Genomic DNA, 115,343 nt, shown 5'->3' on the forward strand with positions numbered 1-115,343 from the left:
TTCTTCCTAAAAATGTCCAAATAATCCTTGATCTGAAAAGGGAGTCCATATACACGATGACGATTCTTCGTAGTTAATTTCATTATGACAGCAATTTGTCTATTTAAGCCTTCAGAGAGACTACTAACTTGTTCGCATTAAATAAATGCCTCTTCTTCTGAAAACTAGTGCTGGCAAAAGAATTTGTTATTTGTTACTAATATAGGAATCTGAAAAACGACCTGCTGGGTCGAGATTAAATCGTTAGATTTCACAATCTTAATGAGTGCTTTCCGTATTATCGCGGCTGCTGAACCCGATAATTATTAAAGGAAAGACAAATGTGTAAAAATAGAAATAGAGCCTGGAGAAGGTTTAACGATAGAGTCAACAAAGGAAAAGGCAAGGGTTCAAACGAGCTTAATAAGGCCGAAAAGAAATGGAAGCTATTGTATCTTCGTAAAAATAAATTAGCTCGAGCTAAGCAACTTGGATTCGACTATCCCATAAAAAGTAATAGACAACTTTTAGAACAGGAATTTCCTTCAGATGCAAAATAGTGTAAACCTACTATTTATCTGTAGTCGCAACCAATGGCGAAGCCCTACTGGTGAGGAAATCTGGAGAAAACGCCCTGGTTTCAATTCTCGCTCGGCTGGTACAAGCCCAAATGCTAGAAAAACGGTCAGTCCAGCGGATATCCGCTGGGCTGACTATATATTCGTCATGGAAAAGAAGCATAAAAATAGGCTTTTGGCCGAATTCACTCGCCTATTGGATTATAAACCTTTATTTGTTTTGGATATTCCTGATGAGTACAAACTTATGGATCCAGAGTTAGTCGATGAGCTTGACAGCAAAGTTTCTGAAATTTTGGATCGAAAAACGCCCACTTAACACCACAAAGAAATACAAGAAGACATTAAAACTAACCGCCAATCGGCGTAGCTAGGTACATATCTATTTAGTCCAAGCGATAAATTGTTCAGGTTGTGCGCATATCATGCCTTGCAAAAATATGTGGTCGCACAATAACCCCGAGATTGAAAACTGCACTACATAGTTAAGTGTTAGTCATAAAATATTTCTAAGTAAGACTATCAGTTACAGTTTTTCTTTTTGCGGAATAAAAGCAGCTTTAGGTGTAGCTAGCATCTGTTGCATCAGCAATTGAGCACTTAACTTCGCGATATGTGGAATTAACTTACGCTCAGTGTTATCACCTAATTCATAAGTTACTGCGTGCACACCATAAGTATCTGCAATGTACTGTTTAAATACGCCACGTCCAGGGCTTGAACCTGGACGCTCACGCACGGTAAAAGAGCCTAACCTTTGATTTTTCAGGGCGGCTAACCATTGCTCAGAGAAGTCTTTCGGCACCAAACCATAATCAGTCGGCATAGTATAAAATATATCTTGTTGGGTAGAATGAAAATCCAATGCAAATACAACACGCTGTCCGTTGGTAAGCAATCCATTTATATACTGGCCAATTGCAGTTGTTTCAGGTTGAGTAAATTTGCCCCAATCGCGATTTAAGTCTTTCCCGTTATTATTGTGACGCCAATTTCCGTTTGTTACGCCATCAGGATTTACCAGCGGCACAACTAGCAAATTAAAGCGCTCAAAAAATCTTTGGGTCAGTGGCTTAGTCTGTGCGAGCTTGTCTATAAATGCTTGCATTGCAATGGCACCAGTGACTTCAGGTGGATGCTGTCTGCCGATTACAATTAACCATTCGTTGTTAGTGTCTTGTTGAACAATCAGTCCATCAATAGGGCGTTGTTGGAATGATTTACCAATGTTAACTTTGGTGAAGCGTTGGGACGTTAGCACCGATTGCATCCATTCTTGGTAATCGTCCATGGTCAATAATTCTTGGCCCGAGACATAAACCTCTTGATCGGTAATATTCAGCGTCAGATGTAAATCAGCACCATCCATTTCAAAGTCAATAGTTTGCCAATGTTCACCATCAGTACTTATTTTGGGGACATAACGCTGGTTACTTTTAGGTGAATGAATCATTACCTCAATAGTGCTAGGAACCGTTTTAGCTGACACCTTAAAGGCGTACCAAGGGCTTGGATTAATAGGTTCATCTTCTGGTGTAGAGGTTACCATGAAGCGGTTATCGCCTAACTGCTTACAACTATCTAATTTTCCACCATCGAAATCTTTGGAGAATTGAATATTACCAAAATCACAGGCAAAGACTGGGGATGAGGCAATTAGAAAAAGTATAAGCAGAATCGGTGTTCGAATTAATTGCATGAAGTCTTTTTACCTTAATTGTTAACCTTTAATCATTGTGCTGGCGAAAATCACTTACAACTTGCCAACTTAACTTTTGTAGTGCCAATGCTTGTTCGGACGTTAAGCTCGAATGAAATATATTGCCTTCAGGGGATTTGTTATATAAAGCACCGTAAAACACACAAGCCGCCAAATATGTACCAGCTGCACTAGGATGTTTAAGTGTTTCACCATAGGCAATTTGTTTTTTACCATCAATTTCCGTCACTCCAGTAACATCAGGTACGAAAAGATTTATACTGGGCAAGGTTTTAGCTGCTTTATCAAATGCTAACCCTACAGGCACTAATAAAATGTTATTCCTTTGAGCGGCGTCTACATAGGCATTTTTTAATGACTCAGTCATTCCTGCGGTATCAGCATAAGACCAGGTCATAAATAAAATTGGTGACATGCCCTTTTCTTTTACTGTTTTAATCGCGGCATCTATTGCAGCCTGAAACTTTTTACGCTTATTTTTGCGAATGGGTTCATTGCTATGTCCTTGCAAGACCACAGCCTGCCAGCTGTCGTCTACTATCTGAAGATGCGCTTGTAACATGGGCAAATTTTCAAAAATATGCCCTCCGGACAGGGTTTGTAGTCTCAATCTATTTTCGCCGCGTTTCCATTCACCGGCAGCTCTTATCAAGCTGCCTAAATGATTATGAATGCCATTGTTATAAAAACTAAAACTGTTACCCACGAATAGTATCTTTTTAGGCGCAGGCTCAATTGGATCAACAACTGGATTTTGCGCTTTTTCAATTGCTTGTGTTGTGCAAGTAGTGACCATGAAACACAGGCTCGCAAAGATCAAAATTAACTTAAAAATGTTCAACATCTATTTCCTTACATTGTTAGGGTAAAAAGATCATAGGTGCCAACCAAACCGACACTATAGTAAGTAACACCATACCCACTAGATTGAGTACTACACCTGCTCTTACCATGTCTGGAATGGTGATAAGTCCAGAAGCAAATACAATGGCATTGGGTGGGGTAGCAACAGGTAACATAAAGGCACAACTGGCCGCCAAGGTAATTGGAATACATAGTAGTAAAGGCGATACATCTAGTTCTAAGGCAACGGCCGCGACTACAGGCAAAAATGTAGCTGCAGTAGCAACATTACTGGTCAGTTCGGTTAAAAATATCACTAAACCGGTAGCCGCAACAACTAACGCAAAGACACCAAAAGCACCTAATGGCATTAAGTTACTGCCCAACCAAAGTGCCAGTCCAGAACTAGATACAGCGGCAGCTAATGCTAGGCCACCACCGAATAAAATCAATACTCCCCAAGGAAGTCGTTGCACATTTTCCCAGACTAAAATCTGCTGTTGCTTTTTATCTCCGCTAGGTAATAAGAAAAGCAATAAAGCGGCTGTCATTACGATACCGGTATCGGAAAGAAAGTTAATGTCTAACCAACTGGATAACGGGCGTCTGATGATCCAAAAAATGACCACTAGCACAAATACAATGGCTACTCGTTTTTCGGCTTTGCTCATGGGGCCAAGCTCTTCACTAAGCGCTTTAAGATGCAGTTTTACTTCTTGGTTAGCAGGAATGTTGACGCTAAAAACGTATTTAGTCAGTATTATCCAAGCTAGAGGTAACATGACTAAAATTACCGGTAAGCCCAGCATCATCCAACTGGCAAAGGAAATTTGGATGTTGTAGTTTTCTTCTAAAAATGCTGCGAGTAAAGCGTTCGGCGGTGTGCCTATTAGCGTTGCTAATCCACCTATGGTGGCGGCAAATGCAAGTCCAAGCAACATTGCAATTTGAAAGGATTTTACTTCTTTTTCGGGTAAGTCACTGTTTTGCTCAGCAATCATATTCGCAACTGACATAGCAATGGGCATCAGCATCATTGTGGTGGAGGTATTTGTCATCCACATGGAAAGCAGCGCAGCTACCAACATGAATCCACCGATTAAATAGCGACCATCGGTGCCAGTAATAGATAGTATAGCCAGTGCAATGCGCTTATGAAGCATCCAACGCTCTACTGCTATTGCCAAGATAAAAGCGCCCAAAAATAAATAAATGATGGGGTTGGCGTAACTAGCTGTGGTATTCCCCATATTTTCAATACTAAGAAATGGAAACATGACCACGGGTAAAAACGCGGTTACGGGCACTGGGACGGCTTCAGTGGCCCACCATACCGCCATCCATAAGCCGACAGCGGCAACTCGCCAAGAAGCGACTTCCATCACTACTTGCGAGCCATCAAAAAACATCATCGCAGCAAATATCAAGGGCCCTAAAATTAGGCCAATATTCTGATAAGTCGCTCGCGCATGACGCGTGAGTAACGTATTTTGCATTATTTTGATCCTTGTTGTTTTACAAAAAATGGGCCTGCAATAACAGGCCCTGTAAAGAGATCATTTGTTTAGAAGCTAGCTCTTACGTCTATGTAATAGCTACGACCGTAATCTTGGTGGGCATCGGAAAAATAACCAAAATAACGATCCGCCAAAGGCGCTCGTTCATCAGTTAAATTAACCACACCAAAGCGAACACGAGTGGCCACATCGTTTACATCAAAACGATAGTCCAGGGTTGCATTAAAGGTGGTCATTGATGGAATGACATAACGGGTGCCATCGTCTAATGTTAGCGAGCTTTGATAGAAACTGCCTACTCGATTACCACTTAAAGACGCTCCCCAATCTTGATAGCGCCATGATACGCGAGCAGAATGGCGTTGCTCTTGATTACCGTCACGACCAATCAGATCAGCAAAACCGTCAACCGGTATGCTTGCTGGGATGAGACCACTTTCAGCAGCTTCAACAAGACGTGCAGCTTCGCCGCCTGCTTCCTGCTCAAACTTATCGAGGAAAGAACCGTTGTAGCTGAATTTGAAACGCCCGATATCAGTTTTAACATCGTAGTACACACCAATATCATAGCCAGCAAGTTTACGAGTATCTAAGTTAGCATAATTATCATCGATGAATTCTACTGCACCTGCTGGACAAATCCCTGCTGCTAAGTAGATAGCCGCTTCATCGTCAGCTGCCGTACCTCTAGATACTGCCGGGTTAAAGGTAGCACCATCACAACTTGCGGTTCCTGCCTCAAGTCTCAAAAGTAAGTCGAGAACAGTGTGGTTTTCTTCGCCGAATAAGCCAATGGTGTTTTCTTTTTCGATAGACCAGTAATCGACAGTGATGGTCAAATCATCAATTGGCGCAAGCACAATACCTAAATTAGTATTGGTTGATTCTTCTGGAATCAGATTTTGACTACCTTGAGCTACACGTTGAGTCGAGTTGCTACAATCTAAGGTATCTTGATCAGGATCACCGCCATTTTCCGCCGCATATAAACAGGTATAATCGGTTCTAGTATTGCTTCTAACTACAATGCTCTCATTTATGGTAATTAAGTTAGGTGCTCTAAATGCCTCTGACCAAGAACCACGTAACAAGAACGCCTCATGAGGTTGCCAGCCAAAAGCAACTTTACCTACGGTAGTGTTACCCACATCAGAAAAATCTTCGTAACGAATTGCGGCTTGAACATCTAAGTTTTCAAGTACGGGTATTTGTAATTCAGCGAATAAGGAGATGACATCACGTTCACCACTACTATCCGGTGTTGGACTTGAATTTACAACGTCAGATACGAACGGATAGGTGTCACCTTCATAGTCTGTAAAAACGATAGTGCCATCTAAGCGTGGATCTCGATCATCTAAGAAGGATTCTTCGCGATACTCTGCGCCCGCTACAAAACCTACAGGACCGGCAGGAAGTTGGAAGATTTCTGGAGTAGAAATTTTGAAATCTAAGGTAGTCAATTCAGTCTCATTTAAACGGACCACATCAACCAAGGCTCGTTCAATATTTGAATCAACGCCACCGCTAAACGGATTATAAGCTTCTGGGGTAGGATCAAATAGTGCTTCAGCCATCAGAATGTTGGATACACGATTATGTGTTACATCGTCCTTAGTCGCTTTTGAATGGCTGAAGGCACCTTCCCAGTCCCAATCACCAAAATAGCCTCTAAAGCCTTGTAATATGCGGTAGGTATCACCATCGTTATCAACAATTCTTGGTAATTCAGCAAAGCGATAGTTATCAATAATTAGTTCTAAACCTGAACATGGCACATCTGGAATAAGATCATCCGCTAATCTGTTAGGTGAACCGCAAGGGCCAAAGGGGTTATAATAATTTTCAGCGCCAACTCTTAACTTTGACGCAGTGAAAGAGGCAGAAGGGTGGCGTCTCAAATTGGTTTTTGATTGATACCAAGAAAGTTCGGTGAAGCTTTCAACGCCATTTTCGAATTCGTGATTTACAAACAAGAAGATGTTCGCTCGTTCTAATTCAGAACTTAAGTCTCTATCTGCATTCAAATTTAAGCGGTAGGTCCCTTGACCGTCGATAGCGCCACATGTGGTAGCATTTAGTACGTACTGACAGCGTTCATCACCTATGGGATAGGTCTCAAATTCACCTGAACTGTCGGTAAAAATATTACGTAGACCTGAAGACGTAGCACTTGACACCAAGTCAAACTGTCCAAACAAAGAGTTTGCGGTATCATTTCGAAAAGCGGTATCTCCAAACCAAGGCGAGTCTTCAGGTACACGGTCCCTAAAGTCTGCATTGGCCCATCTTGGATCGTCTTGAGAATTTACGCGGTCACGCTGGTAATAATTGGCAAAGACACTGACGTTAGTTTTGCCGTCGTTAAAATCCTTACCCCACTCGACAGTTAATCTTTGAGTGTCTCTAGGAATGTTATCGTATTCAGTCCATCGACCAGACACGTTAAAGCCGACAAAGTCTGACTTGATAACATGATTTACTACGCCTGCTACCGCATCTGCACCATAAATCGCCGAAGCACCATCACGTAATACTTCTACTCTATCAAGACCTGTTACCGGAATTGTATTGACGTTCACTGAATTAACAGGAACAAAACTACCACCTACCTCTTCGGTTTGATAAGAAGCCGCATTAACCATGCGTCGACCGTTTAGAAGCACTAAAGTGTTTCCGGTACCCAAGTTTCGTAAATTATATGCGCCAACATCACCGCGAGCGGCATTTACGCCACCGGCAATGTTTTCAGCTTCACTAAAAAAGTTTTGACCGTTCTCTGGAATAAACTGTAAAAGATCATCTAGTGATTCAACGCCTAAATTTCCGATGTCTTCTGAGCCAATAACGGAAACCGCAAGTGCTTCTGATACTTGGGCATTTTTAATATTCGAACCAACAACTGAGATTTTCTCTACTTCTTCGTCTTCGTTGAGTTCTTGTTCTGTTATATCTTGGGCGTAAGCAGTACTGGTACAAGCAAAAGCGATGGCTAATGCGACTTTATTTAAGGTTCTATAATAAGTGTGTTTTAGACCTGTGTTCATTGAGCGTCCTTCCTGTTTTTATTGTTCGCAACAGGTGTAACGCATGAAAAATGAAAATCCCCTATTAAAACGTAAAGAAATTTTGAAAAAAAATTAAAAAGCGAAGAAAACGCCTAAAGTAATGATGGCTAACGCAGTGTTATAAACCCAAGTTGGCGCGCTTAATTCCTCATAGGTATTGGAAAACACTTGTGGGGCGATATCATTAGAAACAAGCACAGGTTGAGAAAAACTCTTGTGAGGAAATTGCACGACTTCGGTTCTGTCTATGAACTTCTCAAACTCGGACATAACCGCCGATTTTGCCCAAACTTCAGACATTTGATAAAACGCAGCTTGGTGCTTGGGGTTTCGGGATAGCCACTGATTAAAAGACTGTTGCATATGCTGGAAGTCGGCAGCACTTAAGCAGTTTTGCGCGAACTCTTCGTCAGAGCGATCCAGTTTTACTAGCCATTGGCTAGCTTGATCCAAGACGTCTTCGTCTATTTGATAACCCGTCCAGTCATTTAAATTCATATTTAGCCTGATACCACTTTTCTAACAAAACTTTTTTGTGCTTTTTTATCGACTACAAATTGGCGACATAGTTTCATGCCTTTAGCTAGGTGGTTCTCGACGGTTTTGACAGAAATTTGTAATTCATTAGCGATGTCATTATAAGATTTTCCATGAATCTTTCGCCGAACAAAAACCTCTCTGCAAATAGGGGGTAAATGGTTAATTGCAGATAACATCAAGTTAGACATATCTTGTTTTATGACGGAAGTTTCAATCGACTCTATCATTTGTTCTTTTTGACTCAGATGTTGTTGATATTTATGTCTGACTTCAAGATGACGGAGGCGGCTAATCGCAGTATTTTTAGCTATTCTAAATGCAAGCGGAATCAAGTTCTCAAGCTCAGCTTTGCAACAACACTGGGAAAACTTGTCTTCAACTAGGGTGAAGATTTTTAATAAACTTTCTTGGGCAATTTCTTCCGCTTCCTGCTTGTTAGCACAGGTAGCTGTTAACATTCTCACTAACCTAGGAAAGGTTTGATTGTGCAAATCGTTAAAGAGTTGCTCGTTACGTAGGCGGTATTCTATTTTCATTTTTTTATACTTTTTGCTTTACAAAAATGATGTCTAACCCTGCCTTAGTGATTAGACTACTTATAATTTGTGTTATTAACTAATCATTAACATACTACAAAACTAATCTTAGCGCCCAGAAAAATTTTATTTAGCTGGGAAAAAATTAATGGCGAGTTTGGAGCTAGTGGATTGGCATACTTGATCTATGCGTCTTCGGAGTGTCATTATGGGACGTAGGAATATGCCTGCATAGATAGTAAAGTTAAGGCTAAATTTATGATTAGAGACAACTGAATGGATAATTGGCAATCACTTTCTCATATGTCCAAGCTCTTGGATATCATGCAGCAGCTAAGGGATCCAGACAAAGGTTGTCCTTGGGATAAACAGCAGACCTTTTCTAGCATAGTGCCTTACACCATTGAAGAAGTGTATGAAGTGGCAGATGCAATTGCCAAAGGCGATATGGTTGAAATAAAAGACGAATTAGGCGACCTACTGTTCCAAGTTGTTTTTTATGCTCAATTAGGGCATGAAGAAAATGCATTTGAATTTGACGACATTGCTGGTGGAGTGTGTGAAAAATTAATTCGCCGTCATCCGCATATATTTGGCGACGAGGTACAACAAAATGCCGAAGCTGTAAGTCAACGCTGGGATGAAATTAAGCGTCAAGAAAAGTTAGTCAAAGGGATACCAGAAAACAACAGTATTTTAGATGACATCCCCCAAGGAATGGCACCTTTATTACGCGCCGAAAAAATTCAAAAGCGATGTGCAAAAGTTGGCTTTGATTGGGATGACGTATCCTCTGTATTTGCAAAAGTACGAGAAGAAATTGTTGAAATTGAACAAGAGATAAACCATTCCAGGGTTACTCAAGAAAAAGTGGTAGAAGAGGTAGGCGATCTTTTATTTGCTGTGGTGAATCTGTCTCGTCATTTAGGTGTAAATGCTGAAACCGCATTAATCAATGCGAATCAGAAATTTAGTCGTCGATTTGGCGCAGTAGAAAAACAATTTGAAGATGCTAACTTAGTGCTTTCAGAGGCTAACCTAGAACAAATGGAGTCAGTCTGGCAGTCGGTTAAATCGTTAGAAAAAAAACAACAATAGCTGAGCAAAAAGGAATCAGTAGAAAGTGAAAGTTGTCGTCCTAGATTTTGAATCTTTAGCGCCGGATAAATTGGATTTATCTAGTTTGGATAAGTTGCAAAAAAGCTATGGTTTGCATATTACATACTTCGATGCCACTGCGCCTGAGCAAGTTATCGAACGAGCGACTGACGCACAAATTATCTTGGTTAATAAAGTGCAATTGACTAGAGCAACGCTTTGCAAACTTTCCAAACTTAAATACATAGGGGTACTAGCAACTGGTACGAATAATATCGACATGGAATATTGTCAACAAAACGATATTCAAGTCAAAAATGTTGAGGGCTATGGCACCAGTTCGGTTATCCAACACGCATTTACGCTACTACTTAACTTATCTACCAGTCTTATTCAATACGCTAATGATGTGCAGCATGGGAAATGGCAAAAAAGTCGCCAGTTTTGTTTTCTAGACTATCCCATTAACACCCTAGAGGGCAAAACCATTGGCATTTTAGGCTATGGAGAGTTGGGGCAAGCAATGGCTAGCATCGCCAGAACTTTTGGTATGAAGGTTATTGTGCTCAATCGACCAGGTAACCAAACTTCATCGGCAACAGATGATGTGACGCGAGTTCCTTTTTATCAAGGGCTTGAGCAATTGGATGTACTCAGTTTGCATTGTTTACTATCAGAGCAAACAAAAGAGATTATTGATCGAAAAGTGCTATCCGCAATGAAACCTTCAGCTTTTCTAATCAACACCGCCAGAGGCGGCTTGGTAAATGAAACTGACTTAGCCCAAGCTTTACAGAACAAAGAAATCGCAGGCGCTGGTTTAGATGTACTGTCTACTGAACCTCCGAACCAAGATAACCCCCTATTGCAGATCAGTTTACCTAATCTGATCATAACGCCCCACACTGCATGGGGAGCAGTTGAAGCCCGACAGAAATTGCTTCACTTAGTTGTTGGAAACCTAAAAGATTGGCTTGAATCAAGGAACTAGATGATGATTATTACGGATGCTGAAAAGGAGTTTTTGTCCGGGCTAGAAACAGCCAACGCCTATTGCTGTACTACAGATGCTCATGGTGCTCCCTCAGTTATAAGGGCTGAGTTAATTAAAAAAGTGCTTTTAGGCATTCCTATCGATGGTGTTGTATATAAACTTTCGCGAGCAGGCATCACACTTGAAAAAGTTACCATTGAGGGACGTTTAGATCTCGATAATATTGATTGTGTTGAAAACGGGAAAGTTCCTTCATTAGAATTCAAAGATTGCTTGTTTAATGGAGGCTTTAGCGCCAATAACGCCCAACTATCTCGACTAGTGTTGAAGCGTTCAGTGTTTGCTGGGGATTTTTCAGATACAGCTACCGTTTCGTTAGATAATTGTCGTATCGACGGTACCTTAAATTTGAACGCTATTGGTCCGGTCGATGATCAAACCTATTGTTGGGTCAATGCACGAGATGCCCTTATTGATGGAAGCCTGTTACTTACCGACGCAAATCTTCATTGCCCTAAACGAGATCTATTAACCTCCAAGCAAACCCCTCGTTATGCGTTAAATTTACTCAATGCCAAGGTCAGTGGGGACATTGAAGTAAAGGAAGGGCTCACAGCCATTGGCGGTATTAAATTAAGAAATACCCTAGTTGAAGGTGATGTTTGGCTCTTGGGAAGCAAGCTAGTAGCGGGTGAAGGTTATGCCTTATTGGCCCAGGGCGCTCAAATTAAAGGCGGATTGAGTTTAAAACCCAGTGTGCATAGCTTGGATAAATCCTCTGATGAAAAAGAGTTGATTAATAAAAGCGAGCTTGAAGGAGGTCTAAACTTTTTTGGTGCAAGTATCGATAGATTACTCGAAATAAGAGGTATTCAAGTAAGACCTTCAGCAAAGCAAATTGATGACGAACAGGGCGTTTCTATATCTTTCAACCAAATTAAACTGGGAGACGGCTTAGTAGTGGGGTCTTTTGTCACTCAACATTCCATGGTCCAAATGAAGACTCCCTTAGCAATAACAATATCCCATGCGTCTATAAAAGGTGGTGTATATATAGCTGGAGTTAAGGTGGATAGAGCGGATAAAACATATTCGCTGGTGATGCAAAATACGTCAATAACAGGTAATTTTGTATCTGAGCATGTGCTCTTCAAAGGTCAAATTATTAGTTCTGAATTCGCCGGTTACATGCAAGTTTCTGATTGTACCATCGGAGGTTATTGTTTTATTCAAAACACAAAAATTGGAGATGAAAATTCAGTTTCTATATTAGATTTTCAGCGAAATACAGTTCAAGGTATTGGGGAGTTGCGCAATGTTGATCTTAAAAAATCGCTTGATATGAGAAACTCAGTTTTTAATTCAGGACTATCCATTCGAATAAAACGCCATACAATTGATACTTTTATAGAAACTCGGTACTGCCAACTTGACTTAAGAAGTATTAAAGTCGCCGGTAATCTTTTTATCAGTGCTGATACCCAGCATTTAGGGTTAACCAAATCGGAAATTGATGGCTATTGTACTTTGGAAGCTACTATAAGCGGCAGTTTCTATGCACAAGAAGCCATAATTAAAGGTTCATTCGAACTCAACAATGTCAAGTTTAGAGGCTTCGAAGGGAACGAGGATAGTGAGGAACAAAACGAGTTTTTATTAACGCGCTGTCAAATTGGTCAAGCGCTGATGTTTAACAATCCAATGAAAGTCAATTTTGACGATATTATCCTCAAAAATGTAAGGCTTTATCCAAGCCTTTGTTATCCTAATTATTATTATTGCGAGGCTGATTATTCAGGTAATTTTACCGCGGATGATCACGAAGGAAGTGCTTCTTTCTTAGTTAGAAAAGACAAGCCATTAAGTAAAGAGAATTTAATTTTATGTAACAGTAATTCAAATTTGTTTCATTCATTAAATGAACAAAATGAATTGGACATATCAACGGAAGAAAAAGCCAAAGACTATATTAAATTATTTTGTGCAAATATTTGGGCCCAAAAGGGGGCCTTTGTAGTTTTTGAATCCGCAAATCACTTACCAAAGGAATATTTAATAAAGACAGATGCTGGTAGAGATTTATCTGAAATAGAGCCTTTAAAGTCGATACCTTTGGCCAGCGACGAGGCAAAAGAAATTGATAAAAATAAAGTATTGTCACCTTCAGATCGCTACTTATTCAGGGCTTACACAAGATATGGGAAGGATATTTTTTTATATTATTTTGTGATTCAAGAGACAAATTATCTGGTATGCGTTTCAGAAACAACGGTTTTTACTTTTGATGAAAGAGCGACCCCAAAAACCATTGCTCCCTTTAGAATTAAAAGCGAATCTTTTACCCGCCCTTCGCTATACACAGAAAATGAGCCGGATAACGAGATAATAACGGAAGAAGAAAGAGAGCAGTTATTAACCTTAATAAATCAGAAACTAGCGCAAGAATTAAAAGCCTCAGGGTTAGGAACTGCATATGTAGATTTAAGTGATACATCAGTGAATCAACTAATTGATGATGATGGTCAGGCTTGGGGTAAAGACATCACCCTTAAACTTACCAACTTTACCTACAATAGATTTAACGACAGTGAATTAACAAAAGATAAGCCTTGGTCCATATGGCATAAATTTACTTTCTACCTAACAACTAAACGAGCGAACTTTGTTCGAAATCTGTCTGAGGTATTTAATAAAATCGGCTTTGTACACCTGAGCAATGAGTTAGCGTCAAATAAGTGGGCGATAAAACCGCTAAAGCCAGAAAAAACGCCGATTAAAAGTCGCATAAAACATCGATTGAACTGGTTAAGTTTACAATACACAAAACCGGCTGCAAAGAAATCGAACAGGTTGATCCGGTTTTTAAAATGGGCTCCCTTTCTGAATGCCGAAGATGAGCCGAGAAAAGTCAATTTATGGCAATTCCAAAGCTTTCCCTATATTCAAGCTGCCGCAACTTTTCGCAAAGAAGGTGTACACGAACTAGCGCGGCAAATTGATTATGAGGCACATAAATATTCGAGTTTAAAATATGCTAAGAATGCCGGTTATTTAAGTCCTTTAGTATATTTCTTGCACTATTTATACAAAATATCTTCTAAATTTGGATTGTCTCCCAATCGGGTATTTTGCTGGTTGTTAGCTTTCATCCTGGTGGGGGGATTAATGGTGGAAGTGGCTAATCAAAAAGGTGTTATGGTGATGGAAACAGTTACTGTTAATCAATTAAACTCTACTTCAGATACTAGTTTTACATCAACCGAAGATGCACAATTTCCTGTGCTTCCATGTAACCGAAATATTCAGCCTATACTTTACGCCGCAGACATATTTTTACCTTTGATAGATTTAGGTCAGGAAAGACGGTGTACCTTGGGAACACCTAGTCTGATGGTAGAAAAACCTCAATTTACCCAGCATGGCTCTTTGATATCCACTGTTGAGGCTTCTTTATCTTCCCATACACCTTCGAGTTTGAGTTTTTGGCAGTGGGCACGCTCCCTTTACAGCATCTTGGGTTGGGTAATGCTGTCTTTATTTATATTTGCCTTAACTAACCGATTGCGCTCACCAGAAATCCACCGAAGGTAAAAGCGATATCGTTATAAAAAGCGAATTTGTAAAAATTCTGTTACCAATAATCGAAACGAGGTTAACAAATTCTATAATTTTTCTATTTTTTAAATAGATTAGCCTATGCATAAATCTGGTTAACACAGTGACTAGTTGACACTGTGGTTAAATCAATGTCTAGGAAGATCTATGAGAATGTGGTCTGTAAAACAAATTGCGATGGCGCTATTGGTAACATTTAGTTTGTCATCGTTGGCATCTGAAAAAACCATTAAACTCAATGATTTGGATTACTTTGAAACGCGCGGTTTAAATGTCCTTGTATACAGCAACTGGTACAACGGACTTTTCAGTGATTCTAAAATAAGTGGCGTGGAATTTATTCATCATGGCATACGCACGGTAACCAATGGTGATGTGCGGTTGAATGCAACACCTGAACAATGGGATCCAATTCCTGCGTTTATCGAACGAAAAATCGACCGAGATGAAAACAGTATAGAAGCCTTTCTACATTATCCCGATTATGGCTTTGCGTTTTCAGTGAAAGTAGTGTCGCTAGATGATCATTTTACATTGTCAGTTCACCTGCCTAAAAAGCTACCGCAAGCCTTGGAAGGGGTCGCTGGTTTTAACTTAGAATTTTTACCGACAGCCTACTTTCATAAATCTTTTATAGCAGATAATCAGTTTGGTGCGTTTCCTATTTATCCAAGCGGCCCTAAAGAACAAAATGGAATTCAGGCACCGACGCCTTTGGCTAGTGGTCATCATCTAGTATTAGCGCCCGAGGATGCTAACCGCAGAGTAAGTATTGAATCCAAAGATGTAGAACTGGCGTTGTATGACGGTCGCAGCAAAGCACAAAATGGTTGGTTTGTTGTTCGCTCTCTTTTACCTGCTAATAAGACGGGCAAGGTATTGGAATGGAAGCTAAGTGCTAGCACCCAAGAAAACTGGCTTAGAGATCCTGTCATTGCCCATTCTCAGGTGGGTTATCACCCTAATCAGAATAAAGTCGCCGTAATTGAATTGGATAAACATGCACAGTTAGGTGCTAAGGCAAGTCTATACAAAGTAAATAAAAGCGGTGAGAAAACCTTAGTGGCATCGTCTTTGCCTGAGTTTTGGGGGCAGTATAAACGTTATCAGTATGCAAAATTTGATTTTAGTCAGGTGACTGAATCTGGTATTTATCAGCTTCAATACGATAACGTGATTACTGCACCTTTTAAAATTGCTAAAGATGTTTACGAGCAAGCTTGGCATCCAACACTTGATGTATTCTTCCCAGTGCAAATGGATCATGTATTAGTCAATGAGGCTTACAGAGTATGGCACGGGGCATCTCATTTAGACGACGCTTTACAAGCACCTGTAAACCACGAACATTTCGATTTGTATGCTCAAGGTCCAACTACGGATAGTCCTTACCAGCCTGGTGAACATGTGCCCGGTTTAAACATAGGTGGCTGGTATGATGCGGGTGACTACGATATTCGCACCCAAACTCAATACCGTGCGGTACAGGGCTTAGTTGAGGTGTGGGAGCAGTTTAAACCTTTGCGCGACACTACTTTGGTTGACTATGACCGCAAGTATGTAGATTTACACGTACCTGATGGCAAACCTGATATCTTGCAACAAATAGAACATGGGGCCTTGGCGTTATTGGCGCAGCACCGTGCCTTTGGACGCGCGATTAATGGCATCATAGTACCTGATATTTCCCAATACACCCATTTAGGTGATGGCTTGACCATGACGGACAATCTTATCTATAACCCTGATATGTCACCATTGGAATCCGATGGTAAACAAAGTGGTGTGTTTGATGATAGATGGGTGTTTACAAGTCGATCATCAGCCGTCAACTACGGTTCTATTGCTGCATTGACTGCTACCAGCAGAGCCTTGGCAGAGCACAATCCTGAGCTGGCAAAAGAAGCTCAAGATACAGCCTTAGCTGCTTGGAATGAAGAGCAATCCCATCCGCCATTTACCTTTCGTCATGGAAATACCACCGGCGGTCCACTAGAGGCTGAAAAACTTAAAGCGGCGGCAGAGTTATTGATCACAACTAACTCATCTGAATTTGCTCAGGCTGTAAATGATTTATGGCCGGAAATCGAGGAAAATTTTGCCATGCATATAGGCATATTAGTGCGAATTTTACCTTTGATGGATGAGGCTTTTCAGGGCAAGATAAAAAACCTTGCACAAACGTATATAAAGCAATTGGAAACCCCTGAAAATCCGTTTGGAGTTACCATCACCGAAGGTGGCTGGGCGGGTAATGGGTTTATTATTCGTCAAGCAATTAATCATTATTATCTACATAAAGCTTTCCCTGAGTTGGTATCTCCAGAAGCCGTATTCAGTGGTTTAAATTATCTTTATGGCACTCATCCAGATTCGGATATTTCCTTTGTTTCTAATGTAGGCACACGCTCTAAACAAGTTGCCTATGGCATGAATCGAGCGGACTTTTCATTTATATCAGGGGGTATTGTACCTGGTGTGCTGATTTTGAAGCCTGATTTACCTGAAAATAAAGAAGATTGGCCATTTTTATGGGGCGAAAATGAGTATGTGATTAATTTAGGGGCTTCTTATATTATGTTGGTGCATGCCACTAATGATCTAGTGAATAGGGCAAAATAGTATGACATTTTTTATCAATTTTTCTCGTCAAGGGAAATGCGCAAAAAGGAAACCCAATAATGAAATCAATTTTAGTCGCTTTAATTGCCGTGGTAATGCTCACAATGAGTGGTAATAGTAAGGCTGAACAAGAAGTAATAGCACCAGGTGGATTTGTTCACAGTGTTTACTTTTGGTTGAACAATCCTGAAAACCAAGAAGACAGAGATGCTTTTCTTCATCATCTGACTACCTTTATCGATAACTCAGATTATGTAAAAACTAAGCATATAGGGGTTGTTGCACCTTCTGGTCGAGGCGTGGTCGACAGTAGCTATGATTATACCTTGGTGGTGACTTTCGAAGATAAAGCGGCTCAAGATGCTTATCAAGTCGAACCTGTGCACATTAAGTTTGTGGAAGACGCTCAACATCTGTGGTCAAAAGTCGTGGTTTACGATTCCACCAGTATTTTAAAGGACTAATAAGAGAGCATTATGGTGAAATGGATGGTAACGGCAGTTCTCGTTTTATTGAGTTTACATGCCTCAGGGACTGAAAATTCTTTAAAAGACGCTTATCAAAACGCATTCAAAATTGGCGTTGCCGTCAATGAAGACATAACCTCAGGAAATAATTCCAAGGCGCAAGATATTGTTGTTCGGCATTTTAATACAGTGACCGCTGAAAATGTCTTAAAAGCCGGGCCTCTAACTGAATCAGGGCAATATAATTGGGCGGCTGCAGATGCTTTTGTTGAATTTGCAGAAGCTAAAGATATGTTCATTATTGGCCATACTTTAGTGTGGCACAATCAAACCCCCAACTGGTTTTTTACCAATCAAAAAGGCGAACCTAATACGCCAGAACAGCAATTAGCCCGAATGCGCGAGCACATTAAAACAGTTGCAGGTCGCTACAAAGGACGCATTCACGCATGGGATGTGGTAAACGAAGTCATTGACAACGATGGCAATTATCGACCTACCACCTGGGTGAATGCTGTTGGCAGTGGCGATGAAATGGTCAAAGTCGCGTTTCGATATGCACAGGAATTTGCGCCTGAAGCTGAACTTTATTACAACGATTTTAATGCTTGGCGCCCCGCAAAAGTGAAAGGCATAGTGCGTATGGTAAAAATGCTGCAAGACGCTGGTATTCGTATCGATGGCATTGGTATTCAAGGTCATTGGGGATTGAATTTTCCGAAAAACCAATACATTGAAGAGGCTATCGATGCATATGCAGCCTTAGGTGTAAAAGTCATGATTACTGAACTTGATGTCGATGTACTGCCACTTACCAAAGAAGGACAAATTATTGGGACAGGTATGTTACATCCGCAGTTTCAGCTAGAAGAGTTTGAAGTATTTTTAGATCCCTATAAAGAGGGATTACCTGAAGAGGTGGAACAGCAATTAGCAGATCGTTACGCAGAGCTTTTCGGAATTTTTTATAAAAAGCGCGACAAAATTGATCGCGTAACCCTTTGGGGAGTCGATGACAGTATGAGTTGGAAAAATGGTTACCCTATCGCAGAAAGAACCAATTATCCGCTCTTGTTCGACCGTAATTTCAAGGCAAAACCGGCGTTTCATTCCGTCATCATTATCCCAACAATGGACCCCTAAATAATGGAGCCGTAGTTCATTTAAATAATGGAGCCGTAGTTCATTCTCACCATACTGCGGAATTTCCGTTGTCCATTTGAGTGAAAGGTGAGAATGAACTACGGCTCCATTATTTAAATGAACTACGGCTCCATTATTTAGGGGTCCATTATTTACAAAATTTGTAGGATAAAAAATGAAAACAAAAATCATTCTGGTATTGGCTTTTTATCTGGTGTTATCAGGATGCAGTGAACTGCTTGCTGATAGCAATGGGGAGGTTAAACTACCGAATCGTCCCGTTGGAGCTGCCGTAAGCCATGAGTATCCTAACTTGTTTGTGCAAGTGACGCAGCGTTCTCCTGAGCAAGTGCGAGCTAAAATAACGGCCGCCTATCAACAATTGTTTTTTGGCGATCCTAAAACCCAAGCAGTTTATTATCCCGACGGAAGTAATGCGTACGGTGAAAAAGCTTATATTTGGGACGTGAACAGTAATGATGTGCGTTCTGAAGGCATGAGTTACGGCATGATGATAGCTGTGCAAATGAATGATAAAGCAGTATTTGATGCACTTTGGAACTGGTCATTATCTCATATGTACAATGATGCCGATGAACATCCCGCCAAGGGCTTTTTTGCTTGGAGTGTTAGTACACAGGGAGAAAAGTTAGATGAAATGCCTGCACCCGACGGTGAAGAGTATTTTGCTACAGCTTTGTATTTTGCATCCAAGCGTTGGGGCGATGGCAAAGGTATTTACGCTTACTCTCTCTGGGGCGATAAAATACTGCGTGACATTTTGCATCGCGAATCCATAACTGGTCCTACAAATCGCGGTGAAATGACGGCGATAAATCTATTTGATAAAGAGCACAAAATGGTGCGATTCACTCCTGATGTGGTGAATTCTGAGCGCACAGATGCTTCCTATCACCTGCCTGCTTTCTATCAGATTTGGGCAAAAGTAGGTCCTGAAAAAGATAGGGATTTTTGGCAGCAGGCTACTCAGGTGAGCAGGGACTATTTCAATCAGGCTTCTCACCCAGACACAGGGTTAACCCCTGATTATGGCAATTTCGACGCCACACCTTGGGCGGCATCATGGCGTCCTGAAAGTGTGGATTATCGCTATGATGCTTGGCGAACCGCAATGAATTGGTCGGTAGATTGGAGCTGGTGGAAAGCTGATCAGCGACAAGTCGAGTTGAGCAACCGCTTGCAAGCCTTCTTTGAATCTCAAGGCATGGATGAATATAAGAGTTTATATACGCTGGACGGAAAACCTCTGGGTGGTGGCCAAACAACTGGAATCGTGGCAATGAATGCTACTGCGAGTCTGGCCGCCGATCATCCGCGCAGGCAGAAGTTTTTAGCGGCACTTTGGGAACGTCCAATTCCTACTGGACCTTATAGATACTACGATGGCATGTTGTATATGATGGCGCTGTTGCATTGTAGTGGTGAATTTAAGGCCTGGTATTAAATTAAAACTGAGACTACTCAATGGAAAGAGAAGCATGCGAATTTTTGTTTTTACTATACTATTAAGTTGGGCAATGAGTGCTTGGTCGATTGATGACCAAGTACGCACAAACCTAGCCTATACTTCAGATTCAAACCCTCAACCAAATGTGCCACAAGGTGAGTTAATTGGTCCTTTAGAATTTCACAGTAAAATTATCCAAAATACGGTGCGTAGATATTGGATTTACGTTCCATCACAATATCAAGCTAGCACACCAGCCAGTTTGCTGGTGTTTCAAGATGGTCAGCGCGCTAGTAACCCTAACGGCTCTTTGCGTGTGCCACAGGTGCTTGATAATCTTATTGCTAAGGGCGCTATTCCAGTCACAATCGGATTGTTCGTCACACCAGGCAACACCAGTCAAACCTATCCTGACAACTTAGGAATGAGTAACCCTAATCATCGTTGGCAAGAATATGATGTATTGACCGATGCTTATGCACGAATGTTGATCGAAGAGCTTATTCCGCTCGTCGAGAAGGAGTATGCACTTACTAAGGATCCTGAACAACGGGCAATTGCTGGGACAAGCAGTGGCGCTATTGCTGCCTTTACAGCCGCTTGGCACAGACCTGATTATTTTCGCAAAGTTTACAGCGCTATTGGTAGTTATGTATCCATTGGATACCGCCCAGATATTTTACCTAATCAACCCGGCGGTCAGGACTACCCTAGCTTAATAAGACGAACACCCATTCGCCCCTTACGTATCTTTTTTCAAGATGGTAGCAATGATTTGGACAACGAGTGGGGTAATTGGTTTTTGGCTAATCAGCAAATGGTTAAGGCGCTAGGCTATGCCAATCGTAATGCTGACGAGCAAGAACGGTTAGGTCCTCGCTATGAATTTACCTATGTGTGGACCGATGGTGAACACAATGACCGACATGCTGGTATCTTGTTACCTGAGGCGTTGCGCTGGTTGTGGCATTAACTTAGCTCAATTTGAGTATATCTTTGAGCGGCTGCAAAAACGCTTCGTAATGCTTCCACTGTTGCATACTATCTTTGAAGATTGGCTGTCTTACTTGTTCTGAACTAGGTGTTTTAATTGTCCTTTCAGTTTTGTAGTACTCAATGCAAGCTTGCTCAAAAGGTAGATTACAATATTCCAGAATGCGTTTCACTTGACCTTCCAAGTCATTAATCACATCTTCATGCTGAACACGCAACACATGTCCAGGAAGCACTTGATCCCAATGTTCCATCATCTCTAAATACGAATTGTAGTATTTACTAATATTTTCTAAGCCGTAAGTAAACTCTTGGCCTTCTCCGAAAAGTTGTTTAAACCCGCTAAAGCAACAGGCCATAGGTTCCCTGCGAGCATCGATGATTTTTGCCTTGGGTAAAATGAGTTTAATCAAGCCAATAAACATAAAATTGTTCGGCATTTTATCGATGAAAAAAGGTGCGGAGTCTCGGTAAACTTGAGTTTCTTTGAGATATTGCTCACCAAATTTTGCAAAATATTCTGGATTAAGTTCGTTGATAATATCCGGGTATCGATTTTGCTGGCCGCGTAAACGCGCAACTAGACCAATAATGTTATGCAGCTCCATAGTGCCGTCGACTTGAGAATGGGATGCTAGAATTTGTTCCAACAGGGTAGAACCAGCTCTTGGAAGGCCCACAATAAATATTGGATCAGGTTGAGGGCAACCAACATCAGCGAATCGTTTAAACAGCTCAGGGTTAAATACGCGTTTTTGATTGATGACTTGTTGCTCAATGAATTCAGGACGGTAGCCGGTAGACTGATTTTTCTTCTCATTGCCTAGATGGTAAAAATGAAACGACTTGACGTAGTCTTTTCGGTCTTCAAATGCCTTGCCTAACGCAAAACAAAAGTGGATTTGGTCGTTGCTTGAAATTTCATTCTTAAGTTGGGTCTGCATTGCTGCAATTTCATTTTCGCTGAACTTATAGGTTTTTGTATTGGCCAAACTCCAATAAGCATCCCCAAAACTCGGATTGATCTTGTAAGCTTGCTGATAACTGTCAATAGCTTTGGCTAAATCGCCTTTTGCTTTGTATGCATGGCCGAGAAGTAAATGCAGACTATGTTGTTGATGTGTATCCAACAGCGATAAATAGATTGAAATGGCTTGTTCAATTTCACCTATGCCAACCAAGGCTGTGGCCTTGGTCGTTAAAATTACAGGATTATCAGGACGCTTTTCCAACAAATTCTCTGCGACATCTAAAGCCTGTTTGAATTTCCCCATTTTGCTCAATAACTTTACGTATTCAATCCCAGCCGGAACATGCTCAGGGTGTAAAGCTAAACAACTCTCCAACAAAAACTCAGCCTCACCATAAATCTTTAAAGCTATGCCTATTTCAGCTAATAGGGTTAGCCCCTCTTTATCATGCTTTTGTTTTTGCAAGTATTGACGGCAAAGCTTGTCTGCTTCATAAAGTTGCCCCTCATTCATTAAATCTCTTGCCTGTAACACCGGAGGAGGGAGATTCGAAAGATATTGAATTTGCGCGTTGGCTAGGTCCAAGGCTGCTTTGTTCCCAACCGCCGCGTAATGCTGAACTAATGATTTCCAACTGGCCAAAAGGGCGGGATTACGCTGGGTAGCTTGATAAAAATTATCCGCTGAAGCTAGGGTATCTCCTAATTTGGCATAGAGATAACCTAATTCTTGATGGGCTCTGGCATGTTCAGGCGCGACCTGAATGATGGCAGTATTTACTTTAATAGCTTGTTGAAGTTCACCTTTGAGCCGAAAAGCAACCGCTAAGATATAGCGAAATTCGATACTTTGTTTTTCGTTTTCGGCATTATCAATCAGTGTTTTAGCATTTTGAATAACGTAATTAAAGTCCCCTTGGCTCAGGGCTTTTCTTAGTTGTTGTTGAGCATTCAAAGGTTACAACATCCTTAATGTTCAGCTTGTATAATTAACGTTTATTATAAAGAAAAAAGGCAAGCATGAAATGCTTGCCTTAGGCTTTTGTTTTATCCGTTAAAAGAAATCATAGGATAATCTGACCCCAAGGGTTCGCGGACGATTAGTCACAACTTTTGGCGTAAACTGCTGGGTATCTATGTAGAGTACTGCACTCTCATCCATCAAGTTATCGATGTATAGTTCCGCTTTCCAGCTATCTTTAGTGATCCCAACGGACACGTTAGTTATAGCATAGCTTTCTTGGATGTAACGACCACCTCTAAACGCATTGCCATTGGCGTCTGTGTAGTTAACACCGGCAAAGTTCGCAGCTTCTTGCTGAATGGGAAGTCTAGAACCAACGCCATAAATTAGGCGAGTCGCATCTTCCACCACATAGGCATCCATATTCATGCCGGCTAGTCTATCGCCAGTGTATGAAATAGAAGCATTTACGAAACCTTCCATGCCATCTTCGAGTTCAAAGAAATAACGTGCGCGTAAATTGCCTGAAAAATTCGCCGAATAAGGCAGTTCAGCACCGACTGGAAGTGCTATGCCTTCCAATTCTGGGTTAATCGACGTTAATTCGGTATCTAATAAGCTAAAGGCCGCATTGATGACCAAGTTGTCAGTCGCTAACCAAGTTAGATCTGCATCTAACCCTGTGATTTCAGCATCACCCACGTTGTCAGTGAATACTAAGAAACTAATATTGGTTGGATCAAATCTAGATGTTTGCAAGTCTGTGATATCTGAACGGTAGGCCGTCGCATTGACCCGCAGAATGCCATCTAAGAAGTCTCCTTTCATTCCTAATTCATAGTTTTTAAGGGTATCCGTCAATGAATACACAGGTATTCTGAAGCCCTCGAAAGCACCAGCCTGAGAAGATGAAAGCCCACCACCAACACGGTTAGTTACTGGCGGTCTGAAACCTTCTGAATAGGTAGCATACAGCAATACATCATCAGTGGCTTTCCAGTCTAATGAGAACTTAAATATAGTATCGTCTACTTTAAGAACACCATTGTCGTCGAGTAAATCCACGTTAAGTTGGCCACTTTGAATCGCCTGTTGTACAGCTGTTGGATCTAGTCCTACGGCGGTTAGTTCATCAGGATCTAATGTCCCAAATGCACGTAGTCGGCGACTCACGTCAACGGTAGTGGTTGAGCCCTTGTAGCTGTCTTCAATTTCGTACCAACGAGCGCCGATTGAACCTGTTAGGGTATCAGTAATGTCATATTCTAATTGTCCGAAAACCGCAATTTGGTCAATACCATGAGACACGTCGTTTACGAAACTAATTTCTGATGGGAAAGGTCCGCCATCACTGTTGATACCTTCTGTGCCTACAGTGGTTCTGGCTAAATCGGTGAAAAAGCCGAGCTCTGTATTGGCAATATTAAACATACCTATGGTGTCAACGTCTTGCTTATCGTAGAACACACCCGCAGTTACACGCCAATCGTTTGTTTGGTCGGTGTTGAATCTAAACTCGTGAGTAACTCTTGATGTTTGGGTGTCTTCTTTATAGAACTTAGTCGGATCCAAACACATTTCATCAGCAGGCGTTGCAGCTTCATAGTGATTACACACATAGTAAGCCGAGAACAAACCACCATTGGTATAACCTGTGTAGTCAATCAGAGAATCAATATCTCTATCCAAGTAACCACCGGTGTACACGAGGTCAAGTTTGGCTAAGCGACCTTCGATGGTCCAGGTAGTTAAACCAAATTCGTCATCATTATCTTCAGGTGTAAATCTGTTGGTAGAACTCTCACCGTCTAAGTTGGGGTCATAGGCGAATACACCTTCAGTTTCTAGCGACTGTGATGTATGTTGAATTAACACACTCCAATCACTATTGTAGATGTAGGACAGACCAAAACGTGCGCCAGAATAAACTGCATCGTTGATATCTTCTTCTATTAAAGCATCGTTGTTTGGGGAAATGACAGGTGTATTAGCTGCATCAGATAAGACGCCGCCAGAAATACGGTCAATCACTACCGCGCTACCAATGTACCCACCTTCACCAGGCTCATTTCGGATGTTGTCGATCCATCCGCCTTGTTTAGAGTTGTAAGCCGCAATTCTAATTGCTAAGTCATCAGTCGGGGTAAAATTAAAATAACCTTCGACAGTACTACTATTTTCGCCGCCTTTAGTCATAGAGAAATCTACGTCTGTACCAGCTGAAAATCCGAAGTGGTCAGGTTTTTTAGTTATTAATCGTACCGTACCTGATTGCGAGCTTGCACCAAATAAAGTGCCTTGCGGTCCCGGCAATACCTCAATACGCTCCATGTCAGTGGCGAAAACGTCTAGGTTTCTACCCTGCATCGATATAGGTTGTTCATCTAAATATAAAGCGACAGATGGTTGAAGCGCTTGAACCGAAGAAACGGAAATATTAGTTTGAGTAGTTGCTGCACCACGGATATAGATTTCATTTTGTCCAGGTCCTGTCCCCTGAAAGGTGACATTGGGGAGAAACTCAACATAGTCTCCAAAATCATCAATGCCTAAATTTTCCAGTGCTTTACCATTTAATGCTGAAACAGTTACAGGTACGTCTTGAATAGATTCGGCGACCTTGGTAGCGGTTACCTCAATAGTTTCAATTTTTGATTCATCCTGACTTGTCTCATTATCTTGAGCAAAAGCAGTGTTACTAGCCATAGCAGCGAGAATCGCTAGGCTAAGTTTAGACTTCATCATATTTTATTTTTCCCTGAGTAATTACCGTTTAAAATTTACATAGTGCTCTAGTAAGTTATTCGAAATATAATTATTAAATTTTCCAAATGCATCGAATACAAACTAAATTTGATTACAGTATATACTAAAAATAGGTTCAATTTAATGCTACTTAGGTGTATGTGGTCTTTTTTGATAGAGTTTTAAATCTAAATTATAAATTGAATACTAATTATAAGTGTTGTTTGTATTAGAGTTTTGAGTACTTCTGGGTTAATCTGCTTGTACTTGCACCATGAATAATAATAAGAGGAAGTTAATTAGTGTCGGCTGAACAAGTGAAATCAAGTCTGAATAAACGTGTTTTTATTCCGGCTTCACTCGCAATTGTGGTACTTCTGTTGTTCGCAGTGATCGCACCAAAAGCGGCAGATGCAATTTTTCAAGCTATGCAAAATAGTATAGTGTCGAATGGTAGTTGGTTTTATGTGCTTTGTGTTGCGGTTATTTTATTGGCCGTGATCTATTTGGGGATTTCCCGCTACGGTAGCATTCGCCTCGGCCCTGATCACGCGGTACCAGACTATTCTTTAGTTACTTGGTTGTCCATGTTATTTGCAGCAGGTATGGGCATAGGCTTGATGTTTTTCGGTGTAGCAGAACCCGTTATGCATTACCTTGCTCCCCCTTCTGCAGAAGCGGCAACTGTAGAAGCGGTGAGAGAAGCGATGAAAACCACCTTTTTCCATTGGGGGCTTCATGCGTGGGCTATTTATGCTGTGGTAGCGCTAATATTGGCTTATTTTAGTTTCAGACATAATTTACCACTTACTCTACGCTCGTCTTTATATCCCATTATTGGGGATCGGATTTACGGGTGGGCCGGACATACGGTCGACATTTTTGCTGTTATCAGCACCATTTTCGGTGTGGCAACTTCTTTAGGGCTAGGCGCTTCCCAGATTAATAGTGGTTTCAACTATTTATTTGGTTGGGACATTAGTGCCGTTAATCAAATTTTATTAATGGTTGGTATCATCGGTATTGCCATTATTTCCGTGGTGTCAGGTTTAGATAAGGGCATCAGACGTTTATCAGAACTTAACATGTTACTGGCAGTAGCTTTGCTTATATTTGTATTGATATTGGGGCCTACTGTTTTCTTGTTACAAGCCTATCTACAAAATACGGGTGCGTATCTGTCTGATATCGTACGCAACACCTTTAATTTGTTCACCTATGAGAAAACCGACTGGATTGGCGGTTGGACCATATTTTACTGGGGCTGGTGGTTAGCCTGGGCGCCTTTTGTTGGCTTGTTTATCGCTAGAATTTCCCGTGGACGAACGATCAGAGAATTTGTACTAGGCGTATTGCTAATTCCGGCTGCATTTACTTTGTTGTGGATGACAGTATTTGGCAATTCAGCTATTGAGCTTATTAGTGAAGGCGAATCACTTGCACTGAGTAAAATGGTGAATGAAGATACATCTTCGGCGCTTTTCTTGTTCTTTGAATCATTTCCGTTAAATGAATTCCTAACCGGCATTGCCATAATAATGGTAATTATTTTCTTTGTAACTTCCTGTGACTCAGGGGCAATGGTGGTGGATATGCTTTGTTCTAACGGCAAAAATGACACGCCGGTATGGCAACGGATTTATTGGGCGCTTGGTGTTGGTATAGTGGCTGCTATTTTATTAGCCGCAGGTGGGTTGAACGCGCTACAAACCATGACCATAGCATCGGCGTTACCTTTTGCCCTTATATTGCTGTTTTCTATTTTTGGCCTAATAAAAGCCTTGCGGATAGATGAATTTAAACGAGAGTCATTACTGGCCAATTTAACACCTTCTTATCCCACCGAACACAATAAAGCTTGGCAGGAGCGGCTACAAAATATCGTTGACTTCCCGAATAAATCGGCGGTGCAAAAGTATCTGTCTTCAGTAGTGAAACCTGCATTGGAATCTGTTGCCAAACAGTTGCAGAGCTACAATATTTCAGCTTCGATTAATATGTTGGACGATGGTGTTGAAATAGTTGCAGAGCATGGTGAACAACAACATTTTGTATATGGTGTGCACAGACGCAAATACGTTCAACCAGATTTTATACAAGAAACTGATGACCAAAACGAAGAACAGATATATTATCGTGCCGAAGTGCATCTTGCTGAAGGTGGGCAGGATTACGATATAATGGGCTGGTCTAAAATAGCTGTGATCAACGATGTAATCGATCAATATCATAAGCATCAGCACTTTTTGCATTTATTGCGTTAGTTTTTGTTTATAAGTGGAGTTATTTGGATGCAAAAACATGAAGAATTACTGATTGCTCTGCGCAAGGTGATTCGAGCTATAGACTTGCGCTCTCGTCAGCTAAATAAAGTGGCTGGATTAACAGGTCCGCAAATTGTCGTGCTTCAACATTTGGTCCAGAACTCAGGTGCTATGGTAAAAGAAATTGCACAAAGCATTAATTTATCTCCGGCTACTGTAACGTCAATATTGGATCGCCTGGAAAGTAAAAGTTTTATCACACGCGCACGCAGTCAAACGGATAAGCGTAAAGTGGGTGTAAGTATTACGACTCTTGGCGAACAAATGCTAAAAAAAGCGCCTTTACCCTTGCAGGAACACTTTTTAAATCGATTTGCACAATTAGAGCAGTGGGAACAGAGCCAGATGGTGGCCACCATGCAGCGCATTGCCAGTATGATGGATGCTGAAGATTTGGATGCTGCACCGCTGTTGGAGGTTGGTAGTATTGTTGAAAGCAATGCACACAACTAAAAAAGGGTAGCAATAATTGCTACCCCTTTGGTTTTTGTGACCAAGACAAAGCCTACAGGCGATACACTACACCAATTCTAGCTTCTACATCGTCGTGTACAAAACCGACCGAATCTTCGATGCGTTTGCCCAAGGCATTACTTACGTTTAATGTAAGATCAAGCGCGTCAGATACTGAAATGACTCCGCTAGCGCCAATACTGGCGTATCCAGGTAGTTGTCTGTATCCAGTGGCAATTGAGCTGTCAGCATAGTCATCTCTAAAATCCATATAAATGGATGTGCTAGCATTGTCAAAGCTGAAATCAACTCTTAGATTTCCACTGATATTAGGACGTTTACGCAAGGTTACATCTGCACCTGCATCAATATCTAAATAACGTACATTTGCAACTAACTCGATGTCGCTACTCAGGCTTGACGTTAGATCAAATTCCACACCAGAAGTATCCACACTATTACGGTTTACGTTGGTAAATAATTCAGCATCAAAATCGATCAAGTCCTCAAATTGGTTTTCAAAATACACCACTGAATACCCTAAAGATGAGGTGATTTGTTGATTAAAACCGACTTCAAAGTTATCACTTCGCTCAGGTTCTAACTCGCTATTACCTACCAATGGATGAGCCAAAGCAAAAAAGCTAGGCAGTTTATAACCTTGGTTAAAGACCGCGAATACTTGAGTATCTTCATTGATTGCAAATTCAGCGCCGACTCTAAAAGTAGATTCGTTATCAAAACTGTCAGGTGCGTCGTAACGAGCCGACACTTCTAACGTTAATTGATTGACTTTATGTTGAGCTTCCGCGTAAACAGAATCTATATCTTGAGAAAAATCGTAGTCCACTGGTAATTGGAAACCATAATCTAAAAAGCCGCGATTATTGCCATCTTGTTGACGATGATTCGCTCCCACTACAAAGGTGGTATTTGCATTGGCTTGATAGCGAGTATAAAGATCGAATTCAAGTCGTTCATATTCAGAGGTAATATCGCTTGCAGGAATACCTGATTGAACACCTTCAGCAATACCTGGATTAGCAATAAATTCTTCACGCTTTAACCAAGATAACTGAGAGTTGATAACCCAATTGGAATCGATTTGATATTGTGCACCTAGACCCATTATCCATTGTTCGCTATCGCGTTCTTCGGCTTGCTGTGGCACTGCATATAATTGACCACCAGAATCTTCAGTAAAGCTCTTCACATCGGTTTCGTTATAAGTCAAAAGGCCTGATAGTAAGAGCGCATTTTGACTATGGCTAGCTTTAACCAACAGCTGATTGGCGGTGACTTCTTCAAATGCTGAAACTTCTTTATTTTGGGTGGACACTGATCCAAGAATACTGGCGTTTTCATTTAATTTAGTGCTGCCAGTGATACTTGCATTCAATTGTTTGTCAGTACCTACTTCTGCTGTTATGACAGGTGATGTAGTATCTCTTGTGATTATGTTAATCACACCACTTACCGCGTCGCCGCCATAGATGGTATTGATTCCACCGCGATACACATCAATTCGCTCAATTGCTGCTGGGTTGATTTGGTTAAAATCGAAACCGCCACCACGGCTGTTAGTGCTGTCATTGACCGCAATGCCATCAATAGTGACTAAGGTAAAATTAAATTCACCACCACGAATGCTGACATAAGAAAAACCCCCTGCGTTACCATTTTCGGTCACATCAATGTGCGGAAGCCGTTTTAGTAAATCTAAAGTAGATGCTGGGTTTAATTGTTCAATTTGTGCTCTGGTAATTGAGCTAACGGCCCCAACGGGCAAATCTTGTAAACGTGTTCCACTTACTTTAATTACTTCAGTTTGTTCGCTTGTCTGTGCGAACAGTGGGGAGGACATTGCTAATGCTATTAGCGCCACGGAATATTTTAACTTCATTATATATCCTAACGTGCTAGAAAAGTTGGGCATTATGCCATTTTAGATAGTTGAGACCAGAAAAATTCGGGTTACTAAAATAATTGTTAATTTTATGTTTTTTAGTATTTAACCATCTGTAATTGAGAATTGCATTAATTCTCATCAGAATACGCTTGACCACAATTTTTGGATGTAAATGCTGTCATAAAGTTAATGAGGAAAAAGCATGAATAGAATTAAAAAATTAGTTATCTGTGGGATCGCATTATTGGTGGTGCAAGGTACAGCGCTAGCCAATCAATTTAATGTTTTATTATTTACTAAAACGGCTGGCTGGCATCACGAATCAATCAACGATGCTATTCCCGCGATGCGCGGACTAGCTCAACGACATAATTTTTCTTTGGAATGGCATGAAGATGCGAGTCGATTCAATGATGATTTTCTTGCCAAGTTTGATGTGATTGTATTCATAAACACCACTGGCGATATTTTAAATGACCAACAGCAAAAAGCCTTTCAGAAGTTTATCCAATCAGGTAAAGGATTTGTTGGCGTCCATTCAGCTTCTGATACCGAATATGATTGGCCTTGGTATGGAAAACTCGTAGGTCATTACTTTAAAATTCACCCTGTCATTCAAACGGCCATTATTGAGAATATCGACAACAGCTTTCCGGGCATGCAAGCTGTGCGCTCTCGCCATTTATGGACCGATGAATTCTATGACTTTAGACCAGCCAATATTGACTCTTTAAACTACATCATGAGCATAGATGAAAATACCTATAGTGCAGAAGTGAAATGGGGAGATTTGGAATCTAAGGGCATGGGAGATTTCCACCCAATGGCTTGGTATCACGAATACGATGGTGGTCGTTCTTTTTATACTGCGTTAGGTCACTTGCCAGCAGTGTATAAAGACCAAGTATTTTTAGAGCATCTTTATGGTGGTATTTATTGGGCTGCTACTGGCAAAGGTATTGAAAAAAAATAGTAAGTCCGTCGTGATTACTTGATTAATAGCATAAAAACTACTAGTGTCGAATTTGGATTATGTAGTATCAAGATAGATTGATGCAGAAATTGGACGTGTTAGCTTATGCTATTAAAGTTGTTTAATCTCTTCGGCCTTGTCATTTTTTCATTGTTTGCATATTTGCAGCTAAACGATGCTAGTCAGTATGGCAATTACGATGCTTGGATTTGGGTCGCATTATATAGCATGTCAGCATTGTTTAACTTATGGGCGTTATTTGAAAGTATAAACAAGAGTGTGATATTAGTTTGGTGTGGATTTATTACCGGTTGCTTGCTTTTCAGAGTACAAGATGACCAAGGGAATTTGCATTTTGATTGGATAGCGGCTAGTGCCTATGTTGATCAAACTAATGGACAAATGATACAAAACACAAACGAAGCAGGTGGCTTGGTTGTTATGTTGATTTGGGCATTACTGCAACTCTGGCTAAACCGGGCAAAACGCAGAAATTCTTGGCATTAAACAAAACCGCAAACAGTAACAGTTTGCGGTTTTATGATAATTTAATGTACGCCTAGCTTTTTGAGATACTCTATGCTTTGCGGCATTTGTTTTTCCACTCTAGAAGATTCATCTTCGATAAAGAAATAACGGATACCTTGGCTTTTAGCTTCTTTGACTATAGCTTCTATGCCAACATCGCCTGTACCCAACACTACGTTAGTGTCTTTCGCTTGGCTACCCGTTGCGTTGTTTTGGGTTCCGTGAACCCGATCTTTAACATGCAATGACGTCCAGCGACCTGGATATTTTTTTAAGTAAGCAACGGGATCTCCGCCACCATTTTTAATCCAAAAAACATCCATTTGGAATTGAGCTTCTGTGACATTTTGCACCATATAATCTAATAACGTACCCTCTTCATACTCAATTAATTCGTAACCGTGGGGGTGATATTGCAAAGTAATTCCGTGCTCTTTTAAAATTTTGCCTGAACGGTTTAATACCTCGACTGCTTTTTTAGCATGCTCAATGCTAAATGCTCCCTCATGAGGTATCCAATAAAAGGTGGCAAATTTTGCACCATAAAAATCGGCCTTGTAGGCAATGGAGAGAGGCGACTTCTCAACTTCTTCGTAATTGGTATCTACGCTGACGACTTGAAGATCATGTTTAATTAACGCGTTCTTATATTCATGGATAGTCAGCCCGTATAAATTGCCAGCACCTTCTAAAAGCTTAAGATCCCACTGTTTTATCAATGCGAAGGTTTTGTCTACGCCGTCATCTTCAAACTGATGCCTTACAGTATACACTTGAAGCCCCATTTCATGAGCAAATGAAGCTAAGCTCAAACTGAACATGCAGCCTAATAAAAGGGTTTTTAAAGAAAATTTAAATGACATATTTATCTCCACAGACATTAAAGTATCACTAAGATTTAGCACCTAGCCTGTAGTGTAAAAGTGCTAAAAAGTAAATAATTTGTTAATGGTAGAGTCTAGTAGCCTAAAAGCAAAATCGATAGCGAATTTTCGTTGATTGATGATATTTTTTCGGCGTTACAATTTTGATAAATTGTCTATTTGCTAGGCTAAAAGTCGAAATAATAGGTAAAAATACTCACAAACGCCGAAATTATTCTAGCCGAAACCGATTACATGATAACCATAAGACAATTATTTAGGGTTAAATAGTCACAATTATTTAACGATTGATACTCTATTTTGACATCAATTTGTTCGCTTACATCAGGAGTGCATTTTCATGACACTAAAAATTAAACAGACACTTGCCAGCGTTTTACTTCTTTCATTTTCTTTATCTGCAGTAGCGCAAGTCACTCAAGACATGGTTGAAGCTTCTCGAAAAACAGAAGTTTGGGAACCTGTACCACCTAAAGTTGAAACTTTGCCAGGCAATCCTCCGTCGGATGCTGTTGTATTGCTCTCGGGTGATAGTTTAGATGCTTGGGAAAGTGGTAATGGTGAAGCTGCTAAATGGGATGTAAATGCCTACGCAATGACAGTGAAGCCTGGGGCGGGAGATATCCAAACCAAACAAGAATTTTGCGATGTTCAGCTTCATTTGGAATTTAATCCTGCGATAGAAAACGATAAAACCGATCAGGCAAAAGCCAATAGTGGTGTGTTTTTACAAGGGCGATATGAAGTTCAAATTCTTGATAACTACACCAATAAAACCTACGCCAATGGGCAAGTGGGAGCAGTATACAAACAACACATTCCATTAGCCAACCCAAGCAGACCAGCTGGCGAGTGGCAATACTACGATATTATTTTTACTGCACCTAAGTTTGATGGTGAAGCGCTAAAATCTCCGGCATATGTCACTGTGTTATTAAATGGTGTCTTAGTTCAGAATCATGTAGAGATTCAAGGGACTACGGAATGGATTGGTGCTCCAAGCTATAAAGCCCATGGTTGTGCGCCAATTAAATTGCAAGATCATGGTAGCCCTAACCGATTCAGAAATATTTGGGTACGTGAGCTATAATTATGCTGAAATTATCATTGAAAGCCCGAAACAAATTTTTAGTCGGAATAACCGCTTTAGCCTGTTTAGGCAATGCTTTCGCTGCTGGTACGGACTCTCCTGACGAGGTTGAGTATTTCGATCAGAGTAAATTTAGAGCATCTGATTACTGGAAATCTGCGGATCAGTTATCAAACTTGCCTTGGAATTTATCATATCAAGGAAGTGATGCTGAAAATGTGTTAGTTACTACAAGTACAGTTAACTCTCCTTTGGAAGATACAAGCTCACAAATCATGACGGCGGGACAGTACGCTGACATGGTGTTGCAATTTGAATTCTTGTTGCAACCAGAAAGTGAAATAGATGTTTTACCTATGGGTCGCTATGGGATTAGATTTTCTTCAAAGCAAAAGGCCAAGGGGGTGTTGGCCTCCGGTGCGGTGGCTGCGTCTTGGGATGAGTTTGATGCCAGTAATCCAGAACGTTTGTTCGGCGGATTCTCGCCTATTGAAGAAACGCAATTAGCAGCTAATACTTGGCATAAAGTTGAAGTTAGATTTCGAGCACCGCGCTATGATGAAGCCCACAATAAAGTTGGTGATGCCTTTATTTTGTCCGTTTCCTTAAACGACAAACTGGTACAAAAGAATATTCTGGTTTCATTACCTTCAAAAAATGCCAGATGGCACTGGGAGGGAGAATCAGGTCCCGTGGCGTTTGATTTGATTTCTGGGCAAGCAGCCTTACGTTCAGTATTGGTTTCTAGAGCAGATTTCTCCCGTTTAAGTTTACCAAGCGAAAGTCGCGCTGATAATAACGAAGCCGAATTAGTCGACTTGATCGCCGAAGGTAAAACAGCCTTTGCGCAATATGGCTGTATTGAATGTCACTCAATCAAAAAGGCAGATCCTTCGGTTAAAACAGGTCCTAATCTATATGGGCTTTTTGCAATGGAACCCAGAAAGCGTTGGGTGCAGAATCAAGAAGGTCATTTATACGAAGTGCGTGCTGATAAAAACTATTTAGAACGCAGTATTCGTAGTGCAGATGCGGAACTTGCCATAGCAGAAAGCGGCGCAAAAGAAGGCGAACCCTATTTGCCGATAATGCCGCGTTATAACCAAGAAATTATTCCTGATAAAAATATCAGTGCAATTTATGCTTATTTAAAAACCCGACAGGACGTGGATAAACAAGGTCCAGTAGTACAATTAGAAGATGCTACAGGACCCGTAGAATATGATCCTATGCAAGATCCAATGCAGTTTGTAGTGCAAGAACGCATTCGAATTCAACGCGGCCCAATGGCTGATTTGAGTGGTCGAGCTATTCATGTCGGACATCCTAACGGCATTCATTATGCGTTTGATCCGAGAAATTTATCCGTATCTAAGGTTTGGCAAGGTGGCTTCTTAGAAACGTCTGGAGAATTAACGGGTCGTGGCGGCAAGGGATTCAAAATTGGATACGCCGCGGTTGAAGCTAACATTGGCGAAATGGATGCGCTTTTACAACCTATCAATGCAGCAGGAAACAAGATTGATTTTTCTTTTAAGTCGCCAAAATTTGGTGATCAAGAGACCCTTCTTGCATCGACCCATTCACCGTTATCTCTAGAAGAGCGCACTGCACAACAAGACGCTCAGTTTAAAGGCTATTACCGCGATTCAACTCAGCCTTTGAGCCCGGTTAGCTTTTTCTATTCAGTGGGACAGAACGATGTAGCCATCAGCCATTCGTTTTCACAGCAAGGCAAACTGACAATTCAGGTGTTAGGTAATTTCAAACAAGGACAAGAGTTCGCAGTCAATCAATTTGGTCTTACCAATATTGAAGTGTCCAAAGGCACTATTAAAGATGGCATTTGGACTTTACCTGCAAATAGTAAAACCAATGCTAAATTGGTTGCTAATATCACTTTAGTAGACACCCCTTGGCTCGCAACAGATACTAAATTCAATTACGAACAACAAGCTTTTGAAAAACGTGATGGCGAAGCTGATTTACCACCTGGGTACTCCATTGAAGATTGGTTAGCGCCTTCAGATAACGCCGGTCGAGAGCAATTATTTGAAGCTATAGGTTTAGATACAGCCGCAAATGGTGATTTGTTGGTTTCAACAAGAACCGCTGGCGTTTGGCGTAAACGTGGCGACAAATGGATGCTATTCGGCGAAGGTATTTTTGATAGCTTAGGCATTTTGTCAGAGTCGGAAGATGGCAGCGTTGCAGTAGTAGGTAACAAAGCAGAGCTTACCCGAATTAAAGATGTAAATGGTGACGGAATAGCTGACTTCTATGACACCCTATTTGATAACTTTACCAATGGCAGTAACTATCATTCATATACCCATGGCCCTATCAGAGATGGTCAAGGCAACTACCTGATCACTTTGAACCTAGGCCATGGCGGCGGTATTCCTTATACTGCTGGTGGGAATGTAATGGGGACTCATGGGGGTTATTTGGGATGGGCATTTAAAATATCACCCGATGGTGCTTTTGAAACCTTTGCCAACGGATTACGTAGCCCCGCAGGTTTAGGTATAGATCCAGATGGCAACCTTTGGTATGCCGATAACCAAGGCGACTTTGTCGGCAGTTCAAAAATATACTTGTTGGAAAAAGGCGCGTTTTATGGCCATCCAGCGGGTCTAATTGATGAAGCTGATATGACGCCTGATAGCCCTGAAATTCAATGGCAAAATGTGATTGAGCGCAAAGCCAGAGCCGCTATTGTTGTCGCTCATGCTAGAGTAGCAAATTCACTAGGTAACCTTGGTTGGGATACCACCGATGGAAAATTTGGACAGTTTTCTGGGCAAGGATTTATCGGCGATCAAACCCAATCAAATCTATCTCGAGTAACTTTCGAAAAAGTAAATGGCACATGGCAAGGTGCGATGTTGCCGTTTGCTAGTGGTATGGCATCTGGTGTTATGAAGCCACTGTTTTTGTCTGATGGTTCTATGCTGTTGGGTCAAACAGGTCGTGGTTGGCATGCAAAAGGTGGTAATGCAGCAGCGCTTCAACATGTGGTATACGATGGAAAAGCAACCTACTTAGCCATTGATGAAGTACATATTACCAATGATGGTTTCAGATTAAGTTTTACTCAATCATTGCCCAAAGGTTTGGAAAACACGCCTATCGAAAAATGGTTGAATATTGAATCCTGGACTTATCGAGATGCGCCAGACTATGGCTCTGATGAACTTGGATTGATGCAAGATAAGATTGCTGAGGTCAACATTGATAGCGACCGTAAAGCGTTAACACTACGGTTGGAGACGCCTGAGATACCTCAAGTACACCCACAACAAACCGGTCGGATTTATCACATTTTGCTAGCAAATCCAGCGTTGGAAAAAGCCAGTGCGAATAGAGCTATTGAAGCTTATTATTCTGCTCAAGGATTTAAACAATAAGTTTATCTAAGTAACTACCGCAATGAGGATTTTAGACATATCTTCATTGCGGATGTTTAACTCAATTCTACTGTAAGAGGTCAGTGGCAACTGCCTCTATCTCAGGCACCAAGTAATTTTTCCAACCATTCAATAAACATATAATTGTGTCGAGAAAGTTGCCCACCTTTATTTGGAATGTAGTAACAAAGTTGAGAATCTATGGGTTGAGTCGTTAACTCGGTAAGTAAACCTGATTTTACATAACCCTGAGTAAGCGTACTTGAGCAAAACACAAAAGCATCTTCTATTAAACATTGTTGAATACCAAATAATTCTTGATCGTAATGCTTAATGTCGATTTTTTTGTTTTCTAATTTATTGAGTTTGAGCCATGCGTCAAGGGGGAGCTTGGGCAAGTCAGGATTTTTCCATTCGGTACTATAAATAGTTACTTGCTCTGCATTATTAAATTTGCTCGCAGCGCTAGCATTAGCAAATAAATTAAACAGCTCTGTTTTGACAATATCCTCTTTGTTTTGCTTGTCTATATCACCCAATCTAATGGGGATGGAAAAGTTGTCTGGGACAATACTTTCTCCGCTAGTAACATTGATCTCGACCTCAGGGTATTGGCAATAAAACCCCTGCAAAGCCGGAATCAGTACTAATGCTGCAAATGAGGATGTAGTAGCAACATTAATCTGCTTTTCACTACTAGCAATTTTACTAATTGCAGTTTCAATGGTTTGGAAACCTAGGCTGGTAGCGACAGCGAGCTCCTTTCCAGCTTGAGTCAATATCACCTTTCTGGCTTCTCGCGAAAACAAATGAATACTTAAACGCTGTTCAAGATTATTGATGTGGTGGGAAACTGCGGTCGGCGAAATGGCCAATTCATGAGCCGCTGCTTTAAAACTTCCTAGTCTAGCGGCGGATTCAAATGCCTTTAGTGCAGGTAAAGAAACTTGCATTAGAAATTCTCGGCAGGAAATAATGTTAATTTAGATGAGTTAAATTCATCTGTAAATGTTTTTTATTCGTTTGTAATTTGTCCTATTCAGCACAAGAATAATACTCACTATTAATTGTTTAAGGTAATTGATCATGAGCGTTGTATTACATATAGATTCAAGTGTCAGGGCAGTATCAAATGAAAATCCAGAATACGATTCGATCTCGAAAAAACTGGCGAAAATTTTTGTAGAAGAATACAGAAAAGAGATTGATTTAGATGAGTATATTTATCGTGATATCGGGGTTAACCCTCCAGCATTTATAACCCAAGACTGGATTGGTGCTGTATTTACGCCGGAATTAAAGCGAAGTGTTGAACAGCAAGCATTATTGGCCCAATCTGATGCTTATATTGCTGAGCTGGAAAGAGCTGACATTATCGTTATTTCTTCACCCATGTATAACTATGGTATGCCAGCGCAGTTAAAAGCTTGGTTCGATCAAATTATACGTATCAATAAAACCTTCGATTTTGATTTGGCTCGCGGCGATAAGCCTTTGGCGCCTATTATGTCTGGGAAAACCTTAGTTGTAGTGACATCTAGTGGTGAATTTGGCTTTGAAAAAGGAGGAATAAATGAAACGTCAAGTCATCTAGTGCCGCATCTAAGAACCTTGAGCAAATACCTTGGAGTAAATGAAATTTATGAAATAGCTTCTGAATTTCAAGAATTTGGCGATGACAGGCATAAGGATTCTTTACGCAAGGCTGAGCGCAAAGCGATATCAATTGCGAAAGCGATATTTTCAAAAGAGGTAAGTAGCTGTATTGAAAATTAACGAATTGCCAAATAAACCTATTTATGCGGCCTTTTTTGCTTGGTTTGTAATGTTAAAGCAAATAGAAGCAACGCGAGTACGGGAAGGGTGTAGGGCGCATTGACATTAGTTGCATTCGAGACAAAAGCGCCTGAGCCAATGATCCTATTGGCTATATCCAATCCATAACCAATCGGCTCATAAAGATTAAGTCGATTCTCATCTTTAAGCATATCGTCGAGAGTGGCATAGGTGACATAAGAGGGGACGCCTGAACTGGAGAGATCATTGAAAAGACTCCAGTAAAATTGGCCATCTGACCCTGAAGCTACAATATTATTCGCTATATCTGCGCTGTATCCAGTGGGAGAGAAAATGTCAATGCGGTTAGTATCAGCTAGCATATCCATTAGTGAAGCATAAGTTGCATAAACCGGAATACCGTTGGGATTTGATAAGTTATTAAACAAATTCCAATAGGTAGTTCCATCTGAACCCGTCGCTATAATATTATTCGCGATTTCTACACTGTAACCGGTTGGTTCATAAAAACCTGTACGATTTGTATCATTTAACATCCCATTGATGTCTGAATATGTAGAAAACGAAGGAATACTTGTGGCTGTAGATAGGTTGTTAAAAAAATTCCAAAAGTGAGTGCCATCAGAACCTGTAGCTACCAAGTTATTAGCCACATTTGATCCGTAGCCGTCAGGAGAAAATATATCAACGCGATTTGTGTCAGTTAGCATGTCTTCAAGCGTACTATAAGTGACATAACTAGGTACTGAAGTATTGCTAGTTGTATCGTTAAATAAATTCCAATAAATAGCACTCGCAATGCTTGAATTAGATATGAAAATCAAAATGGCAGTTAGTAATATCCGTTTAACCATAATTCACTCCGTTGGTGTGCTTTAATCGAGCTTGGTGTTATTTGTTAATACCTATCTCTGTATGATTTTTATACAGTAGCGATTGGTGAGTAGATCTGTCAAATTATTTTGTTAATCCTGAGCTATGCATATAGTTTAATTTTTTCATTTGTGATTGCCTCATCTGCAGAGGGCAAAAGAAAAAGCTTTAAGATAAGACTCTGTCTAATTAGAAGCAAACCGCAGTTGCATAAGTATGGTTTTAGATTACTAAATTCTTTTGGTGGAAAAGGCATCTGATTTCAACTAGGATTTTTGATGATTGGCACTTAAAATATTGGTTAAACGTAAGTTTTAGTCAGAGAATCGGTTAGAACTATAAAGTTATCTGACGTAAGGAATCGAAATAAATGTTCAACAAAGGGTTGCTCATTACCAGTCTAACTATATCGCTTATCATTTTGTTATTCGCGGTTAGCGTGTTGGGAGAAAATCATCGGGCTCAAGGACTGATAGATTCTTATCTAGATGATTTAGAAAACGGAAATTTTTCTGCTGCTTGTTTGCCTATGGATTTCCCATCGTCGTTAGAACAAGTGGATCAAAATCTATCTTGTGAAGATAGGAACTTTATTTTTACTATAAGTTTAATTTCCATAGCCAACCCCGATTGGGCTGTTCAGTCGAACCAAAGCGATATTTTCAATTCTTCAATAAATCAGTACTGGCTCCCATATTTTACCCAGGAAAGTGTCAACATAGGTGTTTCTTTTCCAACCGCTGACAAGGCAAATACATTAGACAATTTATTTCTCATTAAAAGAGAAGGTTGGTCTTGGACTATAGCTGAAATAAATATGCAAGATATTGAATTTGCGCAGACATTTATCACCTATCAAAATAGTTTGAATTTAGAAAAATATGTCATTCAAACATCTGACAAAATCCAGTTAAAAGATGTAGAAATTGACTTTTTGAGCCTCACACCTTTGGACAAAATGGTTCTAAAATACAATCTGCAAAAAGTATATCAAGGGTTAGAGTAAGTGCCGCGTTGTTATTATCTGATATCCTCTGCTAGACTGAATTGAAGACCAATTCAGGAAAGGGATATTTAATGTCGCGTATTGCCATTTGTTTACTCATCTTTTGTATTTCACTAACAGGATGCACTTCTACTCAATCCTCATCTTCAAATGCTGAAATAAAGGTTGATGCGAACCAAGCGTTAGATGCCTTTTTAGAAAGTGATTGGAGCCGCATTATGCAGCAGTTCCCAGAATATGCATCTTATCTTGGTGTTGCTGATGACCAGCAGAATAGCTCATGGACAGATAACAGTCTTCAAGCCTATGAAGAACGTCATTTAGCGGATAAAGCAGCCCTTACTAAATTATTAGAAATTGATCGCAGTCAGTTGAGTGAACAACAAAAGACTAACTATGACTTGTACCAATGGCAGTTGGAAATGGAAATCAAGTCATATGCCTTCAAGACATTTTTGATGCCTGTTAGCCAGAGAGATGGCATCCAAACCTTAAATAATTTTATTAATTATGCGCCACTAAATACGCTCAAAGATTACCAAAACTGGCTAGCAAGATTAGATGCTTTACCTCAATTGATTGACCAAACACGTCAGTTAATGGAAGTTGGCATCAAAGAGAACATAGTGCCGCCAATTAAAACACTGTCTCGAGTGACTGGACAATTTGAACGGCATTTGGTTGATGACCCCAAAGATAGTCTTTTTTACGTGCCTTTTGAAACCCTTCCCGATACCTTTACTGATGAACAAAAAGCGCAATTACAATCACGTGCTTCTTTTATCATTAAAGAAAAATTATTACCCAAATACCAAGATTTCAATGCGTTTTTGATTAACCAATATTTGCCCGCCTGCCGCCAAGATGATGGTGTATGGGCTTTGGCCAATGGCAAAGCGTACTATGAATACTTGGTCGATTATTTCACTACTACCGATATGACACCTGATGAGATTCATCAATTGGGTTTGCAAGAAGTAGCGCGAAATCGTGCTGAAATGGACAAGGTGATTGAAGAGGTTGGGTTTGAAGGAAGCTTTGAAGAATTTCTACATTTTCTACGCACCGATCCCCAATTTTATTATGAAACCCCAGAAGCTTTATATGAGGGGTATTTGGCGGTCAGTAAACGGCTCGATCCTGAGTTAACTAAATTGTTTGGTAAATTACCTCGGATGCCATACGGCGTTAAGGCTATACCGGACAACGTAGCGCCGCAAACTACTACAGCTTACTATAGTCCGCCGTCAGCAGATGGAATGCGCCCAGGTTATTATTATGTCAATTTGTACCAGCCTGAATCGAGGCCGAAATATGAAATGGAAGTACTCAGTGTACATGAAGCCGTTCCCGGACATCATTTGCAGATTGCATTGCAGTCAGAGTTGGGTGAATTACCGCCATTTAGACGCTTTTTAGGTTTCACGGTATTTATAGAAGGATGGGGTTTATACAGCGAGCGCTTAGGATACGACATGGGATTGTATCAAGACCCTTATTCGCGATTTGGCCAATTAACCTACGACATGTGGCGATCAGTGCGCTTGGTGGTGGATACAGGCATTCATTATATGGGTTGGACTCGCCAGCAAGCCATTGACTATTTCAAAGCTAACGCGGCCAAAACCGAACAAGATATAATCAATGAAATTGACCGATATATTACCAATCCAGGGCAAGCGCTGGCCTATAAAATTGGTCAATTGAAAATGCTCGAATTACGTGAGAAAGCAAAACAAGCGCTTGGAGACAAATTTGATATACGCGCATTTCACGATGCAATGTTGGGCTCTGGTTCTGTGCCACTGAACGTGCTAGAAGAGACTATTAATCAGTGGATTGCTGATAACAAATAGCATTATTCTAAAAAAACGAAAACAGACGCTAAATGCGTCTGTTTTTCATTTCATTGGCACAATAATCAACCGCTCTAGCGGTTAATGCCATAAAGGTAAGTGACGGGTTAACTGTACTTGAGGAACAAAAACTAGCACCGTCGGTTACAAACAGATTGGGAATATCATGTGATTGGTTGAATCCATTCAACACCGAGTCTTTAGGATCTCTACCCATTCGCGCAGTGCCTAGTTCATGTATAGCAGATCCTGGCGGCTTGGTATCGTAAGACACGGATGCTTGAATATTCACCGCGCCAGCAGCTTCTAGCATTTTTTCACATTGATAGGCAGCATCATCCATCATGCGTTTTTCATTATCTGACCATTGGGCATTAAAATGCAGCTGTGGCATGCCCCACTTGTCTTTTTTGGTTGGATGCAAGGACACTTGATTTTCAAATCTGGGTAACATTTCACCTTGGGCAAAAAAGCCAAAATACCAGTCACCGGGCTGTGTCAGACGCTTTTTGTAATCTGCACCTATGCCATCTTGATAGGCGCCCCCTTTGTAGTTACCTCGTCCGGCATCACCACCCAGTGCATACCCTCTTACAAAGCCTTTTTGATACTTTTCAGGTTTATAATAAAAATTAGGTACATAAATGCCTGTTGGTCTGCGACCCGAATAATATTCATCGTCGAATCCCGGCATACTGCCGCTGGCTCGGGCATTGTAACAATGATCCATCAAGTAATGACCTAACACCCCCGAACTATTGGCTAAGCCGTTTTTAAACTTGGGCGTTATGCTGTTTAACAATACTTGAGTAGAACCAAAAGTAGATGCGCAAAGGAACACTGTTTTGCCATAGTATTCACGTTTATTCATAGTTTGTGCATCTATTACGTTGACACCTTTTACCCGATTAGTTTTTTCATCGTATATCAAACTGTGAACAATTGAATTAGGGGCTATATGCAGATTCCCGGTTTTTACAGCTGCTGGTAAAGTGGAACTTTGGGTAGAAAAATAAGCCCCAAGTGAACAGCCCTTTTGGCATTCATTTCTGGCCTGACAATTCACCCGTCCTTGACTAATATGAAAGGATGTAGGCTCAGTTAAATGGGCCGTTCTCCCAATAATTAACGGGCGGTCTGGAAATTTTTCCGCTAACTTTTGCTTGGCCACTTCTTCAGGTTTATTCATCTCAAAGGGCGCAATAAAAACGCTGTCTGGAAGCTGCTCTAAATTATCGCGAGTACCAGAGATACCCGCATGTGTTTCTACATGGGCATACCATTTTTCCAGGTCTTTGTAGCGTATTGGCCAGTCATTCCCATGACCATCTTTAAGGTTAGCTTCAAAATCAAACGTGCTCATTCGGTAAGACTGACGATGCCACAGGAGTGATTTACCGCCAAGTTGATTGCCACGAATCCAACGAAAATCTGTGCCATCTTCAGTGGAATAGGGCATGTCTCTGTCGTTGTTAAAGAAGTGCTTAGTCATGTCACTAAAGGCGTAACTGGTAGATTGGATTTTGTATTCCTGTTCTACCAACAAATTACTCACTTTAGTGCGATTAGGAAACTCCCATGGGGGAACATTTTCTGTGGTGTAGTCTTTTCTGTGCTCTACCACGCGGCCACGTTCTACCATCAGTACTTTGTAGCCTTTCTCGGTAAATTCTTTTGCTGCCCAGCCGCCGGAAATTCCAGAGCCAACAACTAGAACGTCAAACTCTTCTTGAGTCTCGTTTATATACAATTTTTCGTTCATATATATTCTTAATAATAGTCTAGCGAACCGGATGTTTTAGTGCGCTCATCCACGGGAATAGAGCCTTTGTAACCACCAGGATATGGCTGGAAAAACAATGCCTTTTTTACGCCATCTTCAGAGGTGAAATAACCGAAAACGATCAGTGATTTAAGTAATTTAAAATCCGCTTTTTGCGAAGCCGAAAATCCGCGTAAAGCTTCAACCTCAACTAAAATCTCAGTTTGCTTTTCAGTCGGAAGCGCAGCAAAAGATTTACCGTAGCTTTGCATCGTTTTGGAATCGATTACATCTACAATATCAATACAACGCTTTTGATCTTGTTCACTGTGACACTGCAACAGTTGATGATCAACAAATCCATGGCAATCCACATCTGCAGCACTAGGAGTATCAGTTTTTGGAATTACTGTGGCGCAAATGCTTTGCAAAGTCTTCATTTGAGCTTGGCTAAAAGTAACGCCAGCTTTATCCGCACTGTTTGGCCTGGGTGTATAAGCCAAAGCCGTTGAAATTCCAGAACCCGCGACGAGAGACGTAGCAGCGGCTACCCCAATTGCTTGGGATAGCCGCTGTAGAAATTCGCGTCTGGAAGTGTTTTCTAAGGACGCTTTTTGATTCATTACTGCTTACCTTATGAGGCTGGGTTTTCAGCTTCTGTATGCGCCGTTTGACGATTACGCATGAAGAAGAAAAAGCCACCGAACAACACAATTAAAACCATTGGGAAGTAAATCATGTTTGAAAGTACTGCTGGGCCTGCTACGGCCGCTATTGCGGTTGGATCTGTTATACCTGATGCTTTAGCACTTTGTTCAGCGGCATCAAACCAACCCCCGATAAAGGGATTCCAAGCGCTCACTGCAAACATTCCTGCACCGCCCGCTAACGACATTCCAAGAGCGCCGGTTTGTGGTGTGTATTCAGCTACAGAACCTATCATAGTTGGCCAGAAGTAAGTAACGCCTAATGCGAATACAACAGCAGCCACATAAACTAATGCACCTGATGCGTTCATCATTAAGAAGATACCAATTGTAGTGGTAACCGCAGACCCTAGTAATACTCCCGTTGGGTTAAATCTATGCACCAAAGGACCTGCAAAGAAACGACCAACCGCCATTATTCCAGTAATCATGGCTAAAATGACCATAGGGTGAGCACCAGAGTTACCTAACATTTTTTCAATCCACTGCTGGGTTCCAAGTTCTGCCGTAGCGGTAAGTGTCATACAAGCGATTAGGAAAATGTACATAGGTGTAAATAGGTGGCGCAAATTATTTGTGGTCGAAAGCAATTTTGCATCTGCAACTGGGAAAGTCGCGCCGAATAACATAACGCCATAAATAATTGTTGGAATTATCATAGTCGCAATTTGCCATTGCCAGCTGATACCTGCTTGAGTCATTGCAAATGATACTAAAGCACCAATTACAATGCCGCCTGGGAACCATACGTGGAAGCGATTCAGCATAGTCGTTTTATTATTCGGATAAATATCGGCGATAATCGGGTTACAGCCTGCTTCTACTGATCCGTTAGCAAAACCAATTAAAAAGGTGGAGATCAATAGGCCCAAGAAATTATCAGCGAAGATAGTTAATACCAAGCCCAATAAATGGCACACAAAGGCTAACCAAATAAGTCGTCTTGCACCTAAAGCGTTATATAAGAAACCGCCAAATGCTGTGGCAAGCGGAAAACCAAGAAATGCCATAGCGTTAACCCAACCAAGTTCATTGCCAGATAGACCGTATTGCTCACCGAGTTGTGTCAATATACCTGCGCGTATAGCAAAGGTCATCGCGGTTACAATTAATGCAATGCAACTTAAATTAAATAGACGAGATTTTTCCGATTCTGTCATGGTAGAAATTGTCATTATTATTACTCCTATTTCAAGCCGAGAATAGCGCGGTTTAGCTCGTCATCAGCGCCTGACCCAGCAAAATCATCAAATGCTTTTTCAGTAGGTCGAATCAAATGTTCGCTAATGAATTTTGCACCCTCTGCTGCGCCATCCATTGGATGTTTCATGCAGCATTCCCATTCCATTACTGCCCAACCATCAAAATCGTAAGCAGTAAGCTTGCTAAAAATAGCTTTAAAATCGATTTGTCCATCACCTAATGAACGGAAACGTCCCGGACGATCAATCCATGACTGGTATCCTCCGTACACGCCCATTTTGCCTGAAGGTCTAAATTCAGCATCTTTCACGTGGAAAGCTTTAATGCGCTCATGGTAAATATCAATAAATGCTAAATAGTCCAATTGCTGCAAGATAAAGTGACTTGGATCGTAAAGAATATTGGCACGAGGATGGTTATCCACTGCTTCTAAAAACATCTCGAAGGTAATGCCATCGTGCAAATCTTCCCCTGGATGTAGCTCATAACAAACGTCACAACCTGCGTCTTCAAACGCATCCAAGATAGGACGCCAGCGTTTAGCTAATTCAGCAAAGCCAGCTTCAACTAATCCGGCAGGACGTTGTGGCCAGGGGTAAAATGTCTGCCATAATAGCGCACCGGAAAAACTGGCATGAGATTTTAAACCAAAACGTTCGCTGGCTTTGGCTGCATATTTCATTTGTTGTACAGCCCATTCGGTTCTCGCTTCAACATTGCCACGTACTGACTCATCTGCAAAACCATCAAACATAGTGTCATAAGCAGGGTGAGAAGCCACAAGTTGGCCTTGTAAGTGGGTAGACAACTCAGTTAGGGTTAAACCATGACTTTCTAAAATGCCTGTCACTTCCTGACAATAAGTCTCGCTTTCTGCCGCTAATTTCAAATCAAATAAACGCTTGTCCCAAGACGGCATTTGAATGCCTTTAAAGCCTAATCCGGCTGCCCATTCACAAATGGCATTTAGGTCGTTAAAAGGTGCTTCATCGCCAGCAAATTGTGCTAGGAAAATACCTGGCCCTTTGAGTTGTTTCATGTTGGATTCCCATTCTTATTAGCTTTGGTAAGAGTCTGAGGTTTGCTTAAAAAGCGCACAGACCTAGGCCAAATTATAGATGTAAAATATTTGTTACTAACTTTAACCAGCTTTTATTACAACTGTTAATAGAAATTCGGTTGTGCATGCAACATATTCGGCGTTAACATAGAGGGGCTTGAAGCATGGGGTAATAAGTACGCAATGAAGAACCAACAAAAGCAGAGAGAGCTGGCATTTTTGGAACAAGCGGGAATAGAACAAATCGTACAAATGTATGATCTTGTGCCTGGCACCTTGTTTTGGATTAAGAATCGCGAAAGTGAAGTCATGTACGCCAATAGAGCTTTTCTTGAAACCTTCGGTATGAAGCATTTACATCAGTTATTTGGTCGTAATGATGAGTTTTTTTCCCCGCCGCACTTGGCCAAACAATACATTATCGATGATAAAAAGGTGATGGCTGGTGAATTAGTGACGAATAGAATCGAACTGAATTTTGGCCGTGACGGTAATTTTGCATGGTTTAGTACCACAAAACGCCCCCTGTACAATGCTAACCAAGAAATTATTGGTTCACTCGGCGTTTCACAGCATCTAGAACGTTCTTCGCATGATCTATCAACCATTAGTGCTATTCGAGCGCCGGTGGAGTACATCAGGAAAAATTTTCATACAGATATTTCCATTGAAGATTTGGCCAAAGAAGCCTTTTTATCTGTCAGTGCTCTCGAACGAAGATTTAAAAAATACCTATCCAAGACGCCAAAGCAGTTTTTAAATGAAATTCGTTTAGAAAATGCGCGCCGCATGTTGATAGAAACTCAGCAACCGATAATGGAAATTGCCTATCAGTGTGGTTTTTCTGAACATAGCTATTTTAGTAAGCAATTTAAGGCCTTGTTCGGTATTTTACCTTCACAACTAAGAAAACAGGTAATTGAGTCTAATGTGAGTAACGATAACAATCACGAACCAGTTTAATGATTGAAAAATGTTGGCTTACGCCGATTATTTACTAGTCTCAACCGAATTAGACATACTCATTTTAAGCGCTTTTCCTTTAGTATTATGTGAAAATAATGTAAAAATAATTTGCGTACAGTTTATAAAGTCATTCAAAGCATTCTCATCGGATAATGCGTGCTTTGCGTCAAACACTTTCCTTGACTGGCGCAGAAATAGGACGCTTCAATGGCAGTTACTCGTTATACCTCGTTGGCTCTAGTGCTATGTAGTGCATTAATTGCATGTTCTGAACAACCCAGTACACAATCCGCAGAAGACGCTCAAAGCAAAGTTACTGAGCAAAAAAAAGTAGAGAAAAAAATACCGACTAAACCGGCAAAGCCCATTGAACAAATTGAGCAAGAAGCGCAATTGCGAATGCAGAACTTTAAGCTCTCTGAAGGATTTGAAATCAGCTTATGGGCCGACGAAACGCAAACCCAGAATCCGTCTTTTTTTACCTTTGATTCCCAAGGTCGCATGTTAATGGTGGAAACTTCTCGATTTGCCGCCGGTGTAGATGATATTCGTGGTCATGAAAACAAAACCGTTGAGGATATTTATTTAACCTCAAACGAGGAAAGACTCGCACTGTATGAAAAATACGCTTATGAGCGACCTATGTCTTATTACAGCACTGCTGATGACATTATTCGTTTAGTACAGGATACAGATGGTGATGGCCGCGCTGATAAATCCAATGTATTTTCTGATGGATATGATGGACCTTTAGAAGGTATAGGCGCTGGCGTCATTGAACGGGACGGTAAAGTCTATTTCACCAATATTCCAAATTTGTGGATGCTCGAAGATACTGATGGCGACGGTGAAGCTGACAAAAAAGTCTCTTTACAAGACGGTTTTGGTATTCGCATCAGCTTTTTTGGTCACGACTTGCACGGCTTAGCTTGGGGACCAGACGGTAAACTTTACTGGAGTATTGGTGACCGAGGCTTCAATGTTAAAACTAAAGAAGGTAATCATTATTACGGACCAAATTTAGGTGGCGTATTTCGGTCAGATCCAGACGGATCGAACATTGAATATTTTTATAACGGTCTGAGAAACCCACAAGAGTTAGCCTTTGACGATTACGGCAACTTATTTACTGCTGATAATGACGGTGACGGCGGTGATACCGAACGCTTGAATTATCTGGTAGAAGGTGGAGATTCTGGCTGGCACGCTGGCCATCAAAGCATCATGAGTTTTACTGAGCGACTTAAGCTTAGATCATCTTTTTATACGGGTGACAATAAAATTCCAAATGCTTGGATGACCCAAGAAATGTATGTGCCTAGAAATGACAAGCAACCTGCGTTTTTGTTACCTGGTATTGGTAAACTAAATGGCGGCCCCTCTGGATTCGTGCATAATCCGGGCGATAGCTTTGGTGAAGCTTACAAAGATAAGTTTTTCGTCATACATTACATGGGAACACCTGCTTCTAGTTACGTTTCAGCATTGACTGTTGAGCCGGACAAAGCAGGATTTATCCTTGCTGAGAACCAAGAGTTTTTACGTGGTTTCAACGCGGTTGATCTTGATTTTGGTCCAGATGGCGCCTTGTATTTATCTGAATATAATTATGGCGGTTGGTCACCTGAAGGACAAGGGACAGTCTATCGTTTGGTAAACCCGACTTATGATGCGACTGAGTCTGTTAAACAAACCCAAAGCATTCTCACAAGCGATTTTGGACAATATGACAATACCCAATTGGTAGATTTAATTGGGCATCAACATCAACGAGTCCGCCAAAGGGCGCAATTTGATTTGGCTAAACGTGGCCAAGCCGCTATGGATATTTTTAGCCAACTAGCGACTGATAAATCTTTGCCAGAATTGACACGCATCCATGGTATATGGGGCTTGAGTCAAATGTCGTACAACAATGAACAAGCATCAGAGTTATTAGAAACTGTTAGAGATCTTTTGGCCGATGCTAATCCTCAAATTCGCATTCAGGCGGCTAGAGTAGTTGGGGATCATAGAGATCTCACTTCGGCTGAAGCATTGGTTTCTTTGCTAAATGATGAGCATCCACGTGCGGCTATGTATGCGGCAATAGGTCTTGGTCGAATGGGCTATGATAAGGCGATCGACAAGGTTATTGAGGTGATTGAAAAGGCGGGCGATGAAGATCTGTTTTTACGTCATGGTTTAGTGATGGCCTTATCTGGTATGTCTAAAGATGTTTGGTGGCCACAGCACAAACACAGTTCGCCGGATGTCCGAATGGCAGTGCTTTTAGCGGCGAGAAAAGTCAAAGACAGCGATATTCAGGTTTTCTTACAAGATGAAGAGCAGGCGATTGTAGATGAGGCTATCACCGCAATAAATGATCTTGGCATAGTTGAAGCGCGCCCAGCATTGGCTAAATATCTTGACGGCTTAATTGATCAACCAGCGGAGTTTTATCCACAAGATAAAACTGCCCAGTGGGAATACCATAGAGTAATAAATGCAAACTATGCCCAAGGTGATATTGAGTCCGCTACACGACTTTTGGAATTTGCAGCATCAGAACATTTGCCCCTTCGTCTGGCAAGTGAAGCCTTGTCGGCGCTAGAAGCATGGAACAATATAAATCCCATAGATGCGACAACCGGGCTGCCAACACTGGCTGAAAAACAAAGAAGTGATATCAGCGCTGTGGTAAGACAAAAATTAGCAGACGTACTTGCTCAAGTGAAAGGCAACGCGTTAGTGCAAGGGCTTAGATTAGCGCAAGATTACGATATTGCTATTGACCCTGACGTATTGCTAGCGGCAGTATTTAATCAATTGGAACAAACAGAAGTTAGACTGCAAGCTTTGTCTTATTTAATCAATAATAAGACTCCAAATATGCAAAGTGTATTAGCAGATCTCACCATTGATTCTGATGTGGATATACGCGGAAGAGCGCTAAAAGAACTTTTTGCACTAGACCAGACACAAGGGCTACAACGCGCAAAAGTATTTTTAGCCAGTGAGCATATCAAAGACAGACAGGTCGCTTATCGCGTGTTGCAAGGCAGTGATTCTCCAGAGGTAGCCAGTTTAGTTTTAGCCGATATGCAAAATCTTAATTCTACTCAAACACCTGACGGTGCGACACTTGAATTGCTCGCGTTAGCTGAGCAAATTAAACTGCCAGAAATACAAAAAGAGCTTGCCGCCTATAAGGCACGCATAGCGGACGCCGCACCTTTAACTAAGTATGCAGCCAGTTTATATGGCGGTGATCCTGCCAAAGGTGAGCAAATATTCAGTGGTGGTGGAGCAACAGAATGTCTCCGTTGTCATATGGTCAATTGGAATGGCGGTGAGGCAGGTCCTGATTTAAGTAATATAGGTGCTGAACGTTCAAGAGTATATTTATTGGAATCTATTGTAGATGTGCAGGCGAGAATAGCCCCAGGTTATGGCATTATGGTGCTGAAACTGAAAAATGGAGAAGCTGTCAGCGGTATCTATCAGGGAGAAGATGAAACCAGCATTACTCTTGAGTTACAAGACAATAAAATGCAGTCTTATTCTCGGGACGATATTCAGGACATTCAACGTCCGGTGTCAGGTATGCCACCTATGCATCTGTTGATGGATGAATTCCAGATCAGAGATATTGTGGCCTACTTGTCTCAGCTAGAGCGTCAATACGAGAAAGTTGAAGACGTGCACTAATTTAACCTGCAAAAGAGTCAGCTATTGTTGGCTCTTTTCGCTATTAAAACATTAGAGAGATTCGATTACCTTAAGTCCTTTTTGGCAAGCCGATAAGTAACCATTTCCAAACAAATTAAAATGATTTAAGTAGTGGTAAAGATTGAATATATCCCGTTTTGTTTCATATTCCTTATGTAAGGGCGCAAGTTCTGTATAAGCCGAATAAAAAACAGGGCTAAATCCACCAAAAACTTCCGTCATTGCAATTTCAGCTTCTCTGTCACCGTAATAAACGGCCGGATCTATTAGCCAGACTTTGTCGTCGTGGCTGAAGAGTACGTTGCCATTCCACAAATCACCATGTAACAAAGAGGGTCCTTGGCAAGTCCCATTTAAAAACGCAATAAGCCTTTCAGAGTTATTGTTTAACACTTGGTTAAAGCTACTTTTAAGCTTGGTGTCTTGAATTAAATTTATCTGATAAATAAGCCTATAATTTAAAAAGAACTCCCCCCAGTTCTGGCTTTGAATATTTGGCTGCGGATTTAATCCTATGAAGTTGTCTGCATGAAAACCGTAGCTTGCGCCGTAACATAGATGAGCTTTCGCCAGATTTCGGCCCAAAGTTTCAAACTGTTGTTGACTGGCAGGCTTGGTGTTTATGTATTCAAGTACCAATTGCCTATCATTAAGTGCGATTATTTTTGGAGTGTAGAGCGCAATATCTTGCTCATCAAATAGCCTGGAGAGTGTCTCCAGGCCTTGCGCTTCAGCTTTTAAAGCGGATGCACCTTGTGGTGCCCGTTTGATAAATTGCATCTTCTAACATTATAAGAAGGGGGTTATTGTAAACTAATATCTCCTGGCAGAATTTTCAATTCAATATTTCTGAATTCAGTGCCGTGACTTTCAGCTTGAACGGAAATGTAACCTTGGGACAGAGGTTCGCCATTGTCCAAATGAGGGTTGGTAAATTCAAACACTTGCTCACCATTGATAAAGTGTCGTACTCGCTCATTGCCTAACACTTCTATTTCAGCTGTTACCCATTGATCGCCAGGGTAATGTTTTGAGGTTGAGTTAATGCAATGGGTGTCTTCACGCTTACCATTGATAAACACATAAGTACCACCTGAACACATATTTCCAGTGGTTCTGATTTCACCTTCATTACGTGACTCAGCGGCTAATAATTGCATTTCTAATGAAGCAGGAAAGCTTTCGCCGAAGGCGATGGTACTTGGATCTTGGCTATGTGCCATAATCCCATTGTTGCGATACGCCCATGCTGGTGCCCCCTCAGCTTGTTCGCCAAAAAAGCGATATTCTAAACGTAGGCGATAATGTGAATGCGGTGTCTTATAAAAGATGTGACCGAAACGGCCATCAAATTTATCCCAATTCTCATACGAGGCAATGAGTTTGTTGTCTTTTACTTTAAAGGTATTTTTATAATTGACGCCAAATTCTTCATTCACGAATTTAGCTTGCCACCCATCGAGGTTTTTACCATTAAAAATCAGTGTCCATTGATTTAACTGCGGATCTTGCGGGCTGATGTCTGATGCACAAGATAGAATGCCTAATAAGGCAATGGGAACAACGAAAAGTTTTTTCTTCATGATTAATGCTATTAGCTCTATGTAAACTGATTTTCGAGAGGTCTGTCAGTATCTATTGCTTTGTAAGATTAATCTAGATTTTACAAGATAAAATAAGTTAACTGATAATTAACGTAATATTGAAAAGGTGTTATTAAAATGGCAAGGGTTGAGCACCCTTGCGCTATTGTAGAAAAATCCCTAAAAGTTGCCAACTAAGCTTGGCCTTGCAACCTGAATACTTGTTTACTCAATCTATCTTTGAGGTCAGTCAGGTGCTCTGATTGTTGGGCCAAATTGTCTGCCTCTTGCAAGCTAGATTGTGCTGCAATTTGCAAACAATCGATTCTATGATCAATATTTTTATTCAGAGACAACTGTTCCTGCAAGGTGGTATTAATTTGCCCATTAATTTCAGTAATTTTGCCGACGGATTCATCTACACCAAGTAATTTTGCAGCGGCGTCTTCAACAATTATAACACTCTGATTTACGCCATCGGAACCTTTGTCTATGGCATCTATGGCCTCATTCGCACTGGATTGTAATCGGTGAATAATGGTTTTAATTTCTTCGGTCGACTCTTGGGTTCTTGATGCTAGAGTACGAACTTCGTCTGCCACCACTGCAAAGCCTCTACCTTGTTCTCCTGCTCTTGCGGCTTCTATCGCTGCGTTAAGCGCCAACAGATTGGTCTGTTCAGCCACGCTGTTGATTACGTCCACAACACTGCCTACTTGTTGAGTGTAATTGCCCAAATCTGCAATTACATTAGCGGTGTTTTTAATTTGTGCATTTGCTTGGTTGATAAGTGATAAAGTGTCATTCATTATCTGGCGACTGTCGTTTGCCGAAAGCTTAGCATTACCAGCCATTTCACTCGCAAGACTTATGCGTTTAGCCATGGCATTTACGGCTATTGCTAACTGTTCAGTGGACGCTGAAATTTCGACAATTTGATGACTTTGATCAGATGCCTTGTTACGCATATTCATTGTACTTTGAGAAAGCGTTTGACTGGCGTCTATCAGATCTTTTTGTTCAAGTTCTAGTTCATTGCTCACGCATTTAAGCTTTTCTCGAATAGCATTAACCGCATCGCTTAACTGGCCAATTTCATCCTTGTTTTTATATTCAGGGAAGGGGGAAAAGTCACCACTAATAACGGCTTTTAATTGCGCAATCATACGCGCTAGAGGATATGCGAATTTACGGGTTAAGTAGAAGCGAGTGATTAAATAAGCCGCCACTAATATGATAAAGCTGGCGATGTAAGCAAGTAAGGTATAAGTGCTACTAGAAGTGGCTAATTGTTTATTGATCTCATCAATATGCAGTTGAGATTTCTCTACCGCATTTTTTAACGCATTTGATGGGGCGCGATCTATACCTCTGACATGCTTATCCCCCATTTTGTGATCAAAGTTGTTTCGAATAAACAAGCTATAACCTTGTTGATATTGTTGATAAATCTCAGCATGGGATTTTTGAAAAATGCGAAGGTCATCCATGACTTCAGCAAACCCTTTGCTATTCAATATTTCTGTTGCTTTGGCCTGTATTTCTTGTTGACCTTTGTTAAAGCTGTTCCAGTATTTGATCCTATCTTTTTCAACATGTCCTCTTAACAGTACATTTTTCCATTCTTGTACTTGGGTTTTAAAAGACTGATTCAGATCTGCGATGGCCACAGAGCTCGCACTTTGTTCGCTCAACAAGAGTTTGTAAGCATCGATTTTCGATGATAACAATGAGGTTAATAATAAAGATGTACAAAATAGGGTGAGTAATGCTGAAAGAACAATCAACATCAGACGATTTTTTACGGTGGTCAATAGCATAATACTTCAAGCGCTAGTTAAATACAGGGCATATTTTGTATCTACAGATGCTAAAAAAACTTTATGCTATTAGTGTTGTTGTTTGGTTAAATAGTTGTTAATTGTGGTTTGTTTGCGTATTTTATCGACAAAATATCGACATTTAGCTACCAAATTAAGTTTTTATTACAGTCACGATTAGCCTAGAGCGTGTTTATCTTTGTTCATTAATTGCGTTGGCGACTAAAATTTAACAGAAGACGAAAGGTTTCCCAGCTTTCGTCTTCTATTACATAGAAAGGGTTAAAACGGTCCTTGTAAGGCTACAGAGTTTTGGTTTGACTGATAATAGAGTTGATTTCCACGTAAATAATATATGCCATTGGAAGTGAGTACACTTCTATCGTCTCCAACATATAGATATTCACTTAGCGATTGCTCTGGAATTATCTCAAGTTGCTCAGTTAGACTCGGTTGTAGGGTATCTACATCAAAAACCAATAAACCTGTAGCAGGTAAAAAGAAACCATCAGTTTCTAAAACTTGGTCTTGTCCCCAAGATTCAAATGGCATAGCAAAAGTCGTGACATCGTCATTTGATAAAACTGAAAGTGCGCGATAATCGAATTCAACCGGTGAAAAACTCTTTTCTTTTTCAATGCTATTCACGACAACAGGATTAGCCGGGTCCCTCACATCAAATAAGCTAATTTTAAGGGCCTGCATGGGTACAACGGCGGCAATAAAATCACCAGAATCCGGAATGTCACCGGGTAATACTTGCTGACCAACACCAAGAATGTAGTCATTGCCAATGGGTTGCAGATAATTGGAGAATCCGGGGATTTCGAGTTCGCCCACCATGGCTGGTAAACTGGGATCGCTAAGATCTAACACGTAAAGTGGATCTATTGTTTCGAAAGTTACCACATAGCCCTTATCGCCAGAATAACGAACGGCATAAACATCTTCCCCCGGTTTTCCTATAGCTTGAGGATAGGTATCGTTGGGTAATTGTCCAACTACGTTTAGAGATTGTCCTTGTTGTTCAAGAGTATATAAACGGTGCAGAGGATTTTGAACGTCTGTAACAGCATCAGTGGTTAAGATCCTCAAAATGTCATTTTGTTCGCTTATCCGTAATACGGCATGGTCGTCCCAGCCGATAGTGCCTGGTACCGAACCGCTAGCTTGATAATCCACACTGGAATCAAAACTGAACTTATGCGCGAGGGTTTCATTTTCAACATTTGCTAATAAGTATAAGGCGTCTGCTGACATATATGTATGGCTAGCGACGGCAGACATACAAATGCCTTGCATATTTTGCGGATTGTTGAGGTCAATTTTCGTTATTTGTACCAATTGAGCATAACCATCAAGTTCAGACGCCTGGACAGGAATATAACAATCATCAGGAGATAACAAAGATTGAGTAGCGCCATTAAATGAAACCTTAGGTAATAAACTTTGGTTGGGTGAGCTGATGATCTTCTGATAATTTGATAATTTGTTTGCATCTGTATCAGCGCCTTCTATCAAATCATCGACGGTAGGTACAAAACTACTGATGATATAAATTTGATCATCAATTCTGCGGCTACTGATAAATACTCCTTGAATACTTATTTCATCCGGTGTTTCAACTGCATCAATATCTGAAACATCGAAAATACTAATTGTAATTTCGCGGTCTTCTTCGTTTGGTATAGGAGCAAAAAAGGTTGAAGCTGCGCTTTGAATAGAAAATGCCGGGCTAGGACTGCTGATCACAGATAAGTTGTCCGCTTGTAAAAACAATCCATGAACATAGCGGTTTGTTTCAGCAACTGGCAAAAAAGCTACCTCTTTAGGTATATTGTCGTTTTGCAACGCCAGTACTCTTATTTGAGTACCTTGTCCTTCTGGCTGTGTCCACCATGACAGATCAGAGATAAAAAATTGTTCACCATTGAATTCAATTCTATCAAGTTCATCTATGCCTACTTCTTGAGTGTTAGTAGTAGAGAACTGAATTTGAAGGTTTGAGTCATTAGTGCTGCTAGGGTTGGCCGCGAACTCAGGAAGATTGCCGACACTGTTATTGTATATGCCGTTTTTCAAAAAGGTGGCTACCGCAGCTTCACCTTTTTGTTCAAGACTACCATTAAAGGCGGTAGGAGTGTTCAGATTGGGTACTGAGTCTGGTGCTTCTGGTGACAACCCAGAATCTGATGAACTGCCCGAACAAGCTGATAGTAACACCATGGTTAAGACACCAAGGCTGTATTTTGCCTTATTTGCGATGTTGAGACTTGTATTCTTATTCACAATGATAAACTCCATGTTTTAGATGCTATTACATGGAATTAGCCTACGTGAGTCAAACGCAAATTACTGATCCAAGTTGCATAAAAATGTGAATATTTGTAACCGACAGATGTGTCCTAATTCATCCTTTGTTACTCTAGAGCAACTTGAGTCAATACCAGTAGTGAATGGCGTTATGAATTGCTTGCATTCGAGTCTTCAAATCTCGATTTCCGCTATAAAATTTAATCCTGCAAACAAAATAGAAAGGTGCTTCAAGGCATTGCTTTTTTTACTTTTGTTTCTGCCGTTAATGAGTGCAAATGCATCAGAACCCGATTGCGAAACGAGTGTATATTGTATAGACGAAAACAGTTGGCAGTTGGGTATTGCTATGGGTTTAGGCGGGCGGACAAATCCTTTAGTAGACGGTGATGCAGTTCCCTTTCTCTTATTGCCTGATATTGCGTATTACGGGGAATCTTTTTATTTCGACAATGGCGAATTAGGGTTTCAATTTTACCCCACTCAAAACACCAGTATTGAAACCTTTATCGCCCCAAATTCAGAGCGAGCAAATTTTAGTTTTTGGCACCCCTCTAATATATTAATACCAGCTGCTAGTTTTGGCTCTGATGCAACAGGCATAGATGATGAGCTTGAGTTATCAATTGAGCAAATTGAAACGAGAAAATGGGCCATTGACGGTGGCATTAGATTGCAGTGGTATCATCAATCACATCATTTCCAGATAAAATTTATTACCGATGTTTCCGGCGTTCATAATGGCCAACAGATTAACTTGGCTTATAGATATCTACTTCACAAAGACAATTGGCGTTTGAATCTTGGACCACAAGTCAAATGGATGAGTAGTCAATTAACAGATTACTACTATGGTGTTCGTAAAGGTGATACCCCTATTGAGGAGCTATTCTATGAAGCTTCTTCGGGTTTTCAATATGGTCTTGATTTAAATGCTTCATATGCGGTGAACGCCCATTGGCAGTGGTTGTTTCGAACCTCCTATACAAAATTACACGAAGGAATGTCAGACAGTCCAATTGTAGAAGACGATTATGTCGCCTCTGCTTTTGTCGGCATTGCGTACAGGTTTTAGGAGTCGTGCGCATGAAATTATTTGCTTATTTGACTATCACCTTGGCACTACTTTTATTCAGTAATTCCCTAGAAGCAATGGAATGGGAGGTTATTCCCGAACAATGTATAGTGAGTCAATCAAATGAAGTTTGTGACGCTAAAGTGCGTATTAGCGTTACGCAAAACAAAGAAGTCGTTTGTATTAGAATTATAGAAAAACTAAACCGCTGTTTGCCTGTAAATAACACGGAAACGTTGTCGATTAATTTAAAAATCACAGGCCCCGTGAGCATAGAATTGTTGCAACAAAACGGCGATATTATTGATATTAAACAGATTAAATATACACTCATTAATGCCAAGCCAAAACGGCGAAGGGTTAAACTGCCATGGAGTGTTTTTTAACATGCAAATGCAAGATAAGGTAGTTTTGGTCGAAGATGACAGGCGTTTACGAGAACTGATCAGCGACTATCTAAAGAACAATAATTTTGCAGTAACCTCACTAGCTGATGGAAGCAATTTATTGCAGACAGTGGCTTCCTGTCAGCCGCAAATTGTGGTGCTTGATATCATGCTTCCTGGGGACAACGGGTTTACTTTGTGCCGGAAATTACGCCAACATTATTCAGGCCCCATTCTATTTTTAACGGCCAAAAACGATGCAATCGATCAACTTCTAGGATTTGAGTTAGGGGCGGATGATTATGTTATCAAACCAGTAGAACCTAGAGTGCTAGTCGCTAGAATAAAAGCCTTATTACGCAGAGTATCCACACCAGTGAACAAAGCGCCTAAAACCTTGAGTTTTGGACGTTTAAGTATAGACAAGCTAGCCCGCAAAGTGACCCTTGATGAGGAGGATATTGCATTAACCAGTCATGAATTTGATTTACTCTATGCGTTAGCTGAAAACGCAGGGACAGTGGTACATAAAGAAGTGATTTATCAACAGATCATCGGCCGAGAATATGACGGTCAAGACAGATCCGCCGATGTCAGAATTTCACGTATTCGCAAAAAGCTCAAAGATAACCCACAGAATCCTTACAGAATCAAAACTATATGGGGTAAAGGCTTCTTTTTTGTCGCGGACGCGTGGCAGTAGAAACGCCCTATGACAAGATTATTTTTAAGTTTATACCTGTTTATCGCGATTAGCTTGGTGGTACTAACTGCAGGGTTAAACAATATGTTTTTTAGTGAAACAGAAAATTTAACGCAAGAGCAACAAGCCTGGATAAACACAGTTCAAGCATTGGTCAATGATATACAAAACCTCACCTCGATTTTAGACAATGCTGGTATTCAATATCAAATATCACCGCTATCAGACGTAGTCTTAGCCGAATCCGTTGATCAAACTTTGCAACAGGACAAGGTTATTTGGGGGTATGAAGATAACCTGTGGCAAATTTATGTTATGACGTCATCTCAGCAGCTAATTCAGATCAGTTTTGCTCAATCTGAAGCTAATGCTGTTTGGTGGTTATACACCAGTTTGTTTTTTATTTTGTTAGGGATTTTGATCGCCATTTGGATTTATCCTTTATGGCGAGACATGAATAAGTTAGTTAAGGCTACCCAAATTATTCATCAAGATGGCTCCTTTGCTGTACCAATCTTGCCCACAAGTTCTCCAGTCAAGCCGGTCGCAGATGCTTTAAGGCATCTAGAGGATAAGGTCACGTTATTACTGGCCAATCAACGGGAACTCGCTGGTGCTGTCACCCATGAATTTAAAACACCAATTGCACGGCTTAAGTTCGCGTTAAACAGTGATGCAGATTTAAGTGCGAAAGATGTTGAAAAAGCGAAGAAAGATGTAGACGAACTTGACGCTTTGATTCAAGAAATGTTGGATTTTACCAAACTTTCAAATCAACAAGTGGATTTGCACATGGAAGAGATTCCTGTGGATGAACTTTGTTTACAACGCATCGAACATTTTTCCCATTTGGCGCCCAAGGCAATTAAGATCTCATTAAAAACAGAAAGTTTTAACTTGGTGGCAGATGGGTATTTGGTCTCCCGTGCATTGGATAACCTATTAAGTAATGCCATTCGATATGCGAAAACAACTATCCTAGTTTCAGCTGAAAAAACGGATAGTCATTGTAGGATTCAGGTTGAGGACGATGGGCTTGGTTTATCGGAAGAGCAAATGAACAAGGTATTTGAGCCTTTTTACCGAGCGGACGAAGCAAGGCATAGAGATTTTGGTGGTACAGGGTTGGGATTGGCTACTGTAAAACGCATTGTGACTTGGCATCAAGGCAAAGTCGATGTTAGCAAAAGTCAATTTGGCGGTGCTAAGTTTTCCTTAGAATTTCCTCTGACGGATTAAAAAAAAGGGCAATCTAACGATTACCCTTGTTTCTAAACTTGTGAATACACCCCATCTGCATTTGGACAGTAATCACAAAGATTCTGTAACTCTTTAAAGAATGTTTTCTAATTTAAATGGCACCCATTTTTCGTTTGCTCGAGTAGCGGCTACGCAATTTTCGATAAAAGCCATACCTCGGATAGCGTCTTCTATGCCGGGTACTTCGGAAAGAGTATCGCTTCCCGTGCCTTCAAATTTTCGAATTTGTTTCACAAAATCTAAATAGATATTGGCAAAAGCTTCGAGGTAACCTTCAGGATGACCTGCTGGAGTGCGCATTGCACTACTGGCTTTAGGCGTAAATGCCCCCACGCCAGTGCGAATTACTTGGCGAGCTTGATCATTATATTTTAAGGTTAAGGTATTTGGCTCTTCTTGACGCCACTCCAAACCCGCTTTGGTACCATAAATACGCAAACTTAGATTGTTTTCTTCACCGACACTAATTTGACTGGCAATTAGTACGCCTTTAGCGCCATTGTTAAAACGCAGCAATACGTTGCCGTCATCATCAAGTTCGCGTCCTGGCACTACAGGTTGCAAATCAGCGCACAGCTCTGTTATTTCTAGACCAGAAACATATTCAGCCAAATTAGCTGCATGTACACCAATATCACCCATACAGCAACTTACTCCAGCGCGTTTGGGATCTAATCGCCATGCAGCTTGCTTGTTATCTTCGCCCGGCGCTTCTGATAACCAGCCTTGAGAATATTCAACGATAATCTTGGTAATTTCGCCTAGTTCCCCCTGCACAATCCGCTGCTGCGCTTCTTTTACTAGGGGATAACCTGTATAGGTGTGAGTTAAACCGTAAAGTACCTCATGCTTATCAAGCACTGCTTTCAAGGCTATAGCTTCATCTAACGTGAAAGTGGCGGGTTTGTCTGACATGACATGAAAACCAGCTTCTATCGCCGCTTTGGCTACAGGAAAGTGCAGATGATTTGGCGTCACTATGGACACAAACTGCATTCTTTCGTCAGCCGGTTTTTTCGCTTCCTCGTCAAACATCTCTTGATAGGTAGCATAACAACGAGCAGGATCTAAACTTAACATCTCACCCGTTGCTTTACAGTTATCAAGCGAAGAAGAGAAAGCACCACAAACTAATTGAATTTCACCATCCAGTGCAGATGCGGCTCTGTGCACAGCTCCTATAAAGGCCCCTTGTCCACCGCCTACCATACCCATTCTGATTTTGTTGTTGTATCCGCTCATGAATTCGCCATTAGTTTGATGTGTTGATATAAAAATTGCCAAGCCAATCCGATGGAATCGGTATTGGTTGGCAACACACAGGGAAATTATTATATTTTTAAACGTATTGTTGTATGAACTTTGATGACTTCACAGATATAAATGTAAAGTTAACAAGTTGTTAAATTATAAAGCGGGACGGCAAATTTTTTTATGATAAATTCGTTAATTGATGTGACATATTCGGCGTCCTTTGTTGGTATATTTGCGCCGCATTAGATTTTCAGTCTATTGGCTTAGCATTGATTTAAGCGTTTCTAGGCTGTCAGCTTCCTCAGCTGGCTTGTCCCAACGGATACGATGGATGCGCGGAAAGCGCAGTGCTAATCCCGATTTATGGCGGTTAGATTCATGCACTGAATCAAAGGCGACTTCAAATACCAATGCTTTATTTACTTCTTTGACTGGTCCAAAGCGTCCAATAGTATTATTGCGTACCCAGCGATCTAACTGCTTGAGTTCGTCATCAGTAAATCCTGAATAGGCTTTGCCTATAGGTAGGAGTTTATCCTGTTGCCAGCAACCAAAAGTGTAATCGGAATAAAATGATGATCTTTTGCCATGACCGCGTTGAGCATACATTATGACCGCATCTATTAATCGAGGCTCTCGTTTCCATTTGTACCAAGCGCCTTTAGGGCGACCGGCTACATATTGACTGTCTTTTGCTTTTAGCATCAATCCTTCAATGTAACCTTGTTCAAGGGTAGTTGCTTGTTCTCTGAGTGAGGTCAATTGTTCAATTGAAGCAAATTCAAGTTCTTCAGAGAAATGAATAAAATCATATGGCTGATTATCAAACCAAGATTTCAAAAATTGTTTACGTTTAGTGAGTACTAACTGTCGTAGGTCTTTTTTGTGTAAGGATAAACAATCATAAAGAATTAAACCCGCAGGATATTGCTGGATTAATTTATTGCTGGGTTTCTTTTTATTTAAACGTTGTTGCAACTGATTAAAACTGCCAATGTGATGTGTTTCCTTTGCTAACACACCTGTTATCTGGTTTTGTTGTTCTTTGGGTTGAATAACGATAAGTTCACCATCAAACACACCACTTATATTCTGATGATCTAAGTTTTGCATAATGTCTGGAAAAGAGTGACTTATATCATCGCCAGTGCGACTAAAAATCGCCTTTCCATGTTCGGATATGACCAGTTGCACGCGGATACCGTCAAATTTCCATTCAGCGATATAGTCTTGGGGAACAATATCAGGTAATGACTTTTCATCCAGAGGATGAGATAGCATAACGGGTTGAAACACAACCTTCTCACTGACATCGGGAATCGCTGATTTGCCCTCTAGCCAACTAAGTAATTCTGTGTAAGGTGGTGCTAACCCATGCCAAAGGCGTTCAATTTTTTCGATAGATACTTCTTGGGAGTGTTGCTGACCATATTCAGCGAGTATCTTTTTTAAGAATCGAGCCGAAACACCAATCCGCAGGCCTCTAGTACCCAGTTTCAATAATGCCCAGCGCTGAGTCGCTTGCATGCTATTGAGTAACTGAATTAGGTAGTTTCTATTTTGCGCTTTATTGCCTTGAGCGAATTTAGCTACTACTTCAGATAAACTTGGCAGTTGCTGTAAGGGTTTAGGATCATCAGGGAGGGAATGCCATAAATGCGCAACGGTTTCACTCATCTCACCGACATAGTCGTAACTTAAATCAAAAAGCACAGGATCAACTCTTTCTGATATTAAGTCTTTTATCAGTTTACGTTTAAAAAAATCAAAGTTTAACGTTCCTGCAATGGCCGCAATTGCCCAACCTCGGTCAGGATCTGGCGTGGTTTTTAAGTAGTCTTTTATCAAGGCTGCTTTAGCTAAGTTGCCTGATGTGAAATACAATTTGTCGACAAGAGTGGCAAAGGCTCGCATTAACTACTTTCGTCCTCTTCATAACCTACAAGAGAAAGCGCTTTGGCTTTGTATCCCATTGCTTGAGCTTGATGAACTAGGGCTTCTTCTCGCCCATGAGTAACCCAAACTTCTGCAGGGTTGACTTGTTTTATTGTTGTGATTAACGAATCCCAGTCTGCATGGTCACTAATAATGAGAGGTAATTCAGCTCGACGTTGTTTGGAGCGCGCTCGAATTTGCATCCAACCCGACGCCATAGCTGTGATGACATTAGGTAATTTTCTTGACCATCTATCATTGGTTGCTGAAGGTGGCGCCAGCACGATTTCTCCCTGCAAAGACGCCATATCCTCTACTTCTGCAACCGGAATATAGGGTCCTAAGTCGATGCCTTGAGACACATAATAATCACAGAGTTTTAGCAGTGCGCCGTGCATGTAAATAGCTTTGTTGTAGCCTAATGCTCGCAGCCCCATAATTAAACGCTGACATTTACCCAATGCGTAAACCCCTACTAAATGACAGCTATCAGGAAACAGGGCCAGCGAATTTAACAGCTTTTGTATTTCATCTTTTATTGGTGGGTGAGTGAACACAGGTAACCCAAATGTGGCTTCGGTAATAAAAACATCACAGGGGACTACTTCAAATGGTTTACAGCTAGGATCAGCATGCCTTTTATAGTCTCCAGAAACCACCAGCTTACGTCCTTTGTATTCAATTATCGCTTGAGATGAGCCTAAAATATGGCCTGCAGGTACAAGAGAAAATTCAGCCTGATGCAACTGAATTTTTTGATTGTACTCAAGGGCTTGAGCTTGCTTACAAAAGTCTTCACCATACCGAATTCGCATAATATCTAGCGTTTGCTGAGTCGCAAAAACCTCATCATGCCCGGGGCGAGCATGATCTGCATGACCATGAGTCACCACAGCTCTATGCACGGGCACAAGCGGATCAATATAGGCATCTATTACAGCGCAATAAAGCCCGTTTTGGTCTGTGGTTATCCAATGCTCTGGATGTGGATGCATAGGTGTCTTTGTTCGCAAATAGTATAGATAGGCATATTCTTTTAGATTGGATTAATAGCCTATCTAAAGTTATGGCCTAAATATGAAAAAAAACTGTTATCTGAAGTGTTTTCTGACATTATAAGAAAGTTGCAGTATGTAAGGGACAATACAATGACCAAGTCGGGAAAAGGAACCCAGTCGACATTCCAATATGATGCTTTTATTAGTTACGCCTCCGAAGACAAAACTTACGCCTTTAAAATATGTGACTACTTGGAATCCCGAGGCCTTAAGTGCTGGATTGCGCCAAGAAATGTTCGTCCCAGTAGAGAATATGCTGAAGAAATTCTACTTGGCATCGAACATTCTCGAACCATGGTGTTGGTGTTATCCGATGCCGCCAATGCTTCGCCTTTCGTTTCAAGAGAAATTGAACGGGCGGTGAGTCATCGCAAACCCATTTTTCCCTTTAGAATTGAAGACGTATTACCCTCTCCCTCTTTGGAACTATTAATTTCCACCAATCATTGGATTGATGCTTGGCAAGGTAGTTTGCTTGATCATGTGGATCGACTGGTTGAAGAGCTGTTGGCTTGGCAAAACGAAGTCTTTATTCATTCCATAAAAGATTTATCCTGGTTCGACAAATGCGTAAGAATATTTCATCGCAATTTAAAGAGCATATTAGTTTTCATTGTTATAGTAGTATTGCTAGGACTGGTATGGTTTGGTCAAAATGAGGGGGAAGTTAACTCAAGACCGGATTCAAGTCGCAATACAAAACCTGAGTCAAATTCTAGCGCCCCAATAAAGTTTTCAGAAGTTACAGAGCTAGACATTAAGCCATTGATCAAATTTCATCCGCAATTTATCTGGACCATTAATCTAACTCCTTCAGCCTCACTAAGAGATCAAATTTTTGATGCGACCATAAAAGTAGAAAATGTAGAGCAACTGGTTCAACAAGGGTTGATGGCGGGAATTACTGAATTGCCTGTACCTGACGCCTCGGAAATTGAGATCAGTATCCGGGATAGGGAAGGCAACGAAATTGGCCCCTTTAAGTATGACTATGATTTTAAAAAGGATGCACAAGAATTTCTAAGTTCACTGACTGTAGATGATTTTGAGATCAAAACCAAATATCAAGGTCATGGTCGATGGGAAGTTGAACCACGTTACTTAAATGGTTACCTAAATAACACAAGCAGAGAATTTTCTTTTGACGGTAAAAACTGGCAGCAAATGAGTTTGCTGAGAGTAATTATTGAATCGACCCAGGATATATCGAAGATTGAAAAACTATACATGAAAATAATTCATGCAACCTCAGCTTCTGAATCTAACGAACTAGAATTTGATCTTGATTTAGTTTCTCTTGGCGAATCACAACTGTTAAAAGAAATAAAAGCTGACTCTAGGTATTTAACTGCAGATTGTGAAAAGAATCTTTGTCAATTTAAGTCCAAGGAGATGCCGGTAATAAAAACCATTAAATTCGGACCAACAGAGAAAGATTTGCGTTACGCCGCGAAGATGGATTTTCCATTAGAAAAGGATGGCGACGCGACCTTTAAAAGAGAATTCCAAAAGCAAACCTATGATTTTCCGCACTGCACAGATAAAGTGTACTATCGAGCAATTCTCATTGATGATACTGAGCTTGCCATTTTAAATGAAGATAACAAGCGATATAGTCAAAGCAAATGTGCAAACTAATGATTGCTGTATACACTAGATTCCTTTGCTTGCTTTAGATGATCTCTTTTCTTTAAACTTCATTATTAGGGTCTAAGCATTAAAAAGAAAACATAAAGGAGAGTCGTTTGGCGACAAAAAAGCGCGCATTGTTGCCGAAGATTTTTTCTGAATGGTTCTCCACAAAAGGGTGGAAGTTAAGACCTTATCAACGGCAGATGATGCAAGCCTTTGTAAATCATCAATCCTCACTATTGATAGCCCCTACTGGCGCAGGAAAAACCTTATCAGGATTTTTGCCCAGTTTAATTGACCTTTATAACCACCCAAGAAGCACAAAAAAACTGCATACCCTTTATATTTCACCGCTCAAAGCCCTTACTTATGATATTGAGCGCAACTTATATCAACCCATTCATGATATGCAGCTGAATATCGATATTGCCTCACGTACGGGCGATACCACGGCTTATCAAAGACAAAAACAGCGTCAGAAACCACCGCATATTTTGCTGACAACGCCTGAATCTTTGATGTTGATGCTATCCTATACAGATGCAGAGAATATTTTTGCTTCGCTGAAGTGCGTTATCGTAGATGAAGTGCACAGTTTTGCGAATACCAAACGAGGTGACTTTACAGCGCTGGCCTTAGCTCGTTTACAAAGTATCAATCCTAATTTCTTGCGCGTAGGTCTTTCTGCTACTGTGGCGTACCCTGAACTGATTGCTAGTTGGTTAGGGCCAAGTGGCGAACCTTGCGAGGTGATTGCAGCTAAAACTCGGGTAAAACCTCGCATTAAGATTCTGAAAAGTAAAACCCGAATGCCCTTTGGGGGCTATATGGCAAAATATGCCATAAAAGAGGTTTATCAAGCGATTTGTGAAGCTGGCACTAGTTTGGTGTTTGTGAATACTCGAGCTCAATCTGAACTTATTTTTCAGGCGTTATGGGAAATAAATGATAAAGGGCACGCGATTGCTATTTATCACGGTTCATTGTCCAAAGAACAACGTAACAAAACTGAAAATATGATGGCAGAGGGAAAGCTTAAAGCTGTGGTGGCAACTTCTGCATTGGAACTTGGTATCGATTGGGGAGATGTGGACCTTGTGATTCAAATGGGGGCCCCAAAAGGTGTGAGCCGTTTGTTGCAGCGCATTGGTCGTTCTAACCACAGGTTAAATGAGCCATCCCAAGCGTTATTAGTACCCGCAAACAGATTTGAAGCTTTGGAATGTTTATCCGCCATACAGGCCATAAAAAAAGGAGATCTAGATGGAGATCCTCCTATGGCGGGTTCTTTAGATATATTGCCGCAGTTTATCTTAAATTGCCTTTGTTCTAAACCTGCAAGTCTGGATCAAATCTATGCCCAAACCTTAGATGCAGCGCCTTATGGTGGACTCGATAAACCCACATTTGAAAAGCTTTGGGCTTATACATACGATGGCGGGTATGCGCTTCAAGCTTATGAAAGATATCAGCGATTAGAACAAATTGAAGCTGATCTATTTCGTCCTGCCAATAAAAGAGTCATTGCAAGACACAGACAAAATATCGGCACCATTGTAGAAGCAGGTAGGCTTAGAGTGAAGCGGTTAAAACGCGCTCATCAAGGCAAAATTATCGGTGAGGTAGAAGAGCACTTTGCTCAACAACTGGTATCAGGTGACACCTTTTTCTTTGCCGGGGAAGTTTTACAGTTTGTCGGCATTAGAGACATGGTAGTGGAAGCCAAACCGGGTAAAGCCAAAGAACCGAAAATCCCCAGTTATGCCGGTGGTCAAATGCCCCTTTCTACCTATTTGGCCGACGCAGTGCGCCAATTATTAAATCATCCGGAAGATTGGCAGCGTTTGCCTGCACAAGTTCGAGAGTGGTTGGGTTTACAAAAAGCCTTTTCACAGATTCCAAAGGTTAACAAGGTTTTAATCGAGCAGTTTCCTTATCGCAAAAGTCAATTTGTACTGTTTTACACTTTCGAAGGGAGAAAGGCCAATCAAACACTGGGCATGTTGATCACCAAGCGTATGGAAAAAAGCGGTTTGCATCCCATTAGTTTTTCAGTTACCGACTATGGGTTGTCTATTTGTAGCGTAAAACCTATTCAACAACATCATATCGGACATTTATTTAACCCTGATATTCTGGGCGACGAACTAGAAGATTGGATGCTAGAAGCGGCCATGCTAAAACGATCCTTTAGGCGAGTTGCCGTGGTAAGCGGATTGATTGAGCAGCAATATCATAGTCAGAAGAAATCCATGCGACAGGTGACTTTTTCAACTGACTTGATCTATGACACTTTACGAGAATATGATCCCGACCATATTTTGTTGAAGGTGACACGGCAAGACGCCGAACGTGAGTTGCTGGATTTAAAACGAACTGCAGATATGCTGATTCGGTTTGATAAAGCCTTTGATTTTGTTAGCTTAAGTAAGCCTTCGCCATTAGCTATCCCCATTGTATTAGATGTTCGTAGTGAGCGGATCACAGGCGCAGGTATGCAGGCTTTATTGGAACACGCCAATCTGTATCAGGAAGCTGAAAATATGATGGAAGATATACGAGCTACTCTGTCCAAAGCCTATTGATGTAGAAAGCCAAATGATAGATGAAAAGCAGTTAGTGCAACTTGTACAAAACAATCAAAGCATTCCGGTGCAGTTCGCTGACCAAAGATTATTATTGGATGCGGAAGGTGTTTTGTATTGGCCTCAATGCGATCTATTAATATTCTCCGACTTACATTTTGAAAAAGGGAGTTTTCTCACTCAGTTTGCCCATCCTGTGCCCAGATATGACAGCATTGATACACTCAAGCGAATACAAGCATCTATTGCGCGTTATAAACCCAGTACGGTGGTATGTTTGGGGGACAGTTTGCATGACGTCAACGCTGTAAAGCGCATGGAAGACCGACTAATAAACCATTTGAACGAGCTAATCTCATCGGTTGATGAATGGTGTTGGGTGTTAGGTAATCATGATCCGGATATTCCCGAAAGTTTGTTTGGATTACGTATGAATTTTTTTACTAAAAATAATTTATTGCTTGTCCATGAATTTGAAAATTTAGAAAATCACAAAGATGTAAATGGACAAATTATTGGACATTTTCATCCAAAAGTTTCAGCTCGAATTGCCATGCAAAAAATCACTGGAAAGTGCTTTTTACAAGACCATAAGACAATTGTTATGCCGGCATTTGGAAAATACACAGGCGGTCTAGATTTAAAAAATGAGGCTTTTTCGACCATTTTGGACAAGAAAAATACAAAAAATTTTCTAATGTACAACAAAAAGATCTACTTGGTATAATAAAGTATACTTTTGTATAGTAGACATGGAAAAAACCCTGTTTTACCGTAGGTTAGGTCGATAAAGCAGTAAATCGAAAAGATAAGTGCGCATGGTCAAATAGGTATCACAGACCATACATTAAAGATAATAATAAAATTGGTGACAACAATGAAGTTTGTTGCGGTAATCTTTTTTTCGCTTTTGACTATCTCTAGTTCTCTCGCAACAGAAGATTTAGTAATACATACGACCCCAGTAAATCCTAAGCATAAGGATTTACACGAAATCATAATTAAAGCTTATGAAAGCCTAGGCGTACCTGTGGTTTATACCAGTCTGCCATATACCCGTGGATTGGTAAGCGCAAACTACGGTGTTATCGACGCCGTTGATCTTAGATTTGAATCCCATGTCACTAGTTACCCAAATTTAGTTAAAGTTGAATATCCAGTTTATACAGGCGCTACCTATCTAGTTGTTGATAACGAAACCTGTGCCAAATGTACAAAAGAATCTGTTGGGTCAGTTGCCAGTGTCAGTGGTTATCAATATTCCTCTTTTTTCAAAACAGATGTTTTTGCGCATTTAGCTCGCCAAGAATTTGCTGAACACAAAATGTTATTCCGATTCTTTGACCGACAACGTGTTCAAGCCATGGTAGTAGGCGATATTTTCTTACCTGAGAAATATTTAAATAACGAAAGATACAGTTTGTACAAGTTAGGCACTCATAAAGTTTTCCATTACTTGCATCAGAAACACCAGGGATTAGCCATACGTTTAGAAAGAAGTTTTAGGCGCTTGGATCACAATGCTGTCAACTCAAGCAATAATCAGATGGCGGAGCAAAGAGAGAAAAGCTATTCAGGTGCTTCCGTCTCCATTGCTCCCGGCGCTGCTGCAAACTAATTATTGATTCACTAATCCGCCCAACGTTTAGTGATGTCAGCATAAGCATCTATGCGGCGGTCTCTAAAATATGGCCAGATGCGTTTAACTGATTCGGTTCTATCCATATCCAACTCAACCATTAGATTTTGTTCTTCTTCATCGGATGCCGTTGCTAGGATTTCTCCCTGAGGGCCGGCTATAAAACTGTGTCCCCAAAACTGAATGCCAGGATCGCCATCAGTAGGAGAGGGTTCAAAACCCACCCGATTAGCAACCACAACAGGTACAGAGTTGGCTACAGCATGGCCGCGTTGTATGGTTTCCCAAGCACCTTGTTGGCGACTTTTTTCATCTTCTGTGTCGGTTTTATCCCAACCAATGGCGGTAGGGTAAAACAAAATATCAGCGCCTTTCATTGCCATTAGTCTAGCAGCTTCTGGATACCATTGATCCCAGCATACCAATACCCCGAGTTTACCAACACTGGTTTGGATTGGCTGAAAGCCTAGATCACCCGGGGTGAAATAGAATTTTTCATAAAAACCAGGATCATCAGGAATATGCATTTTTCGATACTGTCCAGCGATCTCTTTGCTGCGATCAAACACCACAGCTGTATTGTGATATAAACCCGAGGCACGCTTTTCGAACAATGATGTCACTAACACAATATTGCATTCTTCAGCGAGAGCACCAAAAAACTCAGTCGCTGGGCCAGGAATAGGCTCAGCCAAATCAAAAGCGTCAACATTTTCGTCTTGGCAAAAGTAAAGGGTAGAATGCAATTCTTGCAAGAGTATACATTGTGCGCCCTGCTCGGCGAGTTTGCGGACTTGCTCGGCAGAGTTTTGCCAATTTGTTAGCTTATCATTTGAGGCTACTGATTGTTGAACTAGCCCTATTTGAAGTTTACCTTTTTGCATTTTATTCACTTATTTGGGTTATTTAAATCTGTGCTAAACCGTCTGCTGCAGCATCTAAAACATCTTGGTCTAAGGTGTTTACCGGTATTTGCATAGTTATACAGTGCAGGCTTCCAAATTGTTTAACTAAGGTTGAACAGTCCACTGCTATTACTTTGTGATTGGGGTAGGCTTTTTTAATCACCTTAATGGCTTCTTTATCTTCTGGTTGTTGATACACAGGAGCCAAAATATGCTGGTTGCAGATCAAGAAATTCGCATAAGACGCTGGCAGTCTTTCATTATCCTCATTGACCACATTGGGTAGCGGGAGTTCATGAATTTTATAATCAGGAAAGGCGCTTTTGAGTTCGTTTTTAAGCTTTGATAGACCTTCATAGTGGCTATCGTCCGTACGATTATAAGCACTTTGCATAACTAACCCGCGCAGAGGTGTGAAACGCACCAAGGTGTCTATGTGGCCATCGGTATCGTCCCCTTCAAGATGACCATTTTCGAAAATAATCGTTTCTTGGGCGCCCAAATACTGCGCAAAAATTTGTTTGTAAGCTGCTGCTTGCATATCGCCATTCCGCTTGGGATTGTACAGACAAGATGCAGTGCTCAATAAATGCTGATTTTCGTCGATCTCAATGGCACCGCCTTCGAGCACTATCGGACATGAAATCAATGGATTTAAACAGTACTTGGCCAAGGTTTCATTAACTAAGTTATCTTTGCGAGCATCGAACTTTTCACCCCAGCCGTTAAATAAAAACTCAACAGGCACGTTACCAATTTCGCTCGAACAGGTCACAAATGCATAATCTCTGGTCCAGGTATCGTTGTATTCCACAACCACTAAGGCTACTTTTGCGCCCATGGGTACAACAGATTTAATAATGCCAAGATCTTGTTCTCTGCACAGTAACAGCACTATGGCACCAGCTTCATTGATTTGTTTAATCAAATTCACATAAGTGGCTCTAGCATCATCAATCCAAGGCTGCCAATCGGTGTCTTCATGAGGCCATGCTAGGATTATTGCTTCAACATTTGCCCATTCAGGCATTAGGGTAAGACTTTCAGATAGTTGATATGTCATACTTTGTCAGTATCTCAATTTTACACTTATAAATAAACGACGGGGTTGACCGACAAAATAACGATAATTGCCGAACGCAAAGTCTGCCCTTTCAGCATAATCTTCGTCAAGTAAATTAAATAGATTCCCTTGAATTGAAATGCTCTCAGAAATGTCGTATCGAGCACTTAGATCAACTAGAGTATGTCCATCATATTCTGCAGTATTTTCAGGATCTAAAAAGTAGCTATCCATGTATTGTAGCTGCAACTGGGTGCTAAAGTTATCCAACACTTTCCAATCAGCAAGCAGACTAGCGAGTTTTTTCGGACTAGTGTCAATCAGGTTCCCCTTAATTGATTGGTTGGAAATAGCGATATCATTTTGGTAAGTGTGTCTTTGTACACTAAATTGTGAGCTTATGCTTAAGTTGCTCAGTGCTTGCCAACGCCAACTAGCCTCAAAACCTCTGTGCTCTGTATTGCCACCTACCACCGTTTGACGATTAGTATCAGAAATGATGACGTTTTCTTTTTCCATATCGTACAAAGAAAGTTCTATGGAATGCTGAGTGCCGCTATACCGAAATCCAACTTCTAGGGCATCCATGCTGACTTCTTCGATATCTGTTAGGGTTTGATTATTCTGCAAGCGAAACAATTCTGTGGCTTGTGGCGCCCTAAATCCTTGGGAAAACTTAGCATAAACTCGTGAATTTGAATGAATAGTATAAGCGATTAGCGCTTCGGGTGAGAACTGCGAAAAGCTAACCTCTTGGTCTTGTGGTCTCGAAAAACGACACAGTGCTACCTGAGGATCACAAGCACTTCCGTCGGTTAGCTTATTATCATAATCATATTTCATGCTTTCAGCACGGGCACCTAGTGATAATTCGATATCACCTAATTGCCAATTGGCCTGCAAATAGCCCCCAATCTGTTGCGCTAACACGTCATAATCATAATGCGCTCCTTGAGGAATGCTGGGAGAAAACGGCTGCGCTTGGGTTTCTTGTAATTCAGCTTGGGTAATATCCAAGTCTATGCCTGAAATCCACTGAGCAGAGAATGCAGTAAATATTTTTTGTAGCTGTAATCCTAAACTTTTATGAGCATTTTCTTCCAATGCTTGCCAAGGTAAATAGTGCTGCAAAAAGGTCATTTGGTTCCAGCGTAAATAAGGGGTAATGCTTAGCGAATCTTGTTCAAACTTACTGTAAGCCAGAACTGATTCAGCGTTGCGAAATGCCTCTGGATTGGGATTAAGGCGTCTCGCTTGTTCATCCTGATAAATTTTATAACCTTGCACGAATCCTGCTGTCTCTTGATTTAAGTGACTTGCGGATAACAGGCTTGTGTTTTGCCAATTTCCTATCCGTTGCTGAGAAACAAAGGTCAATTTTTGCTGGCTGTAACCACTGTCTTGTTGATAGCCGCCATGATCGGCAATATTAAACAGCAGGCGTTGAGTGCTGTCAGACAATTGCCAACTCGAATCCGATTTCAATCTGTAGGTATCGTAGGCACCTGCACTGAATGCTAGGCTATCATTTGAACTTTCAGCTGCTGGCGAAATAATATTTATGACTCCATGCAAGGCATTGGAACCATAGAGCGTACTGGCCGGCCCTCGCAATATTTCGATGCGCTGTGCTTGTTCACTGTTAACATCAAACAATTGGTTGGCATTACAAAATCCAGGTGCTCTAAGGTTAATACCATCTAGCGCCATAAAAAACGCGCCGCAACTACCTGCACCAGTTAATACCGGAGAGCGAATGGCTGTTAGATGTTCTTGTCCATTGCCTCTGCTAATCCAAGTGCCCGGTGAAAAAGCGGCGACTTGGGAAATATGTTGGGCATTTATTTGCTCAATGAGTGATTTATCTAAAATGCTTAAGCTCGCATTTACCGATGACGTTGTTTGTTGATTTCGGTTTGCGGTCACCGAGATTCTTTCAACATCATCTTCGGCTGCGCTGTAAAAAGCGCTGGTCAAAAATAGCCAAAAAAATAGATTTTTATAAGGCATTACTTCAAATGTCTCCCGCCATTTAAATGCAAACATTGTCCGGTTAAATAGTCGCTGCTTAGTATGTAGTTCATTGCTTTTACCGCTTCTTGTGGACCTGGACAATTTTCTAACAAGGATTTTTTCAGCGCTTTTTGCTTATAGATTTCATCGTCTCCTTGATTAAACATCAAAAGCGCCGGCGCAATACTGTTGACCTTTACCTTTGGTGCCAACAATGCGCTAAACGATAAGGTCAGATTATGTAATGCGGCCTTACTTGCTGAGTAAGCTATATGCTTGCTGCTACCTTTTTCCTGAACATAATCAGTCATGTGAATAATGTCAGCAAAACCGTCTGGATTGACCAACATATCAGCACATGCAAGATTAATTTGGTAGGGAGCATTGGCGTGCACTTGCATCATCTTTTTGAACAAATCATCAGGATTAGTATCTTCTGATTCTTTATCCCAATCTGACGCATTATGGATAATGGCTCTTAAGGTATCTGTGGTCGATTTTAATTGCTCGATAAAGCTTGTAATGCCTTCTGATTCAGCAAAATCCGCCTGAATAACCTGAGCCCCTTGCTGAATTAATCGATCAATTGAAGGTTTTTTGCGCCGATATGTTATAATCACGGGCTTTTGTTGTGCCAGTAGGTCTTCAGCCATTGCCAAACCTAGGCGCTGACTACCTCCGGTAATTAAGATGGGTGCATTCATAGGGCACGAGTTTTCCTGTAGATTTGCCAATGGAAAAGAGGTCATTACGCTTTAAGTTAACGTAAGGATCTGCTGATAGGCCGCAGATCATAAAGGGTATTTTAGCGAATGCAACTGATCTTGAATGTGAAAAAAATGTAATCCTAAAAACGACACAACAGCGTATACTAGTGAACTGTTTTTGAGAGATGGATAAAATATGTTAGCAAATAAAACCATATTAATGCGTGAAGCGGCAGGAGATGTTTTTACTCCTCAAGCGAAAAAAGTACAGGCAGCACTTATCAGTGCAGGTCTTGAAACGCCTATGGTTGACAATCATTTGTCTAATGAAGAAAAACGCGAAAAAATTCAAGCGTCTATGCTCGATATTATGCAAACCTTAGGATTGGATTTAAACGACGACAGTTTAAAAGATACGCCCATGCGTATTGCTAAAATGTACGTAGATGAAATCTTTGGTGGTTTGGATTACGCAAATTTTCCCAAAATTACTCAGATTGAAAATAAGATGCAAATCGATGAGCCAGTGCAAGTAAGCGATATTAGTCTTACCAGTACTTGTGAGCATCACTTTGTCACTATCGATGGCGTTGCTAGTGTGGCTTATATTCCAAAAGATACTGTGATTGGATTGAGTAAAATAAATCGGTTAGTCGCATTTTTCGCCCAACGGCCGCAAGTGCAAGAGCGTCTAACTCAACAGGTAATGGTCGCCTTACAAGCGCTAACAGGCACTCAAGACGTTGCAGTTAGCATCAACGCAACTCACTACTGTGTAAAAGCCAGAGGAATTCGTGATACCAATTCCTATACCAAAACCTCTTCATTAGGCGGGGCTTTTAAAACAGATAAAGAGTTGCGTCGTCAATTTTTCTCTAATTAGTTATATTCAGGCAGACCGATAATATGAAATTCGGTCTGTCTACCATCAAAATACGTCACCTGTTTACCGTCAAATATAGCGTTTTCTTCTAACATTATACGAATGTCTTTTCCCCATTCTGGAATATGGGTTGTGGCGTTGAGTTCAATTGAGTAGGCAGTGTTTTGATGCAATGGATAGTCGCCATTATGGGGCACACCGTCCTGAGCATCCCACATACCTAAGGTAGTCCCAGCTGCATGGCCGTGATAGCCAATAGGATGGGTGTATATTGACGGGGTAATACCTTCATTGATTGCCTGTTCACGAGATTCTTTTAAAATCTGATTGCCGGTTTTGCCTACTGCAAATCTTTGGGTAAATATATCTTGCAGTCGGTTCGCATTTGCAAGGGCCGCTTTGAGATATGCAGGTGCATCACTTTCTCCTTCTCTTAATACATAAGCGTGTTGTTGCTGATCAGTTTGTAAGCGTAAGTAAGTAATACCAAAATCCAAATGCAATAAGTCCCCCGGCAAAATTACTTCAGGATTATTATTGGTAAAGGTACTTAAGTGGTCAAATTTATCCGCGTTTGCCCGTTGTATGGACACAGTGGGATGAAACCAATTGGTAAGTTTTAATTCTCTGCTGCGTTCACGCAACCACCACACCAAATCTTGAGTGGTAGTTTTTCCTGGTTGAATAACCTCGTTTGAATAAAGTTCACGAATGATTTGATGGCCCATTTCTACGATACTAGGATAAACCGCTAACTCCATTTCACTGCGGGTTTCAAGCCAAGCTATGGCTAAGTTTTCAGCGCTTACTACTCGCTTAGCCATTGATTCTGGTAGGGCTCGCATCAGCATTTGATGCTCAGTGGTATTAATGCCGTCTGCCAATGCGAAATGTTCCGAAATATTAATGCCAATTTTTTGAGGTTTTTTCTTAGCAATTAAGTCCACCAACCCTTGCCATTGGTCTGGTTGAGCATCCTTGTCCCAAGCTTTAGCAAACAAGTCGGTAACAGGATAACGAGCAACAGCAAAACGCTCTACTTGATCAGTTCCTTCTGGCTTGAACAACACCAAGATAGTGCGCCTGCGTGCTGACAACCAAGTGGCGGGTAACATGGTTTTTAAAACGGGGTCCTCGTTGTACTCCCGAGAAATTAAAATCCACATATCAATGCCGGTGGCATCCATCAAGGCTGGCAATGTATTGTCCAATTTGTCTTTGAGCATTTGATCTATCTTGCTCGCACGCTCCTGCATTGGAAGAATGGGATATTCATATTGACCGTAGCTGGAAAGGGTAAAAAAGAGAAGGGAAAGTAAAAAGCCGTATTTAATCATTGAATGCCCTTTTATTGTTATCTAGTTGGCGATGCACAATGCTGATGTTTATCTAAAATTTGTCATTGTTATACTCGAAGATAAGGCATTGTGGCCAAAGTCACAACTTCTAGTGACGACTTTGTATTACAAGTTACTAACTTCTTGTGGCTCGCAGGTCAGTATCTGGAGTTATTACTCAGCTCTTCGTTTCTCTCTTTAATTTTGATGTATAATCGAACGAAACCAACTATCACAGATGCACCCACTAATTTTATTAATACACTAAAATTTGTAGTCTGATCTTCAAGACTTTTCTTAATAATTTCACTTTCCAGAATTTCAAAATTTTCTTGTTCTAGAGCGATTAAAAGTCGACCTCTTACTGTAAGATTTGCGCTCATGTTTAACTTTGCTAACTGTGCGCTGAGACAATTGTAGTGCCTAGTGGCTATGTCATAAGTTTCACCATCAGCCAATGTAACTTTATGCAAAAAAGTGTTTGGCTGTGTGTCTATTTGCTCACAGGTAAAATTAACGAGAATTCCACTAATCTCTTCATAGTCAATAAAGTTATTCCTCACCGAAATGTAGAGTAAATAAAAAAACAATATCATCGTGAAAGTTAACTCTACTAATAGCTTTTTAAATTTAAATTTCTTCAATTTCTAATCTAGTTTCTATTAAAAAGATTCACGTTTAGTATGAGGCGGTGCAATGTTAATTAGTACTTTAGCTGATACATGAATTTTTTCCTTACTTTACCTTGTCGCAAATTCCACGGTGCCTGATTAAACGGTTCAGCCTGCATAAAACGCCCCAAAGTTGGATCGTAAATCCGACCCTTCATATGGGCGATGCGAAAATATGACCCAGAGTGTTCATTTATTCCTTGTAAAATCAATCCATTGCTATGCAACCCTAAATCCCATTTTTCGCGCTTATTTCATTGTTTTTTATTACTTTATGGATCGTAACAGTTCAATTGTTAGTTTTGAGTTTTCAAACATTATTCATAGCTCAACAAGTAAAAGTACATGTTTAGCCCCCGAAAGGGAAATTAAATGGTTTATATTTCCCATCAAAAATCTACTATTAGTATAACTATTTAGTTGTTTTTAAACCTTCTGGTTGCCAAGGTTTAAAATTTAAGTTACTTTTACACTATGAGTATAGAAAACCAAAGCAAAATAAACCAACTACTTTCTATAGCACCTAAAGGTGTTGTATTGACTTCTTCATGGCTATTAGAAAAAGGTTACAGTTTACAATTGCAAGATCGATACAAAAAAAGTCAGTGGTTCAAATCATTTGGCAGAGGCGCTTTGATACGTAATAAGGATACCGTTGATTATCTAGGGGCTATCCAAACGTTACAGGAACAGCTCAATTTATCGGTTCATCCTGCCGCAAAAACAGCTTTAATACTGCAAGGTAAATCACACTACTTAGAGTTCTCAACTCAAAAGGTACAGTTATTTTCGACCCCCTCTGAAGTTTTGCCTTCTTGGTTTAAAAAACATGATTGGAACGTAAAGCTGGAAAGTAACGTAACATCATTTTTGCCTGCCGATATAGGTATGGTGGAATATCAACATAAGTCATTTTCTTTAAAAATATCTAGTCCAGCGCGTGCAATAATGGAATGCTTATACTTGGCTCCCAATGACCAACCATTACTTGAAGTATACGAATTATTAGAAGGACTAAATAATATACGTCCAGCCACCGCCCAGAAATTATTAGAAAGCTGCTCTTCCGTAAAAGTAAAACGATTATTTCTTTACATGGCAGACAAAGCAGGCCATGACTGGCTGACCTATATCAATCTAGACAAAATAGATCTTGGCAAAGGAAAGCGGCAAATTGTCGCAGATGGGGTGTATATCCCCAATTATAAAATAACTGTTCCAAAGGAACTGGATAAACACATATGACCGAAAAATATGCCCAGCAGGTCAAATTGCTTCTTGATGTTATGCCAGAAGTAGCTAAAGAGAGTTGCTTTTCGTTACATGGCGGTACAGCTATCAACCTATTTGTTCTTAACATGCCGAGACTATCTGTTGATATCGATCTTACCTATGTTCATATTCAAGATAGACAAGAAAGTATTGATGCCATTAATAGTGCGTTACAGAAAATAGCGGCTCGTGTGCTTGCTCTACGACCAACGTTACGAGTAGAACACAAGGACAATATTTGTAAACTTTTAGTTGAAGAGCATGGTGTGCAAATTAAAGTTGAAGTCAATATGGTTGGGCGCGGTGTTATTGGCGATACTGAGAATAAATTGCCATTATGTGAATTGGCGCAAGAACAATTTGATGCATTCTGCGCCATAAATGTCGTGCCGTTAGCACAATTGTATGGTGGAAAAATATGTGCAACACTTGATAGGCAGCATCCACGAGATTTATTTGATGTGCATCTACTATTACAACAAAACAATTATTCAGATGACATCAAACGTGGCTTCATATACTCCCTTGCGTGCAGTAACAGGCCAACACATGAAATGCTTAACCCAAACCTAATTGATCAACGCTCGACGTTTGAAAATCAATTTCAAGGAATGTCACCCATTGAATTTACCTATGCAGACTTTGAACAAACAAGATTAGATTTAATAAAGACGATATCTGATAGCTTGGATGACGATGATAAGCACTTTCTGCTTAGTTTAAATATGTTGGAGCCAGATTGGTCAATATACGATTTTGAACAATATCCTTCGGTGAAATGGAAACTACTTAATCTTAGAAAATTCAAAGATTCTAGACCAGAAGACCATCAGCAACATTTGGATCTACTTAAGAAAGTCTTAAATGTACAAAGTTAGGAAACAAAATAAGATCGTTTTAAATTCTAGCTGTTGTACTCGGAATGAAGGCCAAATCTTCCTCCTACTTTTAACGCAAATATTTATTTGCTTCTCGGCTAGCTGCCGCTTTGTCTTTAAACGGTGATGGGTGGCATTTCTGGTAGACTTTATCTAACTGAGGAAACACAACATGGATATATATTTGCGTTGTTGATAAATCGGCATGGCATAAATAGGTTTGTATTTCCCATGCTTGCCGCCCAACTAGCTGCCCAACCACTTGCAGCCCCAGCCGTTACATTTACGATCCACAAACCTCAGTCGTAACCAGTCTCCTTTTGTACGTATTTTAATCTGCTTGTGTTTTACGTCACTACTGATAATATTCAATATTATTAATTTTGAATAATCTGATTATGGCAAATACAAGTCTGTCTCTCGGTGAACACTGGGAAAAATTTATAAAACTAGAAATACAAAGTGGTCGATACGGCTCAGCTAGCGAAGTTGTGCGTGACGCATTGCGCAACCTCGAAGAAAAGAAATCGAAATTACGCATACTTCAGTCTCACTTAGAAGCAGGCAGTAAGCAAGCTGAAAGTAAAGACTTTATTTATCAATCGCCAAAAGAGATTCTTCAAGAGTTCAAAAACGAACGTGAAAAAAAGTAGTTATTTACTCACACCTAATGCGAAAAACGACTTGCGTGGAATTTGGAATTATACTTTTGATATATGGGGAGAACAGCAGGCTGAGGAATATTTGTTTGAATTTTTTAAACGATTTAGCTGGCTAGCTGATCAACCCTTTGTCGGTACGCATCGACCAGAAGTGAGGCAAGGTTACTATTCATTTCTTCATGCTGAACATGTTGTTTTTTATGAAATAATAAATAACGATATTGTTATAATCGGTATCCCAAATCAATCAATGGATATAGACTTATTTTTTGATTAAGATCTGATAGCCTCATTTAATTTGAATAAGCAAATTTGCGACCTTAATAGTTAAAAATTGAGTAAAATTAATTTTTTTGTTTAAGCGTGTTGTATAGCTAACCTCATAGTCTTTATATAACGACCGTTCATATGAATAATATTAAGGATTGACCTCTCGGTAGAAATTAAACCCACCTTATAATATCCCACCTCCATATGAAATAAATATATGTAACTTATTGTTATCATTGAATTATATATAAATCTTATATTTTCTTTATAAAATCTCATTTCCGGTGCTTATAAGATTTGTGATGTCAAACAGACTGAAACAAGGAAAGAAACAGATGAAGATTTATAAATCCCTATTAGTGGCATCCTGCGTACTTATTAGTCAAAACGCAATGAGCGCAAGCATTAGCCTTAATTTTGTTGGTTACGGTAAAGATAGCAACGTACAAGCATTTGACCGTTTTTTAGATGATACAATAGTTCCCACAGGATTAACTGACGGTGCCCCATTCGGTTCTGTTGGTGAGAGAAGACTCTACCGAGATAATATTGACATTGTGAGTAGCGCACTCATTGATCCCCTAAGAAACGTCGAGCATTTAGACTATGAAGGTTATGCTTCCTTCGATCGGTTAGGGGCATCCGTAGCGCTACGTGGTGACTTTAACTATGGTTACTCTATGTTTGCTGGGACTGACGCGTTTTTTTCAGATACCTATACTATCACAGCAACCGATCCCGCACTAAACGGCACTACAGGTGTTGCGCGTTACAACACTTTAATCAGCGGAAGTTTACAAACTGGCGGTGAATTTGTAGAAGAAGTTAAATATAACACCAACAACAATGAATTTTTTAGAGCTTCATACTCAGCGCATACTGAAATTTCGGGTTCATCTCGCACTTACAGCTATTCAGAGCGGAATTTTAAAGGGCAAAATCAGCAAACTGTACTATCAGGAACAGCCCCAGACACTATAACTAACGTATTTAGCTTTGTTTACGGGCAACCCTTTGACTTCAAAGCTACTTTGAGTGCGTCCGCAGACTATCAAGCTCCTTTTAGCGCAACGAAATATGACGACAACTTAATTGTGTCAAATTTCTTAAGCACCTTAAAATTTGCGAATTTGGAAATTGTGGAAAGAGTTGGTAGTGGCTTCAATCCCGTTGATGACTTTGCTGTCCTCGATGTTGCATATCAAGTTAGTAGCGTCTCTGGGGTCAATGCGTTTGATCCTGGGTCTAGCTCTGTGCCTGTATCGGCGCCGTTTGGCTCTAGTCTTTTAGGACTTGGACTAATCGGTATGCTGTGGGTCAGAAAATTGAAGATGCGAATAGCAGACCCTAGGGATTAATTAGAAGGACCGAGGCGATGCAACTGAGTTAGTCGAAAAGGCTACACTACCTAGATAATTGAAAGAATTTTGTTCTAACGTTATTGTATACAATATATGCAATGACGTTGGAATGAAAGTAGACAGTGGAGCGTTTTCAAGTTGGTAGTTGGACTGTAAATGCAGTCAATTGCACGATTACTAAAGACTCTATAAGTGAAACCTTAGAACCCAAGGCAATGGATTTGCTCGTCTTGTTGGCAAAAGCTGACGGGGACTTGGTGTCTCGCAAAGAGATAATGAAAACTATCTGGCATGACCGCTACGTGACCGACTTCGCTGTAAACAGCTTGGTATCAAACCTTCGTAAAAAACTGAATGAAGGTGAGCCAGAAGAAGCCTATATCAAAACTAGACCTAAGCGAGGTTATCTTTTATTCGCAAAGGTAACTATTTGTGACGAAGAAAGAGATGACTCTATTGCTTTTTCGACTGATGATGAGAACACTGCTGCTAAAATCGATGTAAATGAGCCGACACGTAATGAGGATAACCTTGTAGAGCCTATCGAAAAAATTCCACCGATCTCTAGCTCACCTTCTACTTCCTATACTTCGCAATATAAGAACAAAAAAGTACGCAAACGCTATGTAGTTTATGCCTTGACTACTATTTTATTGATTTGTGCAGTGTTTATATTTGATTTGCTACTCAGCAAAAATGAGCGATTACCCGCGTCGCTTGCAGTGATGCCGTTTAAAGTGATTTCTGGACAAGAGGATCTTAGTTTTTTTGCCGACGGTTTGGCAGAAGAAGTTATTCATCAATTGTCAGTATTGCCTGAAACCACAATAATTAGTCGTCGTTCATCTTTTACCTTTCGAAACAGTAAACTTGATGCTGTAGAAATTGCCCAAAAATTAAGTGTGGCATATCTGCTTGAGGGCTCTATTCGCCAAGAAGGTGATATTTTGCGGGTCACTGTGCAATTGATAAACGGCATCAATGGTAGTCATATATGGTCACAGGTATTTACCGCAAATAAAAACGAAGCATTTAGTATTCAAGGTGATATTAGCCGGGAAGTAGCCGATACTATCACCGCAAACTTTACTGATTTTCCTGAAGAGAAAAAACGCTATCAAAGTCATTCTTCGGATGCATACTTGCATGTGTTACGCGGACGAAAATATAACCAAACAGGCACTGTTGAAGCTCTACTAAAGGCCCGAGATGAATTTATCATGGCCACCAAGCTAGACCCGGAATATGCCAATGCACATGTAGACCTAGCAACAAATTATTTGTTACTGGCACAGAATAAAAGAATGAGTTTAACGGATGCGAGTAGGTTGGCATTAGAGGCAATCGAGACGGCTTTTGAAATTGCTCCCCAAAGTGCTGAAGCCTATGGTGCTTTAGGCATTCTTCATCATTATAACGGCCGTGTAGACGAGGCAAGAACTGCGTTTGAGAAGGCCTTGGCAATTAATCCTGACCAATATGTTGCTTTAATTAATTACGCCAATTTGCTACGTCTTACCTTCGATGAAAAAGCGGCGATTACATATTATCAAAGGGCCAAAGAACTTGCGCCATTATCTGATTTAGCTTATTGGGGTATTCACTCCATCAACATAGATTTTGGTAATTTTGATGCGTCGCGGAAAATTGTAGAAGAGTGCTTGTTTTTACAAGCATCGAGCTCAAACTGTAGTATAGGACTCGCTTATAACGCGGGGCTTACAAACGATTGGCAACGAGCAAAAGAAGCTTTTGAAATATATGCTAGCACCACTTCGAGCGATAGCTATTGGTTTCGAATGGGGCAAGCTTGGCAATTTTTGTTTTCAGGTCAGGTACATCAAGCAGCCGCAGCATATGAGGGGTTAATCAATCAGTTTGGAATTAATATTGACGGCCTGCAATCTATCGTTTTAACGAATCATGCTAGCGGTTTGATCGATGGCTTGAGCGAAAAGCTACAGGCCGGTGTAGAAGAAAGGCCAGAGTCTCAACTGATGGTCTTTAACAACGCACTTCATAGTGTTCTGCAAAATAGGTGTGATATTGCTATTGGATATTTGGAAAAAGGATGGCAACTCAATAAAGGCGTTTTTGAGAATGCAGATATTCTTGCCAATACTGTCTCTTACAATGCTTACATGGCGTATTGTTATCAACAAAATGGGGATCAAGTTGCGTTCAATACAAGTATTGGGAATTTAAAGGAACAATTAGAATCTCTTCCAGAAAATGAGCTTTTCGTTCCGGGTTTCGTCTTTGTCAAAGCTCAGTATTATGCTTTGTCGGGTGATGTTGTTGCAATGCAGTCACAAATCGATTTGTTGGAAGAAGCCAACTGGCCAATGCTTTGGCGAGTTGAAAAAGACCCAATTCTTGGTCAGTTAGGGCGATAGATTAAACCCTAATGATGTCGAAGTAGCTTACATTGGGCCATTCGTTGCAATCCACCAATAGCCCAACCCAGAATCGTCTTAGTAAAATATGCTTGTTTTCTAAAGTGAGAACGCTTTACTTATTTTTTGACCATGGTAATTGTCAACTACTACCTTTAACTCCGTGATTGACTCAGCTTGTGCTGGCGTTAAAATCAGGCGATAAGGGGAGGTTGGGTCCATAGTTAACAGCTGATCTTTGTTAGCATCGTAGACGTTGACAGACACCATTTCTAGGGCGTTGCTCGAGATAAAACTTAATTCAAATGGCACTATGACGCGGCCATTATCTTGATAACTATCTAACATAACTATATCGGCAATTTCGGAGACTGACAGTTGGTCCTGAGCTTTTACCAGTGTGTAACTTAAGGGCGCTAGCTGTGCGTTTAATTTGCCATTTTTTAACGTTACTTGAGCACCGTCAATATGGTCATAGGCGCTTGCGTCAACATCAATGCTCACTGTTTGCGATTGAGTCCCCAGATTAAAGATTGCTAGTACTTCCTTTTTCTCTTTTGCATCAACACGAGCAAAGGCATAGATCCCTTTATCGTTATCAATCAATCGATTGTAATGCTCACCAGTACCCAAGGCTTGGGTGTTAGCTCGAATTTGAGCTAGGTGGGCAAGGTGTTGATAAATGGGATGCTGGGTATCAAAGTTGTCATCAGCAGTCGTTTTGTTAGTGCCGAGTAAGGTATTGTCGTTATAGACATCTACCACCGATGGGTCCATATCTTCACGGGCATCTACGTCACCACCATCGCCAGTAAAACCTTGTTCATCACCATAATAAACAACAGGAATACCGCGAGAAAAATACATTAAAGAATGGGCGAGTAAACTGCGTTTAAGTTGCAAGTCTGGAGATAAATCCGCAAAACCTTTTTGAATAAAATGTCCTACACGACCGGCATCATGATTGCCTAAAAATGTCATGAGATCTAAGGGCGATGAATCAGCATCTCGGTAATAGTCGTCGTTATCAAACAAATGGGGAATTCGGTTGATATCCATGCCACTGAAAAGCGCATCTTTTACGTTAAAATGAAAGCCAAAATCCAATACAGAAGGTAATTTTCCTGTAGTGGTGAAATCAGATAACTTGGCTGGATTACCGTCATACACTTCACCGAAAATATGAAATTGAGGAATACCAACTGATTGCGCATGTTCAACAATTGCAGGTCCAAATACTTGCCAAAATTCGATGTCAACGTGCTTAACAGTGTCGATTCTAAAGCCGTCAGGTTTGAACTTATCTATTAGGTCTTCAAACACTTGAATCATATTCTGTTGTACTTCAGGTAAACTGGTATTGATGTCATCTAAGCCTGCAAAATCACCAGTAATAACACTTTCACCGCGCCAAATAGAATCCCCTTGATTATTGTAAATCGCAGGATCATTTAACCATTCAGGGACTTTTACGTTCTTTTCATCCTCGGGAACGAATGGAGTATAAGTATCACCACTGGCTAATTGGGCTTTGTCTTTAAAGGCACAGCCTTTTTTCTCTTTGTTGAGGTAATTACCTTGTTCATCGTGACATTCTTTGTACTTAATTACATCGGCAGTGTGATTGGTGATAATGTCAAAAAACACCTTGATATTGCGTTTATGAGCGGCGTCGATCAAATCATGAAGTGCGTCGTCACTGCCAAAGTGCGGGTCGATTTCTGTAAAATCTACAACCCAATAACCGTGGTGGGCAAAACCGTCCGGTTGTATCGCCTTATTCCGAAGAATGGGCGTCATCCAAATAGCGGTAATGCCCATTTCTTGCAAATAATCTAACTTGGCCTCTAATCCTTGAATATCTCCGCCATGAAATGCCCATTTAGAGGTTTTATCTAAGCCGCCATAAGAAATGGGTTTATCAGGATCGCCCATATCGTTATCTGGGTTTGCGTTATGAAAGCGATCTGGCATTACAAAATAAAAAATATCCTGTTGAACATTTCGCTCTAAATAATGCGGAACTTGTTCGGCAACAGATGTTGCCGAAACTACAGGTTTATCGGGTACGGGAGTATTTTGTTTGAGTGATTGCTGAGGCTCAGAACAGGCTGAAAGTGCAACTAATCCTGCAACGCCAATGGCAGCTGCAAGTCTATTTAATTGTGTGTGCATAGTTTTCCTTACTTCATACTCTCGTTTGTCGTTTTAGATTAAGGGAGTTCTTGGCCGCGTCTGGTTTCGTATAATTTGAACCATTCTTCGCGTTCCAGAGTGATTTTGGTAGATTGCGCTATTTCGATAATGCGCTCAGGTTTTAACGTACCTACAACAGGTTGAATATTCGCGGGATGGCGCATTAACCAAGCCAATACTATGGCGTTAGGTGTGACCTGATATTTTTCTGCTAATTCAGCCACTAATTTGCTAGTAGCCGCAATGTTCGCATCGTCATGATGAATATCATTAAATTGACCTTGCGCCATAGAGCCCCAAGATTGCAACTGAATGTTCTGCTGCGCACAAAACTCCAAGGTACCTCGTGGAAAACCCTGAGAACAGTTTTCTTGCATATTTACTGTAATGCCATCTTCGATAAAATCAGCTTTTAATAAGCTCATTTCTAACTGATTGGCAATGATAGGCATAGTGACATTGCTTTGAATGTATGCGAGTTGGCCAGCATGCATATTGGAAACCGCTAAATAGCCAAATTTGTCATCGTCGTATGCTTTATTAAGAGTGTCTGCGAGTTCTTTTACATCCATAAGTGGATCTGGGCGATGCAAAAATAGCACATCAAGTTTCGCCATTCCCAAACGAGATAAAATATCGTCCAATGCTTTGGATACCCATTGTGCAGAAAAGTCATATTGTTTAACTGGATGTACTGGCGTTAGTTTGAGACCTAATTTACTTTGTATAACCAACTCATCTAGCAAATCGGGAGACTTTTTTAATACTCTACCGACAACTTCTTCCGCTTTTCCAAATGTATAAATATCCGCTAAATCTAAAATATTGATTCCATTCTCTAAACAGGTTTCGAGTAACTGCTGAGTGAGTTTCTCATCATCCTTAGTTATAGGGTTGCTTTTCCAACCACCACCAAGGTTCATACCTCCATAAATCAATTGAGAGGCATTTGATATGTATTGAGAAATAGGCAATTTGCGTTGAGTTGACGACATCTGAACTCCAAAGTTAATTAATTGTAAATATATCAAAGATGGCAATGGTAGACTCTTTGAATACGTATGCGAACAATTTTTTTGGGTTTTATTCTCAAGTAACAGGTTTTATCCACAATTCAGTTTTGGCTTTAACTATAACCATATGTTGATTCGAACCAGTAAAAATAATCACTGAAAAAAAAGTGATATAGCCGTATGCTGTTTTTATTTAACTTTACAAAGGTAAAGAATAAATTATTCATATTAATAAGCTTTTAATTGATATAATATATTCCTTTTGAGTTAAAATAACCCCAGGATAACGACATGCGAATAAAGGTTTTCTTCTTTGTCATCACAGTGCTAAGCATTCTAACGGGTTGTGTGACGCCTTATAAACCAGATGAGACCTTAGAAAAAATGGTGGCACAAAAAATCATGATCGATGTGCGCTATTTCTGTAGTCAGCCTACCAATGCTTGTCGAGAATCAGTCACCGAGTTACCGCCAGAACTTGCAGATTTAATCGCTGAAACAGGCATTGGTGGCGTTATCTTGTTTGCAAATAATCTCGAAAATAATGCCCAGATCATCCAATTAAATCAGCAACTGCAAAGAGCGGCATTAGCAGGTGGTACTAGTGAGCTTTTTATCGCCGTCGATCAAGAAGGCGGTAGAGTTGATCGCTTACCTGAGGGAACTAAGTTTGCCGGTAGCATGGCCATTGGTGCCACCGAACGTGAATATGGTGACTATTTTGCGATAGAGACAGGTAAAATCATTGGCAAAGAATTATCGATTTTAGGGTTTAACGTTAATTTTGCACCAACGGTAGATGTAAATGTGAACCCCGACAATCCAGTGATCAATGTACGCTCATTTGGTGAAAATCCAGAAGTAGTAGCTAAACTAGGTTCTGCCCAGTTGAATGCTATGCAGGCACAAGGCGTGATAGCCGCGTTGAAACACTTTCCCGGTCATGGTGATACCAACGTTGACAGTCACACAGGGTTACCAAGAGTTGAGCATAGCCGCGAACAAGTGGATGCCATAGACTTATTGCCTTTTAGATACGCTATCGAAAATGGTAATCCGGGTATGATAATGACCGCCCATATCCAATACCCAAATTTAGACAATGCAACTTTTACTGCCAAAGACGGTGAACAAACAATAGTGCCCGCCACCATGTCTAAGGTCATACTTACCGATGTGTTACGCGGTGAGTTGAATTATCAAGGTGTTGTAGTGACTGACGCGCTAAATATGGCCGGCATTGCTGATTATTACAAACCAGTAGATGCAGTTATCAGAACCTTTGCGGCGGGAAGCGATATTGCCTTAATGCCGATGGCAATTCGTTCGCCTGAAGATATAGCAACCTTCAAAAACTTGATTAAAAAAGTAGCGCATGCAGTGCAATTAGGAAAGCTCGACTACGCACAGCTATTTGCTTCTGTGGAGCGAATCAAGCAACTTAAACAAGATTATCCGTTGACACCTGCGTCAGACCCAACTCATACGCATTTCGCAGAGTCTGTAGTGGGTTCAAAACAACATCAAGAACTGGCGCAACAATTAGCTGATGCTTCTGTTGTGTCAATTAAAGGCGCTTTACCTTTAGACATAACAAAGCAAAAAGTACGCCTTGTTATGCCAGATGCGCGAAAGTGTCTAGCCTTGTTATCAGCCTTGTATCAAAGCTTTCCGGAAGCGGATTTACATTGTGACAGTTTAGCGGGAAGTACAATTACTTCGCTTCCTATGCAAATACAAACGAGCGAAAATGAAGACATTGTTATTGCTGGATTGATTAGCCCTCGCCAAAGCATGGCTGAATTAGGTGGAATGGATGATCTTAGAAGCTGGAGAGATAGGCCAGATTCCGATTTAGCGAAAGCTAGATTGCTAACATTATTAAAAGACGCCAAACAAGCCGGCAAAACGACTGTCTTGTTATCACTTCGAACGCCCTATGACATTGGTGAATTTGAACAATATGCTGATGTTATTTTGTCTAGTTTTTCTTACGGTGTGCAGGAAATTAAATATGTGGATAAACAGGGCAATTTAATCACTCAGGTTCAGGGGCCTATATTCAAATCCATCGCAAAAGTTTTGGCTGGTCAATTAATCGCCACTGGCAATTTGCCTGTTTCTGCGAAATAAGTATTAAACACAAAAAGCAGGGTAGATATACTCCGACATCTACTCTGCTTTTTGGCTATTCAAAACTCAGAACATTCAGTGCTTTGGTGTCTGCTTTCCCATTTAGCGTTGCTAGATAAAGTTGGATAATATCCTCATTGCCAATAACATGTTTGACGAAGAACTGGTCTTTTATTTTAGTCGCAAAAGCTTGCCAAGCGTTGGAATATTTCTCTAAAAATGCTTGATGCCCCCATTCACTTTGTCGCAGTTTTACTCTGGCGGGGGCGAAAAATATTTCCGCATCATGTAATTTGGGGTTAGGTTTTTCAGACGCATTCCAATCGGTTGCGCCTATCAGTGTTACCTTGACTAAATTATTGCCAAGTAGTTGAGACAATTCAGAAATAAGACTGCCTTTGGCGGCAAAATCTAACAGCCAATATTTTTGCTGTTTGTCTAAAAGCGTTAATTCTTCATAGCTGATGACTTGGTCATAACAGTCGGTAGCTGTTACTAAATCGACATTGGAAGCAGACGTTAAACCTATCACTTTGTAATCTACGCCCCGAGCTGCTTTTTGGTCTTTTAGCAATTGAGCTGTACCTAAAGCCGTTTTACTTGATGCGCTGGATAAAATTAGCGATTCACCTTTGGACAATTCAGCCACATAGTCATCTAGCACAAAAGAGGTCATATAAAGTGGGCGAAAACTCAATTGCCAAGCTTCACGATCCGCCACATAACCGGGATCGGCAGAACATCTAATGTATTGATCATACACAGGACTGATACTTTTGCGTTTAGGGTGAATGTCAGAAAAGCCATGAGCTGCTTCTTTACCTACTTGAATTACCCAATGGCTGGCCATTGGCAAATAACCGAACACTTTCTCACCCACTTTTACCTTTGGATGTTTGGAGGCTTTTACTTTTGCAAAACCCCACACTGGGGTTATTCCAAAGCCTGGTTCTTCATTGGTATCAGTAGGAAAAAATCCCCAATAGCCCATTTTAAAGCCAAATGCAGCATAAGTAATATTGTTCGCGGAAAAACCAAAACTCTCCACTTCTAATAATACTTCGTCTGGTTGTAATTGCTCCATATCGAGTTCTATATTGACCACTTTGGTTTTGCTAAGATCTTTTTGATCAACCCAGATTTGTTGGCTGGAAATAGTTGTCATTTCGTTTGCTCACGTTTGAATCATTTACGCCAGATTGACGCAATAGCAAAGTTTTTGCGACTTTAAATTGTAAATACATTGTTATAGAAAACATGTATTAGGCGGATAAGGATGCAAAATTTTTCATAGTATTCGCTTTTAATGACCCTTTTCAAAAAAACAAATAATCTAAATGCATTTATTAGCTGTAACTACATCAGTAACAATAATAAGAGAACGAATGTGCGAGAATTTATTAAGAAACTTTTTACTTTAATTCTTTTAGGTTGTGGGTTAACCGCTTGTACTTCAGTGGAAGTGCCTGATGGAATTAGCCCTGTATCAGACTTCGATCAACAACGTTATTTGGGCACCTGGTATGAAATTGCACGCTTGGATCATTCCTTTGAGAAAGGGTTAAGTAAGGTTACTGCGCAATACAAAGTGCGCGAAGATGGTGGTATTTCGGTGATTAATCGAGGATTTGATGCTGATTCCGGTGAGTGGGATGAAGCAGAAGGAAAAGCCTATTTTGTTCAGGATCCTACCACCGCACATTTAAAAGTATCCTTTTTCGGGCCTTTCTACGCCAGCTATGTGGTTTTTGCTTTGGATAAGCAAGATTATCAGTGGGCACTGGTTTCAGGTCCAAATAGAGAATATTTTTGGATTTTATCAAGAACACCGACTATCAATCAGCAGCAATTGAATAAACTGATTGAGCTGGCAGAACTCAAAGGATTCTCGGTAGATAAGTTGATTTTTGTCAATCATTAATAAAAAAATATCAAATTGAAATAAATTTCTTTGCTTTCAGGTCTATATTTACACGCAAAATAGTGTAGTGTAAAAAACACTCACCGGACTAACAAGACAGTGCAAGCAAGGGCAATGAATGACCGAGAGTTATAAACAAATTGTGCAACAAGCTATCGATTTACTCGATGGCATTGCAGTGAAGGATTACCAAAGCGCTATCCAACCCCATTTTCCAAGTTCAATAGGTGCACATATGCGGCATATTATTGATCATTTTTTGGCATTGAAGGCAGGTTTTGTTAGTCGACATGTAGACTACAACAAACGCCATCGCAAAAACCAAACAGAGCAGTTTCCACTAGCGGCAATAGAGTCGTTGGAGTCGGTTTTGCACTGGTTAGATAGCCTAACGGAACAAGACAGACAACAAGTTATTTCAGTGACTTGTGAAATTGACATATCCCATACTAAATCTGGTCACTGCCAATCGACCTTGGAGCGAGAGCTGATTTTCGTGACCAGTCACGCGATTCATCACTTTGCGTTAATTCGAATCATGTGTGAAATGTTACACAAAAAACTACCTGAGTTTTTTGGGTACGCACCAGCCACCATCACCCATATAAATCGCTCTGCTTAATATTAAGTAAAGCCACTAATAGGTGAATGCCATCATTGGCATTCACTCATTTAATCTCGATATCAAATTTCAAACAGTTCAATCAAATTTGTCGTTTAAAAGCATCCTAGCCATATAACTTTGGCTTGCCTAACTTATTGGTAGTCAACGTATGCTTGGTAGTTCTCTCCAAGATATAATTTCAACAGTTTTGTTGGCGCTTGCGCGAGATTAACACTCAGCAAAAGGCCAGGGGTGTGATTAAAGCTTTTATCAATTCCTAGTTCATGAAATTCTGCGCCCATTTTTTGGTATTGCTTGACTAAAATAGGTACGTCTTTTCCGTCTAGTTCAATGCTTTTTAAAAAACAGGATAAGAGTTTGGATTTTTCCTGAGTACTGGTTTGCGTCATATTCATTTTTCTTAAATAAGCTGAAATTTCGCTATGTAACTCAAATGAAAAAGGGGTTCTTGCTTTCACGCCTTGCTCTTTGTCTTGGTTTATGAGTACAGATTCAATTAGCTTAACGCTTTTGGGATTGTATAACTTACTGATAGATACGGTGCCATAAAGGGTACGATATTGAGGGAATTTGCTGGCGAAAGCGCCTATGCCTCTCCATAACAAAAGTAACCCCTGAAAAGAACCCTGATATTCTGGAATCAAAAACGAACGTCCCATTTCTAGACAAGGCTGTTGGCGGTTGATGAATTGAGATGAGAAATCAAACATTTTGTGCAAATACAGACCTTCAAGCCCTTGTTGGGCTAGTAAGCGGTCGGTCTGCCCCATTCTATAAGCGCCAATGATTTGCTTTTGGGCAGAATCAAATATAAATAAATGGGTATAAGTAGCATCAAACTCATCTGTATCTATTGGCTCCCCACTTCCTTCATTGTGTTGCCTAAAAACCAGCTCTCTTAATCGGGCGATTTCCGTGACCACATTCGGCATTTGTGCTTGATAGCCATAATACACTTGATATGTCTTAAAAGAGACTAACGCCTGTTCTTGAGGTAAGGCTTGAATTTCATTGACCAGAATATCCTTGTCTATTGGTGATAATAATGGCTTGTATGCTACTGCTTTATCTTCAGGCCAGTCGTAATGCCAGCTTGGATCATGGGCATAACTTAATGCACGACACAATGACGAATTATTCGCAATATTGGTATCCGGGAACAGATTTGCGGGCACTGGATTGCCAGTAGCTATTTGCATTTTGAAGCCTCGTTTGTTGAGTAATTCGCGACCCAGTAAAAACATGCGTAATTTAAAATACACCCTTTCAATTTTATAAAACAAAGAGGAATTTTTACCATCTACAAACACAGGCACAAATTGGCAATTGTCTCTACACGCAAGTTTGGCAACTACCTTATTCCAATCGTTTTCAACGAGTTGGTTATTTTCGCGGTTTAAATGAGAAACTCGACCAGCAGGAAACAATAGTAGTGCGTTTCCTTTATCAACATGAGATATGCATTGGCGTAAAGACGGCGCGTTTTGTGGATCATTTACACTTAATGGGTTGGTGAAAATAAAGTAGTCACTTAATTCTTTAAATATGCCTAATCCTCGATTGGCTAGCACTTTTAAATCAGGTCTTACTTCACAAATTGCTCTTGCAAGCACTACGCCCTCAATACCTCCAAACGGATGATTGCTAGCGATAACTACCGGACCAGAAGCAGGAATGCGTTGTTGAAGCTGGGCAATCCCGCATAGTTCTAGCTCCAATACTTCAATTAATTTATCTGAAAACGCCTCTTTGCTTAATCCTTGCATTTGGTGTTGTTGGTACAAAAGATCCATTTGCCTAACACCCATGACTCTATCCATTAGCCACAAGCCAAACTTAGTTAAGGGAGTAGGGTGAGTCACCAAATTAGCAATACTAATGCGATCTGCGGTTAATCTTTGTGGCATTGTCCTTCAAATTCCTAGCCAATATTTCTCCCATTAGACCTCAATAAGGTTAAAAAACTTTCTTTTTTTACCTGTTAGTCTTATTTGTCTTCGGGATTTGCAATCTGGGTCGTCGATAATTCGATATCCGGTGCTTCGATAGTAGCATTCAACTGATTTAAAAGTTGATGCTCAACAAAGGCTTTTACCCCAGCAAAAAACTTATCAGATTCTCTATCCAAGGTTTCGGTGACTGCCTTTTTATTATTCTTATAGAGTTCTAATCTCGCCTGATATTCTTCAAGCAACTTAGCGGTATTTTGTTTGTCATTTTGCTCAGCAATTGTGTTTAAAAGGGCAATCGCTTGCTGTTGATATTCTACCGCTTGTTGAAATTCTTGATTGGCAGCATAGGTCGCCGCCAAGGTATCAACATAGATATGGTTTTCATGAAACTGCTCATTTTCTACTACGCTTTGGGCTAGAGAAATTGCAGTTTCGGGGGAGGTCATAGGATTTTCTTCCAATGTCGCCAAAAACCAAGCAACATTATTGGTCGTAATGGGGTAATCATAATCCGCATGCTTTAATAACACCTGTTTGGCTTTTTGAAAATTCTTTTCAACACCAAAGCCGTTGGCGTAAATAGTGGCCATTTGATAGGCGTCGAAAACAGTCGGATCTTGTTGGTGGGCGCGCTCCAATAACCAAATGGGGTCCGAGGTTCTTACTAATGAGTTTTGTCCCAACTTATACAATATGCCTAAATACGCAGAAGCAGGAGCAAAATTAATATTGGCCAATTTTTTAATGCCTTTTTCACCCACTACCTTGTCTTCGTCGGTATCACCGAAAACAAATAGCATAATATAGCTGACTAACTCAGCGTTGCGATTATGCCGGGATAGCAAGGATACCCATTTGAACGCGGCTTTGACATCTTGGTACTCGCCAGGCTGCACAAACGCCCAAGCGACTTTCATTTGAGCTTTGCGCCAACCCTCGTTCGCCATTTCTAAACAGGTATTGAAATCATCGGTAAGCTCCGCTGTGCTAACTTGATTACAGGCCAATAACCGGTCGTCAAAAGGCACTGAATTGGTAGCTACAGGCGGGGGATCATTGGACGTTATCTTATAAACCACTAGTAATAAAACGACCAATACTGTTATCCATACAATACGAGAAATCCAGTTAGATTTTGTTTGAGTTGCCGATGTCACCTGATAAAACTTCCTTTGGAAAAATGGGTAAAGCTTAGATTGATAATATTAAAGCTGTTTTGGATACTTATTTTGCATAATAGCACCATATTTCAAACTCACTAAATATACAAAGGGTAAAATTCACTGAAACAGATGAGAATCAGTCCAACTTAATGCATAATTAGCCCATTATTCAATAAATGACGCTGCTACATGACCCAAACGCTTACCATAAAAACGCCGGATGATTGGCATTTACATTTTCGTGATAATCAAATGTTGTTGGAAACCGTTCCTGCTACAGCACGCTGCTTTAAACGCGCTATTGCCATGCCGAATTTGGTTCCTCCTGTTACTACTACGCAAATGGCGTTGGAATATAAACAACGAATACTATCAGCGGTTCCTCAAAACAATGATTTTGAGCCTTTAGTCACTCTTTATTTGACCAACGACACAACGCCTGAAGAAATAACTAAAGCAAAAGCAGCAGGTATAGTCGCAAGTAAATTATATCCAGCGGGGGCAACCACTAATTCAGATGCTGCTGTGAGGGGAATTAAAAGCTTGTATCCTGTATTTGAAAAGATGCAAGAAGTCGGCATGTTGTTATTGGTCCATGGCGAAGTGACAGAATCTGAAATCGATATTTTTGATCGAGAGAAAGCATTTATTGATGCATATTTGCAAGATATAATTTCACATTTTCCTGATTTGAAAGTGGTATTTGAACACATCACAACAAAGGATGCAGCGGATTTTGTACTATCAACCAAACAAAATCTAGCGGCTACTATTACACCACAGCACCTTTTGCTCAACCGCAACGACTTGTTGGTTGGAGGCATAAGACCACACAATTATTGCTTGCCTGTGCTAAAGCGTAATATTCATCAACAAGCCCTTCGTCAGGTTGTAGCGTCTGGATCGGATAAGTTCTTTCTTGGCACCGATAGTGCTCCTCACGAAAAACATAAAAAAGAATCTGCTTGCGGCTGTGCGGGCTGCTATTCTGCTTGGAGTGCCATTGAATTATACGCCCAAGTTTTTGATGACCTAGACGCTTTAGATAAGTTAGAAGGTTTTGCCAGTTTACACGGCCCCAAATTTTACGGTTTGCCAGAAAATACTGGCAGTATCACTTTGGTTAAGCAAGAGTGGCAGGTTCCGTCTAATGTTACTTTGACAACAGGGGATGACATAGTACCGTTTTTTGGCGGCGAAAAATTAAAATGGAAGTTACAGTCTGTATGAGCTTTCAGACTTTTGGATTATCCGACGCCCTACTGAGCGCTCTGCAAGATGCAGGCTATAGTCAACCTACTCCAACGCAGGCAAAAGTACTGCCCATAGCGCTGGAAGGTCAAGATTTGGTGGTGGAGGCAAAAACCGGCAGTGGTAAAACTCTTGCTTTTGCTCTTGCACTTTTGCATAAATGGCAAACTTCTGATCCTTGTGCACCTTCAACTCTGGTTCTTTGCCCTACACGTGAGTTAGCCGAGCAAGTGGCGGAGCAAATTCGAATAGTCGCCAAGCATATTGCCAATTTTAAGGTACTGACCTTGTTTGGCGGTGTCGCCATAGGTCCACAACTGCATTCTATGAATCATTTACCTGATGTTATTGTGGGAACGCCAGGCCGAGTGATTGATGTTATTACTAAAAAGAGCACCTCTCTAAAACACATTGGGTGTTTTGTATTGGATGAAGCTGATCGTATGCTAGACATGGGCTTCGCCGAGCAAATGCAATGGATTATCAAGCGATTAAAGCAAGATAAAGCGGTATTTCAAACATTGTTATTTTCCGCCACATTTGGCGCTAATATAGCCTCTATCGCTAAACAAGTTTCGCCAGGTGCAGAACATATAAGTCTATTACAAGAACAGGTGGCGCCATCCATCACGCAAATTGGCTGGCAACTCCAAGACGGCAAAAAAGACTATGCTGTGGCAGCTTTATTAACTGAATATCAACCAAATTCCGCTATGGTATTTTGCAATACGAAAGCTGATGTCAAAGCAATTGCCGGATATTTACAGGACCAAGGGTTTGACGTCGCTGAACTACATGGCGATATGATTCAAGAAGCTCGCAGTTCAGCATTACGCCGTTTTGCTAGTCAGTGCGCAAACGTTCTCGTTGCCAGTGATGTAGCAGCAAGAGGGTTAGACATTCCAGATGTAGAATTGGTGATAAATGCGGATGTCAGTTTAGATATTGATACCCACACTCATAGGATAGGGCGCACTGGCAGAGCAGATAAAAGCGGTCAGGCGATGACACTTTTTACTGCTGAGCAAAAAAATCATTTGCTAAAAATCGCCGAAGAAACCAATGCCAAAATACCAACCAAACATACCCAAGCGTTAAGATTTCATGCTAATCGAATAATTCCCGCTACCTACCGAGGCATTGAATTAGGTGCAGGTAAAAAGCAAAAGATCAGTAAAGGGGATATTCTAGGGGCGCTTTCTAAACAAGCAGAAATTGATGGGCAGGACATTGGGAAGATATTTGTCACCGCGCAATCCTCATTTGTTGCAATCAAATTACGTAGCGTAAAAAGAGCGATGAAGTTTTTCAAAGAAGAAAAAGTTAAAGGTAAAAAGCTACGGGCTCGTTTAGCTACTCGTGTCAGCTGATAAATAAAAGGGCACAAAATCCAAAAGGATAAATAACATGGATTACAGAGTTTTTTTTCACATCACACTACTCTCAATTGGTTTTTTGTTGAGTGGTTGTGAGCAGCAGGTCGGCCAAACAACTAGCCAACAACAAGATATTACGCATGGCAATCCCTTAAACTTTGGCGAAAATCTGCGCACTGCAGATCCCTCCGGACATGTGTGGGAAGACGGTAAAATGTACGTTTACACTTCTCATGATTTGGAATGCCAAGAAGATTTTTGGATGAAGGATTGGTATGTTTTTTCTTCTTCCGATCTCAAGAATTGGCAAAATCATGGTCCAATATTATCCGTCGAGGATCTAAGTTGGGCTGACAATTTCGCATGGGCGCCTGATGCTGCTTATAAAAATGGTAAATATTATTTTGTTTTTCCTGCTGGTACAGGATTTAAAGATAGGCAGAATCCTGAAAATAGTACCAAGTGGATGGGAATAGGAATTGCTGAAAGCGACTCTCCAACGGGGCCATTTAAAGACATGATTGGTGGGCCTCTTTGGACTTCCCCTTATGCTAACGATCCAAGCATCTTTATAGATGACGACGGTCAGGCATATTTGTATGTGCACGCTTCTGATAAAGACTATCATGTTGCGAAAATGGCCGACGATATGCGCAGTATAGAGGGCGATTTAGTCAAAATGGACATGGGCGGTTATGAACCTAAAATGGAAGGCCCTTGGGTTTTCAAGCGCGGTGATTACTACTATTACACCATGCCTGAAAACAACCGAATCCTGACTTACTACATGTCGACTTCCCCTATGGGACCTTGGGAATACAAGGGAGAAATAATGGGGCAGGAACACGAGTCTAATAATCACCATTCAATAGTAGAATACAAAGGACAATGGATTTTATTCTATCATCGCTGGTTAGATATTGATTCAGCATGCGGACGCCAGCGCCATACGGCTGCAGAATATTTGTATTTTAATGAAGATGGTACAATACAGCCTGTTACACGTACCGATATAGGTGTCAGTGATTTTGCTCAAAGAGTCAAATAGCACTAGACCTTATAGGAGCCCACATGAGTCAAATTGATACAGCTTTTACTAAACAGCAAAAAGACGACAATATTTGGTTGTCTCAAACAAATAATTCGCCATTTAATTTAGTCGATCATGGTGTAACGCCAATAACCTTAAACACAGAGGCTGATGTGGGGCAGGCAATGCTGGATGAACTGCTAAAGACAGCGGAAGAAAAATCAGGTGACATAAATATTGCGTTACTCGGTGGTCGAGGAGCGCAACAATTACATAAATTGCTTGGAAAACTGGCAACAACAAACCAATTAGATGCTTTGTTCTCGCGCTTGAACGTATTTACTCAAGATGCGTTAGCGCCAATGAGCATGGATAACTGTTTTAGTTTTGTACGAGATTTTGAACGTATTTTAGGGCCAGACTTTTTTAACAAGATTAAAAGTTTCACGCCTATGCAAACCGATACACCAAATTTAGAAGCTGGTCTGATGAAGTATTTGCAAAAGTTATCTTCTTTAGGTGGACTAGATATTTTTTTCCTAGGGCATGGACCTGAACAAAATCAAGCTTCTCATCTTGCTTACATTAAACCTTTTTCGGGTGCTAGTTATCACCATTTGGCAGGCCTAATCCCTATTTCTGATAGTATTTTGGCGCACCATATAAGCAAGTTTAAGGCGGGCGGAAGCCAAGTGAACGAGGTAGATGAAAAAGAGTGTCGCAATGCTCAATTCATTTTAACCCTTGGGCCTGCAGCGATTTTACAAGCAACCAAGATAGTACAATCTGTAGTGGATGCTGATTCAGCGCCGGCTAAAGTTGAAACTTATGCAAAGGTGTTAAGTACTCCTCTAAGCCATGATGAACAAGAAGCGTTATCACAATTAGACGCTAATCCCGGGTTATGGGTGAGGTTGCATCCAAACGTTAAGTCATTTGTGTTGCCTAATTTGGGTTGTGACAAGCGTTAAGCATAATAATTTGTCTAAATTAGAAAAATAAAACAGTAAAATTGTCGGTCACATGACATGATGCATCGTCTTTTTATGCTAAACAGCGTATAAAAGGCAAACAATAGACCAATTTAAAAGAAATGGATTTTTATGAACGCAAGCATTTTAGTTTTATCTGGTTACATCCTCTGGTTGATGTTGTTGTTACTGTTATTAGCCGGTTTCCGCACTTATTGGAATCAAGCAAATAAGCGTAAATCGTTAAAATTTAAAGCTGATGGTTCCGACTTAAATGATATAGGACAACGCATAACACGCGCCCATTTAAATATGGTAGAAAGCTTTCCGTTTATTGGGGGGACTTTATTACTGGCATTGGCGACAGATTCAACGGCAATCACAAATGGTTTGGCATACGTACTATTAATTGCGCGAATCATTCAAAGCGTTATTCATATTAGTTCGGTCGCAAACTTCGCCATTACCCTAAGATTTGTATTTTTCTTAGTCCAATTCGGTATTTGTGGTTATTGGTTAGTCAAGATTATCGAAAAATTCATTTGAGCCTGAGGGAGATAATGTACACAGCAGTGAAATTTTTTCATCTACGTGTAAATCTGACCATGCTTTTTTTTGTATAAAACCCAGAATCTACTTTGATTTCATGTAGTTAGCTTTAGGTCCAAAATTTGCAGATATTATTTTGTAGAAAGAGGAGATTTAATCATGTCTATAGAAACTGAATTTGACGATCGAATAGCAGTGGCTGTCAAAGGAGACATGCCAGTTAATCAGGCTAAAGCATTATTGAAACGTGACATTGGTTTGGACGAAAGTGAAATTAATGTGGTCACCCCCGACGACGCTCGGGTAGGTGAGAAACTTGAGATGAATTCCACCCAATTAGGCGAAAAAATGCTGTGGTGGCATATATTCTTCGGTTTTATCGGATTTTTGATCGGTATGTTCGTAGCCTTTTTATTAGTGCAATTCGGTCCTCCGTTAACTCAAGAAAATCCTATTTTTACCTTCATTGCATTGGTCAGCCCAGGTATATTCTTAGGACTTTTTGTCGCTGGTGCACTGTCGTTGAAGCCTGAAAATGACGCTCAGAACCTCGCCGTAATGTCACGTCAAGCTCACCGATTGCCAACCTTGCTAATCAAGCCAAGAAGTACTCGGAATAAAGACGACATAAAGTCTGCTGTAAAATCCATAAATGGGCTTACATTAGTAGAAGAATAAAGTATCCTTGCTGCCAAATCTTGAATTGGCAGCAACCATTGAGCCCTGAATGTTCTCATTTTTCGAAAAATTAACGGACCCTTTCCCATCTCAACAACCTACTCAACCGCCTACGACTTTGTTTGGCTTTATAAATTATTACTCAAAGGGCATGTGGTGGATACTGATAAGCGTATCCTTTTTAAGTGCATTGGTTGCTATTCTTGAAGTCTCTTTATTCGGTTTTATGGGCCAATTAGTCGATTGGTTTGCAGACCGTGATCCCTCGACCTTCATAGAAGAAGAAAAAACGACCTTAATATGGATGGGATTACTGGTGCTATTGGTAATTCCGGGTGTCGTTATTCTTGAATCCATGATTACTCATCAATCAGTTTTGGGCAATTATCCTATGCGCATACGCTGGTTAGCCCATAAGTATTTGCTAGGTCAGAGCCTATCCTTTTATCAGGATGAATTTGCCGGAAGAGTGGCAACCAAGGTGATGCAAACGGCGCTCTCGGTGCGAGAAACCGTCACAAAAGTGCTGAACCTAGCGGTTTATATCATTGTGTACTTTGTTTCAGTGGTTATTTTAGTATTTTCTACGGATTGGCGCTTAACCATACCATTGCTTACATGGTTGGTGATTTATATCAGTATTCTGCGTGTGATGCTGCCAAAGCTGAAAAAGGTTTCCCAAAAGCAAGCCGATGCCAGATCCGTTATGACAGGACGCATCGTTGATAGTTATACCAATATCATGACAGTAAAGCTGTTTTCCCATCACAGCCGAGAAGAGACCTATGCCAAAGAAGGCATGAGCAAATTCTTGCATACAGTTTACCCACAGATGCGCTTGGTTACAGTGTTACAGGGATTCGTATGGTTTAGCAATTCGCTTTTGGTTTTCAGCATTTCTGCGTTAGCGATATATTTGTGGATCCACGGCACTGTTTCTCCTGGGGACATCGCCATTGCCATAAGCTTAAGTTTACGATTAAACGGTATGTCCCAATGGATAATGTGGGAAGTATCAGCTTTATTTGAAAACATAGGCACAGTGCATGATGGTATTGCTACCTTGTCTGTGCCTGCTTCTGTAAAAGATAAAGAAAATGCCCATCAACTTAAAGTCAAAGGTGGTGAGGTTGCATTCAACAAGGTCAATTTTGCGTATAAAACCCAATCTGAAAATCCCATTTCTGTATTTGAAAATCTAGAGGTCACTATTAAACCTGGCGAAAAGGTTGGGTTGGTAGGTCGCTCTGGCGCTGGAAAATCGACCCTAGTTAATCTGTTGCTAAGATTTTATGACATAGACTCTGGCCAAATCAGCATTGATGGGCAGTCTATTGACGATGTTACTCAAGAGAGTTTACGTAGCCAAATAAGTATGGTGACTCAAGATACTTCTTTGATGCACAGGTCAGTACGTGACAACATCATGTACGGTCGAGAAGATGCTACCGAAGAACAAATGATAGCTGCTGCCAAACAAGCTGAAGCCCATGATTTTATTCTTACCTTGTCGGATGCAAAAGGTCGAACAGGCTATGATGCTCACGTGGGCGAAAGGGGGGTAAAGCTTTCAGGGGGACAACGTCAACGTATTGCCATTGCTCGCGTAATGCTTAAAGATGCACCTATATTATTGTTGGATGAAGCAACGTCGGCTCTCGACTCTGAGGTAGAAGCAGCGATTCAAGAAGGACTAACACAAATAATGGAAGATAAGACAGTTTTAGCAATTGCTCATCGTCTTTCCACCATTGCGCAAATGGACAGATTATTAGTCTTAGATAACGGTCGAATCGTCGAATCAGGTAATCATGAAGCCTTGTTAAAGCAAGGCGGGATTTACGCGAAACTTTGGGCCCATCAAACCGGTGGATTTATTGGTTTGGAGTAAGAAGTTTAATAAGTGTAGGTTTAAAATTTATACTTTTGGATAGTGTTTTTCTGTAAAAATCTTCCGATAAAACAGTGTATTAAGTATGTGTATCACGTTTGTACATCTTATTTTTAAGAGCCCGAATAAACGTATTTAGCAAAAAAACTGTTTTAACTGAGGAAATTTCCACATGGACGTCGGTCAGGTTCAATCAAATCTAGACATAATCTGGATAATCATCGCTGCTTCAATGGTATTGCTAATGCAGGCTGGGTTTACTTCTTTGGAAACTGGCGCAACAAGAGCTAAAAATACCAGTAATGTGGCAATGAAAAACATCACTGATTTTATAGCGTCGGTATTGATTTTCTTTGTGGTGGGTTACGCCTTTATGTTTGGCGAATCCTTCAATGGCCTTATAGGTACGAGCAATTTTTTCCTTTCTTCAGTTTCCCAAGATCTTGATTACGCCAATTTTGTATTTCAAGCGACTTTTGCCGGTACAGCCGCTACCATCATTTCGGGCGCAGTTGCTGAAAGAATGCAATTTACTTCTTATGTGATTGTCAGCGCTTTAGTTGTTGCCTTTATTTACCCGATCTCAGGACACTGGATATGGGCTGAAAACGGTTGGTTGGCTGAATTACAAATGGTGGATTTTGCGGGCTCTACTGTGGTCCATTCATTAGGTGCTTGGGTGGGATTAGCTGGTGCCATCATGCTTGGTCCTCGTATTGGCCGTTTCGACAAAAATGGTAATCCGCAAAAAATTCACGGACACAATATGGTGCTTGCGGTAGTTGGCGTACTGATTTTGTTTTTTGGCTGGTTTGGGTTTAATGGTGGCAGCACCCTCAGCGGCGATAGTTCTATTGCATTAATACTGCTGAACACCATGATTTGTGCATCAGCTGCAGGCATGAGTAGCTTTGTTGCTAGCCTTTTCACCTATAAAGGTGAGGTCCATATTGAAAAGATGCTCAATGGCATTATCGGTGGCTTAGTGGCGGTAACAGCTGGCTGCGCGGTACTTACACCAAGCGGCGCTATGTTGTTGGGAGTTACTGCAGGCATTATTGTGTTCTGTGCTGAAGAAGTTGTTCTGCGAGTATTTAAACTGGATGATCCTGTCAATGTTATCGCGGGTCATGGAATAGCAGGCGCTTGGGGGACTTTAATGTTAGCCTTCTTAGCGCCAGTAGAAAACCTGCCACTGCAAAGCAGTTGGCAACAATTTTGGGTGCAGACTCAAGGTGTTTTAGCTGTCTTTGTTTGGGGATTTTCTAGCGGTCTGGTGTTATTTTACGCGCTAAAAGTACTTAACAAATTAAGGGTATCAGAAGATGCCGAACTCATGGGTTTAAACGTACACGAGCACGGCGCTAGCTCAGGTTTGTTAGAAACCATGATTACTATGAAAAGTATTGTTGATGCCAACAATGGAAAGGGAGAGTCCGATTTGACACGTCGAGTGGAAGTCGAACCTGGCACGCAGGAGGGTGACGTCGCCTCTTTGTTTAATCAGTTGATTGAGTTGTTTCAAACAACCATTGCTGAAATTAAATACAGTGTGAAGGATATGACAAACGCATCTTTGATGATGCAAGATGTGTCTCATGGACTTAGCAAGGATGCTACAACTCAACGCCAGCATATTGCTGGTGCCACCTCGGCAATTAAAGAGCTGACGGGTACCATAGGAGAAGTGGTATCGAGTTCAGCCAACACTGCAGAAGCGACCAAGGAATCTGCAGTCAAAATCAAACAAATGCAAAAGGAAATGCAAGATTCACTGCATTCGGTCGAGCAATTATCAACCCGAATTGATAGCAGCCAATCTACCTTGGAAGAATTGTTAAAACAGAACCAATCCATAACTGGAATTTTAGAAACCATTACAAGCATTTCAGATCAAACAAACTTATTAGCCTTAAACGCTGCCATTGAGGCGGCTAGAGCAGGTGAAGTAGGAAGAGGTTTTGCGGTTGTGGCAGAAGAAGTGCGCGCACTTTCAGGTAAAACTAACCAAGCCACACAACAGATTACAGATTTAATAGCTCAGCTTTCTAAAAACTCAGAACAAGCTTCGCAGTCTATGTTGCAAAGTAAAAACGAAGCTGATGCCACTGTGCAAAGAGTATCTTTTACAGCACATAATTTGGAATCTCTGGCTGATTTTATACAACAGATTGAAGATATGTCAGTACAAGTTGCGGCGACTATGGAGCAGCAATCAGGGGTTGCTTGCCAGATAAATAGCAGTATGCAAGAGCTTGAAGTCTTGACACAAACCAATACTCAAAGAGCCAATAACGTCCAGGACACTAGCGATAAACTGAATTTTTTATCAGCCGCGCTAAACCAAAAAGTGACGGGCATGCACGTGGGCGAGGGTAGCGCTCAATTGCATTAATGTTGTGAATCAGGAAAGACTTGCGATGAAAAATAATTAGACTAGGATAGTCTAACTACTCATTATCTAAAGGATTGCTTCGACTTAATCCAATAAGTCGTGCGTTAGAAACCAATATGAACAAATTCGCAAGCCTGATATTCACCCTCAGTTTTTTACTCATCTCCTGCACTAACATTGACGCTAAGGTTCCTTCTGCGTCTAATGAAGAAAATGTTCAAGGCTTTTCGAGTCAACGATTATCCCGCATCGATGAGGTAATGCAATCTTATGTGGATGAACAAAAACTCGCGGGCAATGTCACCTTAGTTGCTCGCAATGGTGAAATCGTGCATTTTTCTGCCCATGGTCAAAGAGATCGTGAAGCTCAGCTTCCCATGACCAAAGATACCATTTTTCGAATTTATTCAATGAGTAAACCTGTTACAGCGGTAGCCGCGCTTACCTTGTGGGAACAGGGTAAATTCCATATGAATGATCCTATTGAAAAATACTTACCTGAATTGGCAAATTTAAAGGTGTATGTCAGTGGAAGCGGAGATTCTATGCAGCTGGAAGATACCCATAGGTCAATTCAAATCATCGATTTATTCCTACATACAGCGGGATTTTCTTACGGCTTTACTGGTAGCGAAGTAGATAAGCTTTATCAAGCATCTCCAATTGGTTTGGGGAAAGCTGATCCTGAGACCGTATTAGCTGAATTGGCAAAACTACCTCTCAACCATCAACCAGGTACACGATGGCATTATGGCGTTAACACAGATGTGTTGGGCTTTTTAGTCGAGAAAATAACGGGCATGAAGCTAGGCGAATACATGCAACAAGTTATTTTTGATCCTCTGGAAATGAAAGACACTGGCTTTTTTGTTAAGCCAGAAAATGTAACTCGATTTGCCGCCATCTACAATGCCGGTGAAAATGGTGAAGCCACGCCTATGCAAAACGAGCCTTTAGGTGACTTTTTAACTGATCCAGCAGTGCATAACGCTGGTGGAGGCTTAACCTCAACGGCTGGTGACTATTTAAAATTCTGCCAAATGCTTCTTAACGGTGGTGAGCTAAATGGGGTAAGGATTTTAGGTCGTAAAACAGTGGAGTATATGGCAAGTAATCATCTTCCTGAAAACCTAGTTCCCTTTGGCTCAGGCTCACCTGGCGAAGGCTACGGCTTAGCGGTATCAGTCACAGTCGACCAAGGTCAAGTGCCCTATATGAGTTCCAATGGAGATTATGGTTGGGGCGGTGCGGCGTCTACCTACTTTAGAATTGATCCAAAAGAAAACATTGTCTTAATGTCTTTCACCCAGTTTATGCCATTTGGTTATCACCCTTATCACAATGATTTTCGCAATTTGGTTTATCAAGCGCTGGTGGATTAGTGCCACTTTACATACTGGCGATGAGCAAGGTCATAGGGCTTTGCTCTGTTTTGTAATAAAATGTCCTACAGAAAAAACGATAGTATGAACATGAGTATCGCTAAGATTTGTTGGATGAGTTTTTGCATTGTCGTTTCCTAACTCGTGCCTAAGCACTAATTCCATATTTTTCCGATGGGTATGACTGTAACAAATCAATTCAGTTCAGCCATGTGGCAAAAGTCATAAAATAAACTATAAGATAGAATTCAACAAACATCTAATTTTTACAAAACCTAGGTTTTACATAATAATGCTGGAACAGGTGCAATGGAGACTTCGAATGAGTACAGAAGGCGTTAAAATCGACTATGCGTTTATTGCTGAACTTGAGGGAGGCAACGTATTAAAAGGCTATGTGCCTGACGCGCAAAATAGTCAAAGTGGCGTGACCTTAGGGATTGGATTTGATTTAGGCGCTCGCAATATTCAAGATCTAATGAAGTTGGGGCTTAACCCCAAATACCTACAGTTGCTTGGGCCCTATTTAGGACTTAAAGGCGAGCAAGCGCAAGCATACTTACAGCAGTACCCAATTGAAATTGATGAAGCATTGGCAAACGCACTGAACTCAAGCGCCAAGAGTAAGATGATTGAGCAATTGGTCGAGCGATATAATGCAGATTGTAACACCGCTTTCGTCGATATTCCTGCAAAATGGCAAACCATCATTGCTTCGGTTGAGTTCCAATATGGTTCTGTCAAGCAACGATGCCCGCGCTTTTGGCGCCATGTCACACGTCAGGATTGGCCAACCGCGGTAAAAGAATTGCGTAATTTTGGAGATAGATATCCTACTAGACGCATGAAAGAGGCTGACTACGCATTAACCCTATGAAAAAAGTCGTTGTTATTGTTTGGCTAATTTTTGTTTGCTCATGTTCAGCAACTCAACCACAAATGCAAAATAAATTACCTGAATTAGAGCTTGCGAAGGGCTTTGTAGTAAATGATTGCAACGGATACAACCTGGCTAGAGCTGCATTTAAACTACCTGATACCTATCAAAGTCAAATACTAGCTCAAGACTATTTGGCTTGTTCTCTGACGCCCAATATCCGTTTCCAACAGGATATAGCGTCTCAAGTGTTAACAACTATATTCAACAGTTCAAAACCTACTGATTTACCATTATCAATTAATCCACAACTAACGAGAAGTAATGTGTTTGCGAATAGCGGATTTGAGCTCGATGGCAATCAGTTACAGTTTCAGGCTAAAGCTCAACGTATCGAAATTATTTATAAGGGGCAGATAACGCCTATAAAACATCTGTTATGGGTTAAAGATAGGATAGATGCCGGAAACTATGTGGCTTTTTATCCGGTGTGGGGGATTTTGCAAAATGACGGGCGAATCAGTTTTTCACCCGTCTACGCAAGTGGCTATTAACCCATTATTTCATTTGTTTATGCTTGGGATGTAATTCGTCAAATTCAGGCAGTTTTTTCTGTTGTTCGGATTTTAACGCTTCCATCACATCTGGCATCTGGAACATACCACTTTGCCAAGTAGCCATATATGTAAGGCTATCATTTACGCTATGGTCCCTAGAATAATTAAGCATAGATTTGCATCCAGAAACGGCTAACGGAGAGTTAATTGCCATCTGTTTGGCCAGTTTGAATACAGCAGCAAGCATGCTCTCTTGATCAGGATAAACAGCATTGATAAAGCCATGGTCTAGTGCTTCTGCTGCAGGAAAGTTACGACCTGTATACGCAAGTTCTTTTACCAACCCTTGTGACATTAGGTGAGGTAAACGTTGCAGTGTACCGACATCTGCTGTCATCCCTATTTGAGTTTCTTTAATGGTAAAAAAGCTGTCTTGAGTGGCGTATCGGCAATCACATGCAGATATCATATCCACAGCTCCTCCCACAACAGCCCCATGAACTGCGGCTAAAACTGGGATTCTTATTTCTTCTAATGCATTAAAACTATCTTGTAGTTCCAATACCATGCGTCTTAGTCTTTCGGCTCTGCGTCCTGGTTCACCTTCAAAACTGGATTGCATGTTTTGAAATACAGATAAATCCATGCCTGCACTAAAATGCTTTCCTTGGGCAGAAATTACGATAACGCGAGCTAAGCTGTTTTCATCAATAAAGCGAACTGCTTCGGGTAATTCATGCCAGAATTCTGGAATCATTGAGTTTAGTTGTTCAGGACGAGACAGCACAATATGCGCAATCTTATCTTCAATAGAAACGGTCAGTGTGGTTAAGTTTTCAATCGGTGATGATGACATAAGAAGCAATCTCCTTTTTTGCCAAAGATGTTATATCAGTGTTAACTAGAATACGAGAAACCCCTGCTTATGTGATGTAATTAAACCGATGAATATAACCACAAAGAATGTCCGAAAACATTTTTACTAATTTAAAACGAAGCAAAACAAGGTTTTTGCTGTCCAGACAATTGTAAAAATCCATGAAAATCGTTTTGTTTAGCTTGTAACCATTGCCATCTTGAGTATAATACGCGTCCCTCCCTTATGACGCTGACGTTTCCCCACAATCGACAAACTCACAAGGGTAGTGTAACTGTAAGAATTTAAAAAGATTTTAGGGGTGTAGTTCGAATTGGTAGAACAGCGGTCTCCAAAACCGATGGTTGGGGGTTCGAGTCCCTCCACCCCTGCCAATATTTGTTGATAGTCGATAAATATCGACATATCTTAAAGGTAACACAAATGAGTGATAAGGCAGAAAAGACGTCTAATTCGTTAGACATGGTAAAATGGCCATTGGTCATAGCTATAATCGTTGCTTTGGTATACGGCTATGAAACCTATACTGATATCAGTATTTTATACAGAGCCATTGGCGCATTAGTACTGGCAGTAATTGCTTTAGGTATAGCTGCAACAACGCACAAAGGTTCTACCTTTTTAACCTTTGCTAAAGAAGCGCGTATCGAAGTGCGCAAAGTTGTTTGGCCTGAGCGTCAAGAAGCGGTTAGACTTACGCTAGTTATAATAGCAGCAACAGCAATCGTGGGCGTAGTCTTGTATCTTTTTGACATGCTAATCGTATGGGCTGTAGGACTAATCACCGGCATCGGAGCATAAAATGTCTGAAAAAAAATGGTATGTTGTTCAAGCATTTTCCCAATATGAATCAAGGGTTAAAAAGACCTTAGAAGAATATATAAAAATGCATGGCATGGAAGAATATTTCGGTGAAATTTTAGTACCTACCGAAGAAGTTGTTGAAATGCGTGCCGGTCAAAAACGTAAATCAGAGCGTAAATTTTTCCCTGGTTATGTGCTAGTCGAAATGGAAATGAATGAAGATTCTTGGCACTTAGTTAAGAGCATCCCTCGTGTACTAGGTTTCATTGGTGGAACTTCTGACAGACCTATGCCAATTTCAAAGCGCGAAGCAGATGCTATTTTGAATCGCTTAGAAGAATCTGTAGACAAGCCAAAACCAAAAACTTTGTTCGAGCCGGGCGAAGTGGTTCGTGTTACCGATGGTCCATTTGCTGACTTCAACGGTGTTGTAGAAGAAGTAGATTACGAGAAAAGCAGACTTAAAGTATCTGTACTTATTTTCGGTCGTTCAACACCTGTTGAGCTTGAATTTAGTCAGGTTGAAAAAGGGTAATAACTCCCAACATAGATAGTTGACTGTCATCAACACAATCTGAGTTAACCCTTAAAAAATCCAGTGCTTAGTCACTGGATTTTTTTTTGTTGTATTTTTAACCTGCCGTGAAGTAAATTAGTTCGCACAACTACAGTTAAGCCAATGGAATTGAAATGATCAAAATATATGGAGATATGCAATCTGGGAACTGCTATAAAGTCGCCTTGCTGTGCGCGTTCTTGGATGTCCCACATGAGTGGATTCACACCGACATTTTAAAAGGCCAAACCCAAAGTCTTGAATTTGAAAAGCTTAATCCAAATAAGAAAATTCCTTTAATTGTGTTGGAAGATAACCAGACGCTTTGGGAGTCAAATGCCATCTTAAATTATCTAGCCGAAGGCACTGATTTCTTACCTGAGAGCACTTTAGATAGAGCTAGAGTTCTACAGTGGCAGTTCTTTGAACAATATAGCCACGAGCCTTTCATTGCGGTAGCTCGTTATATTAATGTGTATTTAGGAATGCCTGATGATCGCAAACAAGAGTTCGAAATGAAACAAGCGGGTGGCAACAAAGCTTTATCTGTTATGGAGCAACATTTAAAAGAAAATCAGTACTTTGTAGGAGACAGTTTAACAATCGCAGATATAAGCCTGTTTGCTTACACTCATGTAGCACATGAAGGTGGATTTGACCTTGGGTTATATCCAGCCATACAGCAGTGGATTGATAAAATTAAAGCAGATCCTAAATTTATTCCTATGTCGTAGGGTTAGTTAGTACTCATTAAGGTATTAAGGTAAAAACACCCAATCGATTATCATTTTAACAACCGATTGGGCAGGTCTCTGAATTAGACTTCTTCTGGACTTCTATCGTCCACTAATCCTTTATCCAACATAACTGACTGTATTTCCGATACACTGCTTGGATCGTCAATGGTAGATGGCACAGAATATTCCTGTCCGGAAGCTATTTGACGAAGAAGTTTTCGCAGTATTTTACCTGAACGGGTTTTGGGTAAACGGGGAACGACTATAGTGCGTTTTAAACAAGCCAATGGCCCTATTTTTTCGCGTACCATGGCAACCAGCTCTGCTTGAAGTTGCTCCTCATCAATGTCTACTCCATCTTTTAACAAGGTCAGGCCTACTGGAACTTGCCCTTTGAGCTTATCTGCAACGCCAATAACGCTGCATTCAGCTACTGCTTCATGAGATGCCAAGACTTCTTCCATTTCACCCGTCGATAAGCGGTGACCTGCTACGTTGATTACATCGTCAGTTCGACCCATGATGAACAAGTAACCTTCTTCATCCACATAACCGCCATCGCCACTGCAATAATAGCCGGGATATTCAGATAAATAGCCTTGTTTAAAGCGTTCAAAGTTACCCCAAATCGTGGGTAAACAAGAGGGAGGGAGCGGTAATTCAATGGCAATAGTACCTTGGGTGTTGGCGGGAAGTTCATTCCCGAGTGAATCAAGAATTTTGACATTAAATCCTGGTACGGGCACTGTTGAAGACCCTGCTTTGGTCGGCAATGTGCCCAAGCCAACTGGATTAGCACAGATTGCCCAACCAGTTTCGGTTTGCCACCAATGATCAACTACTGGCTTACCGGTTTTTTCAACTGTCCAATGATAAGTCGGCGGATCTAAACGTTCGCCTGCCATAAAGATAGTTTCAAGGGCACTCAAGTCGTAATCGCCAATGAGCTTACCATCTGGATCTTCTTTGCGAATTGCTCTAAATGCAGTAGGTGCCGCAAAAAGTGCTTTGACTTTGTACTCTTCAGCAACTCGCCAGAAGCCACCTGCATCTGGCGTACGAACAGGCTTACCTTCGTAAACTATAGTAGTGCAACCGTAAATTAAGGGACCATAGACAATATAAGAATGTCCTACAACCCAACCAACGTCAGATGCTGCCCAAAAAACATCTCCTGGTTGCATACCATAAATAGTGCTCATGGAGTAATTTAGCGCGACGGCATGACCACCATTATCACGAACAACCCCTTTTGGCTTACCTGTGGTGCCAGAGGTATACAAAATATATAAAGGATCGGTTGCTTTCACTGCTGTGCAGCCAGCGGGTTCGCTAGAATCTACAAGGGTATTGTAATCGACATCACGACCTTCGACCATTGATGCTTGGCATTGCTCTCGTTGCAATAACACTACACTCGACGGCTTGTATTCTGCCAATTCTATTGCTTCATCAACCATGGGTTTATATTGAATAACGCGTTCAATTTCGATACCACAAGAAGCTGTCACTACTACCTTGGGTTGGGCATCATCAATTCGTATCGCGAGTTCATGAGCACTAAAGCCACCAAATACCACTGAATGAATAGCGCCCAAGCGCGCCACAGCTAACATTGCAATAACGGCCTGTGGAATCATCGGCATGTAAATGACAACTCTGTCACCCTTTTTCACACCCAAAGAAGCTAAACCACCGGCGAATTTAGACACCGCCTCTTGTAATTCCTTGTAACTGATTTTTTGCTTAGTATTGGTGACAGGAGAATCGTAAATAATGGCCGTTTGATCGCCTTTACCTTGGTCAACGTGATAATCCACTGCTAGATAACAAGTATTTAATTCACCGTCGACAAACCATCGGCCAATACCATTCTCGTCGTTTTGCAAGATTGTATCTGGTGCCTTATACCAAGCAAGCTTCTCTGCCTGCTCGCGCCAAAACGCTTCTGGGTTATTTACTGCATTTCCATATTCTTGTTGATAGCTCATATTAACCTCATGGTGAATTCACTTCGTTTGCTGTAAGCAACGATAGCGCAAAAGGGCATCTAATTTGATAAGACTTCGGGCTTACATCTGGCGATTTTTGACATTTTGGTTTTATACTTAAGTATGCAATTTAATCCTATTAAATGTTTTTTAATAATTTATACTTAAGTAGAGATGCGAAAACTAGAATTTCGAGCGGCTACCATGTTGGGTGATTATGCACATAGAAAACAAATGCAGTTTTCTTTGCGTAAGTTAATTGTATTGACCTGCATATTACTATTTTCGACGGTCATTGTAGCGCAGTCAGAAAATGATCCCTTAGTGGTTATTAACCATGTTGATAGCCCTCTCAAAACCTTGACAAAAAAACAGGTTGTCGATA

The 115,343-nt window shown here is 40.7% G+C and carries 91 protein-coding genes and 1 tRNA gene (1 of these 92 running past the window's edge); 55 read left to right on the forward strand and 37 right to left on the reverse strand.

The window, feature by feature from the left end:
* Window positions 1–320 precede the first annotated feature (320 nt).
* Both ACNKW3_RS12520 and ACNKW3_RS12525 read left to right on the forward strand, forming a co-directional pair.
* Window positions 321–539: a hypothetical protein gene (locus ACNKW3_RS12520; protein ID WP_427399641.1), complete on the forward strand. Its 219-nt coding sequence runs from the start codon at window positions 321–323 to the stop codon at window positions 537–539.
* Complete coding sequence (locus ACNKW3_RS12525; RefSeq protein WP_427399642.1) at window positions 529–876, forward strand: low molecular weight protein tyrosine phosphatase family protein; 348 nt, start codon at window positions 529–531, stop codon at window positions 874–876. Before ACNKW3_RS12520 ends, ACNKW3_RS12525 begins: the two co-directional genes overlap by 11 nt.
* Before the next feature lie 207 nt (window positions 877–1,083).
* Here ACNKW3_RS12525 and ACNKW3_RS12530 read toward each other — a convergent pair whose 3' ends face one another.
* The 6 genes from ACNKW3_RS12530 to ACNKW3_RS12555 form a co-directional block, all read right to left on the reverse strand.
* Window positions 1,084–2,256 (reverse strand): M14-type cytosolic carboxypeptidase, encoded by a 1,173-nt coding sequence (locus ACNKW3_RS12530; protein ID WP_427399643.1) that lies wholly within the window; start codon window positions 2,254–2,256, stop codon window positions 1,084–1,086.
* A gap of 28 nt (window positions 2,257–2,284) precedes the next feature.
* Window positions 2,285–3,121 (reverse strand): DUF4886 domain-containing protein, encoded by an 837-nt coding sequence (locus ACNKW3_RS12535; RefSeq protein WP_427399644.1) that lies wholly within the window; start codon window positions 3,119–3,121, stop codon window positions 2,285–2,287.
* Between the two features lie 16 nt (window positions 3,122–3,137).
* Window positions 3,138–4,616, reverse strand: coding sequence for an SLC13 family permease (locus ACNKW3_RS12540; RefSeq protein ID WP_427399645.1), 1,479 nt, complete (start codon window positions 4,614–4,616; stop codon window positions 3,138–3,140).
* Window positions 4,617–4,684: 68 nt separating this feature from the next.
* Window positions 4,685–7,684, reverse strand: a complete 3,000-nt coding sequence (locus tag ACNKW3_RS12545) for a TonB-dependent receptor domain-containing protein (RefSeq protein ID WP_427399646.1) — start codon at window positions 7,682–7,684, stop codon at window positions 4,685–4,687.
* A gap of 93 nt (window positions 7,685–7,777) precedes the next feature.
* Window positions 7,778–8,203: a FecR/PupR family sigma factor regulator gene (locus ACNKW3_RS12550; RefSeq protein ID WP_427399647.1), complete on the reverse strand. Its 426-nt coding sequence runs from the start codon at window positions 8,201–8,203 to the stop codon at window positions 7,778–7,780.
* Between the two features lie 2 nt (window positions 8,204–8,205).
* Window positions 8,206–8,781, reverse strand: coding sequence for an RNA polymerase sigma factor (locus ACNKW3_RS12555; RefSeq protein ID WP_427399648.1), 576 nt, complete (start codon window positions 8,779–8,781; stop codon window positions 8,206–8,208).
* Between the two features lie 276 nt (window positions 8,782–9,057).
* Between ACNKW3_RS12555 and mazG the strand changes: the two genes are divergently transcribed.
* The 8 genes from mazG (at window position 9,058) to ACNKW3_RS12595 (ending at window position 21,161) form a co-directional block, all read left to right on the forward strand.
* Window positions 9,058–9,879 (forward strand): nucleoside triphosphate pyrophosphohydrolase, encoded by an 822-nt coding sequence (gene mazG / locus ACNKW3_RS12560; protein WP_427399649.1) that lies wholly within the window; start codon window positions 9,058–9,060, stop codon window positions 9,877–9,879.
* A 25-nt stretch (window positions 9,880–9,904) separates the two neighbouring features.
* Window positions 9,905–10,870, forward strand: coding sequence for a D-2-hydroxyacid dehydrogenase (locus ACNKW3_RS12565; protein ID WP_427399650.1), 966 nt, complete (start codon window positions 9,905–9,907; stop codon window positions 10,868–10,870).
* Window positions 10,871–14,464: a hypothetical protein gene (locus ACNKW3_RS12570; protein WP_427399651.1), complete on the forward strand. Its 3,594-nt coding sequence runs from the start codon at window positions 10,871–10,873 to the stop codon at window positions 14,462–14,464.
* Window positions 14,465–14,635: 171 nt separating this feature from the next.
* Entirely contained in the window at window positions 14,636–17,110 is a 2,475-nt protein-coding gene (locus ACNKW3_RS12575) for a glycoside hydrolase family 9 protein (RefSeq protein ID WP_427399652.1), read from the forward strand.
* Between the two features lie 59 nt (window positions 17,111–17,169).
* Window positions 17,170–17,574, forward strand: coding sequence for a Dabb family protein (locus ACNKW3_RS12580; RefSeq protein WP_427399653.1), 405 nt, complete (start codon window positions 17,170–17,172; stop codon window positions 17,572–17,574).
* A 12-nt stretch (window positions 17,575–17,586) separates the two neighbouring features.
* Window positions 17,587–18,720, forward strand: coding sequence for an endo-1,4-beta-xylanase (locus ACNKW3_RS12585; RefSeq protein ID WP_427399654.1), 1,134 nt, complete (start codon window positions 17,587–17,589; stop codon window positions 18,718–18,720).
* A 175-nt stretch (window positions 18,721–18,895) separates the two neighbouring features.
* Window positions 18,896–20,185, forward strand: coding sequence for a glycosyl hydrolase family 8 (locus ACNKW3_RS12590; RefSeq protein ID WP_427399655.1), 1,290 nt, complete (start codon window positions 18,896–18,898; stop codon window positions 20,183–20,185).
* A 34-nt stretch (window positions 20,186–20,219) separates the two neighbouring features.
* Window positions 20,220–21,161 (forward strand): alpha/beta hydrolase, encoded by a 942-nt coding sequence (locus ACNKW3_RS12595; protein ID WP_427399656.1) that lies wholly within the window; start codon window positions 20,220–20,222, stop codon window positions 21,159–21,161.
* Between the two features lies 1 nt (window position 21,162).
* Here the strand turns inward: ACNKW3_RS12595 and ACNKW3_RS12600 are convergent, their stop codons facing one another.
* Complete coding sequence (locus tag ACNKW3_RS12600) at window positions 21,163–23,106, reverse strand: tetratricopeptide repeat-containing sulfotransferase family protein (protein WP_427399657.1); 1,944 nt, start codon at window positions 23,104–23,106, stop codon at window positions 21,163–21,165.
* Window positions 23,107–23,205: 99 nt separating this feature from the next.
* A complete protein-coding gene (locus ACNKW3_RS12605; protein WP_427399658.1) occupies window positions 23,206–25,860 on the reverse strand; it encodes a TonB-dependent receptor in 2,655 nt (884 codons plus the stop codon).
* A 302-nt stretch (window positions 25,861–26,162) separates the two neighbouring features.
* On the opposite strand from ACNKW3_RS12605, the gene ACNKW3_RS12610 reads away from it, so the two are divergent.
* Together ACNKW3_RS12610 and ACNKW3_RS12615 are read left to right on the forward strand one after the other, a co-directional pair.
* Window positions 26,163–28,124, forward strand: coding sequence for a BCCT family transporter (locus ACNKW3_RS12610; protein ID WP_427399659.1), 1,962 nt, complete (start codon window positions 26,163–26,165; stop codon window positions 28,122–28,124).
* Between the two features lie 27 nt (window positions 28,125–28,151).
* Window positions 28,152–28,637: a MarR family winged helix-turn-helix transcriptional regulator gene (locus tag ACNKW3_RS12615; protein WP_427399660.1), complete on the forward strand. Its 486-nt coding sequence runs from the start codon at window positions 28,152–28,154 to the stop codon at window positions 28,635–28,637.
* A gap of 52 nt (window positions 28,638–28,689) precedes the next feature.
* Here ACNKW3_RS12615 and ACNKW3_RS12620 read toward each other — a convergent pair whose 3' ends face one another.
* Complete coding sequence (locus tag ACNKW3_RS12620) at window positions 28,690–30,540, reverse strand: TonB-dependent receptor plug domain-containing protein (protein ID WP_427399661.1); 1,851 nt, start codon at window positions 30,538–30,540, stop codon at window positions 28,690–28,692.
* A gap of 208 nt (window positions 30,541–30,748) precedes the next feature.
* On the opposite strand from ACNKW3_RS12620, the gene ACNKW3_RS12625 reads away from it, so the two are divergent.
* Together ACNKW3_RS12625 and ACNKW3_RS12630 are read left to right on the forward strand one after the other, a co-directional pair.
* A complete protein-coding gene (locus ACNKW3_RS12625; protein ID WP_427399662.1) occupies window positions 30,749–31,519 on the forward strand; it encodes a ThuA domain-containing protein in 771 nt (256 codons plus the stop codon).
* Window positions 31,520–31,624: 105 nt separating this feature from the next.
* Window positions 31,625–32,026 (forward strand): transmembrane 220 family protein, encoded by a 402-nt coding sequence (locus tag ACNKW3_RS12630; RefSeq protein WP_427399663.1) that lies wholly within the window; start codon window positions 31,625–31,627, stop codon window positions 32,024–32,026.
* A 41-nt stretch (window positions 32,027–32,067) separates the two neighbouring features.
* Here ACNKW3_RS12630 and ACNKW3_RS12635 read toward each other — a convergent pair whose 3' ends face one another.
* Window positions 32,068–32,910 (reverse strand): sugar phosphate isomerase/epimerase family protein, encoded by an 843-nt coding sequence (locus ACNKW3_RS12635; protein ID WP_427399664.1) that lies wholly within the window; start codon window positions 32,908–32,910, stop codon window positions 32,068–32,070.
* A 361-nt stretch (window positions 32,911–33,271) separates the two neighbouring features.
* Between ACNKW3_RS12635 and ACNKW3_RS12640 the strand changes: the two genes are divergently transcribed.
* Together ACNKW3_RS12640 and ACNKW3_RS12645 are read left to right on the forward strand one after the other, a co-directional pair.
* A complete protein-coding gene (locus tag ACNKW3_RS12640) occupies window positions 33,272–34,021 on the forward strand; it encodes a 3-keto-disaccharide hydrolase (RefSeq protein WP_427399665.1) in 750 nt (249 codons plus the stop codon).
* A gap of 2 nt (window positions 34,022–34,023) precedes the next feature.
* Window positions 34,024–37,431: a family 16 glycoside hydrolase gene (locus tag ACNKW3_RS12645; protein ID WP_427399666.1), complete on the forward strand. Its 3,408-nt coding sequence runs from the start codon at window positions 34,024–34,026 to the stop codon at window positions 37,429–37,431.
* Between the two features lie 101 nt (window positions 37,432–37,532).
* Here the strand turns inward: ACNKW3_RS12645 and ACNKW3_RS12650 are convergent, their stop codons facing one another.
* On the reverse strand, window positions 37,533–38,384 hold the full coding sequence (locus ACNKW3_RS12650) for a LysR family transcriptional regulator (RefSeq protein WP_427399667.1): 852 nt from the start codon (window positions 38,382–38,384) through the stop codon (window positions 37,533–37,535).
* 133 nt (window positions 38,385–38,517) lie between these two features.
* Between ACNKW3_RS12650 and ACNKW3_RS12655 the strand changes: the two genes are divergently transcribed.
* Window positions 38,518–39,207, forward strand: a complete 690-nt coding sequence (locus tag ACNKW3_RS12655; protein WP_427399668.1) for an FMN-dependent NADH-azoreductase — start codon at window positions 38,518–38,520, stop codon at window positions 39,205–39,207.
* Window positions 39,208–39,224: 17 nt separating this feature from the next.
* Here ACNKW3_RS12655 and ACNKW3_RS12660 read toward each other — a convergent pair whose 3' ends face one another.
* Window positions 39,225–40,082, reverse strand: a complete 858-nt coding sequence (locus ACNKW3_RS12660; RefSeq protein ID WP_427399669.1) for a hypothetical protein — start codon at window positions 40,080–40,082, stop codon at window positions 39,225–39,227.
* Window positions 40,083–40,471: 389 nt separating this feature from the next.
* Between ACNKW3_RS12660 and ACNKW3_RS12665 the strand changes: the two genes are divergently transcribed.
* Both ACNKW3_RS12665 and ACNKW3_RS12670 read left to right on the forward strand, forming a co-directional pair.
* Window positions 40,472–41,107, forward strand: a complete 636-nt coding sequence (locus ACNKW3_RS12665) for a hypothetical protein (RefSeq protein ID WP_427399670.1) — start codon at window positions 40,472–40,474, stop codon at window positions 41,105–41,107.
* Window positions 41,108–41,178: 71 nt separating this feature from the next.
* Window positions 41,179–42,963 carry a DUF885 domain-containing protein gene (locus tag ACNKW3_RS12670; protein ID WP_427399671.1) on the forward strand — a complete coding sequence of 595 codons (1,785 nt, stop codon included), beginning with the start codon at window positions 41,179–41,181 and terminating at the stop codon, window positions 42,961–42,963.
* Window positions 42,964–42,991: 28 nt separating this feature from the next.
* Here ACNKW3_RS12670 and ACNKW3_RS12675 read toward each other — a convergent pair whose 3' ends face one another.
* The 4 genes from ACNKW3_RS12675 to ACNKW3_RS12690 are packed head-to-tail and all read right to left on the reverse strand — an operon-like array spanning window position 42,992 to window position 47,674.
* On the reverse strand, window positions 42,992–44,725 hold the full coding sequence (locus ACNKW3_RS12675; RefSeq protein WP_427399672.1) for a GMC oxidoreductase: 1,734 nt from the start codon (window positions 44,723–44,725) through the stop codon (window positions 42,992–42,994).
* Window positions 44,726–44,733: 8 nt separating this feature from the next.
* Complete coding sequence (locus tag ACNKW3_RS12680; protein ID WP_427399673.1) at window positions 44,734–45,348, reverse strand: gluconate 2-dehydrogenase subunit 3 family protein; 615 nt, start codon at window positions 45,346–45,348, stop codon at window positions 44,734–44,736.
* A gap of 11 nt (window positions 45,349–45,359) precedes the next feature.
* Complete coding sequence (locus tag ACNKW3_RS12685; protein WP_427399674.1) at window positions 45,360–46,607, reverse strand: MFS transporter; 1,248 nt, start codon at window positions 46,605–46,607, stop codon at window positions 45,360–45,362.
* Between the two features lie 11 nt (window positions 46,608–46,618).
* The gene (locus tag ACNKW3_RS12690) at window positions 46,619–47,674 is read right to left on the reverse strand and encodes a sugar phosphate isomerase/epimerase family protein (RefSeq protein WP_427399675.1); all 1,056 of its coding nucleotides are present in this window, start codon (window positions 47,672–47,674) and stop codon (window positions 46,619–46,621) included.
* 204 nt (window positions 47,675–47,878) lie between these two features.
* On the opposite strand from ACNKW3_RS12690, the gene ACNKW3_RS12695 reads away from it, so the two are divergent.
* Window positions 47,879–48,658, forward strand: coding sequence for a helix-turn-helix domain-containing protein (locus tag ACNKW3_RS12695; protein ID WP_427399676.1), 780 nt, complete (start codon window positions 47,879–47,881; stop codon window positions 48,656–48,658).
* Window positions 48,659–48,868: 210 nt separating this feature from the next.
* Window positions 48,869–52,351 carry a PVC-type heme-binding CxxCH protein gene (locus tag ACNKW3_RS12700; protein WP_427399677.1) on the forward strand — a complete coding sequence of 1,161 codons (3,483 nt, stop codon included), beginning with the start codon at window positions 48,869–48,871 and terminating at the stop codon, window positions 52,349–52,351.
* Window positions 52,352–52,402: 51 nt separating this feature from the next.
* Here the strand turns inward: ACNKW3_RS12700 and ACNKW3_RS12705 are convergent, their stop codons facing one another.
* The 4 genes from ACNKW3_RS12705 to ACNKW3_RS12720 form a co-directional block, all read right to left on the reverse strand.
* Entirely contained in the window at window positions 52,403–53,152 is a 750-nt protein-coding gene (locus tag ACNKW3_RS12705; RefSeq protein WP_427399678.1) for a fructosamine kinase family protein, read from the reverse strand.
* A gap of 23 nt (window positions 53,153–53,175) precedes the next feature.
* Window positions 53,176–53,955, reverse strand: a complete 780-nt coding sequence (locus ACNKW3_RS12710) for a 3-keto-disaccharide hydrolase (protein WP_427399679.1) — start codon at window positions 53,953–53,955, stop codon at window positions 53,176–53,178.
* Between the two features lie 194 nt (window positions 53,956–54,149).
* Entirely contained in the window at window positions 54,150–55,775 is a 1,626-nt protein-coding gene (locus ACNKW3_RS12715; protein WP_427399680.1) for a methyl-accepting chemotaxis protein, read from the reverse strand.
* Window positions 55,776–56,057: 282 nt separating this feature from the next.
* Window positions 56,058–58,064 carry a beta-propeller domain-containing protein gene (locus ACNKW3_RS12720; protein WP_427399681.1) on the reverse strand — a complete coding sequence of 669 codons (2,007 nt, stop codon included), beginning with the start codon at window positions 58,062–58,064 and terminating at the stop codon, window positions 56,058–56,060.
* Window positions 58,065–58,326: 262 nt separating this feature from the next.
* Here ACNKW3_RS12720 and ACNKW3_RS12725 point away from each other — a divergent pair, with 262 nt between their 5' ends.
* From ACNKW3_RS12725 to ACNKW3_RS12740, 4 genes are read left to right on the forward strand one after another with little or no spacing between them, the layout of a single operon-like run.
* Window positions 58,327–59,163, forward strand: a complete 837-nt coding sequence (locus ACNKW3_RS12725) for a MipA/OmpV family protein (RefSeq protein ID WP_427399682.1) — start codon at window positions 58,327–58,329, stop codon at window positions 59,161–59,163.
* Window positions 59,164–59,174: 11 nt separating this feature from the next.
* Entirely contained in the window at window positions 59,175–59,549 is a 375-nt protein-coding gene (locus ACNKW3_RS12730; RefSeq protein WP_427399683.1) for a DUF3019 domain-containing protein, read from the forward strand.
* A 7-nt stretch (window positions 59,550–59,556) separates the two neighbouring features.
* Window positions 59,557–60,252 (forward strand): response regulator, encoded by a 696-nt coding sequence (locus ACNKW3_RS12735; RefSeq protein WP_427399830.1) that lies wholly within the window; start codon window positions 59,557–59,559, stop codon window positions 60,250–60,252.
* A 9-nt stretch (window positions 60,253–60,261) separates the two neighbouring features.
* Window positions 60,262–61,491: an ATP-binding protein gene (locus ACNKW3_RS12740; RefSeq protein ID WP_427399684.1), complete on the forward strand. Its 1,230-nt coding sequence runs from the start codon at window positions 60,262–60,264 to the stop codon at window positions 61,489–61,491.
* Window positions 61,492–61,584: 93 nt separating this feature from the next.
* Here ACNKW3_RS12740 and ACNKW3_RS12745 read toward each other — a convergent pair whose 3' ends face one another.
* The 3 genes from ACNKW3_RS12745 to ACNKW3_RS12755 all read right to left on the reverse strand — a co-directional run bounded on the left by ACNKW3_RS12745 (window position 61,585) and on the right by ACNKW3_RS12755 (window position 65,696).
* Entirely contained in the window at window positions 61,585–62,754 is a 1,170-nt protein-coding gene (locus ACNKW3_RS12745; protein WP_427399685.1) for a Gfo/Idh/MocA family protein, read from the reverse strand.
* Between the two features lie 267 nt (window positions 62,755–63,021).
* The gene (locus ACNKW3_RS12750) at window positions 63,022–64,680 is read right to left on the reverse strand and encodes a cisplatin damage response ATP-dependent DNA ligase (RefSeq protein ID WP_427399686.1); all 1,659 of its coding nucleotides are present in this window, start codon (window positions 64,678–64,680) and stop codon (window positions 63,022–63,024) included.
* Window positions 64,680–65,696 carry a ligase-associated DNA damage response exonuclease gene (locus tag ACNKW3_RS12755; protein WP_427399687.1) on the reverse strand — a complete coding sequence of 339 codons (1,017 nt, stop codon included), beginning with the start codon at window positions 65,694–65,696 and terminating at the stop codon, window positions 64,680–64,682. The genes ACNKW3_RS12750 and ACNKW3_RS12755 overlap by 1 nt, the downstream gene beginning before the upstream one ends.
* Window positions 65,697–65,849: 153 nt before the next feature.
* On the opposite strand from ACNKW3_RS12755, the gene ACNKW3_RS12760 reads away from it, so the two are divergent.
* From ACNKW3_RS12760 to ACNKW3_RS12775, 4 genes are all read left to right on the forward strand, one after another.
* Complete coding sequence (locus ACNKW3_RS12760) at window positions 65,850–67,397, forward strand: toll/interleukin-1 receptor domain-containing protein (protein WP_427399688.1); 1,548 nt, start codon at window positions 65,850–65,852, stop codon at window positions 67,395–67,397.
* Between the two features lie 107 nt (window positions 67,398–67,504).
* On the forward strand, window positions 67,505–69,976 hold the full coding sequence (locus ACNKW3_RS12765; RefSeq protein ID WP_427399689.1) for a ligase-associated DNA damage response DEXH box helicase: 2,472 nt from the start codon (window positions 67,505–67,507) through the stop codon (window positions 69,974–69,976).
* A 13-nt stretch (window positions 69,977–69,989) separates the two neighbouring features.
* Entirely contained in the window at window positions 69,990–70,703 is a 714-nt protein-coding gene (gene pdeM, locus ACNKW3_RS12770) for a ligase-associated DNA damage response endonuclease PdeM (RefSeq protein WP_427399690.1), read from the forward strand.
* A 150-nt stretch (window positions 70,704–70,853) separates the two neighbouring features.
* A complete protein-coding gene (locus ACNKW3_RS12775; protein ID WP_427399691.1) occupies window positions 70,854–71,594 on the forward strand; it encodes a hypothetical protein in 741 nt (246 codons plus the stop codon).
* A gap of 11 nt (window positions 71,595–71,605) precedes the next feature.
* On the opposite strand, the gene ACNKW3_RS12780 is transcribed toward ACNKW3_RS12775, so the two are convergent.
* The 4 genes from ACNKW3_RS12780 to folM are packed head-to-tail and all read right to left on the reverse strand — an operon-like array spanning window position 71,606 to window position 76,300.
* Entirely contained in the window at window positions 71,606–72,499 is an 894-nt protein-coding gene (locus tag ACNKW3_RS12780; protein WP_427399692.1) for a carbon-nitrogen hydrolase, read from the reverse strand.
* Between the two features lie 22 nt (window positions 72,500–72,521).
* Entirely contained in the window at window positions 72,522–73,583 is a 1,062-nt protein-coding gene (locus ACNKW3_RS12785; protein ID WP_427399693.1) for an agmatine deiminase family protein, read from the reverse strand.
* 6 nt (window positions 73,584–73,589) lie between these two features.
* The gene (locus tag ACNKW3_RS12790) at window positions 73,590–75,593 is read right to left on the reverse strand and encodes a TonB-dependent receptor (protein ID WP_427399694.1); all 2,004 of its coding nucleotides are present in this window, start codon (window positions 75,591–75,593) and stop codon (window positions 73,590–73,592) included.
* Entirely contained in the window at window positions 75,593–76,300 is a 708-nt protein-coding gene (gene folM, locus ACNKW3_RS12795) for a dihydromonapterin reductase (RefSeq protein ID WP_427399695.1), read from the reverse strand. Before folM ends, ACNKW3_RS12790 begins: the two co-directional genes overlap by 1 nt.
* A 199-nt stretch (window positions 76,301–76,499) precedes the next feature.
* Between folM and folE the strand changes: the two genes are divergently transcribed.
* Window positions 76,500–77,186 carry a GTP cyclohydrolase I FolE gene (folE, locus tag ACNKW3_RS12800; RefSeq protein WP_427399696.1) on the forward strand — a complete coding sequence of 229 codons (687 nt, stop codon included), beginning with the start codon at window positions 76,500–76,502 and terminating at the stop codon, window positions 77,184–77,186.
* On the opposite strand, the gene ACNKW3_RS12805 is transcribed toward folE, so the two are convergent.
* On the reverse strand, window positions 77,183–78,523 hold the full coding sequence (locus ACNKW3_RS12805) for a M24 family metallopeptidase (protein ID WP_427399697.1): 1,341 nt from the start codon (window positions 78,521–78,523) through the stop codon (window positions 77,183–77,185). The genes folE and ACNKW3_RS12805 overlap by 4 nt on opposite strands.
* A 158-nt stretch (window positions 78,524–78,681) precedes the next feature.
* Window positions 78,682–79,119 carry a hypothetical protein gene (locus ACNKW3_RS12810; RefSeq protein WP_427399698.1) on the reverse strand — a complete coding sequence of 146 codons (438 nt, stop codon included), beginning with the start codon at window positions 79,117–79,119 and terminating at the stop codon, window positions 78,682–78,684.
* A 549-nt stretch (window positions 79,120–79,668) separates the two neighbouring features.
* Between ACNKW3_RS12810 and ACNKW3_RS12815 the strand changes: the two genes are divergently transcribed.
* Both ACNKW3_RS12815 and ACNKW3_RS12820 read left to right on the forward strand, forming a co-directional pair.
* Window positions 79,669–80,439 (forward strand): type IV toxin-antitoxin system AbiEi family antitoxin, encoded by a 771-nt coding sequence (locus ACNKW3_RS12815; protein ID WP_427399699.1) that lies wholly within the window; start codon window positions 79,669–79,671, stop codon window positions 80,437–80,439.
* A complete protein-coding gene (locus ACNKW3_RS12820) occupies window positions 80,436–81,344 on the forward strand; it encodes a nucleotidyl transferase AbiEii/AbiGii toxin family protein (protein ID WP_427399700.1) in 909 nt (302 codons plus the stop codon). The genes ACNKW3_RS12815 and ACNKW3_RS12820 overlap by 4 nt, the downstream gene beginning before the upstream one ends.
* Before the next feature lie 70 nt (window positions 81,345–81,414).
* Here the strand turns inward: ACNKW3_RS12820 and ACNKW3_RS12825 are convergent, their stop codons facing one another.
* Window positions 81,415–81,606, reverse strand: coding sequence for a hypothetical protein (locus ACNKW3_RS12825; RefSeq protein WP_427399701.1), 192 nt, complete (start codon window positions 81,604–81,606; stop codon window positions 81,415–81,417).
* Between the two features lie 136 nt (window positions 81,607–81,742).
* Between ACNKW3_RS12825 and ACNKW3_RS12830 the strand changes: the two genes are divergently transcribed.
* The 4 genes from ACNKW3_RS12830 to ACNKW3_RS12845 all read left to right on the forward strand — a co-directional run bounded on the left by ACNKW3_RS12830 (window position 81,743) and on the right by ACNKW3_RS12845 (window position 86,033).
* Entirely contained in the window at window positions 81,743–81,997 is a 255-nt protein-coding gene (locus tag ACNKW3_RS12830) for a type II toxin-antitoxin system ParD family antitoxin (protein ID WP_427399702.1), read from the forward strand.
* Window positions 81,984–82,283 (forward strand): type II toxin-antitoxin system RelE/ParE family toxin, encoded by a 300-nt coding sequence (locus ACNKW3_RS12835; RefSeq protein WP_427399703.1) that lies wholly within the window; start codon window positions 81,984–81,986, stop codon window positions 82,281–82,283. Before ACNKW3_RS12830 ends, ACNKW3_RS12835 begins: the two co-directional genes overlap by 14 nt.
* Window positions 82,284–82,611: 328 nt before the next feature.
* Window positions 82,612–83,634, forward strand: a complete 1,023-nt coding sequence (locus ACNKW3_RS12840) for a hypothetical protein (protein ID WP_427399704.1) — start codon at window positions 82,612–82,614, stop codon at window positions 83,632–83,634.
* Window positions 83,635–83,759: 125 nt separating this feature from the next.
* Window positions 83,760–86,033: a winged helix-turn-helix domain-containing tetratricopeptide repeat protein gene (locus ACNKW3_RS12845; protein ID WP_427399705.1), complete on the forward strand. Its 2,274-nt coding sequence runs from the start codon at window positions 83,760–83,762 to the stop codon at window positions 86,031–86,033.
* A 99-nt stretch (window positions 86,034–86,132) separates the two neighbouring features.
* On the opposite strand, the gene ACNKW3_RS12850 is transcribed toward ACNKW3_RS12845, so the two are convergent.
* Together ACNKW3_RS12850 and ACNKW3_RS12855 are read right to left on the reverse strand one after the other, a co-directional pair.
* Window positions 86,133–88,208, reverse strand: a complete 2,076-nt coding sequence (locus tag ACNKW3_RS12850; RefSeq protein ID WP_427399706.1) for an alpha-amylase family glycosyl hydrolase — start codon at window positions 88,206–88,208, stop codon at window positions 86,133–86,135.
* A gap of 38 nt (window positions 88,209–88,246) precedes the next feature.
* A complete protein-coding gene (locus ACNKW3_RS12855) occupies window positions 88,247–89,224 on the reverse strand; it encodes an aldo/keto reductase (protein WP_427399707.1) in 978 nt (325 codons plus the stop codon).
* A 309-nt stretch (window positions 89,225–89,533) separates the two neighbouring features.
* On the opposite strand from ACNKW3_RS12855, the gene ACNKW3_RS12860 reads away from it, so the two are divergent.
* The gene (locus tag ACNKW3_RS12860) at window positions 89,534–91,375 is read left to right on the forward strand and encodes a glycoside hydrolase family 3 protein (RefSeq protein ID WP_427399708.1); all 1,842 of its coding nucleotides are present in this window, start codon (window positions 89,534–89,536) and stop codon (window positions 91,373–91,375) included.
* Between the two features lie 55 nt (window positions 91,376–91,430).
* Here the strand turns inward: ACNKW3_RS12860 and ACNKW3_RS12865 are convergent, their stop codons facing one another.
* Window positions 91,431–92,540, reverse strand: a complete 1,110-nt coding sequence (locus tag ACNKW3_RS12865; RefSeq protein ID WP_427399709.1) for a DUF2855 family protein — start codon at window positions 92,538–92,540, stop codon at window positions 91,431–91,433.
* A 222-nt stretch (window positions 92,541–92,762) separates the two neighbouring features.
* Here ACNKW3_RS12865 and ACNKW3_RS12870 point away from each other — a divergent pair, with 222 nt between their 5' ends.
* Both ACNKW3_RS12870 and ACNKW3_RS12875 read left to right on the forward strand, forming a co-directional pair.
* Window positions 92,763–93,296, forward strand: coding sequence for a lipocalin family protein (locus ACNKW3_RS12870; protein ID WP_427399710.1), 534 nt, complete (start codon window positions 92,763–92,765; stop codon window positions 93,294–93,296).
* Between the two features lie 118 nt (window positions 93,297–93,414).
* The gene (locus ACNKW3_RS12875) at window positions 93,415–93,918 is read left to right on the forward strand and encodes a DinB family protein (protein ID WP_427399711.1); all 504 of its coding nucleotides are present in this window, start codon (window positions 93,415–93,417) and stop codon (window positions 93,916–93,918) included.
* Window positions 93,919–94,052: 134 nt separating this feature from the next.
* Here ACNKW3_RS12875 and ACNKW3_RS12880 read toward each other — a convergent pair whose 3' ends face one another.
* Window positions 94,053–95,828, reverse strand: a complete 1,776-nt coding sequence (locus ACNKW3_RS12880) for a lysophospholipid acyltransferase family protein (protein WP_427399712.1) — start codon at window positions 95,826–95,828, stop codon at window positions 94,053–94,055.
* Window positions 95,829–95,908: 80 nt separating this feature from the next.
* Window positions 95,909–97,030 (reverse strand): hypothetical protein, encoded by a 1,122-nt coding sequence (locus ACNKW3_RS12885; protein ID WP_427399713.1) that lies wholly within the window; start codon window positions 97,028–97,030, stop codon window positions 95,909–95,911.
* 195 nt (window positions 97,031–97,225) lie between these two features.
* Between ACNKW3_RS12885 and pyrC the strand changes: the two genes are divergently transcribed.
* The 11 genes from pyrC to ACNKW3_RS12940 all read left to right on the forward strand — a co-directional run bounded on the left by pyrC (window position 97,226) and on the right by ACNKW3_RS12940 (window position 109,990).
* Complete coding sequence (gene pyrC, locus ACNKW3_RS12890; protein WP_427399714.1) at window positions 97,226–98,266, forward strand: dihydroorotase; 1,041 nt, start codon at window positions 97,226–97,228, stop codon at window positions 98,264–98,266.
* Complete coding sequence (locus tag ACNKW3_RS12895) at window positions 98,263–99,657, forward strand: DEAD/DEAH box helicase (protein ID WP_427399715.1); 1,395 nt, start codon at window positions 98,263–98,265, stop codon at window positions 99,655–99,657. The genes pyrC and ACNKW3_RS12895 overlap by 4 nt, the downstream gene beginning before the upstream one ends.
* A 37-nt stretch (window positions 99,658–99,694) precedes the next feature.
* A complete protein-coding gene (locus ACNKW3_RS12900; protein WP_427399716.1) occupies window positions 99,695–100,711 on the forward strand; it encodes a family 43 glycosylhydrolase in 1,017 nt (338 codons plus the stop codon).
* A gap of 23 nt (window positions 100,712–100,734) precedes the next feature.
* The gene (locus ACNKW3_RS12905; RefSeq protein WP_427399717.1) at window positions 100,735–101,664 is read left to right on the forward strand and encodes a 6-phosphogluconolactonase; all 930 of its coding nucleotides are present in this window, start codon (window positions 100,735–100,737) and stop codon (window positions 101,662–101,664) included.
* A 132-nt stretch (window positions 101,665–101,796) separates the two neighbouring features.
* Complete coding sequence (locus ACNKW3_RS12910; RefSeq protein WP_427399718.1) at window positions 101,797–102,210, forward strand: MAPEG family protein; 414 nt, start codon at window positions 101,797–101,799, stop codon at window positions 102,208–102,210.
* A gap of 162 nt (window positions 102,211–102,372) precedes the next feature.
* Window positions 102,373–102,891 carry a hypothetical protein gene (locus ACNKW3_RS12915; RefSeq protein WP_427399719.1) on the forward strand — a complete coding sequence of 173 codons (519 nt, stop codon included), beginning with the start codon at window positions 102,373–102,375 and terminating at the stop codon, window positions 102,889–102,891.
* Between the two features lie 49 nt (window positions 102,892–102,940).
* Window positions 102,941–104,782: an ABC transporter ATP-binding protein gene (locus ACNKW3_RS12920; RefSeq protein WP_427399720.1), complete on the forward strand. Its 1,842-nt coding sequence runs from the start codon at window positions 102,941–102,943 to the stop codon at window positions 104,780–104,782.
* 172 nt (window positions 104,783–104,954) lie between these two features.
* Entirely contained in the window at window positions 104,955–107,177 is a 2,223-nt protein-coding gene (gene amt / locus ACNKW3_RS12925) for an ammonium transporter (RefSeq protein ID WP_427399721.1), read from the forward strand.
* Window positions 107,178–107,293: 116 nt separating this feature from the next.
* On the forward strand, window positions 107,294–108,559 hold the full coding sequence (locus ACNKW3_RS12930; protein WP_427399722.1) for a serine hydrolase domain-containing protein: 1,266 nt from the start codon (window positions 107,294–107,296) through the stop codon (window positions 108,557–108,559).
* 322 nt (window positions 108,560–108,881) lie between these two features.
* Window positions 108,882–109,436 (forward strand): pesticin C-terminus-like muramidase, encoded by a 555-nt coding sequence (locus ACNKW3_RS12935; protein WP_427399723.1) that lies wholly within the window; start codon window positions 108,882–108,884, stop codon window positions 109,434–109,436.
* Window positions 109,433–109,990, forward strand: a complete 558-nt coding sequence (locus ACNKW3_RS12940; RefSeq protein WP_427399724.1) for a hypothetical protein — start codon at window positions 109,433–109,435, stop codon at window positions 109,988–109,990. Before ACNKW3_RS12935 ends, ACNKW3_RS12940 begins: the two co-directional genes overlap by 4 nt.
* A gap of 4 nt (window positions 109,991–109,994) precedes the next feature.
* Here the strand turns inward: ACNKW3_RS12940 and ACNKW3_RS12945 are convergent, their stop codons facing one another.
* A complete protein-coding gene (locus ACNKW3_RS12945; RefSeq protein WP_427399725.1) occupies window positions 109,995–110,849 on the reverse strand; it encodes a crotonase/enoyl-CoA hydratase family protein in 855 nt (284 codons plus the stop codon).
* A gap of 318 nt (window positions 110,850–111,167) precedes the next feature.
* Between ACNKW3_RS12945 and ACNKW3_RS12950 the strand changes: the two genes are divergently transcribed.
* The 4 genes from ACNKW3_RS12950 (at window position 111,168) to ACNKW3_RS12965 (ending at window position 112,964) form a co-directional block, all read left to right on the forward strand.
* Window positions 111,168–111,244, forward strand: a tRNA-Trp gene (locus ACNKW3_RS12950).
* Window positions 111,245–111,293: 49 nt separating this feature from the next.
* Window positions 111,294–111,671 carry a preprotein translocase subunit SecE gene (secE, locus tag ACNKW3_RS12955; protein ID WP_427399726.1) on the forward strand — a complete coding sequence of 126 codons (378 nt, stop codon included), beginning with the start codon at window positions 111,294–111,296 and terminating at the stop codon, window positions 111,669–111,671.
* A 1-nt stretch (window position 111,672) separates the two neighbouring features.
* Window positions 111,673–112,209, forward strand: a complete 537-nt coding sequence (nusG, locus tag ACNKW3_RS12960) for a transcription termination/antitermination protein NusG (RefSeq protein WP_427399727.1) — start codon at window positions 111,673–111,675, stop codon at window positions 112,207–112,209.
* Window positions 112,210–112,367: 158 nt separating this feature from the next.
* A complete protein-coding gene (locus ACNKW3_RS12965; RefSeq protein WP_427399831.1) occupies window positions 112,368–112,964 on the forward strand; it encodes a glutathione S-transferase family protein in 597 nt (198 codons plus the stop codon).
* Between the two features lie 83 nt (window positions 112,965–113,047).
* On the opposite strand, the gene ACNKW3_RS12970 is transcribed toward ACNKW3_RS12965, so the two are convergent.
* Window positions 113,048–114,958, reverse strand: a complete 1,911-nt coding sequence (locus tag ACNKW3_RS12970) for a propionyl-CoA synthetase (RefSeq protein ID WP_427399728.1) — start codon at window positions 114,956–114,958, stop codon at window positions 113,048–113,050.
* Between the two features lie 174 nt (window positions 114,959–115,132).
* Here ACNKW3_RS12970 and ACNKW3_RS12975 point away from each other — a divergent pair, with 174 nt between their 5' ends.
* Window positions 115,133–115,343 carry the 5' end (the start) of a hypothetical protein gene (locus ACNKW3_RS12975; protein ID WP_427399729.1) on the forward strand. The gene runs 308 nt beyond the window's last position, so 211 of the gene's 519 nt are visible here — the first part of the coding sequence; its start codon is at window positions 115,133–115,135; its stop codon lies off the right edge, out of view.

The sequence above is a fragment of the Glaciecola sp. 1036 genome, from assembly GCF_050306235.1.
Taxonomy (GTDB): domain Bacteria; phylum Pseudomonadota; class Gammaproteobacteria; order Enterobacterales; family Alteromonadaceae; genus Glaciecola.

What these genes read in the sequence shown, in the direction of transcription:
- ACNKW3_RS12520 (WP_427399641.1), top strand. Translation starts at nt 321, where the DNA reads ATGTGTAAAAATAGAAATAGAGCCTGGAGAAGGTTTAACGATAGAGTC.
- ACNKW3_RS12525 (WP_427399642.1), top strand. Translation starts at nt 529, where the DNA reads ATGCAAAATAGTGTAAACCTACTATTTATCTGTAGTCGCAACCAATGG.
- ACNKW3_RS12530 (WP_427399643.1), bottom strand. Translation starts at nt 2,256, where the DNA reads ATGCAATTAATTCGAACACCGATTCTGCTTATACTTTTTCTAATTGCC.
- ACNKW3_RS12535 (WP_427399644.1), bottom strand. Translation starts at nt 3,121, where the DNA reads ATGTTGAACATTTTTAAGTTAATTTTGATCTTTGCGAGCCTGTGTTTC.
- ACNKW3_RS12540 (WP_427399645.1), bottom strand. Translation starts at nt 4,616, where the DNA reads ATGCAAAATACGTTACTCACGCGTCATGCGCGAGCGACTTATCAGAAT.
- ACNKW3_RS12545 (WP_427399646.1), bottom strand. Translation starts at nt 7,684, where the DNA reads ATGAACACAGGTCTAAAACACACTTATTATAGAACCTTAAATAAAGTC.
- ACNKW3_RS12550 (WP_427399647.1), bottom strand. Translation starts at nt 8,203, where the DNA reads ATGAATTTAAATGACTGGACGGGTTATCAAATAGACGAAGACGTCTTG.
- ACNKW3_RS12555 (WP_427399648.1), bottom strand. Translation starts at nt 8,781, where the DNA reads ATGAAAATAGAATACCGCCTACGTAACGAGCAACTCTTTAACGATTTG.
- mazG (WP_427399649.1), top strand. Translation starts at nt 9,058, where the DNA reads ATGGATAATTGGCAATCACTTTCTCATATGTCCAAGCTCTTGGATATC.
- ACNKW3_RS12570 (WP_427399651.1), top strand. Translation starts at nt 10,871, where the DNA reads ATGATGATTATTACGGATGCTGAAAAGGAGTTTTTGTCCGGGCTAGAA.
- ACNKW3_RS12575 (WP_427399652.1), top strand. Translation starts at nt 14,636, where the DNA reads ATGAGAATGTGGTCTGTAAAACAAATTGCGATGGCGCTATTGGTAACA.
- ACNKW3_RS12580 (WP_427399653.1), top strand. Translation starts at nt 17,170, where the DNA reads ATGAAATCAATTTTAGTCGCTTTAATTGCCGTGGTAATGCTCACAATG.
- ACNKW3_RS12585 (WP_427399654.1), top strand. Translation starts at nt 17,587, where the DNA reads ATGGTGAAATGGATGGTAACGGCAGTTCTCGTTTTATTGAGTTTACAT.
- ACNKW3_RS12590 (WP_427399655.1), top strand. Translation starts at nt 18,896, where the DNA reads ATGAAAACAAAAATCATTCTGGTATTGGCTTTTTATCTGGTGTTATCA.
- ACNKW3_RS12595 (WP_427399656.1), top strand. Translation starts at nt 20,220, where the DNA reads ATGCGAATTTTTGTTTTTACTATACTATTAAGTTGGGCAATGAGTGCT.
- ACNKW3_RS12605 (WP_427399658.1), bottom strand. Translation starts at nt 25,860, where the DNA reads ATGATGAAGTCTAAACTTAGCCTAGCGATTCTCGCTGCTATGGCTAGT.
- ACNKW3_RS12615 (WP_427399660.1), top strand. Translation starts at nt 28,152, where the DNA reads ATGCAAAAACATGAAGAATTACTGATTGCTCTGCGCAAGGTGATTCGA.
- ACNKW3_RS12620 (WP_427399661.1), bottom strand. Translation starts at nt 30,540, where the DNA reads ATGAAGTTAAAATATTCCGTGGCGCTAATAGCATTAGCAATGTCCTCC.
- ACNKW3_RS12625 (WP_427399662.1), top strand. Translation starts at nt 30,749, where the DNA reads ATGAATAGAATTAAAAAATTAGTTATCTGTGGGATCGCATTATTGGTG.
- ACNKW3_RS12630 (WP_427399663.1), top strand. Translation starts at nt 31,625, where the DNA reads ATGCTATTAAAGTTGTTTAATCTCTTCGGCCTTGTCATTTTTTCATTG.
- ACNKW3_RS12635 (WP_427399664.1), bottom strand. Translation starts at nt 32,910, where the DNA reads ATGTCATTTAAATTTTCTTTAAAAACCCTTTTATTAGGCTGCATGTTC.
- ACNKW3_RS12640 (WP_427399665.1), top strand. Translation starts at nt 33,272, where the DNA reads ATGACACTAAAAATTAAACAGACACTTGCCAGCGTTTTACTTCTTTCA.
- ACNKW3_RS12645 (WP_427399666.1), top strand. Translation starts at nt 34,024, where the DNA reads ATGCTGAAATTATCATTGAAAGCCCGAAACAAATTTTTAGTCGGAATA.
- ACNKW3_RS12650 (WP_427399667.1), bottom strand. Translation starts at nt 38,384, where the DNA reads ATGCAAGTTTCTTTACCTGCACTAAAGGCATTTGAATCCGCCGCTAGA.
- ACNKW3_RS12655 (WP_427399668.1), top strand. Translation starts at nt 38,518, where the DNA reads ATGAGCGTTGTATTACATATAGATTCAAGTGTCAGGGCAGTATCAAAT.
- ACNKW3_RS12660 (WP_427399669.1), bottom strand. Translation starts at nt 40,082, where the DNA reads ATGGTTAAACGGATATTACTAACTGCCATTTTGATTTTCATATCTAAT.
- ACNKW3_RS12665 (WP_427399670.1), top strand. Translation starts at nt 40,472, where the DNA reads ATGTTCAACAAAGGGTTGCTCATTACCAGTCTAACTATATCGCTTATC.
- ACNKW3_RS12670 (WP_427399671.1), top strand. Translation starts at nt 41,179, where the DNA reads ATGTCGCGTATTGCCATTTGTTTACTCATCTTTTGTATTTCACTAACA.
- ACNKW3_RS12675 (WP_427399672.1), bottom strand. Translation starts at nt 44,725, where the DNA reads ATGAACGAAAAATTGTATATAAACGAGACTCAAGAAGAGTTTGACGTT.
- ACNKW3_RS12680 (WP_427399673.1), bottom strand. Translation starts at nt 45,348, where the DNA reads ATGAATCAAAAAGCGTCCTTAGAAAACACTTCCAGACGCGAATTTCTA.
- ACNKW3_RS12685 (WP_427399674.1), bottom strand. Translation starts at nt 46,607, where the DNA reads ATGACAATTTCTACCATGACAGAATCGGAAAAATCTCGTCTATTTAAT.
- ACNKW3_RS12690 (WP_427399675.1), bottom strand. Translation starts at nt 47,674, where the DNA reads ATGAAACAACTCAAAGGGCCAGGTATTTTCCTAGCACAATTTGCTGGC.
- ACNKW3_RS12695 (WP_427399676.1), top strand. Translation starts at nt 47,879, where the DNA reads ATGAAGAACCAACAAAAGCAGAGAGAGCTGGCATTTTTGGAACAAGCG.
- ACNKW3_RS12700 (WP_427399677.1), top strand. Translation starts at nt 48,869, where the DNA reads ATGGCAGTTACTCGTTATACCTCGTTGGCTCTAGTGCTATGTAGTGCA.
- ACNKW3_RS12705 (WP_427399678.1), bottom strand. Translation starts at nt 53,152, where the DNA reads ATGCAATTTATCAAACGGGCACCACAAGGTGCATCCGCTTTAAAAGCT.
- ACNKW3_RS12710 (WP_427399679.1), bottom strand. Translation starts at nt 53,955, where the DNA reads ATGAAGAAAAAACTTTTCGTTGTTCCCATTGCCTTATTAGGCATTCTA.
- ACNKW3_RS12715 (WP_427399680.1), bottom strand. Translation starts at nt 55,775, where the DNA reads ATGCTATTGACCACCGTAAAAAATCGTCTGATGTTGATTGTTCTTTCA.
- ACNKW3_RS12730 (WP_427399683.1), top strand. Translation starts at nt 59,175, where the DNA reads ATGAAATTATTTGCTTATTTGACTATCACCTTGGCACTACTTTTATTC.
- ACNKW3_RS12735 (WP_427399830.1), top strand. Translation starts at nt 59,557, where the DNA reads ATGCAAGATAAGGTAGTTTTGGTCGAAGATGACAGGCGTTTACGAGAA.
- ACNKW3_RS12740 (WP_427399684.1), top strand. Translation starts at nt 60,262, where the DNA reads ATGACAAGATTATTTTTAAGTTTATACCTGTTTATCGCGATTAGCTTG.
- ACNKW3_RS12745 (WP_427399685.1), bottom strand. Translation starts at nt 62,754, where the DNA reads ATGAGCGGATACAACAACAAAATCAGAATGGGTATGGTAGGCGGTGGA.
- ACNKW3_RS12750 (WP_427399686.1), bottom strand. Translation starts at nt 64,680, where the DNA reads ATGCGAGCCTTTGCCACTCTTGTCGACAAATTGTATTTCACATCAGGC.
- ACNKW3_RS12755 (WP_427399687.1), bottom strand. Translation starts at nt 65,696, where the DNA reads ATGCATCCACATCCAGAGCATTGGATAACCACAGACCAAAACGGGCTT.
- ACNKW3_RS12760 (WP_427399688.1), top strand. Translation starts at nt 65,850, where the DNA reads ATGACCAAGTCGGGAAAAGGAACCCAGTCGACATTCCAATATGATGCT.
- pdeM (WP_427399690.1), top strand. Translation starts at nt 69,990, where the DNA reads ATGATAGATGAAAAGCAGTTAGTGCAACTTGTACAAAACAATCAAAGC.
- ACNKW3_RS12775 (WP_427399691.1), top strand. Translation starts at nt 70,854, where the DNA reads ATGAAGTTTGTTGCGGTAATCTTTTTTTCGCTTTTGACTATCTCTAGT.
- ACNKW3_RS12780 (WP_427399692.1), bottom strand. Translation starts at nt 72,499, where the DNA reads ATGCAAAAAGGTAAACTTCAAATAGGGCTAGTTCAACAATCAGTAGCC.
- ACNKW3_RS12785 (WP_427399693.1), bottom strand. Translation starts at nt 73,583, where the DNA reads ATGACATATCAACTATCTGAAAGTCTTACCCTAATGCCTGAATGGGCA.
- ACNKW3_RS12790 (WP_427399694.1), bottom strand. Translation starts at nt 75,593, where the DNA reads ATGCCTTATAAAAATCTATTTTTTTGGCTATTTTTGACCAGCGCTTTT.
- folM (WP_427399695.1), bottom strand. Translation starts at nt 76,300, where the DNA reads ATGAATGCACCCATCTTAATTACCGGAGGTAGTCAGCGCCTAGGTTTG.
- folE (WP_427399696.1), top strand. Translation starts at nt 76,500, where the DNA reads ATGTTAGCAAATAAAACCATATTAATGCGTGAAGCGGCAGGAGATGTT.
- ACNKW3_RS12805 (WP_427399697.1), bottom strand. Translation starts at nt 78,523, where the DNA reads ATGATTAAATACGGCTTTTTACTTTCCCTTCTCTTTTTTACCCTTTCC.
- ACNKW3_RS12810 (WP_427399698.1), bottom strand. Translation starts at nt 79,119, where the DNA reads ATGATATTGTTTTTTTATTTACTCTACATTTCGGTGAGGAATAACTTT.
- ACNKW3_RS12815 (WP_427399699.1), top strand. Translation starts at nt 79,669, where the DNA reads ATGAGTATAGAAAACCAAAGCAAAATAAACCAACTACTTTCTATAGCA.
- ACNKW3_RS12820 (WP_427399700.1), top strand. Translation starts at nt 80,436, where the DNA reads ATGACCGAAAAATATGCCCAGCAGGTCAAATTGCTTCTTGATGTTATG.
- ACNKW3_RS12830 (WP_427399702.1), top strand. Translation starts at nt 81,743, where the DNA reads ATGGCAAATACAAGTCTGTCTCTCGGTGAACACTGGGAAAAATTTATA.
- ACNKW3_RS12840 (WP_427399704.1), top strand. Translation starts at nt 82,612, where the DNA reads ATGAAGATTTATAAATCCCTATTAGTGGCATCCTGCGTACTTATTAGT.
- ACNKW3_RS12850 (WP_427399706.1), bottom strand. Translation starts at nt 88,208, where the DNA reads ATGCACACACAATTAAATAGACTTGCAGCTGCCATTGGCGTTGCAGGA.
- ACNKW3_RS12855 (WP_427399707.1), bottom strand. Translation starts at nt 89,224, where the DNA reads ATGTCGTCAACTCAACGCAAATTGCCTATTTCTCAATACATATCAAAT.
- ACNKW3_RS12860 (WP_427399708.1), top strand. Translation starts at nt 89,534, where the DNA reads ATGCGAATAAAGGTTTTCTTCTTTGTCATCACAGTGCTAAGCATTCTA.
- ACNKW3_RS12865 (WP_427399709.1), bottom strand. Translation starts at nt 92,540, where the DNA reads ATGACAACTATTTCCAGCCAACAAATCTGGGTTGATCAAAAAGATCTT.
- ACNKW3_RS12875 (WP_427399711.1), top strand. Translation starts at nt 93,415, where the DNA reads ATGACCGAGAGTTATAAACAAATTGTGCAACAAGCTATCGATTTACTC.
- ACNKW3_RS12880 (WP_427399712.1), bottom strand. Translation starts at nt 95,828, where the DNA reads ATGCCACAAAGATTAACCGCAGATCGCATTAGTATTGCTAATTTGGTG.
- pyrC (WP_427399714.1), top strand. Translation starts at nt 97,226, where the DNA reads ATGACCCAAACGCTTACCATAAAAACGCCGGATGATTGGCATTTACAT.
- ACNKW3_RS12895 (WP_427399715.1), top strand. Translation starts at nt 98,263, where the DNA reads ATGAGCTTTCAGACTTTTGGATTATCCGACGCCCTACTGAGCGCTCTG.
- ACNKW3_RS12900 (WP_427399716.1), top strand. Translation starts at nt 99,695, where the DNA reads ATGGATTACAGAGTTTTTTTTCACATCACACTACTCTCAATTGGTTTT.
- ACNKW3_RS12905 (WP_427399717.1), top strand. Translation starts at nt 100,735, where the DNA reads ATGAGTCAAATTGATACAGCTTTTACTAAACAGCAAAAAGACGACAAT.
- ACNKW3_RS12910 (WP_427399718.1), top strand. Translation starts at nt 101,797, where the DNA reads ATGAACGCAAGCATTTTAGTTTTATCTGGTTACATCCTCTGGTTGATG.
- ACNKW3_RS12915 (WP_427399719.1), top strand. Translation starts at nt 102,373, where the DNA reads ATGTCTATAGAAACTGAATTTGACGATCGAATAGCAGTGGCTGTCAAA.
- ACNKW3_RS12920 (WP_427399720.1), top strand. Translation starts at nt 102,941, where the DNA reads ATGTTCTCATTTTTCGAAAAATTAACGGACCCTTTCCCATCTCAACAA.
- amt (WP_427399721.1), top strand. Translation starts at nt 104,955, where the DNA reads ATGGACGTCGGTCAGGTTCAATCAAATCTAGACATAATCTGGATAATC.
- ACNKW3_RS12930 (WP_427399722.1), top strand. Translation starts at nt 107,294, where the DNA reads ATGAACAAATTCGCAAGCCTGATATTCACCCTCAGTTTTTTACTCATC.
- ACNKW3_RS12935 (WP_427399723.1), top strand. Translation starts at nt 108,882, where the DNA reads ATGAGTACAGAAGGCGTTAAAATCGACTATGCGTTTATTGCTGAACTT.
- ACNKW3_RS12940 (WP_427399724.1), top strand. Translation starts at nt 109,433, where the DNA reads ATGAAAAAAGTCGTTGTTATTGTTTGGCTAATTTTTGTTTGCTCATGT.
- ACNKW3_RS12945 (WP_427399725.1), bottom strand. Translation starts at nt 110,849, where the DNA reads ATGTCATCATCACCGATTGAAAACTTAACCACACTGACCGTTTCTATT.
- secE (WP_427399726.1), top strand. Translation starts at nt 111,294, where the DNA reads ATGAGTGATAAGGCAGAAAAGACGTCTAATTCGTTAGACATGGTAAAA.
- nusG (WP_427399727.1), top strand. Translation starts at nt 111,673, where the DNA reads ATGTCTGAAAAAAAATGGTATGTTGTTCAAGCATTTTCCCAATATGAA.
- ACNKW3_RS12970 (WP_427399728.1), bottom strand. Translation starts at nt 114,958, where the DNA reads ATGAGCTATCAACAAGAATATGGAAATGCAGTAAATAACCCAGAAGCG.